Source organism: Mesorhizobium sp. WSM4311, assembly GCF_002295115.1.
In the GTDB taxonomy this organism is placed as follows: Bacteria; Pseudomonadota; Alphaproteobacteria; order Rhizobiales; family Rhizobiaceae; genus Mesorhizobium.
Window position 1 is genome coordinate 163,767 of record NZ_NSFV01000003.1, and the last position, 112,011, is coordinate 275,777.

General features: G+C 62.4%; 113 protein-coding genes, 2 tRNA genes and 3 pseudogenes (2 of these 118 running past the window's edge). 56 read left to right on the top strand and 62 right to left on the bottom strand.

Annotated elements, in window-relative coordinates; genetic code table 11:
- On the top strand, nt 1–1,188 hold the 3' portion of the coding sequence (gene purB, locus CK226_RS08045; RefSeq protein ID WP_095791545.1) for an adenylosuccinate lyase. Its footprint begins 120 nt before the window's first position; only the last 1,188 of its 1,308 coding nucleotides appear in the window; its start codon lies off the left edge, out of view; the stop codon is at nt 1,186–1,188.
- Between the two features lie 47 nt (nt 1,189–1,235).
- Here purB and CK226_RS08050 read toward each other — a convergent pair whose 3' ends face one another.
- Complete coding sequence (locus CK226_RS08050; protein ID WP_095791835.1) at nt 1,236–2,048, bottom strand: VOC family protein; 813 nt, start codon at nt 2,046–2,048, stop codon at nt 1,236–1,238.
- Nucleotides 2,049–2,293: 245 nt separating this feature from the next.
- Between CK226_RS08050 and CK226_RS08055 the strand changes: the two genes are divergently transcribed.
- Nucleotides 2,294–2,842, top strand: coding sequence for an alpha/beta hydrolase (locus CK226_RS08055; protein WP_095791546.1), 549 nt, complete (start codon nt 2,294–2,296; stop codon nt 2,840–2,842).
- A gap of 124 nt (nt 2,843–2,966) precedes the next feature.
- Here the strand turns inward: CK226_RS08055 and CK226_RS08060 are convergent, their stop codons facing one another.
- Nucleotides 2,967–3,740, bottom strand: coding sequence for an HpcH/HpaI aldolase/citrate lyase family protein (locus CK226_RS08060; RefSeq protein WP_095770350.1), 774 nt, complete (start codon nt 3,738–3,740; stop codon nt 2,967–2,969).
- A 167-nt stretch (nt 3,741–3,907) separates the two neighbouring features.
- Nucleotides 3,908–4,228, bottom strand: a complete 321-nt coding sequence (locus tag CK226_RS08065) for a DUF1476 domain-containing protein (protein ID WP_095770351.1) — start codon at nt 4,226–4,228, stop codon at nt 3,908–3,910.
- A 275-nt stretch (nt 4,229–4,503) separates the two neighbouring features.
- Between CK226_RS08065 and purC the strand changes: the two genes are divergently transcribed.
- The 7 genes from purC (at nt 4,504) to CK226_RS08100 (ending at nt 8,306) form a co-directional block, all read left to right on the top strand.
- The gene (purC, locus tag CK226_RS08070) at nt 4,504–5,298 is read left to right on the top strand and encodes a phosphoribosylaminoimidazolesuccinocarboxamide synthase (RefSeq protein ID WP_010909103.1); all 795 of its coding nucleotides are present in this window, start codon (nt 4,504–4,506) and stop codon (nt 5,296–5,298) included.
- A 43-nt stretch (nt 5,299–5,341) separates the two neighbouring features.
- The gene (purS, locus tag CK226_RS08075) at nt 5,342–5,584 is read left to right on the top strand and encodes a phosphoribosylformylglycinamidine synthase subunit PurS (RefSeq protein WP_095770879.1); all 243 of its coding nucleotides are present in this window, start codon (nt 5,342–5,344) and stop codon (nt 5,582–5,584) included.
- A 19-nt stretch (nt 5,585–5,603) separates the two neighbouring features.
- Nucleotides 5,604–5,858 carry a hypothetical protein gene (locus tag CK226_RS08080; protein WP_095770880.1) on the top strand — a complete coding sequence of 85 codons (255 nt, stop codon included), beginning with the start codon at nt 5,604–5,606 and terminating at the stop codon, nt 5,856–5,858.
- Complete coding sequence (gene purQ / locus CK226_RS08085) at nt 5,855–6,523, top strand: phosphoribosylformylglycinamidine synthase subunit PurQ (RefSeq protein ID WP_032930048.1); 669 nt, start codon at nt 5,855–5,857, stop codon at nt 6,521–6,523. The genes CK226_RS08080 and purQ overlap by 4 nt, the downstream gene beginning before the upstream one ends.
- Before the next feature lie 70 nt (nt 6,524–6,593).
- Nucleotides 6,594–7,259, top strand: coding sequence for a glutathione S-transferase family protein (locus CK226_RS08090; RefSeq protein WP_095791547.1), 666 nt, complete (start codon nt 6,594–6,596; stop codon nt 7,257–7,259).
- Nucleotides 7,256–7,663, top strand: coding sequence for a hypothetical protein (locus tag CK226_RS08095; RefSeq protein WP_095791548.1), 408 nt, complete (start codon nt 7,256–7,258; stop codon nt 7,661–7,663). The genes CK226_RS08090 and CK226_RS08095 overlap by 4 nt, the downstream gene beginning before the upstream one ends.
- Nucleotide 7,664: 1 nt before the next feature.
- On the top strand, nt 7,665–8,306 hold the full coding sequence (locus CK226_RS08100) for a Pr6Pr family membrane protein (RefSeq protein WP_095770355.1): 642 nt from the start codon (nt 7,665–7,667) through the stop codon (nt 8,304–8,306).
- 9 nt (nt 8,307–8,315) lie between these two features.
- Here the strand turns inward: CK226_RS08100 and CK226_RS08105 are convergent, their stop codons facing one another.
- A complete protein-coding gene (locus CK226_RS08105) occupies nt 8,316–8,567 on the bottom strand; it encodes a DUF1127 domain-containing protein (protein ID WP_095788114.1) in 252 nt (83 codons plus the stop codon).
- A gap of 93 nt (nt 8,568–8,660) precedes the next feature.
- Between CK226_RS08105 and CK226_RS08110 the strand changes: the two genes are divergently transcribed.
- Nucleotides 8,661–10,073 (top strand): PLP-dependent aminotransferase family protein, encoded by a 1,413-nt coding sequence (locus CK226_RS08110; RefSeq protein WP_095791549.1) that lies wholly within the window; start codon nt 8,661–8,663, stop codon nt 10,071–10,073.
- A gap of 15 nt (nt 10,074–10,088) precedes the next feature.
- Here CK226_RS08110 and CK226_RS34800 read toward each other — a convergent pair whose 3' ends face one another.
- Nucleotides 10,089–10,253, bottom strand: a complete 165-nt coding sequence (locus tag CK226_RS34800; protein WP_179295895.1) for a hypothetical protein — start codon at nt 10,251–10,253, stop codon at nt 10,089–10,091.
- Nucleotides 10,254–10,506: 253 nt separating this feature from the next.
- On the opposite strand from CK226_RS34800, the gene purL reads away from it, so the two are divergent.
- From purL to CK226_RS08135, 5 genes are all read left to right on the top strand, one after another.
- Nucleotides 10,507–12,738 carry a phosphoribosylformylglycinamidine synthase subunit PurL gene (gene purL / locus CK226_RS08115; protein ID WP_095791550.1) on the top strand — a complete coding sequence of 744 codons (2,232 nt, stop codon included), beginning with the start codon at nt 10,507–10,509 and terminating at the stop codon, nt 12,736–12,738.
- A gap of 47 nt (nt 12,739–12,785) precedes the next feature.
- Nucleotides 12,786–13,319 carry a hypothetical protein gene (locus CK226_RS08120; protein WP_095788112.1) on the top strand — a complete coding sequence of 178 codons (534 nt, stop codon included), beginning with the start codon at nt 12,786–12,788 and terminating at the stop codon, nt 13,317–13,319.
- A gap of 122 nt (nt 13,320–13,441) precedes the next feature.
- Entirely contained in the window at nt 13,442–13,675 is a 234-nt protein-coding gene (locus tag CK226_RS08125; RefSeq protein ID WP_010909092.1) for a BolA family transcriptional regulator, read from the top strand.
- A 153-nt stretch (nt 13,676–13,828) separates the two neighbouring features.
- The gene (grxD, locus tag CK226_RS08130) at nt 13,829–14,164 is read left to right on the top strand and encodes a Grx4 family monothiol glutaredoxin (RefSeq protein ID WP_010909091.1); all 336 of its coding nucleotides are present in this window, start codon (nt 13,829–13,831) and stop codon (nt 14,162–14,164) included.
- A gap of 143 nt (nt 14,165–14,307) precedes the next feature.
- The gene (locus CK226_RS08135; RefSeq protein WP_095791551.1) at nt 14,308–15,576 is read left to right on the top strand and encodes a multidrug effflux MFS transporter; all 1,269 of its coding nucleotides are present in this window, start codon (nt 14,308–14,310) and stop codon (nt 15,574–15,576) included.
- 10 nt (nt 15,577–15,586) lie between these two features.
- On the opposite strand, the gene CK226_RS35470 is transcribed toward CK226_RS08135, so the two are convergent.
- From CK226_RS35470 to rpsD, 4 genes are all read right to left on the bottom strand, one after another.
- Nucleotides 15,587–15,820: a hypothetical protein gene (locus tag CK226_RS35470; RefSeq protein WP_245437693.1), complete on the bottom strand. Its 234-nt coding sequence runs from the start codon at nt 15,818–15,820 to the stop codon at nt 15,587–15,589.
- 248 nt (nt 15,821–16,068) lie between these two features.
- On the bottom strand, nt 16,069–16,896 hold the full coding sequence (locus CK226_RS08145; RefSeq protein ID WP_095791552.1) for an inositol monophosphatase family protein: 828 nt from the start codon (nt 16,894–16,896) through the stop codon (nt 16,069–16,071).
- Nucleotides 16,886–17,773, bottom strand: a complete 888-nt coding sequence (gene ttcA / locus CK226_RS08150) for a tRNA 2-thiocytidine(32) synthetase TtcA (RefSeq protein ID WP_095791836.1) — start codon at nt 17,771–17,773, stop codon at nt 16,886–16,888. The genes CK226_RS08145 and ttcA overlap by 11 nt, the downstream gene beginning before the upstream one ends.
- Nucleotides 17,774–17,906: 133 nt before the next feature.
- Nucleotides 17,907–18,524 (bottom strand): 30S ribosomal protein S4, encoded by a 618-nt coding sequence (rpsD, locus tag CK226_RS08155; RefSeq protein ID WP_010909086.1) that lies wholly within the window; start codon nt 18,522–18,524, stop codon nt 17,907–17,909.
- A 371-nt stretch (nt 18,525–18,895) separates the two neighbouring features.
- Here rpsD and CK226_RS08160 point away from each other — a divergent pair, with 371 nt between their 5' ends.
- Complete coding sequence (locus CK226_RS08160) at nt 18,896–19,093, top strand: hypothetical protein (protein WP_027042433.1); 198 nt, start codon at nt 18,896–18,898, stop codon at nt 19,091–19,093.
- A gap of 91 nt (nt 19,094–19,184) precedes the next feature.
- Here CK226_RS08160 and CK226_RS08165 read toward each other — a convergent pair whose 3' ends face one another.
- Nucleotides 19,185–19,373, bottom strand: coding sequence for a DUF3008 family protein (locus tag CK226_RS08165; protein ID WP_010909084.1), 189 nt, complete (start codon nt 19,371–19,373; stop codon nt 19,185–19,187).
- A 160-nt stretch (nt 19,374–19,533) separates the two neighbouring features.
- Here CK226_RS08165 and CK226_RS08170 point away from each other — a divergent pair, with 160 nt between their 5' ends.
- On the top strand, nt 19,534–20,916 hold the full coding sequence (locus tag CK226_RS08170; RefSeq protein ID WP_095791553.1) for an RNB domain-containing ribonuclease: 1,383 nt from the start codon (nt 19,534–19,536) through the stop codon (nt 20,914–20,916).
- A gap of 24 nt (nt 20,917–20,940) precedes the next feature.
- On the opposite strand, the gene murI is transcribed toward CK226_RS08170, so the two are convergent.
- Both murI and CK226_RS08180 read right to left on the bottom strand, forming a co-directional pair.
- On the bottom strand, nt 20,941–21,729 hold the full coding sequence (murI, locus tag CK226_RS08175) for a glutamate racemase (protein WP_095791837.1): 789 nt from the start codon (nt 21,727–21,729) through the stop codon (nt 20,941–20,943).
- Nucleotides 21,722–22,633 carry an RNA methyltransferase gene (locus CK226_RS08180; protein ID WP_095791554.1) on the bottom strand — a complete coding sequence of 304 codons (912 nt, stop codon included), beginning with the start codon at nt 22,631–22,633 and terminating at the stop codon, nt 21,722–21,724. The genes murI and CK226_RS08180 overlap by 8 nt, the downstream gene beginning before the upstream one ends.
- Nucleotides 22,634–23,182: 549 nt before the next feature.
- Here CK226_RS08180 and CK226_RS08185 point away from each other — a divergent pair.
- From CK226_RS08185 to CK226_RS08195, 3 genes are all read left to right on the top strand, one after another.
- Nucleotides 23,183–24,160 (top strand): right-handed parallel beta-helix repeat-containing protein, encoded by a 978-nt coding sequence (locus tag CK226_RS08185; RefSeq protein ID WP_095791555.1) that lies wholly within the window; start codon nt 23,183–23,185, stop codon nt 24,158–24,160.
- Between the two features lie 317 nt (nt 24,161–24,477).
- Nucleotides 24,478–25,689, top strand: a complete 1,212-nt coding sequence (locus CK226_RS08190; protein WP_032930036.1) for an NADP-dependent isocitrate dehydrogenase — start codon at nt 24,478–24,480, stop codon at nt 25,687–25,689.
- An 80-nt stretch (nt 25,690–25,769) separates the two neighbouring features.
- Nucleotides 25,770–26,396, top strand: a complete 627-nt coding sequence (locus tag CK226_RS08195) for a glutathione S-transferase family protein (RefSeq protein WP_095791556.1) — start codon at nt 25,770–25,772, stop codon at nt 26,394–26,396.
- Nucleotides 26,397–26,410: 14 nt separating this feature from the next.
- Here CK226_RS08195 and CK226_RS08200 read toward each other — a convergent pair whose 3' ends face one another.
- The 5 genes from CK226_RS08200 to CK226_RS35340 all read right to left on the bottom strand — a co-directional run bounded on the left by CK226_RS08200 (nt 26,411) and on the right by CK226_RS35340 (nt 32,486).
- The gene (locus CK226_RS08200; RefSeq protein WP_095791557.1) at nt 26,411–26,890 is read right to left on the bottom strand and encodes a DUF2269 domain-containing protein; all 480 of its coding nucleotides are present in this window, start codon (nt 26,888–26,890) and stop codon (nt 26,411–26,413) included.
- Nucleotides 26,887–28,182 (bottom strand): SDR family oxidoreductase, encoded by a 1,296-nt coding sequence (locus CK226_RS08205; RefSeq protein WP_095791558.1) that lies wholly within the window; start codon nt 28,180–28,182, stop codon nt 26,887–26,889. The genes CK226_RS08200 and CK226_RS08205 overlap by 4 nt, the downstream gene beginning before the upstream one ends.
- Before the next feature lie 10 nt (nt 28,183–28,192).
- Nucleotides 28,193–30,859 carry an alanine--tRNA ligase gene (gene alaS / locus CK226_RS08210; protein WP_095791559.1) on the bottom strand — a complete coding sequence of 889 codons (2,667 nt, stop codon included), beginning with the start codon at nt 30,857–30,859 and terminating at the stop codon, nt 28,193–28,195.
- A gap of 258 nt (nt 30,860–31,117) precedes the next feature.
- Entirely contained in the window at nt 31,118–32,215 is a 1,098-nt protein-coding gene (gene recA, locus CK226_RS08215) for a recombinase RecA (RefSeq protein ID WP_010909075.1), read from the bottom strand.
- The gene (locus CK226_RS35340; protein WP_210202237.1) at nt 32,181–32,486 is read right to left on the bottom strand and encodes a hypothetical protein; all 306 of its coding nucleotides are present in this window, start codon (nt 32,484–32,486) and stop codon (nt 32,181–32,183) included. Before CK226_RS35340 ends, recA begins: the two co-directional genes overlap by 35 nt.
- A gap of 9 nt (nt 32,487–32,495) precedes the next feature.
- Here CK226_RS35340 and CK226_RS08220 point away from each other — a divergent pair, with 9 nt between their 5' ends.
- A complete protein-coding gene (locus CK226_RS08220; protein ID WP_095770371.1) occupies nt 32,496–33,440 on the top strand; it encodes a carbohydrate kinase family protein in 945 nt (314 codons plus the stop codon).
- 73 nt (nt 33,441–33,513) lie between these two features.
- Entirely contained in the window at nt 33,514–34,431 is a 918-nt protein-coding gene (locus tag CK226_RS08225; protein ID WP_095788101.1) for a pseudouridine-5'-phosphate glycosidase, read from the top strand.
- 182 nt (nt 34,432–34,613) lie between these two features.
- Here the strand turns inward: CK226_RS08225 and CK226_RS08230 are convergent, their stop codons facing one another.
- On the bottom strand, nt 34,614–34,937 hold the full coding sequence (locus CK226_RS08230) for a TfoX/Sxy family protein (protein WP_095770372.1): 324 nt from the start codon (nt 34,935–34,937) through the stop codon (nt 34,614–34,616).
- Nucleotides 34,938–35,026: 89 nt separating this feature from the next.
- On the opposite strand from CK226_RS08230, the gene CK226_RS08235 reads away from it, so the two are divergent.
- Nucleotides 35,027–35,524 carry a GFA family protein gene (locus CK226_RS08235; protein ID WP_095791560.1) on the top strand — a complete coding sequence of 166 codons (498 nt, stop codon included), beginning with the start codon at nt 35,027–35,029 and terminating at the stop codon, nt 35,522–35,524.
- Nucleotides 35,525–35,534: 10 nt separating this feature from the next.
- On the opposite strand, the gene CK226_RS08240 is transcribed toward CK226_RS08235, so the two are convergent.
- Complete coding sequence (locus tag CK226_RS08240; protein WP_095791561.1) at nt 35,535–35,891, bottom strand: hypothetical protein; 357 nt, start codon at nt 35,889–35,891, stop codon at nt 35,535–35,537.
- A 121-nt stretch (nt 35,892–36,012) separates the two neighbouring features.
- Nucleotides 36,013–36,393, bottom strand: coding sequence for a Fe-S cluster assembly scaffold SufA (gene sufA / locus CK226_RS08245; RefSeq protein WP_013532156.1), 381 nt, complete (start codon nt 36,391–36,393; stop codon nt 36,013–36,015).
- Nucleotides 36,394–36,662: 269 nt separating this feature from the next.
- Between sufA and CK226_RS08250 the strand changes: the two genes are divergently transcribed.
- On the top strand, nt 36,663–37,214 hold the full coding sequence (locus CK226_RS08250; protein WP_210202230.1) for a hypothetical protein: 552 nt from the start codon (nt 36,663–36,665) through the stop codon (nt 37,212–37,214).
- Between the two features lie 4 nt (nt 37,215–37,218).
- Here CK226_RS08250 and CK226_RS08255 read toward each other — a convergent pair whose 3' ends face one another.
- The 6 genes from CK226_RS08255 to CK226_RS08280 form a co-directional block, all read right to left on the bottom strand.
- Nucleotides 37,219–37,611 carry an SUF system Fe-S cluster assembly protein gene (locus CK226_RS08255; RefSeq protein ID WP_095770883.1) on the bottom strand — a complete coding sequence of 131 codons (393 nt, stop codon included), beginning with the start codon at nt 37,609–37,611 and terminating at the stop codon, nt 37,219–37,221.
- A gap of 5 nt (nt 37,612–37,616) precedes the next feature.
- A complete protein-coding gene (locus CK226_RS08260) occupies nt 37,617–38,861 on the bottom strand; it encodes a cysteine desulfurase (protein ID WP_095770884.1) in 1,245 nt (414 codons plus the stop codon).
- 4 nt (nt 38,862–38,865) lie between these two features.
- Nucleotides 38,866–40,134: a Fe-S cluster assembly protein SufD gene (gene sufD / locus CK226_RS08265; RefSeq protein WP_095791838.1), complete on the bottom strand. Its 1,269-nt coding sequence runs from the start codon at nt 40,132–40,134 to the stop codon at nt 38,866–38,868.
- 25 nt (nt 40,135–40,159) lie between these two features.
- Nucleotides 40,160–40,915, bottom strand: coding sequence for a Fe-S cluster assembly ATPase SufC (gene sufC, locus CK226_RS08270; protein WP_015318168.1), 756 nt, complete (start codon nt 40,913–40,915; stop codon nt 40,160–40,162).
- Between the two features lie 27 nt (nt 40,916–40,942).
- Nucleotides 40,943–42,460, bottom strand: a complete 1,518-nt coding sequence (sufB, locus tag CK226_RS08275; protein WP_095770374.1) for a Fe-S cluster assembly protein SufB — start codon at nt 42,458–42,460, stop codon at nt 40,943–40,945.
- Nucleotides 42,461–42,650: 190 nt separating this feature from the next.
- Complete coding sequence (locus tag CK226_RS08280) at nt 42,651–43,814, bottom strand: cysteine desulfurase family protein (RefSeq protein WP_095791839.1); 1,164 nt, start codon at nt 43,812–43,814, stop codon at nt 42,651–42,653.
- Between the two features lie 240 nt (nt 43,815–44,054).
- On the opposite strand from CK226_RS08280, the gene CK226_RS08285 reads away from it, so the two are divergent.
- Nucleotides 44,055–44,729, top strand: coding sequence for an alpha/beta hydrolase (locus CK226_RS08285; protein WP_027046762.1), 675 nt, complete (start codon nt 44,055–44,057; stop codon nt 44,727–44,729).
- A gap of 21 nt (nt 44,730–44,750) precedes the next feature.
- Nucleotides 44,751–45,401: an FMN-binding negative transcriptional regulator gene (locus tag CK226_RS08290; protein ID WP_095791563.1), complete on the top strand. Its 651-nt coding sequence runs from the start codon at nt 44,751–44,753 to the stop codon at nt 45,399–45,401.
- Between the two features lie 156 nt (nt 45,402–45,557).
- Here the strand turns inward: CK226_RS08290 and CK226_RS36155 are convergent.
- The 4 genes and pseudogenes from CK226_RS36155 to CK226_RS08310 form a co-directional block, all read right to left on the bottom strand.
- Nucleotides 45,558–46,229: pseudogene (locus CK226_RS36155) on the bottom strand (phosphatase PAP2 family protein); the annotation flags it as partial.
- 45 nt (nt 46,230–46,274) lie between these two features.
- Nucleotides 46,275–47,924, bottom strand: a complete 1,650-nt coding sequence (locus CK226_RS08300; RefSeq protein WP_179300999.1) for a glycosyltransferase family 39 protein — start codon at nt 47,922–47,924, stop codon at nt 46,275–46,277.
- A 41-nt stretch (nt 47,925–47,965) separates the two neighbouring features.
- On the bottom strand, nt 47,966–48,298 hold the full coding sequence (locus CK226_RS08305; protein WP_010909058.1) for a lipid-A-disaccharide synthase N-terminal domain-containing protein: 333 nt from the start codon (nt 48,296–48,298) through the stop codon (nt 47,966–47,968).
- Complete coding sequence (locus tag CK226_RS08310; protein ID WP_095791564.1) at nt 48,291–49,025, bottom strand: glycosyltransferase family 2 protein; 735 nt, start codon at nt 49,023–49,025, stop codon at nt 48,291–48,293. Before CK226_RS08310 ends, CK226_RS08305 begins: the two co-directional genes overlap by 8 nt.
- 307 nt (nt 49,026–49,332) lie before the next feature.
- Between CK226_RS08310 and tyrS the strand changes: the two genes are divergently transcribed.
- Nucleotides 49,333–50,586 (top strand): tyrosine--tRNA ligase, encoded by a 1,254-nt coding sequence (tyrS, locus tag CK226_RS08315; protein WP_095791841.1) that lies wholly within the window; start codon nt 49,333–49,335, stop codon nt 50,584–50,586.
- A gap of 68 nt (nt 50,587–50,654) precedes the next feature.
- On the opposite strand, the gene CK226_RS08320 is transcribed toward tyrS, so the two are convergent.
- From CK226_RS08320 to CK226_RS08335, 4 genes are all read right to left on the bottom strand, one after another.
- Nucleotides 50,655–53,096 carry a nucleoside triphosphate pyrophosphohydrolase gene (locus tag CK226_RS08320; protein WP_142887617.1) on the bottom strand — a complete coding sequence of 814 codons (2,442 nt, stop codon included), beginning with the start codon at nt 53,094–53,096 and terminating at the stop codon, nt 50,655–50,657.
- Nucleotides 53,093–53,653 (bottom strand): hypothetical protein, encoded by a 561-nt coding sequence (locus CK226_RS08325; RefSeq protein WP_142887618.1) that lies wholly within the window; start codon nt 53,651–53,653, stop codon nt 53,093–53,095. Before CK226_RS08325 ends, CK226_RS08320 begins: the two co-directional genes overlap by 4 nt.
- Nucleotides 53,654–53,715: 62 nt before the next feature.
- A complete protein-coding gene (locus CK226_RS08330; RefSeq protein ID WP_095791567.1) occupies nt 53,716–54,372 on the bottom strand; it encodes a hypothetical protein in 657 nt (218 codons plus the stop codon).
- A gap of 181 nt (nt 54,373–54,553) precedes the next feature.
- The gene (locus CK226_RS08335; RefSeq protein WP_095791568.1) at nt 54,554–57,928 is read right to left on the bottom strand and encodes a DUF3971 domain-containing protein; all 3,375 of its coding nucleotides are present in this window, start codon (nt 57,926–57,928) and stop codon (nt 54,554–54,556) included.
- A gap of 95 nt (nt 57,929–58,023) precedes the next feature.
- Between CK226_RS08335 and CK226_RS08340 the strand changes: the two genes are divergently transcribed.
- Nucleotides 58,024–58,491, top strand: a complete 468-nt coding sequence (locus CK226_RS08340; RefSeq protein WP_095770889.1) for a peroxiredoxin — start codon at nt 58,024–58,026, stop codon at nt 58,489–58,491.
- A 28-nt stretch (nt 58,492–58,519) separates the two neighbouring features.
- On the opposite strand, the gene CK226_RS08345 is transcribed toward CK226_RS08340, so the two are convergent.
- Both CK226_RS08345 and CK226_RS08350 read right to left on the bottom strand, forming a co-directional pair.
- Nucleotides 58,520–59,662 carry a GNAT family N-acetyltransferase gene (locus tag CK226_RS08345; RefSeq protein ID WP_245437694.1) on the bottom strand — a complete coding sequence of 381 codons (1,143 nt, stop codon included), beginning with the start codon at nt 59,660–59,662 and terminating at the stop codon, nt 58,520–58,522.
- The gene (locus tag CK226_RS08350) at nt 59,659–60,654 is read right to left on the bottom strand and encodes a sterol desaturase family protein (protein WP_095791842.1); all 996 of its coding nucleotides are present in this window, start codon (nt 60,652–60,654) and stop codon (nt 59,659–59,661) included. The genes CK226_RS08345 and CK226_RS08350 overlap by 4 nt, the downstream gene beginning before the upstream one ends.
- Before the next feature lie 308 nt (nt 60,655–60,962).
- On the opposite strand from CK226_RS08350, the gene CK226_RS08355 reads away from it, so the two are divergent.
- The 6 genes from CK226_RS08355 (at nt 60,963) to CK226_RS08380 (ending at nt 67,477) form a co-directional block, all read left to right on the top strand.
- Complete coding sequence (locus tag CK226_RS08355) at nt 60,963–62,264, top strand: M23 family metallopeptidase (RefSeq protein ID WP_095791570.1); 1,302 nt, start codon at nt 60,963–60,965, stop codon at nt 62,262–62,264.
- A 304-nt stretch (nt 62,265–62,568) separates the two neighbouring features.
- Entirely contained in the window at nt 62,569–63,732 is a 1,164-nt protein-coding gene (locus CK226_RS08360) for an ROK family transcriptional regulator (RefSeq protein WP_095791571.1), read from the top strand.
- A complete protein-coding gene (locus CK226_RS08365; RefSeq protein WP_095770383.1) occupies nt 63,732–64,496 on the top strand; it encodes an ATP-binding cassette domain-containing protein in 765 nt (254 codons plus the stop codon). The genes CK226_RS08360 and CK226_RS08365 overlap by 1 nt, the downstream gene beginning before the upstream one ends.
- A gap of 40 nt (nt 64,497–64,536) precedes the next feature.
- A complete protein-coding gene (locus CK226_RS08370) occupies nt 64,537–65,577 on the top strand; it encodes a sugar ABC transporter substrate-binding protein (protein WP_095770384.1) in 1,041 nt (346 codons plus the stop codon).
- A gap of 120 nt (nt 65,578–65,697) precedes the next feature.
- Entirely contained in the window at nt 65,698–66,693 is a 996-nt protein-coding gene (locus CK226_RS08375) for an ABC transporter permease (protein WP_095770890.1), read from the top strand.
- A gap of 13 nt (nt 66,694–66,706) precedes the next feature.
- Entirely contained in the window at nt 66,707–67,477 is a 771-nt protein-coding gene (locus CK226_RS08380) for an SDR family NAD(P)-dependent oxidoreductase (protein WP_095791572.1), read from the top strand.
- 225 nt (nt 67,478–67,702) lie between these two features.
- On the opposite strand, the gene CK226_RS08385 is transcribed toward CK226_RS08380, so the two are convergent.
- Nucleotides 67,703–68,239, bottom strand: coding sequence for an inorganic diphosphatase (locus CK226_RS08385; protein ID WP_095791843.1), 537 nt, complete (start codon nt 68,237–68,239; stop codon nt 67,703–67,705).
- A 130-nt stretch (nt 68,240–68,369) separates the two neighbouring features.
- Here CK226_RS08385 and CK226_RS08390 point away from each other — a divergent pair, with 130 nt between their 5' ends.
- Complete coding sequence (locus CK226_RS08390; RefSeq protein WP_095770386.1) at nt 68,370–68,579, top strand: hypothetical protein; 210 nt, start codon at nt 68,370–68,372, stop codon at nt 68,577–68,579.
- 144 nt (nt 68,580–68,723) lie between these two features.
- Here the strand turns inward: CK226_RS08390 and CK226_RS08395 are convergent, their stop codons facing one another.
- Both CK226_RS08395 and CK226_RS08400 read right to left on the bottom strand, forming a co-directional pair.
- Nucleotides 68,724–68,927 (bottom strand): hypothetical protein, encoded by a 204-nt coding sequence (locus CK226_RS08395; RefSeq protein WP_095791573.1) that lies wholly within the window; start codon nt 68,925–68,927, stop codon nt 68,724–68,726.
- Nucleotides 68,928–69,126: 199 nt separating this feature from the next.
- Nucleotides 69,127–69,202: transfer RNA gene (locus CK226_RS08400), tRNA-Val, on the bottom strand.
- A 217-nt stretch (nt 69,203–69,419) separates the two neighbouring features.
- Here CK226_RS08400 and CK226_RS08405 point away from each other — a divergent pair.
- Nucleotides 69,420–69,496, top strand: a tRNA-Asp gene (locus CK226_RS08405).
- 375 nt (nt 69,497–69,871) lie between these two features.
- Complete coding sequence (locus CK226_RS08410) at nt 69,872–70,387, top strand: hypothetical protein (RefSeq protein ID WP_245433476.1); 516 nt, start codon at nt 69,872–69,874, stop codon at nt 70,385–70,387.
- A 170-nt stretch (nt 70,388–70,557) separates the two neighbouring features.
- Here the strand turns inward: CK226_RS08410 and rbsK are convergent, their stop codons facing one another.
- From rbsK to ugpC, 3 genes are read right to left on the bottom strand one after another with little or no spacing between them, the layout of a single operon-like run.
- Complete coding sequence (rbsK, locus tag CK226_RS08415) at nt 70,558–71,487, bottom strand: ribokinase (RefSeq protein WP_095791574.1); 930 nt, start codon at nt 71,485–71,487, stop codon at nt 70,558–70,560.
- A 4-nt stretch (nt 71,488–71,491) separates the two neighbouring features.
- Nucleotides 71,492–71,944 (bottom strand): RbsD/FucU family protein, encoded by a 453-nt coding sequence (locus CK226_RS08420; protein WP_095791575.1) that lies wholly within the window; start codon nt 71,942–71,944, stop codon nt 71,492–71,494.
- Nucleotides 71,945–71,971: 27 nt separating this feature from the next.
- A complete protein-coding gene (gene ugpC, locus CK226_RS08425) occupies nt 71,972–73,027 on the bottom strand; it encodes a sn-glycerol-3-phosphate ABC transporter ATP-binding protein UgpC (protein WP_095770391.1) in 1,056 nt (351 codons plus the stop codon).
- Between the two features lie 289 nt (nt 73,028–73,316).
- Between ugpC and CK226_RS08430 the strand changes: the two genes are divergently transcribed.
- From CK226_RS08430 to CK226_RS08440, 3 genes are all read left to right on the top strand, one after another.
- A complete protein-coding gene (locus tag CK226_RS08430) occupies nt 73,317–74,984 on the top strand; it encodes a sugar ABC transporter substrate-binding protein (protein ID WP_095770392.1) in 1,668 nt (555 codons plus the stop codon).
- Nucleotides 74,985–75,073: 89 nt separating this feature from the next.
- A complete protein-coding gene (locus CK226_RS08435) occupies nt 75,074–76,204 on the top strand; it encodes a sugar ABC transporter permease (protein ID WP_095770393.1) in 1,131 nt (376 codons plus the stop codon).
- Nucleotides 76,205–76,215: 11 nt separating this feature from the next.
- Nucleotides 76,216–77,133, top strand: a complete 918-nt coding sequence (locus tag CK226_RS08440; RefSeq protein WP_010915657.1) for a carbohydrate ABC transporter permease — start codon at nt 76,216–76,218, stop codon at nt 77,131–77,133.
- 214 nt (nt 77,134–77,347) lie between these two features.
- On the opposite strand, the gene CK226_RS08445 is transcribed toward CK226_RS08440, so the two are convergent.
- Together CK226_RS08445 and CK226_RS08450 are read right to left on the bottom strand one after the other, a co-directional pair.
- Nucleotides 77,348–78,091, bottom strand: a complete 744-nt coding sequence (locus CK226_RS08445; RefSeq protein WP_095770395.1) for a creatininase family protein — start codon at nt 78,089–78,091, stop codon at nt 77,348–77,350.
- Between the two features lie 3 nt (nt 78,092–78,094).
- The gene (locus CK226_RS08450) at nt 78,095–78,721 is read right to left on the bottom strand and encodes an SIS domain-containing protein (protein WP_245317955.1); all 627 of its coding nucleotides are present in this window, start codon (nt 78,719–78,721) and stop codon (nt 78,095–78,097) included.
- A gap of 120 nt (nt 78,722–78,841) precedes the next feature.
- Between CK226_RS08450 and CK226_RS08455 the strand changes: the two genes are divergently transcribed.
- Complete coding sequence (locus CK226_RS08455; protein WP_095770396.1) at nt 78,842–79,864, top strand: aldo/keto reductase; 1,023 nt, start codon at nt 78,842–78,844, stop codon at nt 79,862–79,864.
- Nucleotides 79,865–80,063: 199 nt separating this feature from the next.
- On the opposite strand, the gene CK226_RS08460 is transcribed toward CK226_RS08455, so the two are convergent.
- The 4 genes from CK226_RS08460 to clpP all read right to left on the bottom strand — a co-directional run bounded on the left by CK226_RS08460 (nt 80,064) and on the right by clpP (nt 85,418).
- Nucleotides 80,064–80,336, bottom strand: a complete 273-nt coding sequence (locus CK226_RS08460; RefSeq protein ID WP_006201846.1) for an HU family DNA-binding protein — start codon at nt 80,334–80,336, stop codon at nt 80,064–80,066.
- 197 nt (nt 80,337–80,533) lie between these two features.
- The gene (gene lon / locus CK226_RS08465) at nt 80,534–82,945 is read right to left on the bottom strand and encodes an endopeptidase La (RefSeq protein WP_027046751.1); all 2,412 of its coding nucleotides are present in this window, start codon (nt 82,943–82,945) and stop codon (nt 80,534–80,536) included.
- Nucleotides 82,946–83,218: 273 nt separating this feature from the next.
- Complete coding sequence (gene clpX, locus CK226_RS08470) at nt 83,219–84,493, bottom strand: ATP-dependent Clp protease ATP-binding subunit ClpX (protein ID WP_010915651.1); 1,275 nt, start codon at nt 84,491–84,493, stop codon at nt 83,219–83,221.
- Nucleotides 84,494–84,788: 295 nt separating this feature from the next.
- Nucleotides 84,789–85,418: an ATP-dependent Clp endopeptidase proteolytic subunit ClpP gene (gene clpP, locus CK226_RS08475; RefSeq protein ID WP_095770397.1), complete on the bottom strand. Its 630-nt coding sequence runs from the start codon at nt 85,416–85,418 to the stop codon at nt 84,789–84,791.
- 338 nt (nt 85,419–85,756) lie between these two features.
- Between clpP and CK226_RS08480 the strand changes: the two genes are divergently transcribed.
- Complete coding sequence (locus CK226_RS08480; RefSeq protein ID WP_095791576.1) at nt 85,757–86,347, top strand: hypothetical protein; 591 nt, start codon at nt 85,757–85,759, stop codon at nt 86,345–86,347.
- A gap of 111 nt (nt 86,348–86,458) precedes the next feature.
- Nucleotides 86,459–87,838: a pyridoxal-dependent decarboxylase gene (locus tag CK226_RS08485; RefSeq protein WP_095791577.1), complete on the top strand. Its 1,380-nt coding sequence runs from the start codon at nt 86,459–86,461 to the stop codon at nt 87,836–87,838.
- Nucleotides 87,839–87,867: 29 nt separating this feature from the next.
- Here CK226_RS08485 and CK226_RS08490 read toward each other — a convergent pair whose 3' ends face one another.
- Nucleotides 87,868–88,971, bottom strand: coding sequence for an FAD-dependent oxidoreductase (locus CK226_RS08490; RefSeq protein ID WP_095791578.1), 1,104 nt, complete (start codon nt 88,969–88,971; stop codon nt 87,868–87,870).
- A gap of 102 nt (nt 88,972–89,073) precedes the next feature.
- Here CK226_RS08490 and CK226_RS08495 point away from each other — a divergent pair, with 102 nt between their 5' ends.
- Complete coding sequence (locus tag CK226_RS08495) at nt 89,074–90,324, top strand: cytochrome P450 (protein ID WP_095791844.1); 1,251 nt, start codon at nt 89,074–89,076, stop codon at nt 90,322–90,324.
- A 178-nt stretch (nt 90,325–90,502) separates the two neighbouring features.
- Here CK226_RS08495 and CK226_RS08500 read toward each other — a convergent pair whose 3' ends face one another.
- From CK226_RS08500 to CK226_RS08525, 6 genes are all read right to left on the bottom strand, one after another.
- The gene (locus CK226_RS08500) at nt 90,503–90,847 is read right to left on the bottom strand and encodes a cupin domain-containing protein (RefSeq protein ID WP_179295890.1); all 345 of its coding nucleotides are present in this window, start codon (nt 90,845–90,847) and stop codon (nt 90,503–90,505) included.
- Between the two features lie 6 nt (nt 90,848–90,853).
- A complete protein-coding gene (locus CK226_RS08505) occupies nt 90,854–92,134 on the bottom strand; it encodes an O-acetylhomoserine aminocarboxypropyltransferase (RefSeq protein ID WP_095791579.1) in 1,281 nt (426 codons plus the stop codon).
- Between the two features lie 160 nt (nt 92,135–92,294).
- Nucleotides 92,295–92,816: a CoA-binding protein gene (locus CK226_RS08510; RefSeq protein WP_095791580.1), complete on the bottom strand. Its 522-nt coding sequence runs from the start codon at nt 92,814–92,816 to the stop codon at nt 92,295–92,297.
- Entirely contained in the window at nt 92,813–93,595 is a 783-nt protein-coding gene (locus CK226_RS08515) for an AAA family ATPase (protein WP_095791581.1), read from the bottom strand. Before CK226_RS08515 ends, CK226_RS08510 begins: the two co-directional genes overlap by 4 nt.
- Nucleotides 93,595–94,017, bottom strand: coding sequence for a VOC family protein (locus CK226_RS08520; RefSeq protein WP_095791582.1), 423 nt, complete (start codon nt 94,015–94,017; stop codon nt 93,595–93,597). The genes CK226_RS08515 and CK226_RS08520 overlap by 1 nt, the downstream gene beginning before the upstream one ends.
- Nucleotides 94,018–94,019: 2 nt before the next feature.
- Nucleotides 94,020–94,841, bottom strand: a complete 822-nt coding sequence (locus CK226_RS08525) for an enoyl-CoA hydratase (RefSeq protein ID WP_095791583.1) — start codon at nt 94,839–94,841, stop codon at nt 94,020–94,022.
- Nucleotides 94,842–94,996: 155 nt separating this feature from the next.
- Here CK226_RS08525 and CK226_RS08530 point away from each other — a divergent pair, with 155 nt between their 5' ends.
- From CK226_RS08530 to CK226_RS08545, 4 genes are all read left to right on the top strand, one after another.
- Nucleotides 94,997–95,461 carry a PaaI family thioesterase gene (locus CK226_RS08530; protein WP_095770407.1) on the top strand — a complete coding sequence of 155 codons (465 nt, stop codon included), beginning with the start codon at nt 94,997–94,999 and terminating at the stop codon, nt 95,459–95,461.
- A 215-nt stretch (nt 95,462–95,676) separates the two neighbouring features.
- Nucleotides 95,677–96,141 (top strand): 50S ribosomal protein L13, encoded by a 465-nt coding sequence (gene rplM / locus CK226_RS08535; protein ID WP_010915638.1) that lies wholly within the window; start codon nt 95,677–95,679, stop codon nt 96,139–96,141.
- A 1-nt stretch (nt 96,142) separates the two neighbouring features.
- Nucleotides 96,143–96,625, top strand: coding sequence for a 30S ribosomal protein S9 (gene rpsI, locus CK226_RS08540; RefSeq protein ID WP_027028580.1), 483 nt, complete (start codon nt 96,143–96,145; stop codon nt 96,623–96,625).
- A 732-nt stretch (nt 96,626–97,357) separates the two neighbouring features.
- Entirely contained in the window at nt 97,358–98,062 is a 705-nt protein-coding gene (locus CK226_RS08545) for a class I SAM-dependent methyltransferase (protein ID WP_245317958.1), read from the top strand.
- 11 nt (nt 98,063–98,073) lie between these two features.
- On the opposite strand, the pseudogene CK226_RS08550 reads toward CK226_RS08545, so the two are convergent.
- From CK226_RS08550 to CK226_RS08565, 4 genes and pseudogenes are all read right to left on the bottom strand, one after another.
- Nucleotides 98,074–98,349 (bottom strand): annotated as a pseudogene (locus tag CK226_RS08550) (hypothetical protein); the annotation flags it as partial.
- 12 nt (nt 98,350–98,361) lie between these two features.
- A pseudogene (locus CK226_RS08555) lies at nt 98,362–98,517 on the bottom strand (DNA polymerase III subunit chi); the annotation flags it as partial.
- On the bottom strand, nt 98,517–99,575 hold the full coding sequence (locus CK226_RS08560; RefSeq protein ID WP_095791584.1) for a glycerophosphodiester phosphodiesterase family protein: 1,059 nt from the start codon (nt 99,573–99,575) through the stop codon (nt 98,517–98,519). The pseudogene CK226_RS08555 and the gene CK226_RS08560, both read right to left, overlap by 1 nt.
- Nucleotides 99,576–99,671: 96 nt before the next feature.
- A complete protein-coding gene (locus CK226_RS08565; RefSeq protein ID WP_095791585.1) occupies nt 99,672–100,880 on the bottom strand; it encodes an acyltransferase in 1,209 nt (402 codons plus the stop codon).
- A 122-nt stretch (nt 100,881–101,002) separates the two neighbouring features.
- Between CK226_RS08565 and speB the strand changes: the two genes are divergently transcribed.
- From speB to CK226_RS08580, 3 genes are read left to right on the top strand one after another with little or no spacing between them, the layout of a single operon-like run.
- Nucleotides 101,003–102,010 (top strand): agmatinase, encoded by a 1,008-nt coding sequence (gene speB / locus CK226_RS08570; RefSeq protein WP_095770411.1) that lies wholly within the window; start codon nt 101,003–101,005, stop codon nt 102,008–102,010.
- A 30-nt stretch (nt 102,011–102,040) separates the two neighbouring features.
- Nucleotides 102,041–102,967, top strand: coding sequence for an N-acetyl-gamma-glutamyl-phosphate reductase (argC, locus tag CK226_RS08575; protein ID WP_095788071.1), 927 nt, complete (start codon nt 102,041–102,043; stop codon nt 102,965–102,967).
- On the top strand, nt 102,964–103,806 hold the full coding sequence (locus CK226_RS08580; RefSeq protein ID WP_210202231.1) for an aminoglycoside phosphotransferase family protein: 843 nt from the start codon (nt 102,964–102,966) through the stop codon (nt 103,804–103,806). Before argC ends, CK226_RS08580 begins: the two co-directional genes overlap by 4 nt.
- A gap of 19 nt (nt 103,807–103,825) precedes the next feature.
- On the opposite strand, the gene CK226_RS08585 is transcribed toward CK226_RS08580, so the two are convergent.
- Nucleotides 103,826–104,986 (bottom strand): COX15/CtaA family protein, encoded by a 1,161-nt coding sequence (locus CK226_RS08585; protein ID WP_245437695.1) that lies wholly within the window; start codon nt 104,984–104,986, stop codon nt 103,826–103,828.
- Nucleotides 104,987–105,138: 152 nt separating this feature from the next.
- Between CK226_RS08585 and CK226_RS08590 the strand changes: the two genes are divergently transcribed.
- Complete coding sequence (locus tag CK226_RS08590) at nt 105,139–105,354, top strand: DUF2842 domain-containing protein (RefSeq protein WP_095788069.1); 216 nt, start codon at nt 105,139–105,141, stop codon at nt 105,352–105,354.
- Between the two features lie 73 nt (nt 105,355–105,427).
- On the opposite strand, the gene CK226_RS08595 is transcribed toward CK226_RS08590, so the two are convergent.
- A complete protein-coding gene (locus CK226_RS08595; RefSeq protein WP_095788068.1) occupies nt 105,428–106,486 on the bottom strand; it encodes a polysaccharide deacetylase family protein in 1,059 nt (352 codons plus the stop codon).
- Nucleotides 106,487–106,576: 90 nt separating this feature from the next.
- Here CK226_RS08595 and CK226_RS08600 point away from each other — a divergent pair, with 90 nt between their 5' ends.
- On the top strand, nt 106,577–107,806 hold the full coding sequence (locus tag CK226_RS08600) for a GNAT family N-acetyltransferase (RefSeq protein ID WP_095791587.1): 1,230 nt from the start codon (nt 106,577–106,579) through the stop codon (nt 107,804–107,806).
- A 3-nt stretch (nt 107,807–107,809) separates the two neighbouring features.
- Here the strand turns inward: CK226_RS08600 and CK226_RS08605 are convergent, their stop codons facing one another.
- On the bottom strand, nt 107,810–108,520 hold the full coding sequence (locus CK226_RS08605) for a GntR family transcriptional regulator (protein ID WP_095791588.1): 711 nt from the start codon (nt 108,518–108,520) through the stop codon (nt 107,810–107,812).
- 263 nt (nt 108,521–108,783) lie between these two features.
- Here CK226_RS08605 and CK226_RS08610 point away from each other — a divergent pair, with 263 nt between their 5' ends.
- The 3 genes from CK226_RS08610 to CK226_RS08620 form a co-directional block, all read left to right on the top strand.
- Complete coding sequence (locus tag CK226_RS08610) at nt 108,784–109,872, top strand: ABC transporter ATP-binding protein (RefSeq protein ID WP_095791589.1); 1,089 nt, start codon at nt 108,784–108,786, stop codon at nt 109,870–109,872.
- A 34-nt stretch (nt 109,873–109,906) separates the two neighbouring features.
- The gene (locus CK226_RS08615; RefSeq protein ID WP_095791590.1) at nt 109,907–111,196 is read left to right on the top strand and encodes a PotD/PotF family extracellular solute-binding protein; all 1,290 of its coding nucleotides are present in this window, start codon (nt 109,907–109,909) and stop codon (nt 111,194–111,196) included.
- A gap of 83 nt (nt 111,197–111,279) precedes the next feature.
- Nucleotides 111,280–112,011 carry the 5' portion of an ABC transporter permease gene (locus tag CK226_RS08620; RefSeq protein ID WP_069091951.1) on the top strand. The gene runs 180 nt beyond the window's last position, so 732 of the gene's 912 nt are visible here — the first part of the coding sequence; it begins with the start codon at nt 111,280–111,282; its stop codon lies off the right edge, out of view.

Below are 112,011 nucleotides of genomic sequence, written 5' to 3' on the forward strand. Positions count from 1 at the left end.
CCGAAGGAAGCGGCAAAGACCATCTGGGAAAAGGGCGGTGCCGCGAAATTCGACGTCGAGAAGATCGACGAGATCGAACGCGTCACCAAGCATGACGTCATCGCCTTCCTCACACATCTTGCCGAATTCGTCGGACCGGATGCGCGTTTCATCCATCAGGGCATGACGTCTTCGGATGTCCTGGACACCTGCTTTGCCGTCCAGCTTACCCGCGCCAGCGACATTCTACTCGCCGACATTGACAGCCTGCTTGCCGCGCTCAAGCGCCGCGCCTTCGAACACAAGGACACCGTTACCATCGGCCGCAGCCACGGCATCCATGCCGAGCCGACAACCTTCGGCATCAAGCTGGCGCAGGCCTATGCCGAATTCTCGCGCTGCCGCGAGCGGCTGGTGCACGCACGCGAAGACATCGCCACCTGCGCCATTTCCGGGGCGGTCGGCACCTTCGCCAACATCGAACCCTATGTCGAGGAGCATGTCGCGGCAAAGCTCGGGCTGAAGCCGGAGCCGGTGTCGACGCAAGTGATCCCGCGCGACCGCCACGCCATGTTCTTTGCCACGCTCGGCGTCATCGCCTCGTCGATGGAGCGGCTGGCGACCGAGATCCGGCACCTGCAGCGCACCGAGGTGCTGGAAGCGGAGGAATATTTTTCGCCGGGCCAGAAAGGCTCGTCGGCAATGCCGCACAAGCGCAACCCCGTGCTGACGGAAAACCTCACCGGCCTTGCCCGCATGGTGCGCTCCATGGCGCTGCCGGCGATGGAGGATGTGGCGCTCTGGCACGAGCGCGACATCTCGCACTCCTCCGTCGAGCGCATGATCGGTCCGGACGCCACGGTGACGCTGGATTTCGCGCTGTCACGGCTGACCGGCGTCGTCGACAAGCTGGTCGTCTATCCCGAGAACATGCTGAAGAACATGAACAAGTTCCGCGGCCTGGTGCATTCGCAGCGCGTCATGCTGGCGCTGACGCAGGCAGGCCTGTCGCGCGAGGACTCCTACCGGCTGGTGCAGCGCAACGCCATGAAGGTGTGGGAACAAGGCGCTGATTTTCTTGAGGAACTTTTGGCCGACAAGGAAGTCACCGCTGCCCTGCCGGAGGCGGAAATCCGTGAGAAATTCGACCTGGGCTACCACACCAAGCATGTCGACACGATCTTCAGGCGGGTGTTTGGAGAGGCTTGAGCTTCCTTCACCCCGTAGACGGGAGAAAGAAGCCGTGCCGACGCCGATCACGCCTTTCCGGGAACGGTCCTGATCACCGTGCCCCAGGGATCCTCACGGGTCGTTTCGCAGGTCACATTGTCCGAACGCATCTCGACCCAGGCGAGGCCCGAGCGCGACGGGTCGCGACGGCCGGCGCCGGCGCTCTGCCAGGCATTGGCGCCGATGTGATGATGGTAATGGCCTGACGACAGGAACACTGCCTGACCGCCATATCTGGCCACCGTGTCGAAGCCGAATTCCTGGTTCCACCAGGCTTCCGCCTCTTCCGGCCTGCCGACACGCAGATGGACATGGCCGACGATGCTGTTTTCCGGCGCGCCTCGCCACCCCGCATCGCCGGCCGGCACTTCGCCGACGACAGCCGGAATGTTGAGCCGCTCGGTCGCCATGGCGATCTTGTCGCCGTTCCATTTCCAGTCCTGCGGCCGGCGGTCGGCATAGATCTCGATGCCGTTGCCTTCGGGGTCGGTCAGGTAAAGCGCTTCGCTGACCAGATGGTCGGACGCGCCCTCGATGGCGATCTTGTCTGATATGGCGTGGTTGATCCAGCGGCCGAGATCGGCACGGCTGGGCAGCAGGAAAGCCGTGTGGAACAGGCCGGCGCTGCGCGGATCGTCCGGCTTGGCCGAAGCATCCGGCTCGAGGACCAGCAACGGACGGCTGCCGGCGCCGAGCGTGATCGCGCCATCGGCACGGCTCAATTCCTGCAGGCCGACAACCCGGCGATAATAGGCAGCGAGGCTCTCAGCATCGCGCGCCTTCAGCCCGACGCGGGCAACGCTCACCGGCGTGGTGGCGGCAAATGGCAGTTCGCTCATCATGGTCTCCATCGCGGCGACGCTTGATGAAGCTCCCAATGTCAGGGGCCCGGCGCCGCCGATTATTGTACGTCGTGTCAGCGCCAAAATCCCGGTCCTCCACGGCTGTTTCTCTCCTAACGACAGATCGTCGATCGCGATCGTTCACACAAGACAGCGAAAAGCGAACATGGTGTTCACCATTACGAGCAGAAGCGCGTCCATCAACGGTTGCATGAGGCAATCACGCTCGCTATCTCAGCTCCATGAAAGTCAAAGATGCAGATATCCTGATCGTCCCGGGCTACACCAACTCCGGACCCGAGCACTGGCAAACCCGCTGGCAATCGAAACTGTCGACGGCGCGGCGCGTCGAGCAGGCTGAATGGTCGAAGCCGGTCCGCGAGGACTGGACGGCGAGCGTGGCCAAAGCGGTCAACGAGGCCGAGAGGCCTGTGGTCATCGTCGCGCACTCGTTAGGGGTGGCTGCGGCCGTGCAGGCCATCCCGCAATTCGTCAGACCGGTCGCCGGCGCCTTCTTCGTGGCGCCGCCCGATGTTGCCAACCCTGGGATCAAGCCGAAGCACCTGATGACCTTCGGACCCTACCCGCGCGAGCCGCTGCCCTTTCCGTCGGTCGTGATAGCCAGCCGCAACGACCCGTTCTGTGCCTTCGATGTCGCCGAGGACATAGCCGGCGCCTGGGGTTCGCTGTTCATCGATGCCGGCGAGACCGGCCATCTCAACCAGGATTCTGGCTTCGGCCCATGGCCCGAAGGCTCGATGACCTTCGCCAAGTTCCTGACGGATCTGTGATTGAGACCCGAAGTCGGCGCACAGAGTCCCGAAGAAACCGCCGAGCTCCAATAAACAATAATCTAAGGTGGCTCGCGAGCGCCCAACCGCCCGGCGCCGTGACGGCAGTTCCTCCGGTTCGGGTTCAGACTCCGATCGAATCCTTGATATCTTTCAGCAGGGTCCTTGCCCCCAACGAAATCAACGCGTGCTCGGAACCGGTGGCGAGCAGGCGATAGCCCATCGAGACGACCCGGCCGGCAATTGCTGGTTCGACGACATAGATCGCAGCATGTTTTCCGGCCTTGCGGGTGCGCTCGGCCACCGACGCCACCGTCTCCATCATGCTCTCCAGCGTCGAACTGACCGTGGCGCCATTGGTCCAGGCAATCGAGAAATCCGACGGCCCGAGGAAGATGCCGTCAATGCCGGGCGTGTCGAGAATGCCGTCGAGCGCGTCGAGCGCGGCGCGCGTCTCGACCATGGCAAAGGCCATGGTGCGCTGATTGGTGTCGCGCAGCCATTCGGCATAGTCGCCCTTGCCGTGGCGCGGAAAGGCATAGGTGGGGCCCCACGAGCGCTCGCCGAGCGGTGGATATTTCATCGCCGCGGCGAACAGCTTTGCATCGGCCACCGAATTCACCATCGGCGCGATCACCGCCTCGGCGCCGAAATCGAGCGCCCGGCTTGCCATGTCGAAACGGCCGACGGGGATGCGCACCAGCGCCGGCTTGTTTGCGGCAAGCACGGGCAAGAGACCGCGCAGCACGCTGTCCTCGTGATGACCGCCATGCTGCATGTCGAGCGTGATGGCATCGAAGCCCTGTTTGGCGAGGATCTCGACGGTCAGGGCATCCGGCACACCGGACCAAGCGGTGACCAGCGTTTCATCGGCGGCAAGGCGGGACTTCAGGGACATCTAGTCTTCTTCCTCGTTAATGTCGGCAGTTTCAGCCGGAAACCACGCCAAAGGCAAAGAAAAACCGCCCGGCTTGGCCGGGCGGTCGATTGGTCCAGTCATTCATTTTTGCCGCAGGTTCCGTCGCAAAACCGGGACACTCTTGCGAAACCCTGCGTCGGCCCGGATCAGGTGTTCTTGATCTGCTCGATCGCCTGCGCCATCAGTTCGTCCATGGTGCGGCGGATCTGATGGTCCGACTGGTCGACGCCGGCGGCATCGAAATCCTTACGGATCTTGCGGAACACGTCGTGATCGCCGGCTTCCTCGATGTCGGAAACAACGACTTCCTTGGCATAGGTATCGGCGTCGGCACCCGACTTTCCGAGCTTTTCGGCGGCCCACAGGCCGAGCGCCTTGTTGCGGCGCGCCGACGCCTTGAACCGAAGCTCTTCGTCGAACACAAATTTGCGCTCGAAGCCTTCTTCGCGATCTTTCATGCTGCTCATGGCGTCCCTCCGGGTCAAATGCGATTCGTTGGCAGAGATATGTGTGTTGCCAAAGCACAAACCAAAACGTCGCGAGCCGGTCAATACGCTTCGTCATATGCTGCGCTGCGGCATTTCAGTCCGGAAAGCGGTTGATTGGACGGATTTGCCGATTGAGCAAACGGTGTGATTGGGATAGACCCGGCATTGAACCCAACCGTCGCCGCAACTAATATAGGCAGACGGACAGGAACTGGTCGCTTGCCGCCTGCCCGCAAATCCAGAGAAAAAATCAGATGAAAAATCGCCGCCGCATTTATGAAGGCAAGGCCAAGATCCTCTATGAGGGACCGGAGCCAGGTACGCTCATCCAGTTCTTCAAGGATGACGCGACCGCTTTCAACAAGAAGAAACACGAGGTCGTCGACGGCAAGGGCGTGCTCAACAACCGCATTTCCGAGCACATCTTCAACCACTTGAACCGCATGGGCATCCCGACCCACTTCATCCGCCGGCTCAACATGCGCGAGCAACTGATCAAGGAAGTCGAGATCATCCCGCTCGAAGTGGTGGTGCGCAACGTCGCCGCAGGTTCGCTGTCGAAGCGCCTCGGCATCGAGGAAGGCACCGTCCTGCCGCGCTCGATCATCGAATTCTACTACAAGGCCGACGCGCTCGACGATCCGATGGTGTCGGAAGAGCACATCACCGCCTTCGGCTGGGCAAGCCCGCAGGAGATCGACGACGTGATGGCGCTCGCCATCCGTGTCAACGATTTCCTCTCCGGCCTGTTCATGGGCGTCGGCATCCAGCTCGTCGACTTCAAGATCGAATGCGGCCGCCTGTTCGAGGGCGACATGATGCGCATCGTCGTCGCCGACGAGATTTCGCCGGACTCCTGCCGCCTGTGGGACGTGGCAACGCAGGACAAGCTCGACAAGGACCGTTTCCGCCGCGACATGGGCGGCCTCGTCGAGGCCTACCAGGAAGTCGCCCGCCGCCTCGGCATCATGAACGAGAACGAGCCGCCGCGCCCGACCGGCCCGGTGCTTGTCGCCTCGACCGACGTCGTCAAAGGCAAGCCGCACTGATAGCGGCTTGCGATCCGATACTTAGAACAGGAGCATGTCCAGCGTGATCAAGGCCCGCATTACCGTCACCCTCAAGAACGGCGTCCTCGACCCGCAAGGCAAGGCGATCGAACACGCGCTGTCCGGTCTGGGCTTCGACGGCGTCGGCGCGGTACGGCAGGGCAAGGTGTTTGACGTCGAACTGGCGGAAGGCGACAAGGCCAAGGCCGAAGCCGATCTGAAAGCCATGTGCGACAAGCTGCTGGCGAATACGGTGATTGAGAATTATAGTGTGGCCATAACCTGAGGTTGTGTCGGAGGGGTTGGTGGCCGAGATCGATGGCAGCTTGATATTTGAAACCCTCAAGTCCATCCAGTCTCGGTTAGACAGGATGGACTTGACGCTCGGAGAGGTGAAATCCGAGCTTGGTTCCATTCGAGGTCATCTCATAGCCACTGAAAGTGACGTGAAAAACATCTATGGTGTGCTCGCTCGCCAGGATGATCGGCTCGAACATATCGAACGCCGTCTCGACCTGCGCGAACTAGCCGAAGCCCAGAGGCCTTACGAACCAAAATGAAATCTGCCGTCGTCCTCCTGCCTGGCCTCAACCGCGACCGCGACATGATCGCGGCGCTGACCAAGATTTCGGGAAAACCGCCGGTTACCGTCTGGCAGACCGACACTGAAATCCCTGACGTCGACCTGATCGCCATTCCAGGCGGCTTCTCCTTCGGCGACTATCTGCGCTGCGGCGCGATCGCGGCGCGCATGCCGGTGATGCGGGCCGTCGCCGAAAAGGCCGCCAAGGGCGTCACGGTCATCGGCGTCTGCAACGGTTTTCAGATCCTGGTCGAGGCCGGCCTGCTGCCGGGGGCGCTCATGCGCAACACCTCCCTGAAGTTCGTCTGCCGGCAGATCAAGCTCGAGATCACCAACGCCAACACCATGTTCACCCGCCGTTACCAGCCGGGCCAGATCATCCGCTCGCCGGTGGCGCATCATGACGGCAATTACTTCGCCGACGCCGAAACCCTTGCCCGCCTCGAAGGCGAAGGCCAGGTGGTGTTCCGCTATGCCGAGGGTACCAATCCCAATGGCTCGATCAACGACATTGCCGGCATCATCAACGAACAAGGCAATGTGCTTGGCCTGATGCCGCATCCGGAAAACCTGATCGAAGCCGCCCATGGCGGCAGCGACGGCCGGGCGCTGTTCGAAGGCGCGCTCGGTATCGCCGCTTGACGATCTCGGCGGCGAACGCGGTTAAATTCATAGGGACATCGGGTCCATTGCTCTGGGGAGAGAGACGGTCATGAAACTCTATTCGCGGCCGTTGTCGCCCTATTCGTCGATCGTGCGGGCGCTTGCCTATATCAAGGACGTGCCGCTCAAGATCATCGCGCCGCCGCCGGGTTTTCCAATCCCCGAAGCGTTTCGCGCCATTTCGCCGATGAACCGGATTCCGGTGCTGATCACCGGCTCGGGCGAAACCATCGTCGAATCGGTTGTCATCGCCGAATATCTCGAGGAACGGTTTCCGGAACCGGCGCTGCTGCCGCCCGATTCCAAGGACCGCGCGCTGGTGCGCATGTTCGCCCGCATCACAGATCTCGACGTGCTGACGCCGATGATGAAGCTTTTCGAGCTGCATTTCGTGCCGAAGCGCAACAATGCCGAGATCGACGCCCAATTCGCCCGCCTGCATCACGGGCTGGCGGCGATCGAGGCACGCATGGCGCATGGCCCCTTCGCGCTCGGCAACGACATCAGCTTTGCCGACGCGTGGCTGACGCCGACCCGTTTCATCTTCAACAATTTCCGCGCCATGACGGGCCGCCACGACTTGCTCGACGCCTATCCCAAATTCGATGCCTATGAGCAGATCGCCTCGCAGCATCCGGCCTTGTCGCGGGTCTGGGGCGAGATGACCGACGGCTTGAAGATCTTTCTGTCCGAACTCGAGATGGGTGCCGCTTGATCAAGTGCAAGACGATCGTTCTCGTCGCAGCCGCAGGCTTAGCCCTGGCGTCCTGCCAGTCGAGCCCGAAGAGCACGCCTGTGCCGTCGGGCAAAAGTGCGGCGCTGCTGGCCATGGAACAAGTGGCGATCGCAGCCCACAAATGCTGGATCGCCAGCAAGGACCCAGCCTTCAAGCAATATCAGATGGCCAATGAACTGAACTCGTTCAGCGGCACGCCGCGTTTCCTTTTGGTGCCGGCCAAGCATTATGGCGGCAAGCCGCTGCTGGTCGTGCAGGCGCAAGGCAGTTCGAGCCGTGTCGACGTGTTCGGACCGCTGATGAACAACCCGCTCGGCGCACGCATCGGCTCGGACATTGCCCGCTGGCAGACGGGCAATCCGGCCTGCGCCGCGACCGCCTGACATGGGCCGCTTCCTGCAGGTGGTGGGTCTGGCCATCGGCCTGGCCGGCCTCGTCCTGCAGTTCTGCATCACCGTTCCGGCATCGATGGAGGCCGGCCGCAGCCTGCTCGGCTCTATCGTGTTCTACTTCAGCTTCTTCACCATCCTGACCAACGTTGGCGCCGTGCTGGTGTACACATCCCTGCTGTCATCCACCGGCTATGCCTGGCTGCCGGCCTTCGCCGTGCCGCAGATGCGTGCGGGTGTTGCGGTTTCGATCACCGTCGTCTTCATGGTCTATGCCACCGTTCTGGCACGGCTCTGGCAGCCGCAAGGCCTGTTCCTGCTCTGCGATGTGCTGCTGCACTATGTGACGCCAGTGCTGTTCGTGCTGTGGTGGCTGGCAGCAGGGGCCGACGGCAGAACGAGGTGGAGCGACATTTCCTGGTGGATGCTCTATCCCATCGCCTATCTCGCCTATGCGCTGGTACGGGCACCGATCGCGGGCGAAGTGCCCTACCCCTTCCTCGATGTCGCCAAGAACGGCGCCGCCAGCGTCGCCATTGCGGCCTTGGCCATCACCGCGCTGTTCCTGGTGATCTCGATCATTGCCGCTTTTATCGATCGCGGCATCGGCCATCGCGAGGCCAAACCGGTCCGTTAAGAATGGCCTCTATTCCCAAAAGCGCCTGATGCCCTCGCGGTGGGCATCGCAGCGGGAGATACCGATATCCTTGAGCTGATCGTCGGTCATCTCCAGCAAAGCCAGCCGGCCGCGCCGGCGCTCCAGCAAATGGTCGATCCATCGTGCCAGCGAGCTGACCAGGCGCGCCAGACGGCCGACAAAGCCTTGCTGGCCTGACGGGCCTAGCGCCTCGCCTGGAAATGCGGCTCTGGGATGACGGATTGTCGCGATTGTATCCATTTTCTTTCTGCCAAGACTCTCAATTGCACCCCTTTTGGCGCCCGATTGATATGTATTGACTCATAATTCGGTGCAATATAGAAAATTGTCACCATGACAAATTGGCTTCCAGATCTGACCGGCGGCGCCGGACCCCTCTATCAACGCCTCGCGGACTCCGTTGAGGCGGGCATCGACCAGGGCGTGATCGGCGCCGGAACAAAACTGCCACCCCAGCGCGACCTCGCCTATGACATCGGCACCACGGTCGGCACGGTCGGCCGGGCCTACCAGTTGCTGCGTGAGCGAGGGCTGGTGAGCGGCGAAGTCGGGCGTGGAACCTATGTGCTTGGCCGGCGCGCCGAAGGCGTGAAACCGGAGGCGCCCGACGTCAGCGTGGAAGGCACGCGCTATGTCGATGCGCCTCAGGACAAACTGCGTTTCGACAGCACGGCGGCACCCGATGTCGGCCAGGGCACTGATATCGCCGATGTGCTGTCGCGCACCGCGCAGGATCATCCCCATGAAATCTCGAGCTACACGCGTGATTTTCCTGGCCGCTGGTACGAAGCCGGCGCCCGCTGGCTGTCGAGAAACACCTTCCGCCCGGCCGCCGACAGCATCGTTCCGACGCTCGGCACCCATGCCGCGGTGATGGCGGCGATCGCCGCACTCACCACGCCGGGCGACTATGTCGCCTTCGAACACCTCACCTATTCGCAGATCTCGCGCAGCGCCGGGCTGATCGGCCGGCGCACGGCACTGGTGGCCTCGAATGACGAAGGCCTCGACCCTGCCGATTTCGAGCGCGTCTGCGCGCAAAAGCATCCGAGGATGATCTTCCTGATGCCGACGGCGCAGAATCCGACCTTGACGACACTGTCCGCAGCGCGCCGCGAGGCGATCGCGCGTGTCGCGCGCGAATACAACGTCATCCTGATCGAGGATGATCTTTACGGCCACCTGACGGACGATCCGACACCGTTGCTTGCTGAATATGCCCCAGAGAGAACCATCGTCGCCGGCGGTCTGTCGAAATCGGTAGCGGCCGGTATCCGCGGCGGCTGGCTCTCCTGCCCTCCCGCCTATCGCCACCGGATCCGTGTCGCCCACAAGATGATCACCGGCGGCATGCCCTTCCTGCTGGCGGAGGTGAATACGAGGCTGGTGCTCTCCGGTCAGGCCAGCGATATCCGCAAGCGCAGCATCGCCGAAATCAGCGCCCGTATCGCGATCGTGCGCGAAACCTTGGCCGGCTTCGCGTTCAAGTCACATGACAAGGTGCCCTTTGTCTGGCTGACTTTGCCCGACCCATGGCTTTCCGGCACATTCAAGAATGCCTGTCTCGAACACGGCGTGCTGATCGACGACGAGGACGAGTTCAAGGCCGGCCGCTCCGAACAGGTCTTTCACGGTGTCCGCTTCGGCACCTCGCAGCCGAGGCAGCGCAGCGATGTCGCCGACGGCGTTGCCGTCATCCGCCGTCTCCTCGACGAAGGCCGCGCCGGCTACGACAGCTTTTCGTGAGAAACCTGAATCAGATCAGCCCTCGGCCTTGAAGTTTTTGGCTTCCTCCTTGGCCTTGTCCTTGCCGTGCTTCTCGGCCATTTCCTTCGCCTGTCCGGGCGAAACGTCTGTGGTTTCGGCGAGATGAAGAGCCTCCTTGTCCGAGAGGCGATTGTCTTTCTTGTTCTGCTTGGTAGCCATGGTCCTGATCTCCTGAAGGGTTGGAACCCAACGGCCGGGATGCCATAGCGTTCCCATGCGGCTTTGCATTCCTCACGGTGACCTCGCGGATCACCGCTGGCGCGACGGGCGCCTGAAAGCTCCCGGTGCGGACTACGCCGGCCGTCACCTTGTTGCTTTCTGTCTTTTTCGCTCATCGACGGGTGTATCGGCCGCAAAGCTTGCGATAAGAGGGGACTCAAAATCCCCGCTCCATGGACATAAATCACCGCCCATGACCATTTCCAATTCCGTGCCGATCACCCCACAGCTCATCGCCGCGCATGGGCTGAAGCCAGACGAATATCAGCGCATCCTGGACCTCGTCGGGCGCGAACCGAGCTTTACCGAGCTCGGCATCTTCTCGGCGATGTGGAACGAGCACTGCTCCTACAAATCCTCGAAGAAGTGGCTGCGCACGCTGCCCACCACCGGACCGCAGGTCATCCAGGGGCCAGGCGAGAATGCCGGCGTGGTCGACATCGGGGACGGCGACTGCGTCGTCTTCAAGATGGAAAGCCACAACCACCCCTCTTTCATCGAGCCCTACCAGGGCGCGGCGACCGGCGTCGGCGGCATTTTGCGCGACGTCTTCACCATGGGCGCACGGCCGATCGCGGCGATGAATGCACTGCGCTTCGGCGCGCCCGATCACCCCAAGACCAGGCATCTCGTCGCCGGCGTGGTTTCGGGCGTCGGCGGCTACGGCAATTCCTTCGGCGTGCCGACAGTCGGCGGTGAGGTCAATTTCGACGCCCGCTACAACGGCAACATCCTGGTCAACGCCTTTGCCGCCGGCCTCGCCAAGACCAATGCCATCTTCCTGTCGGAGGCCAAGGGCGTCGGCCTGCCGGTCGTTTATCTCGGCGCCAAGACCGGCCGCGACGGCGTCGGCGGCGCCACCATGGCCTCGGCCGAATTCGACGACAAGATCGACGAGAAGCGCCCGACCGTGCAGGTCGGCGATCCCTTCACCGAAAAGTGCCTGCTCGAAGCCTGCCTCGAACTGATGGCCTCGGGCGCCGTCATCGCCATCCAGGACATGGGTGCGGCCGGCCTCACCTGTTCGGCGGTCGAGATGGGCGCCAAGGGCGACCTCGGCATCGAGCTCGATCTCGACAAGGTGCCGGTGCGCGAGGAGCGCATGAGCGCCTATGAGATGATGCTGTCGGAAAGCCAGGAGCGCATGCTGATGGTGCTGCGGCCCGAGAAGGAAAAGGAGGCCGAGGCGATCTTCCACAAATGGGGCCTCGACTTTGCCATTGTCGGCAAGACCACCGACGATCTGCGCTTCCGCGTGCTGCATCAGGGCGACCAGGTCGCCGATCTGCCGATCAAGGATCTCGGCGACAAGGCGCCGGAATATGACCGCCCCTGGATCGAGCCGAAGAAGCCCGCACCGCTCGCCGCCAACGACATTCCGCAGGCCGATGTTGCCGATGCGCTGCTGAAGCTGCTCGGCGGGCCGGACCTGTCGTCGCGCCGCTGGGTCTGGGAACAGTATGACACGCTGATCCAGGGCAATTCACTGCAGCTTCCCGGCGGCGATGCCGGCGTGGTGCGGGTGGAAGGCCATGCGACCAAGGCGCTCGCCTTTTCGTCCGACGTGACGCCGCGCTATTGCGAAGCCGATCCCTATGAGGGCGGCAAGCAGGCCGTGGCCGAGTGCTGGCGCAACCTGACCGCCACCGGCGCACTGCCGCTGGCGGCCACCGACAACCTCAATTTCGGCAACCCGGAACGGCCCGAGATCATGGGCCAGTTGGTCGGCGCGGTGAAGGGCATTGGCGACGCCTGCCGCGCGCTCGGCTTCCCGATCGTGTCGGGCAATGTCTCGCTCTACAACGAGACCAACGGCCAGGGCATCCTGCCGACACCGACTATCGGCGGCGTCGGCCTCATCGCCGACTGGTCGAAGATGGTGCGCACCGGCTTTGCGGCCGAGGGCCAAATGATCCTGCTGGTCGGCGCGCCCGCCTCCTGGGGCACGCATCTTGGCCAGTCCGTCTACCTCAGGGACATCCATGGCCGCACCGACGGGCCGCCGCCGCCGGTCGATCTCGCGCATGAGAAGCGCGTCGGTGACCATGTGCGCTCGCTGATCGCCTCCGGCATCGTCACCGCCGCGCATGACGTTTCCGATGGCGGCATCGCCGTGGCGCTGGCCGAAATGGCGATGGCGTCGGGCATCGGCGCGACCGTTCCCGGCCTTGTCGGCACCGATCCGATCCCGGTCTGGTTCGGCGAGGATCAGGGCCGGTATCTGCTGACGCTGTCGATCGACCCGCATGGCGAGGAATGGGACGCCATCCGCAAGCAGCAGGGCGAACTCGGCATCTTCGCGCCATGGATCGGCTCGACCGGCGGCGATGCGCTGAAGCTCGGCGATGCCAGGACGATTCCGGTCAGTGAATTGACCGCCGCCCACGAAGGCTGGTTCCCCCGCTTCATGGACCAGGCCAGTTGAGCAGAGCATGATCCCGAAAAGTGGGAACCGGTTTTCGGAAAAGATTCATGTTCAATCACAGGAAACTGGCTGCCCGGGTGCTGCTTGCAGTCGTTTTCTGGCCGTCGCTGTTCTTCTTCTGGTTCCTCGGGCCGTTCGTTTTTTTCCTGCTGTCGACGACCTCAAGCGAGGTTTGCCCGAGGCTGGATACGCGTGCCGAGTTCCTTGACGCGGCCAATGGCGGGCTGCCGATGCTGGTGCTGCAGAACCTCATCTATGCAGTTCCGATAGTCTGTTTGGTGCTCTGGAACCGGCTTCTGCCGGAGCCGGCGCGGGCAATGCAGATCGTCACCTGCATCAAGCTTTTCGCCGTCGCGGCCGTCCTGGGGGCCTTGTGGGAGTATGGCTCTTCGCTTGTCTGCGACGGCTATGGCCAACCGTTCTTCTCGCCCGCCTGGCGGATGACCAGCTACCTGCCGATCGCCAACCTGGCGGTCAACATCCCTCTCTATGGTCTGGTTTTCAGCCTTGGCCGCGCCTTCTCGATGCGCGAAGACGACCCAGCGGCCGATGCCGTCGATCCGGACAGGAATGCGTCCTAGGCGACAATCACGCTGGTGCTGGACGGAACGGCTTCAATCGCGGCCGGAAAGGCTTTAGGTTTACCCCGACTCTCATCGCACGGGCGGCCATGCTGCCGCTCGCCCGAAACAGGAATTGTGCAATGGCAATGGACGCCCACGACATCGAAAAACTGATCAAGGACGGCATCCCGGACGCCAAGGTGACGATCCGCGACCTCGCCGGCGACGGCGACCACTATGCGGCTGAAGTCGTCGCCGAGAGCTTCCGGGGAAAAAGTCGCGTCCAGCAGCACCAGATGGTCTATGACGCGCTGAAGGGCAATATGGGCGGCGTGCTGCACGCCCTTGCGCTGCAGACCAGCGTTCCCGACTGAGGCCGTTCCGGCCAACACCCGCTTGGCCCAAACCCGCCCATCCTTTGCGCCATTTCGGCCATGGCGCGGCTAATGTCTTGTTTCGGGCAACCTATGGGTTTATTTGAGAGACATGTTTCGAGCCTGACTCCCACAGGCGTGAAAGGATATTCCATGAGCGGCATCAACGACTACATCGACAATGAAGTGAAGGGCAACGACGTCGTCCTTTTCATGAAGGGCACGCCCGGTTTTCCGCAGTGCGGTTTTTCCGGCCAGGTCGTCCAGATCCTCGACTATATCGGCGCCGACTACAAAGGCGTGAATGTCCTGGATTCGGCTGAACTGCGCCAAGGCATCAAGGACTATTCCAACTGGCCGACGATCCCGCAGCTTTACGTCAAGGGCGAATTCGTCGGTGGCTGCGATATTGTCCGCGAGATGTTCCAGGCCGGCGAGTTGCAGACCTTCCTGGTCGAAAAGGGCGTCAGCGTCAAAGGCGCCGCCTGATTTCGGTTTTGGGCATGTCGTAACGACTGCTCTGAACACCGGGGCAGCTCCACCTCGGCAATTTTTATGTCCCGATATCGGGACCAGGACGAGCCAATGCGCCGGCCCGCCGGCGCGTTTTCGTTTGAGAGATCGGACTTGCCGTGGATCAGCAATCGACAGCGCCGCAATCGGCAAGCAAACTGTCTATTCCGCGCTGGGAGTTCATTGCGCTGTGCGCGGCGCTGATGGCGCTGAATTCCCTGGCCATCGACATCATGCTGCCGGCGCTGCAGCAGATCGGCGCCTCGCTCGGCGTCGAGAATGAAAACCACCGGCAATATGTGATCACCGCCTACATTCTGGGTTTTGGTGGCGGCCAGCTGTTCTTCGGGCCGATCTCGGACCGTTTCGGCCGCCGCTCGCCGCTCGTCGCCGGGCTGATCATCTATGTGGCGGCCGCCGCCGCCGCCGCCATCGCGCCAAGCTTTGAAACGCTGCTGATATGCCGCGCCGTGCAAGGCATCGGCGCGGCGGCCACGCGCGTCATCGCGGTCTCGATCGTGCGCGATACGTTCGAAGGCCGGCGCATGGCGGAGGTGATGTCGCTGATCTTCATGGTGTTCATGGCGATACCGGTCATTGCGCCGGGCATCGGCCAGTTCATCATGCTGTTCGCCACCTGGCACTATATCTTCGTCACCATGGCCGTCGGCGCGCTGATCGTGTCGGCGTGGTCGCTGCTGCGCCTGCCTGAAACGCTGCGCCCCGAATATCGCCGGCAATTGACGGTTTCCTCGGTCCTCGGCGGATTCGGCATCGTGCTCACCAACCGCATCGCGCTCTGCTACGCCTTTGCCAGCACCTTCATCTTCGCCGCCATGTTCGGCTTCATCGCCTCGGCGCAGCAGATCTATGTCGACATCTTCAACGTCGGCGAGATGTTCCCCGTCATCTTCGCCGGGGTCGCCGGCGTGCTGGCTTTTTCCAATTTTCTGAATTCGCGGCTTGTCGGCCGCATCGGCATGCGCCGTCTGTCGCAGAGCGCGCTGCTTTTGTTTCTGGTCATCAGCCTGGCCTGGCTGGTCGTTTCGCTGGAAATCAAGATGCCGCTCTGGCTGTTCATCACTTTCTTTGCCAGCGCCATGCTTCCCTTCGGTGCGCTTGGCGCCAATTTCAACGCATTGGCGATGGAGCCGCTCGGCCAGCTGGCCGGCACGGCGTCGTCCATCCTTGGCTTCATGCAGACGTTTCTCGGCGGCATTCTCGGCACGCTGATCGGCCAGGCTTTCAACGGCACGGTGACGCCGCTTGCCGCCGGCTTCTGCAGCGTCTCGGTCGCGGCGCTGCTGATGATCCTCATCGCCGAGCGCGGCAAGATGTTCCAGCCGCATAACCCACCCATTTCAGGGCATATTACCGACCTGCATTAGACGAGGTGCGTCAGGAGGCACCTTCAACCGCCGCCGTGAAGCGGGGCGCAAGCATGCGCCCGGCGATTGCTCCGCCCATGCTGTCCGAAAAAGGCAAAGGCAGCGCGTCGTCGAGGGCCTTGAGGATGGATGCCACGAAGGCCCGGCTGAGCTGCGGATCGGCGCCGAGATCCGAATAGGTGGCGCGAGGCTTGCCGATCAGCGTGCCGTTGCGGCGCAGCGAGAACTGCAGCGTCAACGACATGCCCGCGGTCCCCGCTGGCGGCCTCCAGCAGGCATAGATAGCCTCCGACATCTCCTTGAGGGTGTCGACAGGTTCGGAGCTGTGGCAGGGGCGCTCTTGCGCGATTGCCGCGGTGGCGTTTGCAAGCAAGATGGCAGCAAGAGCCGCCGCAAGAATTGCGCGCCGAGATTTCATTCGAGAGAACCCCGCGAAAGCGCCAATTCTTCGGCCGCACAAAACCGGCAGTCAAGCGCGGGCCAGGAATTGACCTACCCAGCCCACAGTTCGCGGCGCAACTCCTGCCAGCTTTCGCGATCAGGAGCGACCAGCAAGCCGCCGCCAACATGCGACGGCAGATAGGCCGTGCCATCGAAGCGCGCGGCATGGCCGCCGGCCTCCGCATGGATCAGCACGCCGGCCAGATGGTCCCAGGGCATCAACTTGTTGTAGACGACGAAATGGCCATGGCCGCTCGCCAGCAAGCGATATTCGTGGGCGGCGCAGCGGTAGTTGAACTGCGACAGCGTTTTGGTCTGGTTGCAGGCCAGCCGCGTGCGGTCGGGCTCGGCCATATACTGCCAGGAAACCGCGCCGGTCATCCCGGAGATCGGCGCGCTAGCCGCAACCCGCACTGTCTCCAGTGTACCATGCGCATGGCGGATATGGCTGCCGGCACCCTTGGCACCGATCAGCCAGTCCTTGCCGACCGGATCATGGATGATGCCGGCGACCGTCTCGCCCTTGACCACGACGCCGAGCATGACGCCGAACAGCGGCACGCCGGAGGCGAAATTGAAGGTGCCGTCGACCGGGTCGATGACGAAAGCCAGATCGGCGTCGCCCAGGCCATCGAGCAGCGCCGGGTCGTCGGAACAGGCTTCCTCGCCGACGACCATGGCCGAGGGATAACGCTGGCGCAGCCTGGCGGTGATCAGCCGCTCGGCGTTGACGTCGGCTTCCGTCACCAGATCTGCGGCCGAGGTCTTCTGCCTGATGTCGCCATCGCCCAGCCGGCGAAAGCGGGGCATGATTTCGGTGTCGGCGGCCTCGGCCAGCAGGCTGGCCAGCCAGTCGATCGCGTTGTCGTCAAATGTCATCTGAAGCGTCTTGTCCTGTGATGAGGGTCTGGTTCAGGGCGGCGAAATCGAACAGCTTCCTGTCGAGCAGATGCGACGGCCGGGTGTTGGACAGCGCGCGGATCATGGTGTCCTTGCGGCCGGGCATGCGCCTTTCGATGTCTTCCAGCATCGCCTTCATGGCGTTGCGCTGGAGACCTTCCTGGCTGCCGCAGAGGTCGCAAGGAATGATCGGGAACCGCATCGCCGCGGCGAATTTTTCGAGGTCGATCTCGGCGCAATAGCTCAGCGGCCGCAGCACCATGACGTCGCCTTCGTCGTTGAGCAGCTTTGGCGGCATGGCGGCGAGACGGCCGCCATGGAACAAGTTCATGAAAAAGGTTTCGAGAATGTCCTCGCGATGATGGCCGAGCACCAGCGCCGAGCACCCCTCCTCGCGCGCGATGCGGTAGAGATGGCCGCGCCGCAGCCGCGAGCAGAGCGAGCAATAGGTGCTGCCTTGCGGCAGCTTGTCGGTGACCACCGAATAGGTGTCCTGATACTCGATGCGGTGGGCAATGCCGTTGGCGTTGAGATAGTCGGGCAGGATGTGCTTGGGGAAACTCGGCTGGCCCTGATCGAGATTGCAGGCCAGCAACTCGACCGGCAGCAGCCCGCGCCATTTGAGGTCGAGCAGCAAGGCAAGCAGGCCGTAGGAATCCTTGCCGCCCGACAGCGCGACCAGCCAGCGCTGTCCCGGCTCCACCATCGAGAAATCCTCGATCGCCTGGCGGGTCAGCCGTAGCAGCCGCTTGCGCAATTTGTTGAACTCGACCGAGGACGGCACATCGGCGAACAGCGGATGGGAGCCGCCTTCGGCGGCCGGCTCAAGCGTCTCGATGTCTGGCAGCATATTCATGGCGCGGCGGCCCCAGGATGTGATGTCCGTCCGGATTAGCGCATCGGCCGCAAAATCGAAACGGCAAAGCCGATGCGCCAAACAAAAAGGCCGCCTCGAGGGCGGCCTTTCGGTATCGCTAAAAGGCGTTCGCTTAGCGCGAATAGAATTCGACGACCAGGTTCGGCTCCATCTGCACGGCGAACGGAACGTCCGCCAGGCCAGGGATGCGCGAGAAGGTCGCAACCATCTTGTTGTGGTCGGCTTCGATGTAGTCCGGCACGTCGCGCTCGGCGAGGCCGACCGATTCCAGGACGATGACCAGCTGCTTCGACTTTTCGCGCACTTCGATGACGTCGCCCGGCTTGCAGCGGTACGAGCCGATGTTGACGCGCTTGCCGTTGACGTTGACGTGGCCGTGGTTGACGAACTGACGGGCGGCGAAAATGGTCGGCACGAACTTGGCGCGGTAGACGACCGCGTCGAGACGCGATTCGAGCAGGCCGATCAGGTTCTCCGAAGTGTCGCCCTTGCGGCGGTCGGCCTCTTCATAGACCTTGCGGAACTGCTTTTCCGAAACGTCGCCATAGTGACCCTTCAGCTTCTGCTTGGCGCGCAGCTGCAGGCCGAAATCGGAAAGCTTGCCCTTGCGGCGCTGGCCGTGCTGGCCGGGGCCGTATTCACGCTTGTTGACCGGGGACTTCGGGCGGCCCCAGATATTTTCGCCGAGACGGCGGTCGATCTTGTATTTCGCGGATTCGCGCTTGCTCATCGCATTCCCTTTTCAAAACAACACACCCGCAACCTCATGGTCCGGGTGAAGGAAACGCGCCCTCCTCTGGCCTCCGTTTTCGAGACCTGACAGGGTTTTCCCACGCAACGCGGCGGAAAACCCACGGGACACGTCAGTTCAAACAAAACCAGAAACCAAGGCAACCGGTCCTGCGCATACAAAACAAACACCGGACATCGCTGCCCGGCGTTGGCGGCTGGTTAAACCGAGATTTAACCGGTGTCAAGCTTGTGAGTGGCGCGGCGCAACGCAACCCTATAGCGTCCCAGCGTTGAGCGATGCCGGATGTGGCGGGAGGTTTGCGCCAACGGCACCGGGAAGAGATCTGGAGCTAGAGGAGTCCAATCAGCATGAAGAAGTTCTTCCTTACCTTGGCCGGTGCCGCGGTGTTGGCCGGATCGATGGCGGTGGCGCCGGAACCAGCCATGGCGCGCCATTGGCACGGCCATAAGCAGGTCTGCCGCATCATCGTGAAGAAAAGGGTGGTGTGGCGGCATGGCCACCGCAGGGTGATCGTCGAGCGGATACGGCGCTGCCATCGCTGGTAAGGCAAACGGCCTACAGATTTTGCATTAGATACAAGGCCCGCGGTTCCGCTGCGGGCCTTGTTTGCTTGGGCCGGCGTTTCGCGAACGACACTCAGTCTTTCGACTTCTTTTCCGGCAGCCCTTTGCGCTTGGTCTCGGCGAATTCCTCGAGCTGCTTTTCGCTCATGGATTCGTACATTCCTTTGGAAGCGCCTTTGAGCTCGCTCTTTTTCGTCTCGCCGCGTTTGGCGGAGAGCGCGGCGCCGGCGGCTTTCTGCTGGGCTTTCGAGGTGGCTGGCATGGCGGTTTCTCCTTTGCTGTCAGGGAAACGCCGCTCTTCGGCGGCGGTTCCAGTGCCGGTAGGCCCAGTTTCTCGTCCGATCGCCGCCGGTCAGGCAGCCAGCTTTGGCGAATTCGTCGGCAGCCTTCCCGTGTCCGAAGCCCTGGTGTAGGACGGCTGAATGAAGTCCCTGACAGACCCCTCACAAGCGCTCTCCACCGGCCTGGCGAAAATCCGCACCGAGTTCCACGTGCCGGATGGATTTCCGGCTGACGTGATGGCCGCAGCGGAGGCGGCGGCCAGACGCGTGCCGAACCAGCATGCCGATCGAACTGACATGCCCTTCGTCACGCTCGATCCGGCGGCCTCCACTGATCTTGACCAGGCGTTCTCGATCGAGGCAAGCGGTGGCGATCTTCTCTTGCATTATGCCATCGCCGACGTTGCATGGTTCGTCGAGGACGGCGACGCGCTGAATCGCGAAGCCTGGACGCGCGGCGAGACGCTGTACCTGCCCGACGGCAAGGCCGGGCTCTATCCGCCGGCACTTGCCGAGGCTGCGGCGAGCCTGTTGCCGGATGGACCGCGTCCAGCTGTCGTCTTCACCGTCCGGGTCGCTGAGGATGGCGCGGTAAAGTTGGACGGCGCGGAGCGGGCAATCATCCAGAGCCGCGCGAAGCTCGCCTATGACAGCGTGAAGGCCTCCGACGTTCCGGCCGACTTCGCCGAAATGGCGCGGCGCATGGCGGCAAACGAAGAGCGGCGCGGCGCTTCCCGCGTCGACCCGCCCGAGCAGGAGGTGGAAAGGCTTGCCGATGGCAGCTTCCGGCTTTCGTTCAGACCGCTGCTGCAATCCGAGCAGGACAACGCCGCGCTTTCACTGGCCGCCAACATGGCGATCGCCGACGCCATGCTGGCGCACAAGACCGGACTGTTTCGGGTGATGTCTGGGCCAGACGCCTCCAAGGTGCAGAGATTGCGCAACGCGGCACAGGCGCTCGGTCTGTCCTGGCCGGCCTCAACCAGCCTGCGCGACTACCAGCGCTCGCTCGATCCGGCTGATCCGAAACAGGCGGCGTTGATGCTGGAAATCCGCCGCGCAGGCAACGGCGCGTCCTACCAGCCCTACCAGGAAGGTGTCGTTCCCTGGCATGAGGCGATGGCTGCGACCTATGCCCATGCGACCGCGCCACTCAGGCGACTGGCCGATCGCTATGTCGTGCGCTGCGCGCTGGCTATCGCCAACGGCCAGCCCGTGCCGCAGGCCGTCAGCGATGCGTTCGCCGGACTGCCAAAGGTGATGGGGCGTGCGGATGCCCGCGCTTCGCAGATCAACCATGCAGCCATCGACCTTGCCGAGGCGGTGATGCTGAGGGGACGCGAAGGGGAAACGTTCAAAGCCGTCGTCACCGACTTCGTCGACCATGGCGTGCGCGTCCAGCTTGCCGACATGCCTGTCGTTGCCACCGTAAAGGCCTCCGGTCTCAGGCAGGGTGACGGTGTGACGCTAAAGCTGGCCTCGGCCGATCCGGATCAACGCAGCATCGTCTTCGAACCTGTTTGAGCGACTGGCGTTGGGCGACATCAATCAGCGCACGGACAGTCCAAAGCCCTGCATCAGCCGGCCGACGGCGAAATCCGCCTTGCCTGACGTAAAGACCGCGATATCGGGCTCGCCTTGCGGCAGCGCCCCGTCGACGGGCGGCAAGAGCGAAAGGGCACGCCTCGCGATCGCTTCGGCCGGGTCGATCCAGTCGACCGGCCAGGGCGCGGTCTTGCGCATGCGGTTGACCAGGAACGGGTAGTGGGTGCAAGCCAGCACGACGATGTCGGTCCTGAGCCCCTCATTCTCCATGAAACAGGGCGCGATCTCGGCGCGCACGGCTTCCTCGTCGACGAAACCCTCGCGCATATAGACTTCGGCAAGGCCCGCCAGCCTGTCGCTGCCAACTAGGCGGACATGGCATTTCTGCGCCCATTTACTGATCAGGTCGCGCGTGTATTGCCGCTTCACCGTGCCCGGCGTCGCCAGCACGGAGACCAGCCCGGAGCGGGTGCGCTCCGCCGCCGGCTTGACCGCTGGCACGGTGCCGACGAAGGGATGGCCGGGAAATCTCTCGCGCAGCGCATCGATCACCAGCGTCGAGGCGGTGTTGCAGGCGATGACGGAAATCGCAGGCACAAACCGGTCGAGCAATTTGGCGAAGAGTTCGAGTATGTGGGTGCGCAGTGCCGGTTCTTCCCAGGCGCCGAACGGAAAGGCCGCATCGTCCGCGACATAGACGAAGCGCCGGTCCGGCATCAGCACGCGCGCCTCGCGCAGCACGGTCAGCCCGCCGACGCCGGAATCGAACATCAGGATCGGCTGCTCAGTCATTGTCGGTTCCCTTGCCGCCCAGCGGCGGCGCGTCCTCATCGTCACCCACAGGCTTGTGCGCCTGGCGATCGGCCTCTGCCTGGCCGGCACGCGCGGCGGCCGGAAGCCGCCTTGGATCATCGCCCGGCGAGCCGTCGCCGCGCGGCATTGCCGGCGAAAACCTGTCCAGCGAGGAGATGATGCCGCGCAGCACCTTCAGCTCCGGCTCGGCGAAACCGGCGCGCGTCAACACGGCGCGCAGATTGTCCACCATCTTGGGCTTCTTCGGCGCCGGCCGGAAATAGCCGCGCGCTTCCAATGCGCCTTCGAGATAGGCGAAAAGGCCATGCAGTTCTTCCTTGCTGGCCGGCTTCATCTCCGGCCCGGTGAAATTGGTCTTGTTCTCATCCTCGAGGCCCGACTTCATCCACTCATAGGACATCAGCAGCGCCGCCTGCGCGATGTTGAGCGAGGAGAAATCGGGATCGACGGGAAAGGTGACGATCTCGTCGGCGAGCCCGACCTCGTCATTGTAGAGACCGAAGCGCTCGCGGCCGAACAGGATGCCGGTGCGCTGCCCCATGCCATGACGGGCGCGCAGCACCCTGCCCGCCTCCACGGGGCCGCGCACGGCCTTGAAACCGTCGCGCTGCCTGGCGGTGGTGGCGAAGACGAAGTTCAGATCGGCAAGGGCCGAGGCCAGATCGTCGAACACCGTCACGGCGTCGATGACATGGTCGGCGCGGCTGGCGGCGGCGCGCGCCTTCTCGCTCGGCCAGCCGTCACGCGGATTGACCAGGCGCAGTTCCGACAGGCCGAAATTGGCCATGGCGCGCGCGACCATGCCGATGTTCTCGCCGAGCTGCGGCTCGACGAGGATGATCGCCGGACCGCCAGGGCCACGCTGAAAGTCTGTTGCGGTCATGTGTTCCAGATGATTGCGCTACGAGGTCACCGCGTCCTGCCATATCGATACGGCTTTTTGAAGAGTTGTCGGTGACCTGGCGACAAATAGCCTTGTCCCGCACCCCCTGTGTTGGCGCGAAAAATCCAAATTCGCTCCACCGGCGGGCTGGAGCAAATGGTCACACGCCCGTACAAGCAAACGAGCCACGTGCTCCATCTTCTCAAGGGATGGTTGAGATGTGGGCATCGCGGCCGCTCTGGCAACGACAAGCTATCCAACCCTATACTGCTTGATGGCTCTGCCTTACTTTTTTATCGGCGACATCTTCCGGTTACAGAAATAACCTATTATCTATATGTATAGTTAAATACGGCGATGCGGCCGCCGCTGTGACATAATCTTAGAAAATTGCAATATCAAAACCGCTTGGGGCCAAGCTGTATCGGTAAATTCATTTGAAGACGGAGCGTGTCTTGCACGCTCCTGTCACTTATCTGTGCCCCAAGCGTTTCCACACGGGTTTTCAATAGCCGACACGGGTGTTGGCCAAGCTTCAGGAGGGGGCAAATGAACGTCTTACGGTTTTTCCTTTCAATCGCTGTGTTGCTTCTGGCATCAGTCTTCGTGATTGCTCCGGCTTCCGCGCAAGCGACACGGACCTGGGTTTCCGGCGTCGGCAACGACGCCGATCCGTGCAGCCGGACGGCACCTTGCAAGACGTTTGCCGGCGCCATCTCGAAGACGGCGACGGCCGGCGAGATCAACTGTCTGGACCCGGGCGGATTTGGCGCGGTCACCATCACCAAATCCATCACAATCGACTGCAGAACGACTGAAGGCGGTGTGCTTTCGGCGCTCGTGAACGGCATCATCATAAACACGACTGTCGGCTCCGTCGTGCATCTTCGCGGCCTCGACATAGACGGCGTGGGCACTGGACTCGACGGCGTGCGGATGATCGGCCAAGGTCAACTGCATATCGAGGACTGCAACATCGAGCGGGTGACCAGTAATGGCGTCGAATTTCTTCCCAACGGCGCCAGCGAACTCTACATAATCAATACACGGATAGCCGAGGCAGCCGGTGGCGCCGTTCTGATCAAAACGACTGGCGCCATCGGCATCAATGCCATCCTGTCCAGGGTGGAACTGACCAACAGCGCCAATGGCATTCTTGTCGACGGCACCGGCAACACCTCTGCCATGAACGTGGCGCTGACCGACAGCCTGGTCAGCGGCAACAGCGGCAACGGGGTGGCGGTCAAGTCCGTCGCCGCGGCATCGTCGGTACGCGCGACGATCGTCAACACCACGATCAGTTCCAATGCCGGCGTCGGCGTGAATGCCAACGGCGCCGCCGCCAGCGGCGCCGGCAGCGCCATCGCCTTTCTCGGCGCCTCGACGGTGTTCGGCAATGTCACCGGGGTCAGCAACACCAGCAGCGGCGCCGTCCAGTCGTTCAAGAACAACATGATCTCGGGCAACGTGGCCGACGGCACGCCAATCGCGGCCTTCCCCGGCCCTGGCGGCACGCCGCTGCAATAAGCGCCTGCCGCCTGCATGCGGCAGCATGAAACAAAGGCGATGCCGCCTGCCTCTCGATGGGCAGCGCGGCATCGATCTTTGTTCACGATTGCTGGATCGGTTTACCGTTTCGCGGAAACGCCGCCTGTCCCCTTGTTTTACGGCAATTTCGAACGAAAACCCGCTTCACGCTTCTCCTAGACTAGAATTGCGTCGGCAGCAGCCTGCTTCCGCATTGCCCCGGTTTGCGCCGCCCGGATCGCTTTGCTATAGGCGAAGTCCCTATCCTGGCGGGGCCGACCCGCCATCCCCCAACTGTTGAACGAGGCATTCTTTCCATGGCGAAGATCAAGGTGGCGAACCCGGTCGTCGAACTCGACGGCGACGAGATGACCCGCATCATCTGGCAGTTCATCAAGGACAAGCTGATCCACCCTTATCTCGACCTCAAGCTCGAATATTACGACCTCGGCATCGAGCACCGCGACGCTACCAACGACCAGGTGACCATCGATTCGGCCAACGCCATCAAGAAATACGGCGTCGGCGTGAAATGCGCGACGATCACCCCCGACGAGCAGCGCGTCGAGGAATTCAAGCTGAAGAAGATGTGGAAGTCGCCCAACGGCACCATCCGCAACATCCTCGGCGGCACCATCTTCCGCGAGCCGATCATCATGAAGAACGTGCCGCGCCTGGTGCCGGGCTGGACCAAGCCGATCATTGTCGGCCGCCACGCCTTCGGCGACCAGTACCGCGCCACCGATTTCCGCTTCCCCGGCAAGGGCAAGCTGACGATCAAGTTCGTCGGCGAGGACGGAAAGGTGATCGAGCATGACGTGTTCGACGCGCCCGGCGCCGGGGTCGCCATGGCCATGTACAATCTCGACGAGTCGATCCGCGAGTTCGCCCGCGCCTCGCTGAACTACGGCCTGCTGCGCAACTATCCGGTCTACCTGTCGACCAAGAACACCATCCTGAAAGCCTATGACGGCCGCTTCAAGGACATTTTCCAGGAAGTCTACGAGGCTGAATTCGAGGCCGAGTTCAAGTCGAAGAAGCTGTGGTACGAGCACCGCCTCATCGACGACATGGTGGCCTCCAGCCTGAAATGGTCGGGCGGCTATGTCTGGGCCTGCAAGAACTACGACGGCGACGTGCAGTCCGACACGGTGGCGCAGGGCTTCGGCTCGCTCGGCCTGATGACCTCGGTGCTGATGACGCCGGACGGCAAGACGGTGGAAGCCGAAGCCGCGCACGGCACCGTCACCCGCCACTACCGCCAGCACCAGAAGGGCGAGGAAACCTCGACCAATTCGATCGCCTCGATCTTCGCCTGGACGCGAGGCCTCGCCCACCGCGCCAAGCTGGACGACAATGCCGAGCTGAAGCGTTTTGCCGAGACGCTGGAAAAGGTCTGCATCCAGACCGTCGAGTCCGGCTTCATGACCAAGGACCTGTCGCTGCTGATCGGTCCCGACCAGCCCTGGCTCTCGACGACCGGCTTCCTCGACAAGATCGACGAGAACTTGCAGAAGGCGATGGCCTAAGAACCCGGCTTTAACACATGCCGAAGGCTCCGAAAGGAGCCTTCGCTTTTTTGGGCCAGTGAAAGCGAAGGGCTGACAGCATGACCAGGCCGATCCTCTATGGCGCGGACTACAGTGTCTATGTGCGCATCGCGCGGATGGCGCTGGAGGAGAAAGGCGTCGACTACGAACTGGTGCCGCTCGACATCTTCGCCGCCGAGGGCATCCCGGCCTGGTATCTGATACATCACCCGTTCGGCCGCATCCCGGCCTTGGAGCATGACGGTTTTCGCCTTTTCGAGACGAATGCGATCACCCGCTATGTCGACGAGGCCTTCGACGGCCCGGCGCTGCAGCCCGCCGATGCGCGCGGCCGCGCCAGGATGGGCCAGATGACAGGCATGCTCGACGCCTACGGCTACCGCGCCATGGTCTGGGACGTTGCCGTCGAGCGGCTCGAAAAGCCAGAGCCGGATTTGAGCCTGATCGCCGGCGGGCTGCGGCAGGCGGAAACGGTCCTCAGGGTGCTCACATCACTCAAGGCTCCCGGGCCATGGTTGCTCGGCAATCAGGTGACACTGGCCGACCTGCATGCGGCGCCGATCATCGCCTATTTCCTCAAGGTTGCCGACGGGCAAAAGCTTCTGGCCGAGTTTCCCGAGATTCTGGCATGGTGGGACCGGATCGCGGCCAGACAAGCCTTTGCCATGACCGAAAAGGCTGATTGAAACCCGAGGCGGCGCTAAAACCTTATCTCGGGCCGGGTCACCATCAGCCAGAGGATCGCAAGCACCGCGCCAAAGGCTGGAAAACCGCAAGCAAACCAGATGCGAAAGAGGCGTTTCTCTTCGGCGGGCAGCGGCGCGTTCTCGATGGCCGCCTGCCGCGCCAGATTGCGGATCCTGATCTGAATCCAGACCACCGGCAGCCAGAACAGGCCGGCCACGATATAAAGCAGCAAGGACAGCGCGATCCAGCCTTCGGAGAGCGGCCAGCCCGCAGCCTGCGCCAGCAACACGCCGGTGGCCGGCTGCACGATGACGGCGGTCGCCGTAAAAATGGTGTCGGCGATGACGACCGTGCCCGCGACATGGGCGACGAGATCGGCGCGGCCGCTGCGTTGCGCCATCAGCATGAAGAAGGCAATGCCGGCGCCGGCGCCGAACAGAACCGTGGCGCCGATGACATGCGCCCAGCGCAATATGTCGACCCAGAGGCTCATCGCTCGTCGAGCACCGCGAGCGCAACCAGCACCAGGCAAAGCGCGGGGATCGTCTTGACCAGCGGCCCCAGTGGATCAAGCCATAGACCTGGGACAAGAAGCGACGCCCCCGCCAGATAGGACAGGGTGATGGCAATCATCGCCAGCAGCGCGCGCCGGGCCAGGGATCGGACCACGACGGCCGCGCCAACCAGGATGTCTGCCGTACTTCCGGCCAGAACCGCGATATGGGCCAGGCTCGCCGACACGCCGTGCGAAACAAGGATATCCGCCGCCGCCTCTTGCCGGATCAGGCCGATGACACCCGAAACAAGCCAGAATAGGGACAGGCAAGCGAAGATGACAGGCTTTGCCAGCCAGAGGCGGGCGAACCATCGTTCCTGGACATTGGCCGGCATGTCGGCCAGCGTTGCTTCCAGCGGCTGAAGCGGACGGCCTGAAATTCGGTTCCAGGCCGCTGCGTCGCCCGTGACACCGCCCGCCACGGCAGCAAGGGCTGCGCTGCGCAGCGGGGACCGCCAACCAAGAGTTCCAAGCACATCTGCAACCGCGCCGGCGAGCCGGCCGAGAATGGCTGGCATCGGCACCACTCTCGCAGGCGGCAGACCAAGCCACGCACGCAAGGTGGAGAGGACCTCGGCGAGCGGTCTGGCATTGGCTTCGACGAGATCGACGGCGAGTCGGGTCGGCAGCGATCCGGCGACCGCGCGCGCCACCGCTTCGGCAACGTCGGTGACCGCCACGGTCTGGATCGGCTGGAGCGGCATGACGGCCGGAACAAAACCGGGGAATGCCGCAAGGGCGCGCAAAAGTGCCGTCCCGCCATAGGCAGCGGGCGCGATCACAAGGCCCGGCCGCAGGATGGTCCACTCCAGCGAGGAGCTTGCGACGGCCTTGTCGCCTTGCGCCTTGGTGCTGAAGAAAGGATTTGCCGAGGCGAGATCGGCACCGATCGCGGAGATCTGCGCAAAGCGGTGCACACCGGCCTGTTCGCAGGCCCCAACGAGTGCCACCACCGAGCCCCGGTGAACGGCGTCGAGGCGGTCGCGCGGGCCGTCCTGCAAGGCGCCCGCGGCATTGACCACCGCGTCCATGCCCGCAACCACCGGCAGCCAGTCTTCAGCGGCAAGGAGTTTCGACATGTCCGCCGCGATCCAGCGCACCGCCGGCCGGCGTCGCCCGGCATCCTGAACATCGCGACCGAGGCCGGTCACGTGATGGCCGTCGCGAAGCAAACGGCCGATGACGGCGTCCCCGATCAAACCATAGCCACCGAGGACGAGAACATTCATGTCATGGCTTTCAGGCGGCTTCGAGAGCCGCCTTCACAGCCGCGATCGCATCATTGGCCTTCGAGGCATCCGGGCCGCCAGCCTGGGCCATGTCGGGCCGCCCGCCACCGCCCTGCCCGCCCAAGGCGGCGGAGGCGACGCGCACCAGGTCGACGGCGCTGAAGCGGCCGACGAGATCGTCGGTGACGGCGACGACGACGCTTGCCTTGTTGTCCTCGCCGGCACCGACGAAGACGACGACGCCGGAGCCGAGCGAAGTCTTTCCGGCATCGGCCAGCGGCTTGAGATCCTTCGGCGAGACGCCGGAGACCGCCTTGCCGAGGAAACCGACGCCGGCGACCGTCTCGTTCTCCGAGGGCGCACCCGCCGCGGCACCGCCGCCGAGTGCCAGTTTCTTGCGCGCTTCGGTCAGTTCCTTCTCGAGCTTCTTGCGCTCTTCGAGCAAGGTCTCGACGCGCGCCGGCACGTCGGCGGGTGAGATTTTCAGCACGGCTGCCGCCGCCTTCAGGCGCCTGTCCTGCTCGTCGAGATATTTTCTGGCCGCCTCGCCGGTCAGCGCCTCGATGCGACGCACGCCAGCGGCGACCGCGCTATCGGAGACCACCCGGACCAGGCCGATATCGCCGGTCGCCCTGACATGGGTGCCGCCGCAGAGTTCGACCGAATAGGGCCGGTTGGCCTTGGCGCCATGCAGGCCCGTGCCCATCGACACGACGCGCACCTCGTCGCCATACTTCTCGCCGAACAGCGCCATGGCGCCCTCGGCGATGGCGTCGTCGACCGACATCAGGCGTGTGGTCACCGGGCTGTTCTGCACGACGATTTCATTGGCCATGCGCTCGACCTCTTCGAGTTCCTCGGCCGAGATCGGCTTGTTGTGCGAGATGTCGAAACGCAGGCGCTCGGGCGCGACCAGCGAGCCCTTCTGCGCGACATGGGTGCCCAGCACCTCGCGCAGCGCTTCATGGATCAGATGCGTGGCGGAGTGGTTGGCGCGCAGCCTGGTGCGGCGTGCATGATCGACCTTGAGCTCGACGGCAGCGCCGGTCTTGATCGTGCCGCTCGCCACCTTGCCCAGATGCACGAACAGGCCGTCGGCCTTCTTCTGCGTGTCGGATATCGCGATCGAGAAACCTTCGCCCGAGATGACGCCGGTGTCGCCCATCTGGCCGCCGGACTCGCCATAGAACGGCGTCTGGTTGACGACGACCGCAACGGCATCACCCTTGCCGGCGCTGTCGACGGTCTTGCCGTCCTTGACCAGCGCCTGGATGAGGCCTTCCGCCTGCTCGGTCTCGTAACCGAGGAATTCTGTGGCGCCGGTCTTTTCACGCACCGAGAACCACACCGTTTCGGTGGCGGCCTCGCCGGACCCGGTCCAATGCTTGCGCGCCTCGGCCTTCTGCTGCTCCATCGCATTGGTGAAGCCGGCCAGATCGACCGAGATGTTGCGCTGGCGTAACGCGTCCTGCGTCAGGTCGAGCGGGAAGCCGTAAGTGTCGTAGAGCTTGAACGCCGTCTCGCCATCCAGCATGTCGCCGGCATGCAGCGTTTCCGTCGCCTCGGAGAGCAGGCCGAGGCCGCGCACCAGCGTCTTGCGGAAGCGCGTCTCCTCGAGCTTCAGCGTCTCGGTGATCAGCTGTTCGCCGCGCGGCAGTTCGGGATAGGCCTGGCCCATTTCGCGCACCAGCGCCGGCACCAGCTTCCCCATCAGCGGTTCGTTCGCGCCGAGCAGCTGCGCGTGGCGCATGGCGCGGCGCATGATGCGGCGCAACACGTAGCCGCGGCCTTCGTTCGACGGCAAGACACCGTCGGCGACCAGGAAGGAGGACGACCGCAAATGGTCGGCAATGACGCGGTAGGAGGCCACCGTTTCCGTATCGGGCGCGCGGCCAAGCGCGGAGGACGCCGCATCGATCAGGTGACGGAACAGGTCGGTCTCGAAGACGCTTTCCACCCCTTGCAGGATGGAGGCCATGCGCTCCAGGCCCATGCCGGTGTCGATGGACGGGCGCGGCAGGTCGATGCGCTCCTCCTTCGTCACCTGTTCATACTGCATGAACACCAGGTTCCAGAATTCGAGGAAGCGGTCGCCATCCTCTTCCGGGCTGCCGGGAGGGCCACCCCAGATGTGCTCGCCACGATCGATGAAGATTTCCGAGCACGGCCCGCACGGACCCGTGTCGCCCATCGCCCAGAAATTGTCCGAGGTCGGGATGCGGATGATGCGATCGTCCGAGAAACCGGCGATCTTCTTCCAGAAGCCGGCCGCCTCGTCGTCCGTGTGGTAGACGGTGACCAGCAGCTTGTCCTTCTTCAACCCGAACTCCTTGGTGATCAGGTTCCAGGCAAGCTCGATGGCGCGCTCCTTGAAGTAATCGCCGAAGGAGAAATTGCCGAGCATCTCGAAGAAAGTCAGGTGGCGCGCGGTGTAGCCGACATTGTCGAGGTCGTTGTGCTTGCCGCCTGCGCGAACGCTCTTCTGGGCGGTGGTGGCGCGCGAATAGGACCGCTTCTCCAGACCGGTGAAGACGTTCTTGAACTGCACCATGCCGGCATTGGTGAACATCAATGTCGGGTCGTTGCGCGGCACGAGCGGGCTCGAGGCCACGACCTCGTGGCCCTCCTTGCGGAAATAGTCGAGAAATGTCGACCGGATCTCGTTCACGCCACTCATGACTGCTGCCTTTTCGCGAAAACCGCCGGCGCGGCCGGCGGAAACTGGTGTCTGCTTTCCAGAAATAGACTTGGCCTTTTAGCGGCCACGCTCCAGCCTGTCCAGAAACACGGAACTGGGCCAATCCTGGGAGTCTATGGTCTCAAAAACGAAAACCGCCGGCGCGAAGGCCGGCGGTTTTGGACGCGGTACTAAAGAACTCGGTTACTTAAGCATCGGGTCATAGGTCGACTTTATGGCCGAACTCTGTCCGTTGCCCTACATCGCGCCAGCTTCGTCCTCAAAACCGTCGTCGCCGCCTTCAGAGCCGCCATTTTCGAGGAACTTTTCGGCGATAAGCCCGGCATTCTGCCTGAGCGCCAGTTCGATCTCGCGTGCGGTATCGGGATTGTCGCGCAGGAACAGTTTTGCATTTTCGCGGCCCTGGCCGAGACGTTGCGAATTGTACGAGAACCAGGCGCCGGACTTCTCGACCACGCCGGCCTTGACGCCGAGATCAACCAGCTCGCCGGTCTTGGACACGCCCTCGCCATACATGATGTCGAACTCGACCACCTTGAAGGGCGGCGCCAGCTTGTTCTTGACCACCTTGACGCGGGTCTGGTTGCCGACGACCTCGTCGCGATCCTTGACCGAGCCGATCCGGCGGATGTCGAGGCGCACCGACGCATAGAATTTCAGCGCGTTGCCGCCGGTCGTGGTTTCGGGCGAACCGAACATGACGCCGATCTTCATGCGGATCTGGTTGATGAAGATGACCATGGTGTTGGAGCGCGAGATCGAGGCGGTCAGCTTGCGCAGCGCCTGGCTCATCAGGCGGGCCTGCAGGCCGGGCAGCGAATCGCCCATCTCGCCCTCGATTTCGGCGCGCGGCGTCAGTGCCGCGACCGAATCGACCACCAGCACGTCGATGGCGCCGGAGCGCACCAGCGTGTCGCAGATCTCCAGCGCCTGCTCGCCTGTGTCGGGCTGCGAGATCAGCAGGTTCTCAAGATCGACGCCGAGCTTGCGGGCATAGACCGGGTCGAGCGCGTGTTCGGCGTCGACGAAGGCGCAGATGCCGCCCTTCTTCTGGGCTTCGGCCACCGTGTGCAGCGCCAGCGTCGTCTTGCCCGAGCTTTCCGGCCCGTAGATCTCGATGATGCGGCCGCGCGGCAGGCCACCAACGCCGAGCGCGATATCGAGGCCGAGCGAGCCGGTCGGCACCGTTTCGATCTCGACGACCTGCTCGTTCGCGCCGAGCCGCATGATCGAGCCCTTGCCGAAAGCCCGCTCGATTTGCGACAGCGCCGCATCCAGAGCCTTTGATTTGTCCACTGCCTTATCCTCTACAAGCCGCAAAGAATTCTGAGCCATGATACATCACCCCTTGGTCGTCAATGAAGGCCGGACAATCCGTAATCCCTGCCATTTTGTACCTTTTTTGTTCTCGTTTGGCAAGAGGGATCAAATATCTGAAAAGCCAGTCATATCCGGATTTGTTCTTTTTCCGTACCAAGAGATCGAACAGGAATGCACCCCGCATTGGGCCAGACTGCTCGGTTGTATCGATCCGCCGAATCGCCATCTTGCTGGCGAAGGCTATGACGCAGTCTAGCGCTTGTGCAGTTGCAATAACAAAGGGCATATCGCCGGCATGGTGAAATCCATAGAGATATTGGCCGTGGGCGGCGCCCATATCGACCGGCGCGGCCAGGTGTCAGGCACGTATGTGCCGGCGGCGTCCAATCCCGGCACGATGCGCGAGGACGTCGGCGGCGGCGTATTCAACGCGCTGCGCAGCACGGTGCGGCGCGGCGTATCGGGCTCGCTGATGTCGATGCGCGGCGGCGATGCAGCGGCGGACACCATTTCGCGAGCCATCGCCGAGGCAGGCATCGCCGACCTGTCGGCGGTCTTCCTCGACCGCACGACGCCGAGCTACACCGCGCTGATCGATCGCGAGGGCGAGTTGATCGTCGGCTTTGCCGACATGGTGCTCTACGATCTGGCGTTTCCCAAGCAGATGAGACGGTCCAAGGTCCGCGAAGCGATCGCTGCCGCCGATGCCATCCTGTGCGACGCCAATCTGCCGTCGGCGGCACTGGAGCGGCTGGTTTCGCTTGCGGCCGGCAAGCCGGTGTATGCCATTGCCATCTCGCCGGCCAAGGTGGTGCGGCTGATACCGGTGCTCAGCGCGCTGGCGCTGGTCTTCATGAACCGGCGCGAAGCCGTCGCGCTGGCCGGCGTCAACGCAAACGCCGCCGAAGGAGATGTCGTCGACGGATTGCGATGCAGCGGCCTTGCCAGCGGCGTCGTGACGGCAGGCAGCGCGCCGGTGCTGGGTTTCGATGAAGCAGGCGCCTTTACGATCCAACCGCCGGCCCCGAGAAAAGTCGCTGACGTCACCGGCGCCGGCGACGCGCTGGCGGGTGCGACGGTGGCAGCCCTGCTGCGCGGCCTGCCGCTGCGCCAAGCCTTGCGCGAAGGCGTCGCGGCGGCGACGCTGGCCATCGAAAGCGCCGACGCCATCCCCGATTTTACCGCGGCGAGCTTCGCCGAAGCTCTGGCTCTTGTGCCGGACGCGCAGGAAGTGGCATGAGACCGGCAAAATTCATAGTGCCGCTGTGTTGCCGGGCGCCCCCCATGCGCCGCACCGCGAGTTGGAGATCCAGATGAGACCCGAAACCGCCCGCCCCTTCATCGACATCCACGCACCAGTGGCGCAAGCCCTGGCCGCCGGGCGCCCGGTTGTGGCGCTGGAAAGCACCATCATCACCCATGGCATGCCCTACCCCGACAATGGCGCCATGGCAGCCAATGTCGAGAAGATCATCAGCGACGGCGGCGCCGTACCGGCGACGATCGCGGTGGTTGGCGGCCGCATCAAGATCGGCCTGTCTGACGGCGAGCGCGAATCGCTGGCCATGACCGGTGACGCCATGAAGCTGTCGCGCGCCGACCTCGGCTTCGCCGTCGCGCAAGGACGCACCGGCGGCACGACCGTCGCAGCCACCATGATCGCGGCTGAAATGGTTGGGATAAAGGTGTTCGCCACCGGCGGCATTGGCGGCGTGCACAAGGGCGCGGAGAAGAGTTTTGACATCTCCGCCGATCTCGACGAATTGGCACGCACGCCGGTGATCGTCGTCTCGGCCGGCGCCAAGGCCATCCTCGACATCGAAAAGACGCTGGAAGTGCTGGAGACGCGCGGCGTGCCTGTCGTCGGCCATGGCTGCGAGACGATGCCCGCCTTCTGGTCGCGGCAGTCGCCATTCCGCGCGCCGCTGACCTTGCACGGACCGGAAGAGATCGCGCATTTCTACCAGACCAGGGTTGCGCTGGGGCTCGGCGGCGGCATGCTGGTCGCCAATCCGGTGCCGGAAAACCAGGAAATCCCGGCCGAGGAGATGGCCGGCTACATCGAAGCCGCGCAAAAGGCCGCCGAGGCGCTCAACGTGACCGGCAAGGCGGTGACGCCGTTCCTGCTGGGAAAAATCCTGGAGTTGACCGGCGGCCGCAGCCTCAAGACCAACATCGCGCTGGTCGAAAACAATGCGCGGCTGGCGGCCGAGATCGCCAAGGCCCTGTAGGTTCAAGCGGCAAATGCCCCCTCACCCGGATTGCCAAGACCGAATTGCAAAAGAGCAATTCGGGGCAATCCGACCTCTCCCCGAGGGGATAGGAGCTTGCAGCGCCGGCGCTTTCCTCTTCTCCCCAGCGGGAGAACGTGGCCGCGCAGCGGCCGGATGAGGGGCCTCGCGCTTGCGGGGATCTACTTGCCTGCGCGCCGCCCTGCCTCATAGGCGCGGCGTGCCCACACCGCCATCTCGTCGGGATCGTCAAAGGCGCTGTCGGGAATGCTCCAATAGGGCATGGCGACCAGCTTGCCGTGGCGCTTGCCGGTATAGGTCCATTGCTTGCAGCCCGCGGCTTCGAAATCGGGCGCGCTTTGCTCGTCGGCCTTGAGCAGCAATTCGCCGCGCAGCACGATGGCGACGATGACGCCGTCGAAATAGATGCCCTTGCCGCCGAACAGCCGGCGGATGCTGACCGGGCCTAGCCCTGAGAACAGTTCGGCGATGCGTTCATTGTCCATGCCGCGATCATGTCACCGGCATTTGACATTGTCATCGCGCAACCAGAACCATGCTGACAAGTTAAGCCCATTCCATCGGAGTTCTTGTCATGCCGCTTCTGCTCAAGGGGTCCTGCCGCTGCAACGCCGTGCGTTTCGAGGTGGAGAGCCACACGCCCGTGCCGTTCATGCTGTGCTACTGCTCGATCTGCCGCAAGCAGCAGGGTGGTGGCGGCTTCGCCATCAATCTCGGCGCCGATTACCAAACGCTGAACATCCGGGGCAAGAGAAGCCTTGGCGTCTACCGCGCCGAGATCGAGGACGACGAGCATCCGCACTGCGAGGTCTCGACCGGCGAGCGCAATTTCTGCCGCAAATGCGGCTCGGCGCTCTGGCTTTACGACCCGACCTGGCCGGACCTTGTGCATCCCTTCGCCTCGGCGATCGACAGCGACCTGCCGAAGCCGCCTGAAAAGGTGCATCTGATGCTGAAATACAAGGCGAACTGGGTCGAGCCCGATATCGGCAAGGGCGACAAGACGTTCGATGTCTATCCCGAGGAATCAATCGCCGACTGGCACAAGCGGACGGGGATGTGGGTGGAGTAGAGGGAAAATCCTATTGTGCTTTGATCATTTTTGACAGCCCTCGAACTGTAGACGCCAGGAAGGCAACGGTTACAAAGCCGAAGAGGGTGATCATGTCGCTCCTATGCACCTCAAGCGCACAAAATCCGAATAAAATAGCAACAATCACGCCGGATAACTGGCACGCTATATACAATAGCTTTATCTTGTTCGGTATTCCCTTGCCGAATACATAAAAATCGAGCGACATCCGTGTCTGATGGTCGTTCAAATTCATCTGCTGAAACAGGTTATTTTTCACATACCGGTAAACCCGGTAATATGCGAAAAGGGAAAACAAAATAATGAGAACCGACGCGAGAACCAAAGGAGGCAGATGGCTATTCATCGCGGCACCCCGAAACCATCAAACACTGGACGGCGGGAATTTATGACGAAAGCGCTCTATTTAGCGTAAACTACGACGCGCGCTTTTGATTTATCCAGCTATACCAGAGTCCGATCGCATTTCAGGCCGAGGCGCGTGCTTCCGCCAATGCCTTGAGGTCAGCCGGCTTCAGTTCGACGGATTCGCCGCAGCCGCAGGCCGAACTCTGGTTCGGGTTGTGGAAGGTGAAACCGGTGCGCAGCGTGGTCTGCTCGAAATCCATCTCGGTGCCGAACAGGAACAGCGCTGCCTCCGGTGCGACATAGACGTGGGCGCCGTCGCGCTCGATGTGGTCGTCCTTGGTGTTGGGCTCGGTCACCAAGTCGACCGTATATTCCATGCCGGCGCAGCCGCCCTTCTTTATGCCCAAGCGAATGCCGTGCGCGTTGTCACGGGTAGCCACGATCTCGCGCACGCGGTCCGCAGCCTTTTCGGTCATCGTGATGACGGCAAAGCGTCCCATTCTTTTTCCTTCTCCAATCCATGCAGGTTCAAGGCCTGCGGGATGAGTCTTCCCCTAAGATGGTGAAGATTGTTGGCTGGCGCAACCCCGGACCCGCAAAGCGCCTTACCAGGCGCTGCGCCTAACAAGAAGACAGACTTTCACTCTCATCTGCAAATACCCACAACTCGATACCACGACCTTGATTGCCCTGCATGCAAGCATTAATGTTCACGCTGCGATCTGCCGACTATGGTTGTTTTTTTGGAAAAGACGGACAACTACTTATGATGCAACTCGATCATACGAGAGATGTTTTGATTTTTTCTGACGATTTAGGAACAATAAAAAGTAACTTTACAAAACTTTTTGCGATTTTAATATTTATTTCTTTTATATTTTTATTATCTCATCAAAGATCGAATCTTTTAGGCCAGGCCATGTTCACGTTCGTCATTACAATACTGTTTTTTGTTATGGGTCTTGCTATCTACCGTACATATTTCAGCCGCCGCTCGGTAGTGGTATCCCCTGATGGCATCAAAGACTCGAGTATCACAATCGAAACGGTACCATGGTCCGCGGTAGACGCAGTTGAACTGAAGACGGTTTCCCGTGCCCTAACAGGCCAACAACCCGTTGCCGTCCTTTTGCGACTGAGGCCCCGCGCCGGTGACACTCTTAAGCTGACTCGGCGTGGCAGAATGTTGTTTCTTAACAACGATGCGCTTTGGATCCCGGTCGGAGGTGGCATGATAGTCGACGGAAACCCATCCAGTCCCGAAAGTTTTTCGAGAACGATCGCGGCTTACGCCCGAACCTATGGCAAGGGGCTTAAGTAATTCGTCAATACCACCCAACCGCCACCTGCGCCTCTTCCGACATGCGGTCGGGCGACCAGGGCGGGTCGAAGGTCATGTTGACCTCGACGCCGGAGACGCCTTCGACGGCGCCGACGGCGTTTTCGACCCAGCCGGGCATTTCGCCGGCCACCGGGCAGCCCGGCGCGGTCAGCGTCATGTCGATCTTGACCGAACGGTCGTCCTCGATGTCGATCTTGTAGACGAGGCCGAGCTCGTAGATGTCGGCCGGGATTTCCGGATCGTAGACGGTCTTCAGCGCCGAGACGATGTCGTCGGTCAGCCGCGCCAGTTCGTCGGCGGGGATGGCCGTGGCGGAAACGACGCTGTTGGCGGCGGGTTCCGGAGTGGTCTCGGCAGTGATGCTCGCATCATCCATGATCGTCACCCAAAGAATTTGCGCGCTTTTTCAAGCGCCTCGGCCAAGGCGTCGACTTCGGCCCTGGTATTATACATGCCAAACGATGCCCTGCATGTGGAGGTTACGCCAAAGCGTTTCAACAGCGGCTGGGCGCAATGAGTGCCCGCACGGACTGCCACGCCCTGCCTGTCTATCACCATCGACACGTCATGGGCATGAATGCCCTGCAGTTCGAAGGAGATGATCGCGCCCTTGCCGGGCGCATCGCCAAAGATGCGCAGCGAATTGATGGCGCGCAGCCGCTCATGCGCGTAGGTCTTGAGGTCTTCCTCATGCGCCGCGATGCGCTCGCGGCCGATCTTTTCCATGTAGTCGAGGGCCGCACCCAGCCCGATTGCCTGGACGATCGGCGGCGTGCCGGCCTCGAAGCGATGCGGCGGCTCGTTGTAGGTGACGATGTCTTCCGTCACCTCCTCGATCATCTCGCCACCGCCCATGAAGGGCCGCATGCCCTGGAGAATGTCCTTCTTGCCGTAGAGCACGCCGATGCCGGAGGGCCCGTAGACCTTGTGGCCGGTGAAGACGAAGAAGTCGCAGTCAAGATCCTGCACGTCGATCGGCATGTGCACGGCGCTCTGGCTGCCGTCGACCAGCACGGGAATTCCACGCGCATGCGCGATGCGCACGATCTCCTTGATCGGCGTCACCGTGCCCAGCGCATTCGACATCTGCGTGATGGCGACGAGCTTGGTGCGATCGGTCAGCCGCTTCTCGAATTCCTCGATGTGGAAGGCGCCGAGATCGTCGACCGGCACCCAGACCAGTTTGGCGCCCTGCCGCTCGCGGATGAAATGCCAGGGAACGATGTTGGAGTGGTGCTCCATGATCGACAGCACGATCTCGTCGCCCTCGCCGATATTGGGCATGCCATAGCCATAGGCGACGGTGTTGATCGCCGAGGTGGTGTTCGAGGTGAAGACGATGTTGTCGGTGCTTGGCGCATTGAGGAAGCGGCGCACTGTCTCTCGCGCCTTTTCATAGGCGTCGGTCGCCGCGTTGGACAGGAAATGCAGGCCGCGATGGACGTTGGCGTATTCCTGGGAATAGGCATGCTGGATCGTGTCCAGCACCACCTGCGGCTTCTGCGCCGAGGCGCCGTTGTCGAGATAGACCAGCTTCTTGCCGTAGACTTCACGCGACAGGATCGGGAAGTCGCGGCGGATCGCCTCGACGTCGTAGAAATCTCCGATCTTGCCTGGAGCGTTCATCATCTCACCCGTGCGTTACGAACCATTCGTCGAGCCTGGCTTCCAGCGCCTCGACGATCGTCTCGTCGTCCAGTTCCTCGATCACCTCAGCGACGAAGGCCTTGACGAGCAGGCCGCGAGCAGACTTCTCGTCAACGCCGCGCGCCATCAGGTAGAACAGATGGTCGTGGTCGATCTCGGTCACCGTCGCGCCATGGCCGCAGACGACGTCGTCAGCGAAGATTTCGAGCTCAGGCTTGGTCGAGAACTCGCCATCATCCGACAACAGCAGCGTGTTGCAGGCCATCTTGGCGTTGGTCTTCTGCGCATATTGGTGGACATTGATGCGGCCCTGGAAGACGCCGCGCGCCTTACCCGTCACCACGTTGCGGATCACTTCCGTCGAGGTCGTGTGCGGCACGGCGTGGTCGAGCACCATTGTCACGTCGCCATGGGTATCACCGGCCAGAAGGTTGATGCCGCGCAGTTTGAAATCGGCGCCTTCGCCAGTCGTCTTGACCATGACCTCCTGGCGCACAAGCTTGCCGCCGGCGTTCATGACAAACAGCGTCAGTTTCGCGTTCTTGCCGATATGGGCCTTGAACTGCGCCAGATGGGTCGCCGTCTCCGGCTGCTCCTGGACGATCAGCCATGTCACCTCGGCGCCCTCGCCGAGCACGAGTTGGCTGACCGAACTGACCAGCGCGGCGCCATCACCCGCCTGACGCTCGACGATGACGGCCTTGGCGCCGGCGCCGACGCGAACGGCCAAGCGCACATGGGTCTGGCCGCCGGCCTGCACATTCTGCAGTTCGATCGGCTTTTCAAGTTCCGTGCCATCGGCGATGTCGACAAAATAACCGTCGGCGACGAAAGCGGTGTTCAGCGCGCCTATGGCATCGTCGCTGCCATAGGGATCGAGCCCCGGCGCGATGCTGCCATCAACCAGCTTTTCCGACAGGCTTTGCACGGTGACACCGTCAAGGACCGGTACCTTCACATCGGATTTGCCGTTCAGGACCGGCAGGACGGCGGAGCCTTCGACGATCGGCGCGAAAACCTTGGCCATGGCGGTCGGGTCGAAATCCGGCACCACGCTCAACAGTCGGCGCAGATCGGTATAGTGCCAGGATTCGATGCGCCGCGTCGGCAGGCCGTGCTTGATCGCCTCGATCGCGTCGTCGCGCTTCAGCATCACCGCGCCGTCGCCCGGCAGCAGCGACAGCCGGTCGCCGAACGCGTCGATCAACGCTGTCTCGGCCGGTGTCCGCTGCGGTTGTGTGTGGATATTCATCAGTTTGACCTTGCCTTCTGGCATCTCACGCGGCTTCGCCGATCACGCCGGCATAGCCATTGGCCTCGAGGTCGAGCGCCAGCGACTTGTCGCCGGATTTGATGACCTGGCCCTTGTAGAGCACATGCACGCTATCGGGCACGATGTGTTCAAGCAGCCGCTGGTAATGGGTGATGACCAGGAACGCCCGGTCGGGCGCGCGCAGCGCGTTGACGCCATCGGAAACGATCTTCAGCGCATCGATGTCGAGGCCGGAATCGGTCTCGTCGAGCACGCAAAGTTTCGGCTCCAATAGCTTCATCTGCAGGATCTCGGCGCGCTTCTTCTCGCCGCCGGAGAAGCCGACATTGAGCGGCCGCTTCAGCATCGCCATGTCCATGCTGAGCGAGGCGGCGGCTTCCTTCACCCGCTTCAGGAATTCCGGGATCTTCAGCGGCTCCTCGCCGCGCGCCTTGCGCTGCTCGTTCATCGCCACCTTCAGGAATTCCATGGTCGCCACACCCGGTATCTCCATCGGATACTGGAAGGCGAGGAAAATACCCGACGTGGCGCGCTCGGCCGGATCCATCTCCAGGATCGACTGGCCGTTGTAGAGGATGTCGCCCTCGGTCACCTCATAGTCCTCGCGGCCGGCGAGGATATAGGACAGCGTCGACTTGCCCGAGCCGTTCGGGCCCATTATCGCGGCGACCTCGCCGGCCTTCACCGTCAGGTTCAGGCCGCGGATGATTTCGGTGCCGTCATCGACGATGCGGGCGTGCAGGTTCTTGATCTCAAGCATTCTTTTGTTTCCTGAATATCTGTCCGGTCAGCCGACCGAGCCCTCAAGCGAGATACCGATCAGCTTCTGCGCCTCGACGGCAAACTCCATCGGCAGCTGCTGGATGACGTCCTTGACGAAGCCGTTGACGATCAGCGCGATGGCTTCCTCCTCGGGAATGCCGCGCTGCATGACGTAGAACTTCTGGTCCTCGGAAATCTTGGACGTCGTCGCCTCGTGCTCGAACTGCGCCGTCGAGTTCTTGGCTTCCATGTAAGGCACGGTATGCGCGCCGCACTGGTCGCCGATCAGCAGACTGTCGCAATTGGTGAAGTTGCGGGCATTGGTCGCCTTGCGGTGCGCCGAGACCTGGCCGCGATAAGTGTTCTGCGAGAAGCCGGCGGCGATGCCCTTGGAGATGATGCGGCTCGACGTGTTCTTGCCGAGATGGATCATCTTGGTGCCGCTATCGACCTGCTGATAGCCGTTGGACACGGCGATCGAATAGAATTCGCCTGAGGAATCGTCGCCGCGCAGGATGCAGCTCGGATATTTCCAGGTAATCGCCGAGCCGGTCTCGACCTGCGTCCACGAGATCTTCGAACGGTCGCCACGGCAATCGCCGCGCTTGGTGACGAAATTGTAGATGCCGCCCTTGCCCTCGGCATCGCCGGGGTACCAGTTCTGCACGGTCGAATATTTGATCTCGGCATCGTCGAGCGCCACCAGTTCGACGACCGCCGCGTGCAGCTGGTTCTCGTCACGCTGCGGCGCGGTGCAGCCCTCGAGATAGGAGACGTAAGCCCCCTCCTCGGCGATGATCAGCGTGCGCTCGAACTGGCCGGTGTTCTTCTCGTTCATGCGGAAATAGGTCGACAGCTCCATCGGGCAGCGCACGCCCTTGGGCACGAAGACGAAGGAGCCGTCGGTGAACACGGCCGAATTCAGCGTGGCGTAGAAATTATCCGATGTCGGCACGACCGAGCCGAGATATTTCCGCACCAGTTCCGGATGCTCGCGGATGGCTTCCGAGATCGAGCAGAAGATGACGCCGGCCTGCGCCAACTCCTTCTTGAAGGTGGTGACGACGGATACGGAATCGAACACCGCGTCGACGGCGACGCGGCCGGATTTGTAGACGTTGTCGCTGGGCTCCTCGAGATCGGAGGCATCGGTCTTCTGGACGCCGGCCAGGATTTCCTGCTCGCGCAGCGGAATGCCGAGCTTCTCGTAGACCTTCAAGAGTTCGGGATCGACATCGCTGAGCGAGGACGGGCCGGGCGTGCTCTTGGGCGCCGCATAATAGTAGATGTCCTGGAAATCGATCTTCGGATAGTGGACGCGCGCCCAGGTCGGCTCGTCCAGCGTCAGCCAGCGCCGATAGGCTTCCAGACGCCATTCCAGCATCCAGGATGGCTCGTCCTTCTTGGCCGAAATGAAACGGATGATGTCTTCGCTCAGGCCCTTGGGAGCCTTGTCGACAGCGATTTCAGTCTGGAATCCATATTTGTATTGGTCGACGTCGATCTTTCGGACCCGATCGATCGTGTCCTGCACAGCAGGCATATGCGTTCTCCATCCACGCCGGGGTCAAGGCCCGGCAGTTTTCAAACTATGGCACCGCCAACGGCAGCCCCTGGAGGCGCCGGAAGTGGCGTAAGTTCCATATAGTGCGTTTCGACCGGAAATTCACCCGGCCACTTGCAAACGCACGGCTCTACCAGGCTGCGAAGCCTGAATTCCTTTTTCACCGCGTTCAGGCGGCCTGTTCCCTGCCCGCCCGGCGCTGGGCAATTCCCGCCAGCGCGGTGCGGAACAATTCAATGTCCTCGGCGCCCGTCGCAGCACCGATCGACACGCGCAAGGCGCCAAGACTGTCGCCATAGCCCATGGCTTTCAGCACGTGGCTCGGCCCGACCTTGCCCGACGAACAGGCGGAGCCGGCCGACAGCGCCACACCGGCGAGATCAAAGGCGATCTGCGCGGTTTCGGCCTTGATGCCCGCAATAGCGAAGAATGTCGTGTTGGCAAGCCTTGGCGCGTCGGTTCCAAAGATTTCCGCCTCCGGCACCAGCATTTTCACGATCGCTTCGATCTCGTCGCGTCGCTGGCGCACCGCATCGATCGCCGGCAGTCCGGCCAGCGCTTCGCGCGCGGCGGCACCAAAGCCTGATATGGCGGCGAGATTTTCGGTTCCGCCGCGATGGCCCTTTTCCTGGCCGCCGCCATTGATCAGGGGCTTCGGCATCATCAGATCGGCGGCGGCGGCGATGGCACCAACACCCTTGGGACCGCCGATCTTGTGCGAAGACAGAATCAAATAATCGGCGTAACCCGCTGATATGTCGATGGAAACGCGGCCGGCGGCCTGAACGGCGTCGACGACAAGAATGCCGCCCGCGGCCTTGACGATTTCGGCGATGCGAGCGATCGGCTGGATCACGCCGGTCTCGTTGTTGGCCGCGTGGATCGCGACCAGCGGCAGACCATCGGCCTTGTCATGACCTGCAAGTGCCGCGGCCAAGGCGGCAAGGTCGGCAATGCCGTTGGCATCGACGCCGATGCACGTCACTTGCCCCGCCGGGAAGCGTCCGCCATTCAGCAGGCAAGGATGATCGGCCTCGCAGACGTAGAGCCGGCTCATGCGCACGCTGCCGCGCCCCATCTGCCAATCGGGGGTCAGCAGCGTCGAGGCAGCTTCGGTCGCACCGGAGGTGAACACGACATGTTCGGGCCTGGCATTCACCAGAGCCGCGACCTCGCGCCTTGCCGTCTCGATCAGGCGCCGCGCGGCGCGGCCTTCGGCATGGACCGATGATGGGTTGGCCGCCACGTCAAGCGCCGCGACCATAGCCTCGCGCGCCGCTGGGAGCAGCGGCGCACTGGCATTGTAGTCGAGATAGGCGCGTTTTGCGGCCATTTTCGTCCAGTTGATCCCGTCAGAAGCCATTCGGTCGTCGTATGGCGTTATTTCCTTGAAATTCCAAGGCGAGCCGTCCTATTTACGCGGCTTGCGGCGCGGGTGGCCGGGCTCGACGTCTGGCCACTCAGTTTTGAATAGTTCTAAACTAGCTTCTAAGAAGACGCTCGCCCTGCGTCAAGGCCAGAGGAAGGTCCGTTCCGGGCGCCGCGCATTCGTATTACCCAAGTGGAGTATTTTATGCCTGAGGTCATTTTCACCGGTCCGGCCGGCCGCCTGGAGGGACGCTACCAGCCCTCCAAGGAAAAGAGCGCGCCGATCGCCATCGTCTTGCATCCGCATCCGCAATTCGGCGGCACGATGAACAACAAGATCGTCTACGACCTCTTCTATATGTTCCAGAAGCGCGATTTCACCACGCTGCGCTTCAATTTCCGCGGCATCGGCCGCAGCCAGGGCGAATTCGACCACGGCACCGGCGAGTTGTCGGATGCCGCCGCCGCACTCGACTGGGTCCAGTCGCTGCACCCGGATTCCAAGAGCTGCTGGGTCGCCGGCTATTCGTTCGGCTCGTGGATCGGGATGCAGCTCTTGATGCGCCGGCCCGAGATCGAGGGCTTCATCTCGATCGCGCCGCAACCCAACACCTATGACTTCTCGTTCCTGGCGCCCTGCCCGTCATCGGGCCTGATCATCCATGGCGATGCCGACAAGGTGGCGCCGCCGAAGGACGTGCAAGGCCTGGTCGACAAGCTGCACACGCAGAAGGGCATCACCATCACGCAGAAGACCCTTCCCGGCGCCAACCACTTCTTCGCCAACCACGCCGATCTTTTGATCGAGGAATGCGCGGACTATCTCGATCGCCGGCTGGCGGGCGAATTGTCCGATCCACGGCCCAAGCGGCTGAGATAAGCAGGAAAGGCGCCAGCGCCGATGTACGAGCCTCCCCATTTCCAGGAAACGCGGCCCGACGTGCTGCATGGACTGATCAGGGCGCATCCGCTCGGCATGCTGATCTCGAACGGGCCTGACGGCCCGGTCGCCAACGCCATTCCCTTCCTGCTCGACGCCGCAGCGGCGCCGAACGGCAGAATGCGGGCTCACCTGGCCAAGGCAAACCCACACTGGCGCCTCATTGCCGACAATCCGGCATCGCCCGTGCTGATCGTCTTCCAGGGCGCCGATGCCTATGTGACGCCCTCTTGGTACGAGACCAAGCGCGAGACCGGCAAGGTGGTGCCGACCTGGAATTATGCCATCGTGCAGGTGCGCGGCACCGCAAAGGTGATCGACGACCAGGCGTGGCTGGCGCGGCAGATTGGCGATCTGACCAATTCCCAGGAAGGTGCCCGCGAGGCACCCTGGGCAGTGACCGATGCGCCGCCGCCCTTCATCCAGTCGCAGATCAAGGGCATTATCGGGCTGGAGATCGAGATCAGCGATATCCACGGCAAGTGGAAGGTCAGCCAGAACCGCCCCGTCGCCGATCGCACCGGCGTGGCGCAGGGACTGGAAAGCGAAGTCGCCGACGCATCCGACATGGTTCGCCTGGTAAGATCCTACGGCGGCCTGGACAACAATTAATCCGGCAAAGACTTGTCTGTCCGGTGCAATCAGTCGGAAGGATGCCTTGCGGACCGGCAACCCTGACGGCGTCGGACGGAAGATGAAGCCGAGCCGGGCAAAGACCAGCCCGCAAGCCAACGCGAAGGCGCAGCCAAGGCCGAAGCCGGCCACCGTGTCGCTCGGATAGTGCGCGCCGACGAAAACCCTGGTCGAGGCGAGACAGGCGGTGATCACCAGGGCGATGTACCAACGCCGCGGAAACAAAAGCAGGAGAACGCCGAACACCGCCCCCATTGTCGTGGCATGGCCGGATGGAAAACCGGCGAAGCGCGCGTCAAAGGCGAAGGGGTGCAGGGCGAGCACGCCAAAATCCTGGAAGTAGGGCGGGCGGGCCCGGCCGACCGCATACTTCAGGACATTGACCAGCAGGCCCGACAGGCCGACAGCGCTCAGCACCAGAAAAGCCAGGCAAGTCCAGTTGTAGACGAGCATCCGCGATCGCCGTGAAAGGCTGCGCCAATCGGTCAGATTGGCCCCAACGAGCAAAAGCGCCGACGGGATCAGGTACCAGCCACCGAGAGCGAACTGGGTGAGGAATTCCGCCACCCCGGCTCCCGGCCATTGGCCATGGACCAACCCTGCCGGTGTATCGAGGCGAACAAAGGCCGCCGCCGTCAGCAACACCCAAACGACGACCCAGACCGGCCATGCGATGTTGGGGTAACGCGCGGGACGAGCGGCAAAGCGTCCTCTCACGATCCGCATGGTGTCGCGAAAATTGTCCAGGGACCGTCGCCCTACCCCAAGGAGCCGACCGGAAACTGAAGGGCGCGATTTTACGAGCATTGGAAATTCGACCCCATTGTTGCCGTCATGGGCATCGACGAGCCATCATGGGGCCACACGATAGAGGCCGAGCGACAATTTGTCTCCCGACGAATAGTTGAGGCCGTCGATCTCCGCGACCCGTTTCACGGATTTGCCTTGCACCGACAGAATGCCATTCAGTTTCTGCTCGTCCTCGATCGGCGCCAGCCCTAGCGCGCAGGCAGGATCGGCAAGCAGATGCTGCGCCACGCCGCCGGCATCGGTCAGCACCGTTTTCGTGCCGACCAAGAACACCAGGCTTGGCTCCTGATACCGCGCCGAGGCCAGCACCGTCGTGTCGCAAGGCTTGTTGGTAAGCACCGCCTGCTTGATCGCCGGGCTCAGCCAGATCGGTTTCAGCGATGGGGCGATGATGCCGAACAGCAAGGCATAGGTGATGCCGGCACAGGCCGCGGTGGCTCCGATGCGGGGCAACGGCACCTGCAGCTGCCGCGCAAACGCGAAATAGCCGGTGCCCAATGCGGCGGCGGCCGCCGGTATGCTCCACCAGGAGAAGCTGTGGGTGAGATAGATCGGCGCCCCGATGCAAACCGCCGCCAAGCCAAGGCTGACCACGACCAGGCCGAAGGCGGTCGACCACCACAGCCACTGCTGCCAGCGCTTCAGCGGCGCATTGGCGTCCTCGGGCTGCAATGTCAGCAGCCAGCCGATCAGCAGCGCCATGCCAGGATAGGCCGGAAGCACATAATGCGGCAGCTTGGTCGGGATCAGTTCGAACACCAGCCAGAACGGGATGTACCAGGCGAGGCAGAAGCGCAGCCTGACATCGTCGCGCAGGCGGTTGAGGGCCTGGAGGCCGGCGCCGACCGCGATCAGCCCGAACGGCCACATGAACAGCGAATAGGTCAGCATGTAGAAGCCCGGCGGTAGGCCGTGTGATTCCTCGCCCGACGCGACCTTGCCGAGCATGTCCTTGCCGACGGCTTGCTGCAGGAAAGCGCCATGGCTTTTCCAGGTGATCGCGGCAAGCCAGGGCAGTGCGATGACCACGACCAGCAACAGGCCGCGTCCGATCCTGAGCTTCGACAGCCAGCGCCCGTCACGTTCGAAGGCGAACAGCACCGCGATGGTCAGCGCCGACAGCAGCGGCGCGATCGGCCCCTTGATGAGGATCGCCGCGCCTTGCGCGATCCAGAAAATCCACCAGAGATGGCCGGCGACTGGTTCTTTGCGGCGCGATGCGAGATAGATCTGCGCCAGCGCGCCTTGCGCCGCCACGCAGCAGGCCAGCAGCATCGCATCGGTCTTGGCGTCGCGCCCTTCGAAGGCCGTGGCGAAGATCGCGGCCATCACCAGGCCGGCGGCAATACCGGCATTGGCGCCGAAAAGATTGGTCCCCGTCCAAACGATCGCCAGCACCGCAATGGCAATGCCCAGTGCCGAGATCGTGCGATAGACCCAGATCGGCGCCTCGGCGCCTTTGCCGCTCAGCGTCACCGCCGCCGACTGCAGCCAGTAGATGCCGATCGGCTTCTGGTAGCGCGAGGCCTCCTGGAAGTGGATGTCGACATAGTCGCCGCTCTCGGCCATCTGCTTGGTCGCCTGGACGAAGCGCGACTCGTCCCGGTCGATCGGCGGCAGCGATGCCAGCCCCGAAAGCGTCATCACCAGGCTGAACAGGAAAAGGAGAAGGTAGTTCCTGTTCAACGCCATGCATCAGCCTCTCTAACCATTTTTTCGCAGTGACGGGCCGCTCAATCGACCTTGGTCATCGCCGCCTTGCGCTCATTGGCGATCAGCCAGAGGTTTCTGATGTAGATGAACATGCCCATGGCCTGGCCGGCGATGAACACCGGGTCCTGGCGCTGGATGGCATAAATCAGAAGCAGACCGCCGCCAAACAGGGAGAAGAACCAGAAGGCCACCGGCACGACGCTGCGCTTGGCCTTTTCCGAGGCGAGCCATTGCACGACGAAGCGCATGGTGAAGAAGAACTGCGCAACGAAGCCGAGCAGGATCCACGCATCGAATTGCTTGATGAAAACCTGGTGAAGCCAGGTCCCCAGTTCCTGGAGCACGTTAAACACGCTTGATTTCCTCTACTTTTGGCATTCTGCGGCGTCGGCGGCGCAGCCACCAGACACCGCCGAGATCGAGCGCGCCCTGCAGGCCGCGGTCGAAAACGCCGTAGTTCGACTTGCCGTGGCGGCGCGAGCGGTCGACGACATCGCAATGCACGACGCGATAGCCTTCCTGGATGACCAGGGCCGGGACGAAGCGGTGCGTGCCGTCGAAGAAGGGCAGTTTGCGCAGGATATCGGTGTGGACAGCCTTCAGGCCGCAGCCGGTATCACGCGTCTCGTCATGCAGGATGGCGTTTCTCAGCCAGTTGGCGAAGCGCGACGCCAGCTGCTTGACCTTGCTGTCGCGGCGCTTGAGGCGCTGGCCCTGGGCGGCGCCGAAATCCGGCCCTGCCTGCCGCAAGGCATCGACCAGCACCGGAATGTATTGCGGATCGTTCTGGCCGTCGCCGTCGATGGTGGCGACGATGCCGCCGCGCGCCGCCCAGGCGCCCGAGCGCACGGAAAGGCTCTGGCCGGCGGATTTCTGATGCCGCAATTCCCGCACCGGGAAGGAACGAAGTGCTGTCTGTTCGGTAAGCACGGCAGCCGTCTCGTCGGTCGAGCCGTCATTGACGATGATCAGTTCGAAGTCGCGCCCGGCCATAGCCGCCTCGATCTCGTCGATCAAGAGCGGCAGGTTTGCCGCCTCGTTCCTGCAAGGAATGACAATGGATATCAATGCGTCCGGCATGTCGCGTCGGGGCTCTGTCGTCGAATGTGGCATTGATGGATGCCGTGCGGTGCCGCTCGAGGTCGTGGGCTGCAAGAACCTTTGGCGCGGCGCCTCATTACCCCGGCCGAAACGATGAAGCAAGCGTGACGGCATTATCCGCGCGGGCCGCAAAACCGGATTCCACTTTTGCTGATCGCGACCTCCTGGTTGGCGCCCCATCTGACGCAAAACCGGATTCCACTTTTGCTGATCGCGCTTGGATGCTAAACGCGCCCGTTCACATATGCCCGCGCCGGACCGGGCGGACGCTTTCGGGAAAGAAAACATGCCTGCCTTCAAATCCGATTTCCTGCGCACGATGAGCGAGCGCGGCTTCATCCACCAGATTTCGGATGAGACCGGCCTCGACGAGCTTTTCGCCAAGGAAACGGTCACCGCCTATGTCGGCTATGACGCCACCGCCACCAGCCTGCATATCGGCAATCTGATCTCGGCGACCATGCTTTACTGGCTGCAGGAAACCGGACACCGGCCGATCGCCCTGATGGGCGGCGGCACGTCGATGATCGGCGACCCGTCCTTCCGCGACGACCAGCGCAGCCTTCTGAAGCCGGAAGCGATCGCCACCAACATCGAAGGCATCAAGCGCATCTTCGGCCGCATCCTGCGCTTCGGCGACGGCCCGAACGACGCCATCATGGTCAACAATGCCGACTGGCTGATGAAACTCAACTATGTCGAGTTCCTGCGCGATGTCGGCCGGCATTTCTCCGTCAACCGCATGCTGACCTTCGACAGCGTCAAGCTCAGGCTCGACCGCGAGCAGTCGCTGTCGTTCCTCGAATTCAACTACATGATCCTGCAGGGCTATGATTTCGTCGAGCTCGCCCGGCGCCAGAACTGCCGCCTGCAGATGGGCGGGTCGGACCAGTGGGGCAACATCATCAACGGCGTCGATCTCGGCCATCGCATGGGCACGCCGCAGCTTTACGCCCTGACCACGCCGCTGCTGACGACATCGTCGGGCGCCAAGATGGGCAAGTCGGCGAAGGGTGCGGTATGGCTCAACGGCGACCTCTTCTCGCCCTATGATTTCTGGCAGTACTGGCGCAACACCGAGGACGCCGATGTCGAGCGCTTCCTGAAGATATTCACCCGCCTGCCGCTCGACGAAATCGCGCGCCTGGCCGCCCTCGGCGGCTCCGAGATCAACGAGGCCAAGAAGATCCTGGCCACCGAGACGACGGCAATCGTCCACGGCCGCGAAGCGGCGAACCAGGCCGAGGAAACCGCGCGCAAGACCTTCGAGGAGGGGGCGCTCGCCGAGACATTGCCGACCGTCGGGGCCGACAAGGCGGCACTCGAAGCCGGCGTCGGCATCCTGTCGCTGCTGGTCACGGCCGGGCTGGCATCGTCCAATGGCGAGGCGCGGCGCCACATACAGGGCGGCGCGGTTCGCATCAACGACCAGTCGGTCAATGACGACCGCCGCATGGTCACGCTTCAGGATCTGAGTCCGGAAAACGTCGTAAAGCTTTCACTCGGCAAGAAAAAACACGTTCTGGTGCGGCCGGCCTGATATCTTCCCCAACAAATGCATGTCATTTTTGTACGGCAACGTGCTCAAGAAAGCAGGCTCAACGCATGCTACTCATCTCGATCCTCTGAAACAACGAAGTCCAGCGGAAGTTCAAGTTGCTCCATCTCTCGCGAGGCCCTCATTTCCAGTCGATCCGATTTTAGCGTTAGATGTAATTTGACGCCAGCCGCATCGAATGTAAGTGAGCGAGGTTGATCAAGTTCCATGAAACCGAAGAAGGTGAAAGGCAGCTCAAACGTGTCGTTTGCTGTCTTTCGGGCCAGGACCTGAGTGAGGTGCTTCTCAGACTCTGGTATTCCACGTTTATTTCGTCCCAAGATCGCAGTCTGCATCAGTACCAAGCCATCATCGAAGCCTCCTGATTTTTCCTTTTTTTCATCAGCAGCTTTAACAACCTCATCCATACCAATGTTCTCGGTATTCGCCAGGGCGCGCAATACTTCGTACAAATCAGCGAGCTCCAGCCGCTTCTCTTCAGGCGTATCCGCACCACGAACCTCCAATGCCTCCTCAAGCAATTTGCTTGTTAAAAAGGCTTTCTTGAATTCCTGTGGCACCTTCTGGGTGATTCCAGTCTCTTTTCTCCGAGCGATCCGGTCAGGTATTTTGTCTCTAACAATTTTTCCGAATGTCGTGTTTCGGCGTATCCGAGAATGCTCCTTTTCACCCCTTGCTATGACCACGCAACCTGCTCGACTGAGCGCGAAGTATGCATGGGCAAGCGTTGAGCCAGCAAGAAAAACAGGAACTGATGCGGCCATCGCCGCAGCTCCAACAGCCTCTATGAAAGACATATCTCGCATAAGAGACTGATCCGTCGGCATCAATTCCAACGCCAATCGCGTTTTCGGGCGGTCATCCGCTTCGAATTTTTCAAGGTCGGTACGATTGGCAATGCGGACGAGTTGATAGTTTGCGCGGTCGAGATTTCGTTCTGCTTCGTGGGCTTCTGTCCAATACCAAGGAACGCTGAAGTCAACTCCGTCGGAGGCACGGCATCCAATGAACCACATTACATGGCAGGGTTTATCCAATCTCCTGCTAATTTCGGCTGTGCGTCCAGCAATATCCAGAGCCTCACGCCGACCAATGCTCAGGCTGCGAGCAACTTCATTCTTGACGCGAACATACTCCCAACTGCCATCCTCTCGAGCTACCATCATGTTGGATTTGTAGTCGGGGTACTCCGTTGCTATAGAAGTAGGTAAGTGCACTTCCCAGATATCGTATGGGCAATATTGCAAAGCGTCGGGCAAGCCCCAAAGACTGTGAATCTCCACCACCGGGCTATTTGGATCCGCACGAACCCACGCTGCCGCGCGCGCAGCCATAAACCGATGGATCACGAACGCGAGGGCCTCGAGTTTCTCTTCTTGTTCCAGGGATAAATCCCGCTGCTCAAGACACCATTGAGCGGCTGAGAGCGGATTCATTCCTTCTGTTCGACCAAGATTTGGAAGCTTTTCCGCGCCTGCGCGAACACTAGTTCTAACGATGATCTGGTCAGGTCCAATTAACTCACGAAAATCTTTAACCAAGCGCGTGAACCCATCTTCATCACCGCTTGGGGGCAAAACAGAGAGTTCCGCATAGAACAACATGGGTCTACGCGAGGCTCCCTCCTCCCACAACTCGTTGAGGACTTTCAATTTGTCCCATCGGCCGATTGACGCTGCATCAGCGACCCTTATGTAAGTCCCACCCGCAGCGGCTGGCTGATGAATGGGCTGTATCGTGAGCTGAAATGGATTGACGCCCGTGAAATCCTCAGTCTCCTCGTCGATTTGAACAAGATAGACTCGATTATGTGTTGCGACCCATTCGCAATTCACCCGATGGGCCATTCCGCGAATTAGAACGTTATTTATCCAGGCTGCGATTGAGCCAAACAATCGCTCTTGGGACAATCCTTTGACAACCAGTGGCGATCGATAGTTCCAAGCTTCATCTCGCTGAGAGTTGAGTCGCGTTCGGGACACTCTTCCGGCCGCCTCAGAAGCAAGTTCCCAATGGTCACGCGTTTTTGAAATCCGCAGGACATTTCCAAATTCTCCGCCAGCGCGAGGCTGAATATAACTTTGCAATACTATGGCAACTGGCCTCCCTCGCGCAGATTTCGTGACATGAGCAACCGCCTCCACGATGTTCTCTACGAATGTATCCGCATGATAGGGAACAACTACACTAGTGAAACTTCCCCTCTCCCAGATCGCTTCGCCGATCACGCTTGATCGCACGTACAGTTGTCCCGTTTCTTCTGCTATTTCACGTACTCGTGATAGAGAAGAACCTAGCCGCTCCAAAAACTTTTCGGGGCTTTTAGAAACTGCTTGGACAAGTTCAGCGCTCAGCAATGCGAAACGAGGAGTCCATAACCGCGGGAGAATCGCTAATCCAGCCCCTTTTGGGCCGAAGTGTTCCGAGAGGCGCGAGATATCAGACCATTCAAAAGGGGGGGCATCGTCTGAGAAGAGCACCTGCTCGGTCATTTCTTCTCTAACGTTCCAAAAACGGCATTCGCTACGTTTGAGAGCAGTCCGCTCACGCCATCAGAAAAGTAGCCCACCAAGAAAGCCAAGGCTGCCGATGGCGCAACGGCCCGGGGTTGGCCTGAACTACTGCCTATGATCCCGCTATCGAGCAGCGTCAGAACGACACACGCATAGATTCCGCCGACCAAAGGCACGAAGAGGCGCCAGTAACGACGGTCTAAGTGCCATTTGCATTTGGCGGCTGAGTGTACCAGCCATTTGATAGAGAATGTCACACCTCCGACGCCACCTACGAAGTAAATAGCTAGGAGGCGAAAATTCACGTGCAAAATAGGTGGCTGAGCCGAGCTGAATGCTAGCCTCGCGAGCGAAATATCCATCGATTGATCCGCGACACCGACAAAAAGTCCGCTAACGGCGGTAAAGAAAACGAGCATTGCTGCTAAAATGGCAGCCTCTTGGTTGATACATTTCCGAGCTTCGGGGGGATACCTACTTTTCCAATCACCGGGCAACCTGCCATCGGTATATTCGGGCGGTTTGAGCGGATTCACGAATTCCCCAGCCCGGCCGGTAGGGGCGCTGCTGCTTGGTTTATCGGACTCCGCAGCGGTATTCACGCAACAAAATTCTTAGCGGGAAATCGTTTGAGCGTTGCTTGCACGTTAGCAAGATTCTCACTTGTTCGGTAGTTCCATTCGCCCCTCAAACCTACCAAGTCCGCCACCACCCTGCGCAAAAATTGGGAACCCACATGCTCTACATCCTGAACCAAGTGGCTGGCATCGTCCCCTCCTGCCATGAGGTAGGATTTGTTACGATCGACCATTTCGTACAATTTGGATGCATCGAAAGAAGTCCAATTGAGCGACTGCATCTCTGCCGACCTTGCCACCATTTCCGGCGCGGAAAATGGAGCGTCCACCAAGATATGCAAATGCGCCCAATCCACACCACAACCAATTGAGGAACCGTTTTCTGCAGGGCCGTGCTCGAACCAAACAACCCGCTCATCATAAAGGCCGAATTCGTCTGCTATTGCGCTGACGACATCTGCTACCCGTTGCCCGGTTTCTGCTTGCCAGTGGGCGAAATTGATTGCTCGCCTCCTAGGGATCACCAGCAACCAGTTCGGCAGTATGGAACCTAACGTAGGACAAACGACGCATTCCTGCGTTTCAAAAATAATCTGATCGTAGATGGCGCGCTGATTCCGCCCCGTCGACAGCAGCGACGAAAACCTATCTCCTACCTTATGGTGATCTAGCTGCATGGCTTACATCCTCGACGTCATCGGTCGTGACCCTACTATATGCGGATTCGCTCGGCAAAGGAATCTGGGCTCAATTTTGGGCCTGCGGCAAACAGAAATTCCAAAGCTGAACCTCCTGCGATGCCTTGATATTCCGGAAGGCGATCTGGGGTCAGTAAAGCTACGCGCACGACGCATTCACTTATCGGTACTCGAAAATCGACCGGAAGATGCCCGGCGCGATCACCGAGAGCGGGTTGACGTCAAGCACCGGCTTGTTGGCATTGCCCCTGAGCCGATAAGTGACACCGATCAGGCCGCGGTCGCGGCCGTTGCCCAGCAGCGCGCCGACGATAGGCAATTCGCCGAAGATGCGGTTGAGGCCATAGACCGGCATGAAGGTGCCAGTCATGTCCATATTGTTGTTCTGGTCGTAGAGGATGCCCTGGAACGTCGTGCCGATGCGCGGACCGCGCAGCACGCCATTGGCCAGCTTCAGATAGCCGCTGCCTTTCTCGATCTCGGCATAGCCGCGTTCGAACTTGACCCGCGATGTGTCGAGATTGCCCTTGACCGCCTGGTTGAGACTGCGGTTGTCGCCGGCCGGCGTGGTCGAGACAATCGAGGCGAGCTTCGGTTCGTTGACGATGAAGAAGTTGCTGGTGTCGACCTTGCCCGTCATCGGCCCGTCGCCGGCCCCCGTCAGCGCCAGCATGATCGAGCCGCCTTCCATGTGCTCGTAGACGTTCAGGAACCTCAATATCGCGCCGGCGTCCGCCGACTTCACGTTGAGCGAGCGCCGGCCGTCGCCGGTAGTGTTGCTGATGGTGATAGCCGCGCCCGAACTTGCCGTGGCGCTGACCTTCAGCCCGTTCACCCTTGAGCCGGCCGCGCTGTAGTCGAGCTTCAAATTGGACAGTTGCTCGTCATGGAAGCCGGTGAGCTGCTCGACGTCGGCGCTGACGGAAATGTTGTCCGTTCCGGTCGTCTTGGTCGCGGTGTCCACATCGGACGTGAACTGCTTGATGAGCGAACGGGCGTCGAGCGCCTTGCCGTTTATGTCGACGGCGTAGCCCTTGCCCGAACGCTTCACCGAAATCGCGACGTCGTCACCCCGGTTCAAGGTGACCTTGCCGAACCTGGCCGACGACAGGGCGCCGTTGACCAGCACGATGCTGCCGTCGATGGAGAATGTTTTGCCGTCGAGGTTGAAATCGGACAGCGTCGTGGTGTCGCCGGCCTTGGTCATGACGAAGGTGACGTTGGCGGGAACCCCTGCCCCCTTGCTCCAGCCGGCCCAGGGAATGTCCAGCCTGGCATTGGTCAGGTCGGCCGAGACGTTCTGGTTGCCGCTGCCGCTCTTGTCGATCGCGACCTTCACCGTTCCCCCAAGCAGCGGCGTCAGGCCGGGCATGGCCGCGGCACGGACCTTGTCGTCGAGCACCAGGGCCACCTTGCGGCTGCGCGCCGGCCCGTTGTCCGCCAACGGCTCGATCAGGTCGAGTTCGGCCGGAATGCCGTTGAGCGCTGCCTTGGCGGAGATCACCGCCTTTTCCGGGTCGACGGTGATCGAGCCGTCGGCATCCGTCACGGTCTGTCCCTCGAACGGCTTGGCCAGCGACAGGCCGGTGTAGTCGAGCGACACCAGCCAGTCGAGCTTCGACGTATCGACGCCTGACTGCAGCGGAATGTCGGCCCGGACATGGCCAGTGACGCTGCCGGACAGATCCTCCGGCAGGAAGCCGACATGGCGCATGGCGTTGATCGGCTCGTAGGAGGCGAGTTCGGCGACAGCCGGCGCCTCGCCCTCCACATCGATGTCGAGCGCACCGATGACCGGCGGGCGGTTCGCCGCCTTGACCGCCAGCGTACCGTTGCTGGCGGCCACGGTGCGGCCGCTGGGCATGAAGACGGTGCCCGAGGAGAGCGAAATGTCGACGTCATTGCCGTGGAAGGCGACGACGCCGACCGCGTCGCGTATCGGCGGGATGCGGCCGGCCGTGTCAAAACGCGAGCCTTCGATCTGGAAGCGGCCGAACACCTCGTCGGCCGAAAGCGGCACGCCGTTGCCGAGGCGATCCGGCACGACCTGGAACTGGAGGTTGGCATCGACGACGCGGCCGCCGAACAGATTGTCCAGCACCCAGAGCCGCGCATTGCGCGCCGAAAACCACGGCCACAGCTGCTTGACGTGCGAGACCGGCATGTCGTGCACGTTGAGCGCCAGATTGATCCCGGGGGCCTTGCCGTCAACGAAAGCCACGGCCGCGGTGCCGAGTACCTCGCCGGCAGCGGCGGACCGAACCGCGATCTGCTCGGCCACCAATTTATGGCTCTCGGTCTGATAGACGCCGGCGATGCGGGCGAGGAAGGTCAGCGCGGGCTCGGGCGATTCCGATGGCGCCAGGGTCGAACCGTCGCTGGTCAGGTCATAGCGGTAGGACGGTTCCTCGCCCGCCGCCCCTGTCGCCGGCTTTGGCCCTATCGAGCCGCCGAAATTGAAAGAGGACCGGCCGGATTTCAGCAACAGCCTGTCGACCTGGATCTTGTTGCTGCCATGGACAAGCGTCGCATCGACATCGACATCGGCAGGCAGCAAGCCGCGCGTGCCAAGATCGAGCACCGACCCGGCGGACGACAGAGAGGCCGTCAGCCGTGATTCATTGGTGCCGGATCCTTCCGCTCCCGTCAGCTTCAACGCGATCGCGCCCAGCTTCCCGGCGCCGGTGGCGTCGGCAGATGACAGATCGACGCTCGCAGTCAGCGCCGTGACGCGATGGGCGGCGACATCTCGGGTGGCGGAGGCGGCAACCGTGACCTTCCTGCCGTCGACATCCGCCTCTGAGGAAAACTCCACGGCGCCCGGCCCCGATTGTACGACGGTGGCGTCGGCGATCTTGACCAGCTTGATCGCCCCCGCGTCTGGCAGCACGAATTCGACATTGGTGAGATCGATCCGGCGCATCGAATCTTCCCGCACGGCGTCGAGCGCGCGATGTATGTTGCCGAACAGCGCGTCTGACAGTCTCTCCGGATCGACGAGGCCGTCCTCATTGCGCAATTGCGCTGTCCAGTCGCCGCCGGACGGCATGGCCGCCACAACGATGTGAGCATCCGATATCCTGGCGCTGGTCAGCCGCACCTCTCCCCAAAGAAGCGGGATCAGGCGCATGCCGAAGCGGACGCGGCCAGCATCCGCCATCGGTTTGTCGTCCGATGTCTTCAGGCTGACGTCGCTGACCTGAAGCGCGACGAAGCTCGAACTGTCGAGCGTGATGCGCGCCGGCCCGACCGCCACATTAACATCGACACCGGCGAGTTTCTCGATGGCGGTCTCCGCTTCCGCCCGAAGCCGCTCGGAGCCGATCCCGGAAGCTCCGACCAGATAGACAACGACCGCGGCCAGCAACACGAACGCGACCATGCCGGCGAACAAGCGCGAAAGGATGCGGAAGCCGCGGCCGATCGACGCCTGGCCGAGTGGTGGAACGCGGCACGCGGATGGCAAAGCCCCCAGGTCGGTGATCTCGTCACGCCTGAACCGGATCTTCTCGTGCTGCGGTTGCTCCTGATCCACGCAATCTTCCGTTGTACAAATTCGCTCGTGGACGAATCCCCGGTCGACACTATATCGGTGTTGCGTCGCGCGTAACCTCAAACAAGGGCATCGATATGGCTGACCTCGACGTGGGCGATCTTGCGCCGCAATTCGATTTGCCGCGGGATGGCGGCGGCTCGCTCAGCCTGGCCGCATCTGCCGGCAAACCCGTGGTGCTCTACTTCTATCCACAGGACGACACAACAAGCTGCACCCAGGAAGCGATCAGCTTTTCACAGTTGAAACCGCAATTCGAGAAGGCAGGCGCTGTGGTGATCGGTCTGTCACCAGACAACGTCAAGAAGCACGACAAGTTCAAATCGAAATACAACCTCACCGTCGACCTCGCCGCCGACGAGGAGCGCAAGGTGATCGAGGCCTACCATCTGTGGGTCGAGAAATCGATGTATGGCCGCAAATATATGGGCGTCGAGCGAGCGACGTTCCTGATCGGCCGTGACGGTCGGATCGCCAGGATTTGGCGCAAGGTCCGGGTCAAGGGCCATGCCGAGGAAGTGCTGGAAGCCGTTCGCGCGCTTTGAGCGCGGCCAAGGCCCATACGAGCCGTCGTTACTGGTCGGGCGTTTGTGCCTTCGGCTGCCGCTGTGCCCGCCAGGATTTCGTGACATGGACCGCACGATCGGCCAGCGCGGCGAGATGGCCGCGCAGACCGCGCGCGCCGATCATCGACGACAGCCTGACTGATTGCGTGGCAAAGCGCCGCTTGAAATCCTCGCCGCCGCAGAGAAAATCGACTTTGGCAAGGCCACGGTCGAGCGACCACTGGATATAATCCATCATCAGCACCATGCCCGGCGAGGCTCGCTCATATTCGGGATCATAGGTGGTGACGAAAGCCATCATCGTGCCGTGCTGCTCGAAATTGATCGAGACGGCGATGATCGTGTTGTCGAGTTCCAGCACGAAGATGCGCAACAGCCCGAGTTCGGCCAGCACCGAAACCAGCGCGGCGAGAACGGGCGAGCCCTCGTCGAACAGGTCCGAGGCGCGGCCATGCCGGGCGAGCCAGAGGCGCTTCAGCACCGCGACGCGTGCGAGTACCGGCTCGCGTGGGTCATACGCATCGAGCAGGCGCAAACGCAGTGCACCGGCTTCTTCCATGAACTTGCGGCCACGACGGTAGTTCTGTCGGGCTTTCTTGGACAGCGCCTCGAACCATTCCGCCCCACTTTGCCAGGGGCCGACGACACGGTAGCTGATTTCACTGCGGTGGTTGGGCCGAAGCGCCTTGCCATGGCGCGAGGCCGGATCCAGCAGCGCCCGGACACTGGCATTCGGCAGCAGGCGGTTGAGATAGACGAGGTCGAAGCCGCCCTGGTCAAAAACATGCTGCCAGAGGCGGGAGATCACCTGCGGATCGCTTTCGGGCGCAACCAGCGCGTCGCCATAGTCGCTGTGATCCTTCGCCGCCCATTCGAGCATGCGGATGCCGGAGCGCTTGAACGTGGCGAGCGCGATCACGCCGTCGAGCCGCTCGCCATTCCAGGCGAGCCCAATCCTGAGCGTGCGCCGCTCCTGATGCGGGGTGGTGCGCCACCAGGCTGCGATCCAGTCCGGGTGCTGGAAGACAAGCCCGCCGGCTCGCTGCCAGAGCGCGGTCCAGGCCGGTGCGATCTCGGCCAGCCGCGCCGCCGATGTCACGACTTCGAAGGTGCGTGTCCGCGGGATCGCCAGCACGAAGGGACCGTTCATGGCCGTGTCCCTTCCGATGATCGCGAGGTCCTTGGCTTTGCGGGCCGGATGCGCCTGGCAATATGCCCCCACATCCGCTTCAACGGCATCACATAAAGGCCGGAGAGGGACTGGTAGTCGCGCACATTGCGGTCAACCAGTCCGAACTTGAAGTCCTCATCGGGTTTCGGCACGCACAATGTTCCGAAGAGTCGGTCCCAGAACGAGAAGAGCAGCCCGAAATTCTTGTCGTAGTGGCGCGGATCGGTGCTGTGATGCAGCTGGTGCCAATGCGGACACAGGACCACATTGTTGAGCGGGCCGAACGAAATCTTGAAATGCGTGTGCCTGACGAAATCCATCATCAGGATGTTGCGCATGACATAGACGTTGACGCCAAAGACGGTCAGTTCGGCAAGGTTCAGTGAAATCAGCGACCAGATGCCGAAGCAGATGCCGACGACGAGGCCATCCCAGGCGCGATTTATCAGCTCGTCGAGCGGGTGGACCCGGTCCTTGGTGATCCCGACCATCACCTCGGCCGAGTGATGCACCTTGTGCAATTCCCAGAGCACCGGATAGCGGTGCTGGGCGACGTGATAGAGATAATAGGAAATATCGTAGGCGAGCAGCATGGTGATGGTGAAGATCAGCACCGTCACCGGGCCTGCCGGTCCCTCGACCAGCGGCGGCTGGAACTGGAAGAGTGTCGAAAACAGCCAGTTGGTTGCGTAGCCCACCGCCGAGACGAAGACTATTCCGGCGGGTAGCATCAGGAAGGGCATCAGGGCCTTCTTCGTGACCCAGAACAGCAGGTCGGCCCTCGCCGAGGGATGGGTGATGACCTCGTGCGGGATGACGAACTCGAAGAACTCCTTCCAGCTCTTCTCCTCGACCGTGCGCCAATAGGCGACGAGCGCGCTGACAAAAGCAGTCAGCAGCAAAAGCCCGGTCGCCAGCAAACTGGTGCCCGAGATCTTGTCGAGGATCTTGCCAGCCAGATCGCCCAGCATTCCTGCCGCCATAGTGTGTCCCAAACCCCGGTACCGCTTCTAGTCGAAAACCGTCAATTAAAAGCAATCGAAGACAGTTAAGGAAACCTAGACCTCGATCGCGACCGACAGGCCGCTTCGCTGGCAGCAGATTGGCGCTCATCGCCAATGATTTCACGGCATTACGCACGCTTCCTTGGCCATTTTCATACAACCCTCTACGCGCGCCGCGTGCTTTCGGCGTCGGGCGATCGATCCGGCAAGCCTTTGTTAACCCTAATAATGTGTAATCCAAGTTGTCGTGGTGTCGTAAACGAAAGCTTGGTCCCGTGAACGCAACCGGTCAGTCCGCAGTCTTCGGCAGGCGCAAGGAACCCCACACGGTCATCATCGCCCGCGGCAACGAGATCAGGCATTTCACGATCCGGCCTTGGCTCGCGGCATTCATCGGCTCAGCACTCGCCGCCATTGCCATCGGCTACCTCCTGGCCACCTCCTATCTCGTGCTGCGCGACGACCTGATCGGCGCCACCACCGCGCGCCAGGCGCGCATGCAGCAGGCCTACGAAGACCGCATCTCGGCGCTCCGCGCCCAGGTCGACCGCATCACCAGCCGCCAGTTGCTCGACCAGCAGTTGATGGAAAACAAGGTCAGCGAACTGATTGAACGCCAGACACAGCTCAGCCAGCGCCACGGCCGTCTCGGACCATTGCTCGAGCGCGCCGAGAACGAGGTGGGAGCAGCGCCCGCCGAGGATCCGGCGGCCGCCAAACCGGACAAGCACGCCGAGGTGACTGGCAGCATCAGCCAGCCCGCGCGAAATTACGCGGTCGCGAGCCTTGGCGCCGACCTGGGTGCTGCCGATACCAGGCCGTTCTCCTTGTGGTCGACCCGCACCGATCCGCTGCCCAGCGATACAGCCGCCGATCGTGCCGACAAGCTGTTCGTCTCGATCAACCAGTCGCTGAAATCCATCGAGAACGAGCAACTCACCCGCATCAGCACGCTTGCCGACAATGCCTACAAGAGCGCCGATGCCATCCAGCAGGCGCTGCAGGCGGCCGGACTGCCGGTCGACAGCGATTTCGGCAAGAACGAAAGCGATGTCGGCGGCCCGCTGATCCCACTCGACAGTTCGATGATCTTCGACAGCAAGGTCAAGGAACTGGACGAAGCCCTGGACACGCTCGACCAGTTGAAGAAGGAAGCGCGCCAGCTGCCGCTTGCCAACCCCGCCCCCGGCCACTCCGTCACCAGCCCGTTCGGCGTGCGCACCGATCCCATCCTCGGCACCGCAGCATTGCATTCGGGCATGGATTTCAGGGCGCCCATCGGCACGTCGGCCAAGGTCACGGCGCCCGGCATCGTCACCAAGGCCGGCTGGAACGGTGGCTATGGCCGCATGGTGGAGGTCGACCACGGCAATGGCTTTGCGACTCGCTACGGGCATCTCAGCGAAATCGACGTGACCGTGGGCGAGAAGCTGGACGCCGGCGCCATCATCGGCAAGACCGGCAGCAGCGGCCGCTCGACGGGTCCGCATCTGCACTATGAAGTGCGCCACAATGGCGAAGCGATCGATCCCTTGCGCTTCCTCACCGTCGGCAAGAAGGTGGCCCAGTACCTCTGAGGCGCGCCAGTCCTGACCTGATTGGCACCCAATAGCTCTCGAATAGATCTTCCTGCTTTGATTTCGAGGTGAGCGATCGCCATCCGTGCGGGGCTTTCGGACGCCTGTTTCGCCTTTCTTGCCCCCAGCAGACGCATCATCCCCACGCGCCGGCAAGGCGACTGGTCCACGGCCTTAGGCCCTGTCTCAGCCCGGTGCGGCTTGCAGCCTTCCCGGGTGTGATGTTGCTCTCAAATTATTTTTGAATTCCATTTGACTGAATAAATCTTTGGTGCGAACCTTGCGTCAATCGGGAGCGCAAGGCATGGCATTGCGGGGGACCAATCAGGAGTTCGGGCGGCCATACAACCGGCGCATCGTGCTCGAATCCATCCGCCTGCATGGGCCGATCGCCCGCGGCGAAATCGCCAGCCGCGTCGGGCTGACCGTCCAGACCGTATCGACCATCGTTCGCGAACTGGAAGAACAGGGCTACATCCTCTCCCTGCGCGAGGAGCCCAGGGGGCGCGGCCTGCCGCCGGCGACGCTGCGCATCAATCCCGAGGGCGGCTATGCCGTCGGCATCCATATCACCCCACTCGGTATCGATGCTGCTTTGATCAATCTGAGCGGCGACGTGATCGAGAGCATTTACCGCAAGGCCCCGAGCGCGACGCCCGACCATGCCTTCGAGCTGATCGGTGCGATGGTGATTGAATTGACCGGATTACGGGCCGGCGGACGGGTGCTTGGGGTCGGCCTGGCCCTGCCCGGACCGTTCGGCGTCGAATCCATGAGCTTCGTAGGCCCGACGACCATGACCGGCTGGAAGGATGTAGCGCTGCGCGAGCGGCTGGCAGCCTCGACCGGACTGCCGGCCTTCTTCGAAACCGATATGGTGGCGGCGGCCATGGGCGAGCGGCTCTACGGCCTCGGCGCTCAATTCTCCGACTATTACTATCTCTATTTCGGTGTTGGCCTCGGCGGCGTGATGGTTCATGACGGTTCCGTGCAGCGCGGCGCCTGGGGCAATGCCGGCGAGGTCGGACACATCCCTGTCGTTCCGGGCGGCGAGGCCTGTCCCTGCGGCAACCGGGGTTGCCTCGAAAGATACCTCTCGCTCGAGGCGCTTCGCCGCTGGAACGGCACGGAGACCGACTGGGTCGCGGAAGTCGCGCCGATCTTTCACAATGCCGTCGCCGTCATCGAGAACCTCTTCGACCCCGAAACGGTCATCCTCGGCGGGCTGGCGTCCACCGACCTGCTCGAACGGCTGGCCGGGTCGACCGGCGGCCTGCACAACTCCGTCTCGGCGCGCAAGGACCGCATCGCGCCCCGGTTGATGGTCGCTCGCGGCGGGCAGCATTCGGTGTTGCGCGGCGCCGCCGCGCTTGCGGTCTCGGGAGTGCTGTCGCCGCGCTTCGGCCAGATGTTCGCCGCCGAGCGCGAGCGCGGCCGCGATCCTCTGACGGCCAAGGAGGTTGCCTGATGAGCGAACCGCTGCTGGTGCTCGACAACGTCACCAAGAACTATGGCGCGATCGAAGCGCTGAAGGGGATCAGCTTCTCCATCGGCAAGGGCGAGGTCGTGGCGTTGCTGGGTGACAACGGCGCCGGCAAATCCACGCTGGTCAAGATCATATCAGGCGGACTGGAGCCGACCTCGGGCCGCATGCTGTTCGAAGGCAAGGAGTTTCTCGCGAGGTCGCCGGCCGAGGCCAAGGCGGCGGGCATCGAAACCGTCTACCAGGACCTGTCGCTCTGCACCAATGTCGACGTGGTGGCGAATTTCTTCATGGGCCGCGAGATCACCAGGAAGGTGCTCGGCATTCCTGTGCTCGACGAGCGCGCCATGGAGGCAGTCGTCTCCAAGGCGCTGGCCAGTGCCGGCACCCGCATTCCGTCGCTGCGCACCAATGTCGAGCATCTCTCGGGCGGCCAGCGGCAAGCCATCGAACTCAACCGTTTTGTCCACTGGGGCGGCAAGCTGGTGCTGCTCGACGAGCCTTTCGCGGCGCTGGGCGTCGAGCAGACGCGGCGAGGTCTCGACATGATCCGCCAGGTGGCGAGCCAGGGCATCGGCGTCGTCATCATCACCCACATCATGCAGCAGGCTTTTCAGGTCGCCGACCGGATCGTGGTGATCCGGCAAGGCGTCGTGGCGGGCGATGTCGCCAGAAACAAAACAAGTCCCGATGCGGTGATCAACATGATCACCGGGGAGACGCTTGCCGGTGCCGGACCGGCGAGCTGAGGGACACAAAGAGGGGTCCGGCTCAACAGGAGCGAACGACATGAAGCGAATACTTCTTGCTGTCTTCGGTATCCTGGCACTGGCCGTTGCCACGCTCACGCCGGCATTCGCCCAGTCCAAGGGGACCGTCTACTATCTGGTGCCGACATTGCTCGATGAATTCCAGACCGGCTCGGTCACCGCGCTGGAGCTGTTCCTGAAGCAGGTCGGCTACGACATAAAGACGCTGAACGCCGACAACAAGACCGACGCGCAGCAGTCGCAGATGAACGACGTCATCGCGCTGAAGCCGGCGGCGATCATCCTGGCGGCGGTCGATTTCAATGCGTTGAAGCCGTCGATAGAGGCCGCGCGCGCCGCCGGCATCCCGGTGGTCGAGTTCGACCGCCAGATCACCTCGACGCCTTCCGACTTCACCTCGGTGGCGGGTACGGTCGAGATCGGCCATATCGCCGCGGACCAGGCCGAAAAACTGCTGAAAGCCAAGAACGGCTCCGTGAAGGGCAAGGTGCTGCAGGTGCTCGGCGATCCCGGCGATCCCTATACGCTCGACATCCAGAAGGGTTTCGAGGAGAAGATGAAGGCGTTCCCGGACGTCAAGATCATCTCGCTGCCGGCCATGCAGTGGGAGGCCAGCAATGCCGGCACCATCGTCGCCGACCAGATGCTGGCAAACCCCGACATCGACCTGATCTTCAGCCATGCCGCGCATCTCTCGGTCGCCGCCGTCGCCTCGCTCGAGGCCGCCGGCAAGAAGCCGGGCGACGTCATGCTGATGAGCTCGAACGGCGCTCCGGTCGGCCTCGACCTGATCCGAAAGGGCTGGCTCAATGTCGAAGTCGAACAGCCGCTCTACGCACAGGCCGCAGCCGTCGCCATGTTCATGGACAAGGTCGTCAAGAAGCAGGAGATCAAGCCCGGCGACTATGACGTGCTTGGCCTGAAGTCGGTCGTGACCAAGGAAGCCTGGGGTCCGAACATCAAGATCCCGGGTGCGGCCATCACCAAGGAAAACGTCGACAATCCGGCCTTCTGGGGCAACCAGAAGCCGCCGACGGACACCGTCAAATCGGTCGAATAGACCGTCGCGTAAGCCGCTCCGGGCCACTCAGGCCCGGAGCCACTCCGCCGCAATTCCAATCCGCGCAAGATCGTCACCGAAAATCGAATTTTCGGGGTCATGCGCCAGCCGGATCAGTCCATGACCCTCCGCACCCGCCAAGCCCTGGAGTTCGCCCTCGACAACCTCGTCTGGTTCATGCTGGTCTTCGTGCTGGTGGTCTTTTCCATCTTCATCCCGAACTATTTCCAGCTCGGCATCTTCGCCAACATCATCGAGGCATCGAGCGTACTCGGCGTCATGTCGATCGGCCTGGCGCTGGTCATCATCGCCGGCCACATGGATCTGTCGGTCGAATCCGTCGCCGCACTCAGCGCCATGGCGGTCGGCATCCTGTTCTGCTCGTCGGGCATCGGCCTTGGCGTTCAACTGCATCCCGAATGGCTGATGGTCCCGGTATCGCTGCTGCTGGCGCTGACCGTGGGCGGCCTGATCGGCGCCTTCAACGGGTTTCTGGTCGTCAGGGTCAAGATGAGCGCCTTCATCATCACACTGGCGTCCTACATCTGGGTGCGCGGCCTGGTGCTGGTGATTTCGGGCGGCCGCTCGGCGCAGGATCTTGCACCGGCGATCCGCTGGTTCGGCATCCAGCGGCTGATCGGCCTGCCGCTCACCGCCTGGATCGCCATCGCCTGCTTCGTCGTCTTCTCGCTGATCATGGCCAAGACACCGTTTGGCAGGCACCTGGTGATGATCGGCGGCAACGAGACGGCGACCTTCCGGGCCGGCATCCGGGTGAACCGCAACCTCATCATCGCCTTCGTGCTTGCCGGCGCCATTGCCGGCCTTGCCGGCTGGCTGCTGGCCATCCGCACATCGGGCGCCACCGCAAATCTCGGCGTCGGCCTTCTGTTCAACGCCTTTGCCGCGGTCGTCATCGGCGGCGTCAGCCTGAAGGGCGGTGTCGGCACCCTGCCCGGCGTCTACGCCGGCGTGCTTCTGCTCTCGGCCATCAACACGGCGATCAATCTCATGGGGCTACCGGCCAATTTCACCCAGGTCATCCACGGACTGCTGGTGCTGGCGGCCGTGCTGCTCGACGCATTCAAGCAAACCATTCGCCAGAGACTGGCATGACAGGACCGCTCGCATGACTGGACGATTGAAAGACAAGGTGGCGCTGATCATCGGCAGCGCGCGCGGCATCGGCAAGGGCATCGCACTGCGCTTTGCCGAAGAAGGCGCAAGGCTGGTGGTGGCCGACAGCGAGGCTGAGGCCGGGCAAGCGACCGCAGATGAACTCGGTGTCCCCTTCATCGGCACTGACATTTCGCAAATGCGCGACGCCGAGGCCGCGGTCGCATTGGCGCTGAAGCAATACGGCCGCCTCGACATCATCGTGCAGAATGCCGGGATCTATCCCTGGCAATTGATCGAGAACACCAGCACCGACGACTGGGATCGCGTGATGGCGGTCAATCTGCGCGGCACCTTCAATGCCACCCGCGCAGCCCTGGTGCCGATGAAGGCGCAGCGCTCCGGACGCATGCTCTACACCTCCTCCATCACCGGGCCGCATGTCACCAGCCCCGGACACGGCCATTATTCGGCGACAAAGGCAGGCATCAACGGCTTCATCCGGGCAGCGGCGCTGGAATTCTCCGGCTACGGCATCACCGTCAACGGTGTCGAACCCGGCAACATCCTGACCGAAGCCATCCAGCAGCATCGCGGCGCCGCCTATATCAAGAACATGGAGGATTCGATCCCGCTCGGCCGGCTCGGCAGTCCGCGCGATGTCGCCAATGCCTTCCTGTTCCTTGCCTCGGACGACGCCAGCTACATCACCGGCACGACCATTGTCGTCGATGGCGGGCAATTGCTGCCCGAGGGCAAGGATTTTCGGATGGTGCCGCCTTGAGAACTCAGGTCTTTCGGGCGACGCGGAGAGATCAACTCAGAGGAGGCGTCAGGACGCTCGCCCGTTGTGGCCCGCATCCTCGGATCCATGAAAAACCCGCCACGGGGGCGACCCGCGACGGGCTTTTGGAGTGGCTACATCCCGGGGGGAATCGACCGCTGATAGTATTGTGTACCGCGTGACCATTTCAGCCTATGGTGTGATCGCGGAAGACGGGGCCAGCCATTACCTGTTATTGCGCCGAAAAGCCCTCGCACCCCTGCCGAGCGACCTGGCAGCCTCGTCGGCGTCCTGCCAGCCTTTCAGCTTGATCGTCTTGCCCGTGCCCAGCACGGAGGACAAAAAGAACTGCTCGATCTCCCGGCGCAAATCCTGCGGCAAATGGTCGGCAGCGACGGGCTTGTCCGGCGCATCCTCCTTACGCGGGCAGAAAATATAACGATCGTTGCGGATGACCGCCCCATCAGGGTCTTTCTGCTTCACCCGCAATGCACCGAGCAGATCGCATTTGATGACCACGCCGGGTGCTGTCGCGGCCTGGTGGATCACCATCCCGTCGAGCGGATCACCATCCTCTCCGACGGTGGAAGGTACGAACCCCCAATCATAAGGGTATGTGTTGCCGATCGGCAGCGGCCTTGAATATTGAAAGACGCCCGTCTTGGGGTCGTAGGCGAGCTTGGCGGCTGCTCCGCGCGGCGTTTCGACGACAACGCGAAACAGCTTCCGCGACTTCGCAGGGAGTTTCAGGAAGTTTGTCATGGCTTGTGCATCCAGTGCCCAGATCGCAGTAGCACGCGCGAACAGGCAAAAGGTTCCCGCGTGGCCAACCGACGAACGGAACCTGGCGCCGATACAGATGTTCAACATAGGCGTGGAAGGGGAGAGTGCGATGGCTAAGGTTTCGCCGCATACGCTGAAAGGTATCGGCTATGTGGTCTCGATGGTAAGCGTCATTTTGCTGGCGGTGGTCAGCTGGAAAAGTGCCTCGCAAGACCCGCTGCTTGCGGCATGCCTGTTTGGCGGCGCCGCCACATCGATCGCGGGCATGTGCTGCCGCTGGACATCCTATGCTATCGAAAAGCGGCGGAACAAAATGTAGCGCGCCGGCCTTGTTCAGTCGATCTCGCGGGCAGCCTTGCCCCTGGTGGCACGCCGCACAAAACAGGGCCCCTGAAATGGCTGATCGCAGGCGCGCCGATACGCAAACAGCATTCTGCCCAAGCTGCGCAGCCGAGCTTGGCCTTCACTCCATAACGATATCAAGCAAAGCCGCCTTCTTCGTGACGAGGGCTTTCAGATCCGCGTCAGAACGGTCGGTTCTCGTTCTCTGACGAAGCACTTCGATAAATTCGGCCATCGATAGAAAGGCATGGGCGTCATGCTCCGTGAGCATCGTATCGACCGCCTTGGCCACGTCGACGGTATCCGGTCCAACTGTCGTCTTCATTTGCCACCTCCGCGCAAGGTCGCCTTAGCGGTCAAGAAACTTCGAAGCCCTGCTAACGTTCCCATCGGCGAAATCGCAACCTGCGAAAAGCCTGTTTACGGGAAGACGGCAGGGTCGGGAGGACGGGCGGAAGACCGCATGCATGGGAATTGAAAACGCACCTGGAAGGGCCAAATCGCATTTTCAAGACGACGCGGGATGGTGGGCGATGACGGGCTCGAACCGCCGACATCTTCGGTGTAAACGAAGCGCTCTACCAACTGAGCTAATCGCCCGCTCCGGCGCGGACCTTTAAGCGGTCGGGACCGGCTTCGCAAGGCCAAATGAACAGGTGACGCCCTGTCCGCAGGCCCGATTTGCGAACAAAACGCCGGCTGTCAAAAAACCTTCTCCAGTTTGTTGTTATGATGGTTTGGTGCGCTTGACACCCGGTGGCGAACCCCTTATCCAGCGCCCCAACGACGAACACGGCTGACACGTGCTCGTCAATGCGCGGGTGTAGCTCAGTTGGTTAGAGTGCCGGCCTGTCACGCCGGAGGTCGCGGGTTCGAGCCCCGTCACTCGCGCCATTTCCCTCAAGGATCGCAATCCTTGGCACAGGGAAATGCCGACATGAATTGTCAGAATCCACTTTCAGAAATGAAGTGCCAAGACGCGGGCTTTTGCGCCCTGCCGCTGTCGATGATCATTCGTCGCCGCCGCGCGAATCGTTGGCGGCAGACTGTTTCGCAGCCGGCTTCAAAAATTCAGCCACGCCCGCGCGGCAATCTGGCAAACGCGACGCCACTCCAATAGGCTGAAAAGCAGCTCCTGGAACGACTCGGGCTTGAGCCGCGTTTGACGTTGTGAATCCCACTTGCGGATTTGCCCACAAAGCGCTGGATTCATTTCGCAGGTAGCGGAGTTGCACTAGTAGGCTGCCTGAACGGCATGGAGGACTTATCGTGTCAATCGCACCAAACATTCCTATGCGCACATTATTCACGCTCATGTACCTGGGCGGCGCGGCGACGGTCGCTACCGCCCTTTTCCCGGCGACCGCGTCGGCCGACCGGTTGCAGCAATGCGCGCGCGAGGGCGGGCTCTGCCGTCTGCCGTACCCCGCCGAAGTGGTCTACGGCGCCCGGGGCCGCACGACCTCGCGCTATTTCGAGCGAGACGCGGTGCCGTGTTCAAATCGCGTTTTTGGCGACCCGGCGCCGGGCATCCCAAAGTCGTGTTTCATCGTGATGCGTGGCCGGGACCAGTCGGATGACAATTACGACGAACCCCGCCGCGAGAGATGGGCAGCCTGTGCCGATGAAGGCGATTACTGCGATTTCTATGGCCGCAAGGTGGTCAGGTACGGGGCACGCGGCCAATTCACGCAGGACGTATTCCGCAACGGCGTCCAGTGCGACAATGATACGTTCGGCGATCCGGCTCCCGGTCGCGAAAAGCGCTGCTACGTCAGGCAATAGCTGATCGGGCTATCGCTGGATGGACGTCCAGGGCAGTTTGTCGTTTCACGGACGCGGCGAACTGCCCTGACTCTTTGTTTTGGCGCAATTCCCAGGGGAAAGCGCCACGCACTTTTCATGGGAATGCCCGGGGATTGGAACAGCCTGATGGTCCGGCTGGCCCGCGTGCCTCACCCCTTCGCCAGCAGTGCCTCGACCTCTTGCAGCGTCGGCATCGACGGCGCGGTGCCGGGTCGCGTCACCGAGATGCCGGCGACAGCGCAGGCGAAGCGCACCGCCTGCAGCGGGTCCACGCCTCGCGACAGCGCCGCGGCGAAGCCGCCGTTGAAGGCGTCGCCCGCGCCGGTGGTTTCGACCACCGGCCCGGCGCTGATGGCGGGGACATGCTCGGAGCGTCCCTTCGAGTGCAGAAGCGCGCCCTTGTCGCCGAGCGTGACGATGACCGTGCCGACGCCCTTTTCGAGCAGCTTGCCGGCGGCGGCCCGCGCCTCATCGACCGAAGAAACCTTCAGTCCGGTCAATTCCTCCGTCTCGGTCTCGTTCGGCGTGAGATAGTCGCAGAGCGCGTAGATTCGGTCGGGAAGCTTTGCCGCGGGAGCAGGGTTCAAGATGGTCGTCACTCCTGCCCCGCGCGCGATCTCCAGCGCCCGCATCGCGGCATCGATCGGCTGTTCGAGCTGGGTTACGAAGACGCCGGCACCACGAATCAAGGCGGCATTGGCCTCGATATCGGCCGGCGAGATCAGCATGGCCGCACCCGGGCTGACGATGATGGCGTTGTTGCCGCTGCCCTCCTCGACGAAGATGTAGGCAGCGCCCGTATAGCTGTCCGGCGTGTCGATGACGGCGCTTTTCACGCCGCCATCCTGCCAGGTCCGCTTGGCCATGTCGGCAAAGGCATCCACGCCAAGGCGGGTCAGGAAAGTGGTGTCGGCGCCGAGCTTGCCTGCGGCCACCGCCTGATTCGATCCCTTGCCGCCCGGGCCCAGCTTGAACGAATTGCCGAGGATAGTCTCGCCCATGCGCGGCTGGCGATCGGCGCGATAGGCGGTATCGGCGACGAAGACGCCCAATATGACGACAGGCTTTACGGCTGCCATATCGCTACTCCGCATCCGGCGGTATGACGCCCTTGCGGAAGGCGAAGCAACCGTAAAAACGGCGTTCGCCGGTCTGGATGACGCAATAGGCCTGCTTGGCACGCTCGTAGAAGGCGTAGCGCTCGACCGGCAGCATCGGCCAGGACTTGCCCTCGGCGGCGTCGATTTCCTTTTGCACTTCCTTCTGCACGGACGGAATCTCGTCCGGCTCGCCGACGATTTCCATGCGCGCGGCCGCGTCGTCGACGAACGTATCCAGCGGATAAAGCGACAGCACTGCCTTCACCACTTCCGCGGCCGACGCATCGATGCGCAGCAGCCGGCCGAGTGCCGTCTGGCGCGCCACCGAATCGGAGGGGAAGTTGGTGTCGGCGATGATCAGGTCATCGCCATGGCCCATCGCCCGCAATGCCTGGAGCACGTCGGCATTGAGCAGCGGATTGATGCCTTTGAGCATGATGGTCCTCGTGAAGTCCGTTTGAGATCAGAGACGCTTGCCGGTCTCGGCATCGAAAAGATGAATCTGGTCGAGCCTGGGCTTCAGGGTCAGCGTGTCGCCGGGCTTGAAGTCGTGGCGCTCGCGAAACAGCGCCACCATCTCGCGGTCGCCAAAGCGCAGGAACACAAGCGTTTCCGAGCCGGTCGGTTCGACCACCGAAATCTTCGCCGGCACACCATCGGGATGAATTTCCAGATGCTCCGGGCGCACGCCATAGACGACGGCCTGCCCGTCCTGCGCGGCATTGTCGGCAATCGGAAACAATGTGCCTGATATGTCGACGCCGGGCTTGCCGCCCTTGCGCACAACACCCTTGAGCAGGTTCATCGACGGCGAGCCGATGAAGCCGGCGACGAAGAGATTGGCCGGCCGGTCGAACAGCTCCAGCGGCGCGCCGACCTGCTCGATGCGGCCGTCGCGCATGACGACGATCTTGTCGGCCATGGTCATGGCCTCGATCTGGTCGTGGGTGACGTAGATCGTGGTGGTCTTCAGCCGCTGGTGCAGTTCCTTGATCTCGGTGCGCATCTGCACGCGCAGCTTGGCGTCGAGGTTCGAGAGCGGCTCATCGAACAGGAACACCTGTGGATTGCGCACGATGGCGCGGCCCATCGCGACGCGCTGGCGCTGGCCGCCGGAGAGCTGCCGGGGATAGCGCTTCAGATAGGGGTTGAGGTCGAGGATGTCGGCGGCGCGCTTGACCCGCTCGGCGACCACGGCCGGATCGGTTTTCCGCAGCTTGAGGGCAAAGGCCATGTTCTGCTCGACCGTCTTGTGCGGGTAGAGCGCGTAGTTCTGGAACACCATGGCGATGTCGCGCTTTGCCGGCGGCAGATGGTTGACGACGCGGTCGCCGATGGCGATCGTGCCGCCGGAAACGGTCTCCAGCCCGGCCACCATCCTGAGCAGCGTGGACTTGCCGCAACCCGAGGGGCCGACCAGCACCACGAACTGTCCGTCAGCGATGTCGACGCTGACTTCGTGCAGAACCTTGACGGTTCCAAACGCCTTGGCCACCTTGCTGATCGCGACTTGAGCCATCTCTCCCCCATCGGCTCCAACTGGCCGTAGGCGCAGAAGCTAACCAACACGCCCTGTCAGGGCAAGTCGGTCTCTTGTAGACAAAACCGTTCTCGTTGACACGGCGTTTGGTTGCGAGAATAGTGGCAGGCGCTGGTCTAAATGTCGTTACCTGATCCGCAATCGGAACCTAAAATCGACGCAGGGTGGGGTCCTGCCTAATTCGTTTCCGAGCCGGGAGAATCGTTGGCGCTCCAACGTCCGACAGGTTGGCCACATCCATCACACTGATGTTTTGGGAGGAATTGCGATGAGAACAGGTCTTTACGAGAAACTGGTTCGTGCCGGCGCCACCAGGCGCGATATATTGAAGGGTGCGGCCAGCATGGCCGCGATCGCGGCGGCATCCGGCGCCGGGCTCGGCGCCTTGACGCGTCCGGCGTCCGCCGCAAGCGAACTGCGGTCGAAGATCCTGCAGATTCCCGGCGTTGGCAAAGGTCAGCCGACCGATGCCGATTTCCAGAAGGTCGGCGAACTCTGCCTCGAGGCGACCAAGGCCAATGTCAAGGAAGGCGAATTCGCCGGCGTCGAGCTGACCTTCATGGGCCTCAACAACCAGAACCTGCACAACGTGCTGTTCCGCGGCTTCCTGAAGCCGTGGGAGGCCTATACCGGCGCCAAGATCAGCTGGATCGACCTGGCGCAGGCCGACTACAACGCCCGGCTGCAGCAATCGATCGCCACCGGCACCGTCGACTTCGACATCATCGAAATGGGCGCGCCCTTCGAAGGCGATGTCTGCGGCAAGGGCCTGACCTCGGAGATGCCCGACTGGGTCAAGAAGCAGATCGATTTCGACGATCTGGTCAACTATCTGAAGCCGCCGGTCGGCACCTGGGACGGCAAGCAGTATCGCGTCACCATCGACGGCGACACGCACAATTTCAACTACCGCACCGACGTGTTCGCCGATGCCGACCTCGCCAAGCAGTGGAAGGATGGCGGCGGTGAAGGCGAATGGGGCGTACCGAAGACCTGGCAGCAGGTGCAGGCCGTCACCAAGTTCCTCAAGGGCAAGAAATTCAAGGGCCAGGACGTTTACGGCTATCTGGACGCGCCCAAGCCATGGGGCGGTTTCGGCTTCTACTTCCTCGGCAGCCGCGCCACCGCCTACGCCAAGCATCCCGACGACAAGGCATGGCTGTTCGACGCCGACACGATGAAGCCGCGCATCAACAATCCGGCCTGGGTGCGCGCCATCCAGGACGTGATCGACGCGCTGCCGTCGGAACCGGCGGACCAGATCAACGCCGACCCGAACACCACAGGCTTCCAGCAGTTCCTGGCCGGCACCGGTTCGATGATCCCCTGGTGGGGCGACATCGGCTCCAACGTCAAGACCAACGATTCGTCGGTCATCGGCGACGTCACCGGCTTCTCGATCCTGCCGGGCTCGGACGATGTGTACAATTCCAAGACCGGCAAATGGGAGAAGCTCGCCAGCGGGCCGAACTATTCGCCGAACTGCGCCTATCTGGGCTGGGGCGTCTATGTCATGGCCCGCGTCGACAAGGACGAGAAGAAGAAAAAGGCGGCATGGTCCGCCGCCGCCCATCTCGGCGGCAAGGACCTGTCGATCTGGACGGCGATGTATCCGTCCGGCTTCCAGCCCTACCGCAATTCGCATTTCGACATTCCGGAATGGGTGGCGGCCGGCTACGACGAGGCCTTCATCACCTCGTATCTGAAGTCGGAAGGCGACAGCTACAACCATCCGAACGCGGCGATCGAGCCACGCATCCCCGGCATCTTCCAGTATTACAGCGCCGCCGAGGACATTCTCGCCAACACTTTCGCCGGCAAGATGAAGGCACAGGAAGGCGCCGATGCCATCGCCGCCGCCTGGGAAAAGCTCACCGACCAGATCGGTCGCGAAAAGCAGGTCAAGCTCTACAAGGCCTCGCTCGGCCTGGCCTGATCGCAGCGTGAAACCGGGGTCCGGCGACGAAAGCCGCCGGACCCTGTCTTGACCGGCACCGCCGGTCGCGAAGTGCCTACTGCAACTGGATGAGACGCTTGGCTGACCAGATTTTGCCCACCAATGATTGGCCGGCAAACGCCGTCCCATCCGACCTGATACCGCCAGGCCGCAAACGCTTGGGGTGGGCGGTGATGGCCGCTGCAACGCTCGGCCTGCTGGCAACGATCCTTGTCCAGATCCTCTACAAGAGCGAGGTCGATACGATCGGCTTCGACACATGGCGTCCCGTGGTCTACGCCTATGTGCTGTGGGGCGTGGCACTCGGCATCGGCCAGGTGCTGACGCGCGGCGAGGACGGCCAGCGCGCGCTGTTCCTGCTGCCGGCGCTGCTGTTCACCATCGCCATGGTGATCTTCCCGACACTGTTCGGCTTCTACATCGCGCTCACCGACTGGAACCTCTCCTCCTTCAGCGGCCGCAGGTTCAACGGGCTCGACAATTTCTGGCAGATGCTGGGCGATCCCTACTATCGCAACGCGCTGTTCAACATGGTGCTCTACGTGCTCGCCGTGCTGGTCGAATATGTCATAGCCTTCGGGCTGGCGCTGCTGCTCAACGCGCAGATCCGGGCGCGCAAATTCTTTCGCGTCGTCTTCCTGATGCCGCTGATGCTGTCGCCGGTCGCTGTGTCCTGGATGATCGGCAAATCGCTGATGGAGTACCGGTTCGGACCGGCGGCAACACTGGCGCGCCATCTCGGCTGGGACAATCCCGCCTTCTTCTCCGATCCCATCATCGCCCGCATATCGATCATGATACTGGATGCATGGACCTTCATCCCGTTCATGATGATCATGCTGCTCGCCGGCCTGCAGGCGATGTCGCGCGAGGTGCTGGAGGCCGCGCGCGTCGACGGCGCGACCACCTGGCAGACCTTCTGGCAGGTCACCTTCCCGCTGATGTTGCCGGTTTCGGTGACGGCGGTGATCCTGCGCATCATCTTCAAGCTGAAGCTGGCCGACATCATCATCACGGTGACTTCGGGCGGCCCCGGCGGCGCGACCGATTCCGTCTCCAGCTTCATCTATCGCGAATACCGCGACCGCTCCAATGTCGGCTACGGCACCATGCTGGCGATGGCCTATCTGGTCATCATCGTCGTGTTCGTGACCTGGCTGTTGAAACTCGCCAACCGCTTCGTGCGCAACGTCAATTGAGTGGCCGGATCATGAGCGTTCAGACCACCGAATACACCGTCTCCGAAATCCGTTCTCCGGCGAGCTTCATCACCAGCCGCGTCTTCATCTATGGCGCGCTGGTGTTCTGGGCCTTGATCTGCCTGTTTCCGATCTACTGGACGATAACGACCTCGTTCAAATCGGCGGTCGATGTCACGCAAGGCCATCTGATCCCCTTCGTCGACTTCCAGCCGGACTGGAAAGGCTGGCGTTCGCTCGGGCTGTCGCCGGATTCGATCTTCCAGACCTCCACGGTGCGCGATGAGTTCTTCAAGCGCTTCATGAACTCGGTCATCACCTCGGTCGGCGCATCGAGCCTCGCCATCGTCATCGGCAGCCTCGCCGCCTACGGCCTCACGCGCTACCGCTACAAGTTCGCCTGGTTCAAGAACGAGGACATCTCCTTCTTCTTCCTGTCGCAGTTGATCCTGCCGCCGGTGGTGCTCGCCCTGCCCTTCCTGGTGCTGTACCGCGAAGTCGGCCTGCTCGACACGCGCATCGGGCTGGTCCTGCTGTACACGCTGATGGTGCTGCCGATCGTCATCTGGATCATGCGCGACCAGTTCAACTCCATCCCGGTCGAGCTGGAAGAAGCAGCGCTCGTCGACGGCCTGTCGATCTGGGGGGCGTTCTTCCGCATCGTCATGCCGATCGCGCTGCCGGGCATGGTCGCCGCCTTCATCCTGGCGATGGTGCTGTGCTGGAACGAATATTTCTTCGCTGCCCTTCTGACCTCGACCGATGCCAAGACCATTCCTGTCATGGTGGCGAGCCAGACCGGCTCGCAAGGCATCAACTGGTGGTCGATGGCAGCCCTTGCCACCGCCGCGATCGCGCCGCTGGCGGTCATCGGCATCGCGCTGGAACGCTATCTCATCATGGGCATGACGGCGGGAGCCGTGAAGTAGGCCGCCCTGTCTTCCCTTCTCCCCTTGTGGGAGAAGGTGGCCGAGCGAAGCTCGGTCGGATGAGGGGTGTTGGCAGGATCACAACACTGAAGATATAAGCGCTTAAAATCACTCTATATTTTGACGCCGCATTTCGTCCAGCACCCCTCATCCGGCTCGGCGCTACGCGCCGATCCACCTTCTCCCACAACAAGGGGGAGAAGGTCGAACCGCGCTAGGCCTTCAGGATAGCGCGCAGGTGATCCATGATCATCGCGACGCCCTTGTTCCCAAGTTCCGCCGATGCATCCTTGGCGCTCGCCGTGTACCAGCCGGTATTGTCGGCGAAGCGGGCGGCGTCGACCGCCTCCGGACACAGCGCCAGCATCAGTGACGTCTCGCCGATGCCGGCATGGTCGAACGGATATTTGCCATTCATGGCGGCCGGCATCAGCGGATGGACCTGCACCCAGTTGAAGAAATTTTCACCGGCGGCATGTCCGGCATAATAGTCGGCCATGTCCTTCGAGCCCCACCAGCCCTCGCCGCGCTGCTTCTCGAGGAAACGGAAGATCGCCTGGCGGCCGGCGGTCTTGAAGGCGAGATCGGTCGGCATGCCGGCGGCGAAATTCTCGGTCTGGTGGTGGATGATGGCGTGGATGTTGCGGAAACCGATACGCAGCAGGCTGTAGAACAGTTCCTCGCCGAACGGCGCCAGCTGGTTGCCGCCGACCTGCACCGAGCCGGAACCTTCCGGCGGCGCCACTGCGTAGCTCGCGGCGCCGTAGTAGAAGGGGGGCAGGATGACGACATCCCTCTCCTTCTCGAACAGTTCCAGCGTCTTGATGACGGCCAGCGTATCCATGCCGACGGCCATGTGCTCGCCATGGTACTCGAGCACGCCGAGCGGCAGGGCGACCGGCCAATTCTCGGCAATCGCCTTGCGGATCTGGTGCGGCAGCATCAGTTCATAGTGCATGATCTATTCCATATTGGTATGGCGGGCACGCATGGCCTGGGGCGAAGCACCGATCAGGGATTTGAGCTTCAGCACCATCACCTCGAACAGCAGGAACAGCGCGCCTTCGAATACCGAGCCCATCGGCAGGACCGAAGTGCTTTGCGGCCCCTGGTCATTGGCCATGGTCTGGGCCGGAATGAGCAGCGTGGCATCGGCCAACCCCGCCGCGCTGCCGCCGGCCTGGGCGGTGAGCAGCAGATTGGTCGCGCCGGCATCGCGCGCGACGCGCATCAAGGTCAGCACCGTCGAGGTTTCTCCCGGTCCCGAACTGGCCAGGAAGACGCCACCAGGCCCCAAGGGCGGCGTGGTCATGTCGCCGACCACCGAGACCGGCAGGCCGAGATGATAGAGCCGCATGGCGAAACCCTTGACCTGCAACGCCTCGCGGCCGCAGCCATAGACGACGATCTGTCTGGCTTCGGCCAGCAGCTTGCAGGCCGCGCCGATCTGGCTGTCATCCACGCGCGCCAGCACGCCGCCGAGTTCGTCGAGCGCGGTCTTGAACAGATTTTCGTCCCGGTCGCTCACGACAAACCCACCCTCGAAATCCTCCTCGGACTTTTTCACGAACAGCTTGATTTCATTCATGCTAGCAACCGCGAAAATGCGTGTCCAACGCCGCGCAGCGCTTTTGCCTGGTCGCAGGCATGATAGTGTCATGTCAGATAAATCAGCTCACACAGATCAACCCCGGGAAAATTGCAGGACATGAAGACACGGCATTTCGACCGCATCGGCAATGGCGGCCTCACCTTTACGGAGCTCGGCTTCGGCACGGCACCGCTCGGCAATCTCTACCGCGCCGTTTCGGACGAGGATGCCAAGGCCACGCTCGACGCCGCCTGGGCGACCGGCTGCCGCTACTACGACACCGCGCCGCTGTACGGGCTTGGCCTGTCGGAAACACGCCTCAACCCCTTCCTGCGCGGCAAGAAGCGCGACGACTATGTGCTGTCGAGCAAGGTCGGCCGCCTCATGCGCGCCTGCCCGCCGGAGCAGCGCACGGCCATCGGCAAGTTCTTCGACACGCCATCACGCCAGGAGGTCTACGACTACAGCTATGACGGCGTCATGCGTTCGTTCGAAGCCTCGCTCGAGCGGCTCGGCGTCGACAGGATCGACATACTGTTCGTGCACGATGTCGACATCTTCACCCATGGCAGCAAGGAGGCGTCCGACCGGCGCATCGAAGAATTCATGCGCTCGGGCTACTATGGACTCCTGTCGCTTCGCGACCAGGGCGCGATCAAGGCGTTCGGCGGCGGCATCAACGAATGGCAGGTTGCCCAGACATTGGCCGAGCGCGGCGATTTCGACCTGTTCCTGCTGGCCGGGCGCTACACGCTGCTGGAACAGGAGGCGCTGACATCCTTCCTGCCCCTTTGCCAGAAGCGCGGCATCGGTATCGTCCTTGGCGGCCCTTACAATTCCGGCATCCTGGCGACAGGACCGAAGCCCGGCGCCTACTACAACTATTCCGAGGCGCCGAAGGACATTCTCGAGCGGGTCGCCGGCATCGAGGCTGTCTGCAAACGCCATGGCGTCAGGCTGATCGAGGCGGCGCTGCAGTTTCCGCTGCTGCATCCCTCGGTCGTTTCGGTGATCCCCGGAGGCCAGCGGCCGAGCGAAGTCGAAAGCAACCGGGCACTGCTCGACGCGAAACTGCCGGCAGCGCTGTGGGCCGACCTCAAGAAGGAGGGCTTGATGCGCGACGACGCGCCGACCGCATAGGAGCGTTGCCGCCTCTAATTCGGGCCAAAAAAAGAAAAGCCTGGCAAGCGCGGCTTTTCTGGTCGCGTGTACCGGCGTCGGGCACAAAAAATGAAAAGCCGGGCAAGCCCGGCTTTTCTGGTCGCGTGTACCGGCATTGGGCACAAAAAATGAAAAGCCGGGCAAGCCCGGCTTTTCTGTCTCTGAAAAGAAAAAACGCTTAGTTGACTGCGTCCTTCAGGCCTTTGCCGGCCGAGAACTTCGGCACGGTGCGTGCCGGGATCTTCACTTCGGCGCCGGTCTGCGGGTTGCGGCCGGTCGAGGCGGCACGCTTTGACACGGTGAAATTGCCAAAGCCGACAAGCCGGACATCGCCGCCCTTCTTCAGTTCGCCGGTGATGACGGAAAATACCGCATCGACCGCCGACTGCGCGTCACCCTTCGAAATGCTCGCGGCGTCGGCGACAGCGGACACCAGTTCGTTCTTGTTCATAAAAATTCCCTTCCATGAGAACACCGGAACTAACGACTCATCCGGCAGGAAACGGACTTTAGAAAGAAGCGTTGCCGCAACCAAGTCGAAAAGCCTGGAAAAAATGGAAAAAAGCCCGGAAATCCGGGGTTTTTCACATGAAAAAGCCGGGCACGAGGCCCGGCTTTCCGTTTGTGCACTGCAACCTTAGAAGGAATCTAATGTGCAAGCGACTTTCCAGCATCGTCGGCACTGTCGGTTGTGGCCGGCGGATTGACCGGTTCGACCCATTCGATCGGCTCCGGCATACGCACCAGTGCGTGGCGCAACACCTCGCCGACGCGCGAGACCGGAATGATCTCCATGCCGTTCTTCACATTGTCCGGAATCTCCGCCAGATCCTTGGCATTGTCTTCCGGGATCAGCACCTTCTTGATGCCGCCGCGCAGAGCGGCGAGCAGCTTCTCCTTGAGGCCGCCGATCGGCAAGATGCGGCCGCGAAGCGTTATCTCGCCGGTCATCGCCACATCGGCCCGGACCGGAATGCCCGTCAGCACCGACACAATGGCTGTGGCCATGGCAGCACCCGCGGACGGACCATCCTTCGGCGTGGCGCCTTCCGGCAAGTGCACGTGGATGTCGCGCTTGTCGAACAGCGGCGGCTCGATGCCGAAATCGAGAGCTCTTGAGCGGACATAGGACGCCGCCGCCGAGATCGATTCCTTCATCACGTCGCGCAGATTGCCGGTCACCGTCATGCGGCCCTTGCCGGGCATCATGACACCTTCGACCGTCAGCAATTCGCCGCCGACTTCCGTCCAGGCAAGACCGGTGACGACACCGACCTGATCGTCGGCCTCGACCTGACCGAAGCGATAGCGCTGGACACCGAGGTAGTCGGCGAGGTTCGCCGCCGTGATGCTCACCGTCTTCTTCTTCGTCTTCAGGATCTCGGTCACGGCCTTGCGCCCGAGCTTCATCAGCTCGCGCTCCAGGCTTCTGACACCCGCTTCACGCGTGTAGGTCTGGATGATGGCACGGATCGCATCCTCGCCGACAGAGAACTCCTTCGGCTGCAGCGCGTGATCGCGGATCACCTTCGGCATCAGGTGCCGTTTGGCGATCTCGATCTTTTCGTCCTCGGTGTAGCCGGCGATACGGATGATCTCCATGCGGTCCATCAAGGGCGCAGGGATGTTCAGCGTATTGGCCGTCGTCACGAACATCACGCTCGACAGGTCGTATTCGACCTCGAGGTAATGGTCCATGAACGTCGAGTTCTGTTCGGGATCGAGCACCTCGAGCAGCGCCGACGACGGATCACCACGGAAGTCCTGGCCCATCTTGTCGATCTCGTCGAGCAGGAAGAGCGGATTGGACTTCTTCGCCTTCTTCATCGACTGGATGACCTTGCCGGGCATCGAACCGATATAGGTGCGCCGATGGCCACGGATCTCGGCTTCGTCACGCACGCCGCCGAGCGCCATGCGGATGAACTCGCGACCGGTCGCCTTGGCGATCGACTTGCCGAGCGAGGTCTTGCCGACGCCGGGAGGGCCGACGAGGCACAGGATCGGCCCCTTCAGCTTCTTCTGGCGGCTCTGCACGGCCAGATACTCGACGATGCGGTCCTTGACCTTGTCGAGACCGAAGTGATCGGTGTCGAGCACGTTCTGGGCGTAGGCCAGGTCCTGCTTGACCTTGGAGTTCTTGCCCCACGGGATCGACAGCAGCCAATCGAGGTAGTTGCGCACGACGGTCGATTCCGCCGACATCGGCGACATCGTCCGCAGCTTCTTCAACTCGGCTTCCGCTTTTTCGCGGGCCTCCTTGGAGAGCTTGGTCTTCTTGATGCGCGCCTCGATCTCGGCGGCCTCGTCGCGGCCGTCCTCGCCCTCGCCGAGCTCCTTCTGGATCGCCTTCATCTGCTCGTTGAGGTAGTATTCGCGCTGCGTCTTCTCCATCTGGCGCTTGACGCGCGAACGGATGCGCTTCTCCACCTGCAGGACGGAGATTTCGGCTTCCATGAAGCCCATCGCCTTTTCCAGCCGCTCCTTGACCGAGAGCGTGGCCAGCATTTCCTGCTTTTCAGGGATCTTGATGGCGAGATGCGAGGCAACCGTATCGGCGAGCTTGGAATAGTCGTCGATCTGGCTGGCGGCACCCACCACTTCAGGCGAGATCTTCTTGTTCAGCTTGACGTAGTTCTCGAAGTCAGTGACGACCGAGCGGGCCAGCGCCTCAACCTCGACCTCCTCCTCTTCCGGCTCGACCAACGCGGTGGCGCGGGCCTCGTGGAAATCGGGACGGTCGGTGAACGAAACGATCTTGGCACGCGAAGCACCTTCGACCAGGACCTTGACGGTGCCGTCGGGCAGCTTCAGCAATTGCAGCACATTGGCGAGCGTGCCGATGTCGAAGATCGCATCGGGCTCGGGATCGTCATCGGCAGCATTCATCTGGGTGGCAAGCAGGATCTGCTTTTCCTGACCCATCACCTCTTCCAGCGCCTTGATCGACTTTTCGCGCCCGACAAAGAGCGGAACGATCATGTGCGGGAACACCACGATGTCGCGCAGTGGGAGGACTGCGAAGACGCCGTCGCTGGGAGCCTTGGATATTTTGGCCATTGTCCAACCTTTCATGTCGCGGTCGCCATCAGGCCAGCCGCGAATCTTATATTAACGACCGGGGATCGTTCCGCCTACCACCGTTTGTGACGGGTGTTTTACAGCACAGAAATCGGGCACCTCGGCCTTCTCGTGTTAGGTGGATGCAGGCAGGGCAAAGATCAAGAGTTAACATCGCCTGCAATCCACTCCATCACTGAGGTCGCGTTCCCTACACAGCAAAACGGCGCCGCGACGGCGCCGTTCCACAAAAATATGCGGCGACGTGCCATGTCAGGCGCTGACGTTGCCCTTCTTTTCCTTCTGTTCGGAGTAGATGTAGAGCGGCCGGGCGCTGCCGGTCACCACTTCTTCCGAAATCACCACTTCGCGCACGCCTTCGAGCGCGGGCAGTTCGAACATGGTGTCGAGCAGGATCGCTTCCATGATCGAACGCAGGCCGCGCGCGCCGGTCTTGCGCTCGATAGCGCGCTTGGCGATCGCCGACAGCGCGTTCTCGTGGAAGGTCAGGTCGACATTTTCCATCTCGAACAGCCGCTGGTACTGCTTGACCAGCGCGTTCTTCGGCTCGGTCAGGATCTGGATCAGCGCCGGCTCGTCGAGGTCCTCCAGCGTCGCCAGAACGGGCAGACGGCCGACGAATTCCGGAATGAGGCCGAATTTCAGCAGATCCTCGGGCTCGACCTGGCGGAAGATGTCACCGGTGCGGCGGTCCTCCGGCGAGGCGACCGTGGCGCCGAAACCGATCGAGGTCTTGCGGCCGCGATCCGAGATGATCTTGTCCAGGCCGGCAAAGGCGCCACCGCAGATGAACAGGATGTTGGCGGTGTCGACCTGCAGGAATTCCTGCTGCGGATGCTTGCGGCCGCCCTGCGGCGGCACGGAAGCGACGGTGCCTTCCATGATCTTCAGCAGCGCCTGCTGCACGCCCTCGCCCGACACGTCGCGGGTTATCGAGGGATTGTCGGACTTGCGCGAAATCTTGTCGATCTCGTCGATGTAGACGATGCCGCGCTGGGCCCGCTCGACATTGTAGTCGGCCGACTGCAGGAGCTTCAGGATGATGTTCTCGACGTCCTCGCCGACATAACCGGCTTCGGTCAGCGTCGTGGCGTCGGCCATGGTGAAGGGCACGTCGATGATGCGGGCCAGCGTCTGCGCGAGCAGCGTCTTGCCGCAACCGGTCGGGCCGATCAGCAGGATGTTGGACTTGGCCAGCTCGACATCGTTGTTCTTGCCGGCATGCGCGAGGCGCTTGTAGTGGTTGTGAACGGCCACCGACAGCACGCGCTTGGCGTAGGGCTGGCCGATGACATAGTCGTCGAGAACCTTGAGGATCTCCTGCGGTGTCGGCACGCCCTCGCGCGACTTCACCATCGAGGTCTTGTTCTCCTCGCGGATGATGTCCATGCAGAGCTCGACGCATTCGTCGCAGATGAAGACCGTCGGGCCGGCGATCAGCTTGCGCACCTCATGCTGGCTTTTGCCGCAAAACGAGCAATAAAGCGTGTTCTTCGAGTCACCGCTGTTGTTGCCGACCTTGCTCATTTTCCTGTCCTTTCATCGCCGCCCGCCGATGGTCTGGCTGAAAGGGCGCATACTCTATTTATCGCGGGAATCCGCCGCCGCCAGTGTCCCGGCTCCCGCAACGTATTCCGTACGAAACACAAATCAGAAAACGTGGCAATGATTCGCAGCAACCCCACACAAAGCTAAGCCGTCGAAAATCAACATAGCCTTAACGTAGGCAATCCCGACCGTCGAGGGAACAGCCAATTGTGGCCGAAATGCCGCAAGACGCGCCAAAAGCGCGTGATGGTGTCATCCAACTGCCACCAAGCCCTTATGCCACGGCGCTTTCAACCGGCTCGCGCGACGAAATGACCTTGTCGATGAGGCCGAAATCCTTGGCTTCGTCGGCGGTCATGAAATGGTCGCGGTCGAGCGTGCGTTCGATCTCCTCGTAGCTCTTGCCGGTGTGCTTGACATAGACCTCGTTGAGACGGCGCTTCAGCTTGACGATATCCATGGCATGGCGCTCGATGTCGGAGGCTTGGCCCTGGAAGCCGCCGGACGGCTGGTGAACCATGATGCGGGCGTTCGGCGTGGCGAAGCGCATGTCCTTATGGCCGGCGGTCAAAAGCAGCGAGCCCATCGAGGCCGCCTGGCCGATGCAGAGCGTCGACACGGCCGGCTTGATGAACTGCATGGTGTCGTAGATCGCCATGCCCGAAGTGACCACGCCACCCGGCGAATTGATGTAGAGGTTGATTTCCTTCTTCGGATTTTCGGCTTCGAGGAACAGGAGCTGCGCGCAGACCAGCGTCGCCATGCCGTCCTCGACCGGACCGGTGATGAAAATGATGCGCTCCTTGAGGAGGCGCGAGAAGATGTCGTAGGCCCGCTCGCCGCGATTGGTCTGTTCGACCACCATCGGAACGAGGTTCATGTAGGTTTCGACGGGGTTTTTCATCAGTTATCTCTTATCTCGCGGTGGGATTCCGGCGCCGGGAATGCTGGCAGATCGGGCAGAATCGGTTCTGGATCGTTGTTCCGTAGATAGGATGCCGGCTCATCCTTGTGCAAGGCCGACCCGTCCTAGCCATCTGGGTAAGTCGAATCAAGCTTTACGGCCAAGGATTCGCATCGCTGACGCTTGCGCCGGTCAAGGGCAGACGGTACCGGCCCGCAACGTAGCAGTTTCTTAACCGCGTCACTTAACGAAATGCGCCAAAACCGCTTTTCTGAGCGGCGTCTTTCCCTACAATTCAACGTTGAACTTGTGCCTGCGGTTCAAACAGGGGGAGTGTCATGTTCAGGAGAAGCGCATCCTTCGCCATTGCCGGGCTGGCCATGCTCGGCACGACTTCGCAGACGGCGGCCGGCGACGGCGCGGTGGAATGCTACGAACCGGTCCGCACGCCTGACCTCTACGACACGGTCTATGAAGACGTGATGGTCAGCCCGCCGGGCCAACAGGTCGACTACACCCCGCCCATCTACGGCACACGCGAACGCGTGGTGATGACCGTTCCGGCGCAGGTGACCTACGAAATCGTGCCCGCCGTCACCCGCACCGTCTACCACACGGTGAGGGTCGACGACGGCGGCTATTCCTGGGAATGGCGCGTCATCCATGGCCGCAAGGTGCTGTGCAAGGTCTGGCACAAGGCGCGCTACGGGCGCGTCGCCGAGACGGTGGTGATCCAGCCTGAACGTACGCGGCGGGTCGTCATCCCGGCGCAATATGACAGGATCGCCGAGGAAGTCCTGGTGCAGCCGGAGCAAAGGCGCGTCATCGACGTCCCTGCCTCCTACCAGACCGTCGCGCGGCGCGTGCTGGTCCGCGAAGGGTCGTCGGGCTGGCGGCGCGTGCATATTCCGAGGCACTGCCAGGATTAGCTGCCTTCACGCCGATCACGGCCACCAAATAGTTCCTAATGATGAGAGGTTGTTGGATTTCGACCGGAACGATAGCCTGCGCCCCGGCAGCATTTCGGCGGGGCTGAGAACATGCGCGACCTGGAAGTTTCCAATCAAGAACTATCAGATCTTGCGGACGAAGCCATGGGGCTCGCCAAAAGCTATTGGGCGTCTCTTGAGGGGCGTCGGACGTACCCGTTGACCAGCGGCAAACACACGACCGAACTCTTCTCGCGACCTTGGCTCGAGAACGGTCGAGGTCGAGAAGTCTTGCAGGACTTCAAGTCGATCTCGGAGCACGTGCGACCTTCCACAGGCAGATTCTTCGGTTACGTCGTCGGCTCGGGCGAGCCGGTCGGCGCGCTGGGAGAGTTGCTCGCTGCGGCGCTCAATCAGAATGTGACCTCGTGGCGATCGGCGCCGGCGGCGACATCGATCGAACGCGCCGTTGTCGGATGGCTGGCGGAGGCTGTTGGCTGCGCCGGATTTACCGGCAGCCTGTGCGGCGGCGGCTCGACGGCCAACCTCATGGCCTTGGCGATGGCGAGGGAAGCGAAGTTGCCCGCCAACGAAACAGGTGCACGGCCCTGCGTGGTCTATGCTTCCGAACAAGTGCACATGTCCATTCCCAAGGCCGTCGCTCTGCTCGGCATCGGCAGAAAAAACCTTCGCCTGATCCCTGTCGACGACAAATTCAGAATGCGACCGGATGCTCTCCAGGCAGCAATTGTTGCCGACCGCGAGGCCGGGAACATGCCCATCGCCATCGTGGCCACCGTCGGCACCATCATCTCCGGCGCGATTGATCGCCTCCCCGAAATTGCGGACATCGCCGGCAGGGAAGCGCTCTGGATGCATGTCGATGGTGCCTATGGAGGACTGGCGGCCCTGGCGGTGCCGGAAAAGTTCCAGGGGTTGTCTTCAGCCGATTCGCTGTCGCTCGATGCGCATAAATGGCTCTATCAGCCACTCGATTGCGGCTGTCTGCTTTATCGCCACCCAGAGATCGCGCGAACGACCTTTTCGCACAGCGACGACTACGTCAGGATACTGAGCGATGACCCTACCGAAGCATTTGCCTTCTTCGAGGAGTCGATCGAACTCTCTCGACGCTTCCGTGCGTTGAAGCTCTGGATGTCGCTGCAGTACCACGGACGCCGCGCCTATCGCGAAGCCATCACGCGCGATCTCCGCCATGCGCAGATGCTCGCCCAGGCAATCGCGTCGCAGCCGGAGCTGGAACAGCTTGCGCCGGTATCGCTAAGCGCCGTCTGTTTCCGCCACCGCTCGAAGGACAACGAAGCCATCCTGCGCCGCGTGATCGCGCGCGGCCGGGTGTATCTGTCGAACGCGACGATCAACGGTCACTTCGCGCTGCGGGCGTGTTTCGTCAATCACAGAACGACCCCAGATGATGTGCGGGCGATTGTGTCCGAAGTCATGGCCGCCGCCGACGCGCTCAATCGCTAAGCCGCCGCGAGTCTTCGATCTGGTGCGGTTCAGGCCACCTCCGCCCGGAGCCACGCCTTCAGGCCGGCGATGTCGCCATCGCCAACGGCGACGGCTACGCGCCTGCCGACCGCGGCACCGAACTTGTAGCCATGGCCAGAGCAGGCCGAGACAACAAGGCACTTGCCCTTCGCATGCGCCATGAATTTCTCATCGGCGGTGAAGGTGTAGGCGCAGGTGACCACCTCGGTCACCTCATATTCCTGGATGCGGGCGATCGGCGGCGAAAACAGGTTGCGGATCGCCTCGCCCTCGCCCGGCACCGGCTGACGGTTCCAGTCGGCGTCGCTGGTCGGCACCCTGTGCAGACCTGAGCCGAATTTCATGCCGGCACCGCCGGAGGGCGGGATGACGTAGCCATCGACAGCGCCGCCGACGTCGAGGACGACCGGTGCCGCCTCCCAGGCCGCCTTCAGCTCGGCCGGCGGTTCGACATAGGCAAGGGCTGTTCGATAGGTCTTCAGTTCGCCGCCCAGTTCCGGAAGCAGCTTCAGCACCCAGGCGCCAGCGGCGACGACGACGCGGTCGGCCTGCATGGCTTCGCCGCTTTCGAGCACGATGCGGCCAGTGTCGGAGTCGATCGCGGTCACCTTGCTGTGTTCGTAGACATTGGCGCCGTTGGTACGCAGCCAGGCGGCAAGGCCGGAAGCGATCTTGCGGCAGTGGAGCGCGCCGCCCTCCGGCGAATAATAGGCATAGCGGAACGTGCCCGGCTCGAGGAAAGGCCAGCGCTTGACCGCGGCGTCGGGCTCGAACAGTTCGAACGGAAAATTCCCCTCCTCCAGGCCCTCGCGGTATTCCTCGGCCTCGTCGCCCGGTTCGCGCGAAATGCAGACGAATCCGCGCGCATCGAGGTGGCTTTCGCCGAGATCGGCCCACATCTCGTCCCAGGCCTCATAGGCTTCGGTGATCAGCCGGCCGTAGCCGGTTCCGGCGCGGTAGGCGCGGCGGATGATGCGGTGATGGTCGCCGGACGCGGCCAGCGGATTGGGGATCGGCCCCTGCTCGACGATCGACACACCGTGGCCGGCCTTGACCAGCGACCACGCCGTGGAGAGCCCGGCAATCCCCGCGCCGACAACGATCACGTTCATCCGCTCAGACCTTCCGCGCGCATTGGCTGGCTCAATTCATTGGAGTGCGGGCGCCAACATACGGTCTGGAATGCGGCTGGCAAGCCGCGCTATGGGTCGGGCATGACCAATTCGACGCTCCCCTATCTGGCCTTTGATCCAGCCACTCTCCGGCTGCGGCTCGACCCGCACGAGCCGGCTTTCTTCCTGAACCCGTACGAGGCCTACGCCTTCCTGCACGGCGTCTCGAACGCCTTCTTTTGGGAGGAATTCGGCGTCTGGTGCTTTGGCGGCTTCGACAATGTCAATCGGCTGCTGCGCGACCGCCGCTTCGGCCGCCAGAACCCGGCCGGCATTCCAGACAGCCGTGGTGTCGGCCAGGACCGCAGCCATCTCAAGGCGTTCGACGGCATTGAAGCCAACTCCATGCTCGAATTGGAACCCCCGGTGCACACGCGTCTGAGAACCTTGGTCAACCGGGCCTTCGTCTCGCGCCAGGTCGAACGGCTGCGGCCACGGGTCGAGGCGCTCGCCAACGAGCTGATCAACCGCTTTGACCCGGCCGGACCGGTCGACCTTTTGCCTGCCTTCGCTTCTCCCCTGCCGATCACCATCATCGCCGAAATGCTCGGCGTGCCGGTCAAGATGGGCCCGCAACTTCTCAAATGGTCCCATCAAATGGTCGCCATGTACATTCATGGCCGCACGCGCGAGACCGAGGAGACGGCCAACCGCGCCGCGAGCGAATTTGCCGATTTCCTGCGCGGCTACGTCACCGAGCGGCGCAACAATCCCGGCGACGACCTCCTGTCGCTGCTGATTTCGGCACAGGAGGACGGCCAGAGGCTGTCCGAGGACGAAATGGTGTCCTCGGCAATCCTGCTGCTCAATGCCGGCCATGAAGCGACCGTGCATCAGACCGGCAACGCGGTGCGCTCGATCCTGGCGCAAGGCGGCGATCCCAGCCGCTTCTTCACCTCGGCGGAAGCGACCGCCGCAACCGTCGAGGAATGCCTGCGCTTCGACGCGCCGCTGCATATGTTCACGCGCTACGCCTACCAGGAAATCGAGATTGCACCCGGCATCATCGTGCAGCCGGGCCAGACCATCGGGCTTTTGCTCGGCATGGCCAATCATGATCCGCACGCTTTTGCCGAACCGCAGGCCTTCCGGCCGGACCGGAGCGACCAGAAGAACGTGTCCTTCGGCGCCGGCATCCATTTCTGCATCGGCGCGCCGCTGGCCCGGCTCGAACTGCAGGTGTCGTTGAGGACTTTGTTCGAGCGGCACCCGCGGTTGCATCTTGCCGAGACCCCGCGCTTCCGCGACACTTACCACTTCCATGGGCTGGAAACGCTCGCCGTCGGCTTCTGAACGATCGCGGGCGAGACTGTTTTGGAGACCGGCGACGGCGTTCGCATTGGCGTAGCTGTGCGCCTGGCTGGGGACCACAGCACTCGCCCACGCCGATATCGAAGTCCAGGACGCCGATCTGCTGACGGCGCATGACAAAGCGTCGGAAGCCTGCCCCAGCCAGTTTCCGGCGAAGTGATCACAGCTTGATCACATACTCCTTGCGAGTCGTTTCAAGCACTTCCCAGCTGCCCTTGAAGCCCGGCCTCAGCACGAAACTGTCACCGGCCTTGACGGTGCGCGCTTCGCCCCCGTCTTCCGAGATCACCGAAACGCCGGACAGGATGTGGCAGAACTCCCATTCGTCATAGACGATACGCCATTTGCCGGGGGTCGCTTCCCAGATGCCCGCATAGAGGCCGCCGTCCCGCTCCTCGACGTTCCAGGTGCGGAATTTTGGATCGCCCGAGATCAGGCGATCCGGCGCGGGCGCGCCGGATTCGGGTTCGACGCTCTTGGTGTCGACGGAAAGGAAAGCGGCCATCAGCAATCAGACCTTGGCGAGTGCCTGTTCGAGGTCGGCGACGATATCAGTGACATCCTCGATGCCGATCGAAAGCCGCACGGTGTCCGGGCCGGCGCCGGCCTTGACCTTCTGCTCGTCGGAAAGCTGGCGGTGCGTGGTCGACGCCGGATGGATGACCAGCGACTTGGTGTCGCCGACATTGGCCAGGTGCGAGAACAGTTCCAGCGCCTCGACGAATTTGACCCCAGCTTCGTAGCCGCCCTTGAGGCCGAAGGTGAACACGGCGCCTGCGCCGAGCGGCGAGTATTTCTTCTGCAGCGCATTGTTCTTGTCGCTGGGCAGGCCGGGATAATTCACCCAGGCGACCTTGGGGTGGTTGGACAGCCAGCCGGCAACCGTGACCGCATTGTCGCAATGACGCTGCATGCGCAGCGGCAAGGTTTCCAGGCCGGTCAGGATAAGGAAGGCGTTGAAGGGCGAGATCGCCGGGCCGAGGTCGCGCAGGCCAAGCACGCGCGCGGCGATAGCGAAGGCGAAATTGCCGAAAGTTTCGTGCAGGACGAGGCCGCCATATTCGGGGCGCGGTTCCGACAGCATCGGATATTTGCCCGACTTCGACCAGTCGAAGGTGCCACCATCGACAATGACGCCGCCGATCGAATTGCCATGGCCGCCGATGAACTTGGTCAGCGAATGCACGACGATATCGGCGCCGTGCTCGATCGGACGGATCAGATAGGGCGAGGCCAGCGTGTTGTCGACGATCAGCGGTAGACCGTGCCTGCGGGCGATGTCGCCGATCTTCTCGATGTCGACGAAAGTGCCGCCCGGATTGGCCAGGCTCTCGATGAAGATCGCCTTGGTCCTGTCGTCGATCTGGCTTTCGAAGGTCGAGATGTCGTTGGTGTCGGCCCAACGGACTTCCCAGCCGTAATTCTTGAAGGCATGGCCGAACTGGTTGATCGAACCGCCATAGAGCCTTGTTGCGGCGACGAAATTGTCGCCCGGCTGCATCAGATTGTGGAACACGATGACCTGCGCGGCGTGGCCTGATGCGACTGCAAGGGCAGCAGTGCCACCCTCGAGTGCCGCAACGCGCTCTTCAAGCACGGCCTGCGTCGGGTTCATGATACGGGTATAGATGTTGCCAAACGCCTTCAGGCCGAACAGGGACGCGGCGTGGTCGGCATCATCGAAGACGAAGGAGGTCGTCTGGTAGATCGGCGTGGCGCGCGCGCCGGTGGCCGGATCGGGCTTGGCGCCGGCATGGACGGCGAGCGTGTTGAAACCGGGCGTACGGGTCACTTGAAACCTCCCTCAAGAACTTCTCAGAATTCGCCGGGCATTCTTGGCGAAGCCCGGCTCGGAATGCAAAGAAGAAAATACCCTTCGGCGTGGGACCTTCGACCAAGCCGCAGGAAAATACGACGCCAGCCGGAATAATTTTGCGCTTCTCGCCCGCGGCCTATTTCTGGCGCACGCCGAAACTCTGAAACCCCTGGCGCATCAGTGGTTTTTTGGACGACAGCACGCCGGAATTGACGCCGGTCCAGCCGATCTCGCCGGAGAGCTTGCCGTATTCGATCTTCGGACAGCGGTTCATCACCACCTTGATGCCGGCCGCTTCGGCGCGAGCGGCGGCCTCGTCATGGCGCACACCGAGCTGCATCCAGACGACTTTCGGCAAGGGATCGAGCCGCAATACCTCGTCTACGATGCCCGGCACCGCGGTCGCGGCGCGGAAGATGTCGACCATATCGATCGGCTCCGGAATATCGGCCAGACTGGCATAGGTCATCCGGCCGAGGATTTCCTTGCCGGCCTGGCCCGGATTGACCGGAAACACCGAAAAGCCCTTGGCCAGCAGGTATTTCAGCACGAAATAGCTCGGCCTTACGTCATTGGCCGACGCGCCGACCATGGCGATGGTCTTCACCGAATTGAGGATGCCGGCGATGTAGGTGTTGTCGTAGCTATCGTGATTCATGCCTCGTCCTCATACAACGCCTCGGCGAGAAAACCATCCGGGTCGTTGCTGAAATCGCGCAACATGCGGAAGTGGTCCGTATCACGAAAGTCGGCGGGCTCGAGCCCGAACCGGCTGATGCGGAACAGCCGCGCGCCGGGACAAGCCATCAACAATGGCGAGTGCGTCGCCATGATCACCTGCGCGGTGCCGGATTGGTCCATGCGCCGCAGCATTTTCAGCAGTTCGATCTGGCGCGACGGCGAAAGCGCGCTCTCCGGCTCGTCGAGAATGTAGATGCCTTGCCTGCGGCAGCGTTCCTCGAAGAAACGGATAAAACCCTCGCCATGCGACCAGGAAAGGAAATCCGGCGGCGGTGGCTTGGACGGATCTTCCAGCGCCGCCTGGTCGAGGTACCGGGCCACCGAATAGAAGGATTCGGCGCGAAAGAACCAGCCGGCGGTTACCTTCGGCAGCCAGTGGCCCCGAAATGTGCTGGCCAGCGCAGCGCCGCTCTTGTCGATGGCGATTGAATGGTCGACCGGGCGGTAGCCCTTGCCGCCGCCGGCCTCGTCATAACCGGCCAAAGCACCAATCGCTTCCAGCAGCGTCGATTTGCCGGTGCCGTTCTCGCCGACGATGATGGTGATCGGCGTGGTGAATTCGAGCTCGAATTCGCGGTAGCGAAACAGCGGCAGGTTCCAGGGGTACTTTTCCCAGTCGGACACTCGCTGTTTATCGAGCAGGACACGCTTGAGGTATGGCGCCTTGAGCCGCGTCAGCTGTTTGCGGTAGGCCATCAAGCAGGCAGCGAAATCGTGCCGTCCGCCGCGATCGGAAAGGCCGGATTGTGTGCGACTTCCCAGACATGCCCGTCCGCATCGGCGAAATAGCCGTACCAGCCACCCCAGAAGGCGCGGCCTGCCGGCTTGACGATGCGGCCGCCGGCCTTTTCCGCCGTGGCGAGCAACTCGTCGACTTCGACGTCGGTGCGGGTGTTGTAGGCGAGGTAGACGGCGGACGGCGCCTTGGCGAATGCGATGCCGGAATCCGCCTCGGCGCTGGCGCGCGGGAACAGGCCGAGAATGACGCCACCCATCTGGAAGAAGGCGACACCGTCGGTGATGCCGGCATGCCGTTTCAGCCCCATGGTTTCGTAGAAGCGCACGGCGCGGTCGAGGTCATCCGTTGCAATCGTGACGATGGAGATGCGCGGCTCCACGGCTACTCGTCCGTCCATTCCGGCTTGCGCTTGCCGATGAAGGCGCCGATGCCTTCTTCCGCGTCGCGCGCCAGCATGTTCTCGACCATGACGCGGCCGGTATAGGCATAGGCGTCCGCCACGCCCATTTCGGCCTGCGCGTAAAAGGCCTCCTTGCCGGTCTTGACCACCAAAGATGATTTGGAAGCAATGGTTTGCGCGTATTTGGTGACGATCTGATTCAGGTATTCGCGCGGCACGACGCGGTTGACCAGGCCGAATTCCTTGGCGGTTGCCGCGTCGATCGTCTCGCCGGTCAACAGCATCTCCATCGCCTGCTTGCGCGAGACGTTGCGCGACAGCGCCACCATAGGCGTCGAGCAGAACAGGCCGATATTGACGCCCGGCGTGCAGAAGGTCGCCTCATGCGAGGCGATCGCCAGGTCGCAACTGGCGACAAGCTGCAGGCCGGCGGCGGTCGCCAGGCCGTCGACTTCGGCGATGACCGGCACGGGATGGCGCACGATCACCTGCATCAGTTGGGCGCAAGCGGCGAATGTCTCTTCGAAGAAAGCCTTGCCGCGATCGGCATCGGCGCGGCGCGCCGTCATTTCCTTGAGATCATGGCCGGCGCAGAACACCTTTCCGGCCGCCGACAGGATGATGACACGAACCGCCTTGTCGGCCTTGGCGCGGTCGAGTTCGGCCGTCAGCGCCGCCATCACCGCGAGCGACAAAGCGTTGGCTGGCGGATTGGCGAGCGTTAGGCGCAGCACGCCCTTGTCCAGCCTGGTCGTGACCGGCCCCTCGACAGCGACAGGCTTGATGGCAAGGATTTCGGCCATGGCTAAGGTCTCCGCGATTCCGGTCGGGCTTATGGACTATCTAATATCGGATTGGCCTTCGTCCAACACCCATCGCTTACGCCAGAAGGCCGAAGGTGTTGCCAGCAATGCCTTGCCGCGCTCATACAGGCTTGGCGTAAAAGCGAGAGACCGACATGCCTGCCCAGACCAATCTCAAGCCGGTGCTGACCGCAGCTCAAGTCAATGTGCTGATGGAAACCGTCTATCCTCAGCTCAACGACCAGTTCAAATATTATGAGGCGATCGACGTTTTCCCAGGCGGCTGCACCGTACGGCTCAATGCCGGCGAGCGGCATTTGCGTCCCGGCGGCACGGTATCCGGTCCGTCGCTGTTCACGCTGGCCGACATTGGCGGCTATGTATGCGTGCTTTCCCATGCCGGGCCGGATGCGCTGTCGGTTACGATCAACCTCGACATCAACTTCGTGCGCAAGGCCGAGGCCGGGCCGATCGATGGCCATTGCCGGATCCTAAAGCTCGGAAAGAGCCTGATGGTGTTCGACATCGACATCGTCGCCGGCCCGGAGGGACAAACAATCGCGCACGCCACGGGCACCTATTCGATCCCGCCGAAGCGCACCGGCGATGTGGTAAAATAATACCTTTTTACTATGCCATTGTTTTTACTGCTGTTTCTTCGCTAGATGGCTTTTTGATCGACTTGACGCGCAATTCCCCCTCACCTATAAGCCGTCACGAAGCAGCGGCCCGCAAAGGCCGCCGTTTTGTTATTGGCGGCGGGCAAGCGCCTCATCGCCAATCCAAGCAACAAGAAACGCCTTCTCTTTGAAGGTCAAAACCGAGAGCAGAAAACATGACAACCTTTTCGCAGAAGCCTGCGGATGTGGTGAAGAAGTGGATCCTGATCGACGCCGAGGGTCTCGTCGTCGGCCGTCTCGCCACTGTCATCGCCAATCATCTTCGCGGCAAGCACAAGCCGACCTTCACCCCGCATGTCGACGACGGCGACAATGTCATCGTCATCAATGCCGACAAGGTGGTGTTCACCGGCAAGAAGTTCACCGACAAGGTCTATTACTGGCACACCGGCCACCCCGGTGGCATCAAGGAGCGCACCGCGCGCCAGCTGCTCGAGGGCCGTTTCCCCGAGCGTGTCGTCGAGAAGGCCGTTGAGCGCATGGTCCCGCGTGGTCCGCTCGGCCGTCGCCAGATGAAGAACCTGCGCGTCTATGCAGGCGCCGAGCATCCGCATGTCGCCCAGCAGCCAGAAGTCCTCGACGTGGCCAAGCTGAATTCCAAGAACAAGAAGGTCGCATAAGATGGCTGAGCTTTCCTCGCTCGCAGAACTGGGCGCCGCCACGGGCAACACCAATACCCAGCCGGCAGCCCCCGTCCACGTCCAGAAGCTCGACAAGTCGGGCCGCGCCTATGCCACCGGCAAGCGCAAGAACGCCATCGCGCGCGTCTGGGTGAAGCCGGGTTCCGGCAAGATCGTCGTCAACGACAAGGAATTCGCGACCTATTTCGCGCGTCCGGTCCTGCAGATGATCCTCAACCAGCCGATCATCGCTTCCAACCGTTCGGGCCAGTACGACATCGTCGCCACCGTCGTCGGCGGCGGCCTCTCCGGCCAGGCCGGTGCGGTGCGTCACGGCATCTCCAAGGCGCTGACCTACTACGAGCCGGCGCTGCGCGCCGTGCTCAAGAAGGGCGGCTTCCTGACCCGCGACAGCCGCGTCGTCGAGCGCAAGAAGTACGGCAAGGCGAAGGCCCGCCGCAGCTTCCAGTTCTCGAAGCGCTAAGCGCTCCGCAGTCTTGGACAATCGAAAAGGCCGCCTCCGGGCGGCCTTTTTGCATTGCGCATCCCTATCCTGCGGAATGGTCCGCGTTGCGGATGAACAGGGAACGCGCAGAGCGCCGCGCCGGCCACCGCAAGCGCCGAGGCGAGGAAGGCAATCTGCATGCCCTGGATCGAGCCCAACCCCAAAGGCGGAGCCGAACAGCGCGACACCAATCGCCCCGCCTGACTGGCGCACGGTATTGAGCACGCCCGAGGCTGTTCCCGACATCGCCGTCGGCACGGACGACAGCAGCGCCGTGGTCATGGCGGGCACGGCGAGACCAATGGCGACCGGCAGGGACAGCAGCCCTCACAGACGGCGCCGGTCAGCGAAAACAGCGTCAGCACGACAAGCCCTTGCCCGGTCCAGTCGATCGGCGGCTTCCCGGCAATTCGCGCCGCCTCATGCCCCCTCCCCAATAGCATATGACAACACTGTAGCCGTCCGGGCGCGGCATTCGATAGATGCAAGCCGTGTTGCACATCCGGAAAATGTCGGGCTCGGCAAATTTGCTGAGGCCCGTCGCGCGCGGCGCGGCACCATGCTACGAAACGGGACCGGCCTTTTCGGTCCAAGGATATTTGGATAGGTGGTTCTTAGGGAAGGTCGCGGATGTCACCCGAACCGATCAAATTCACCGACGGCGCGGCTTACGAGCGCTTCATGGCTCCCTGGAGCCGATCCGCCGGGGCTTTGTTCCTCGACTGGCTGGCGCCGGGCTCCGGACGGGCCTGGGTTGATGTCGGTGCCGGCAACGGCGCGTTCACTGAGCTCATTCTAGCGAAGTCCGCCCCTTCGTCCGTTTGCGCGATCGATCCCTCCGACGCGCAGATTGCGACTGCTCGGCAAAAAATCTCGGCAAAGCAGGTCGAGCTGTTGATTGGCGATGCGATGGCCCTTCCCTACGACGCCAACCGCTTCGACGTCGCTGTGATGGCGCTGGTGCTGTTCTTCGTCCCCGACCCGCGCAAGGGCGCCTCGGAAATGCTCCGCGTCACCAAGCCCGGCGGCATTGTCGCGTCCTACACCTGGGACGTCATGCGCGGCGGCACCCCTACGCAGCATTTGTGGGAGGAGATGGACGCGATGGGCAAACCGGCCGCACGTCCGCCGAGCGCGGAGGTCTCGCGTTTCGCGGCGCTGAAGGCGCTTTGGGCGGAGCTCGGCATCCGCGATGTCGAGACGCGCGAGCTTGTCGTCGAACGCGCCTTCGCTGACTTCGACGATTATTGGCTATCCATGGTCGTGAGCAGCCCGAGCGGAATCGTCGGGAAGCTGTCGGATGCGGAGAGCGCGGAGCTGAAACGCCGACTAAAGGACAGACTGCCGGCAAGCGCCACGGGAGCGATCACGGTTCACGCCTGGTCGACGGCGATCAAGGGGCGAAAGGCCGCTTAATGCGCGGTGCCTTACGTCGCCGCTTTCTTCTTCCTTCTTCGCCTTCGGCTTGCCGGCTTCGATGCGACCGGCGCTTCCAGCGTGCCCTAGATCGAGGACAGGCGGCCGGACGTGAACGTGTAGATGCCCGCACGCCGGCCGGTCGTCCAGGTGACCACAGCGACGCGCCGGCCGGCACCGTCACAGGAGAGATTGACGTTCGAGGGCGCGCCGATGCCGCGCACCACGTCGCATTCGGTGTGGCCGAGCCCGACCGTGCCGCCCATGGCCGCAGGCGCCGTCGTCGATGTAAACGACCGCTAATTCCGCCGCTGCCACCGGCCCCGTTCGAAGGCCTGCCAATAGGTGACCTCAAATCCGCGCGTCTTGCAATCCGTCCAGGTGCTGCGGGCCAAGGCAAGTGCGTCCGGATCGTCGCCGTTGAACAGCAGCACCATGCGCTCGTAGCTCTGGCTCAATTGATGCTGGCGGTCGCGGCAGGCTCGAGGCGTTCGCCCGTCCCGGCATAAGGCACGCGATAGCCGTTCGCCGCCAGCCAGGCGATGGCCGCTTTCGGTTCGTCGGTCTGGATGATGGTGGCGCCACGATCGGCCCAGAAGCCCCAGACTTCGCGCGGCAGGCTGGCCTGGACCGCCAATTCGTCGCCACGGCCGCCAGCGAGGAAGCCACTCGGCTTGTTGACGATGGCATAGGTGTCGGCCCAGATGTGCCAGTTGCCCCGCACCGCGGCCGCGCGCATGCGGGTGCTGAACAGCGGTCCACCGGTTTCGGTCAGCGTCTCGGCGCCGGCCCGCCAGTTGATCAGCTCGATCGCGCGCGGCGAGAAGGCGTGGTCGACCGTCCCGGCGAAACCGGCGTCATGGACCGCGTCATCGGCGATGATCGGCATGAACTGGACGCCGCCGCCGATCGCGGCCATGGCCGCCTTCACCGTGGCAATCCTGGTCTGGTTCCAGAGATTCTCCTTGACGATGACCTGGTCGGCCATGCCGAGATCGCGCGCCACCGCGATCATGCCCGGGAGGTCACCGACTTCGAGCTTGTTGTCGAGATTGATGAGGATCCTGTCCCTGGTCGCCAGCAGCATCTCGCGCAGCGTCGAAACCCTCTCGTCGGTGACGGCGCGGGTGCCCTCGATCACCAAGCGGCAGGTCTTCAGTTCGGCAAGCGTGTATTTCGCCACCTCGCCCCTGCAGGTCGTGGTGCGGTCGAGCCAGCTGTCATGCATGACGACGAACTCACCGTCCTTCGAGCGCCTGATGTCGACCTCGACAATCTCGGCGCCCATGGCGATCGAGCCTTCGACGGCGGCGAGCGAATTTTCCGCATAGAGCGTCTTGCCGGCCTGCATGCTGCCTGCACGATGGGCGGCCACCATGACATGGTCGCGCCACTGGTTGGCATGCTCGAAGCGGTCGAGAATCTGCCTGGCGCGGGTTTCGCTGGCCAACGCCTGACCAGAGGAAGCCGCAAGTGCCGCGGAAAGCAGAAGACTCAGACAGATGGTTCGCATCCAGAATCGCTCCTTGCCGGATCGAAGCCGGGATAGGCGATGCCCGTGACATCTGGGTGAACGAAGCCGGCTAGCAGATTCTCAGGAAAGGTGGCGTCAGATGCGTTTCGAGAGCCGGCGGAACCTTGTCATCGCCGGAATTTCGATGAAGCGCCAAGTGATCCACGATGCGGCGATGGTGGCGACGAGCATGACGACGATTGCCACCGTTCCGGCCCAGCCGGTGCCGAAGCCCGTCGCCGGCGACCCGCGCAGCACGATGTCGCCGACGAGGCCGAGGCCAAGCTTGTGCTCGACGAGCCCGGCAACGTTGATCAGGCGCGCCTGCACGAAGATGTGGACCATGTAGATGGAATAGGACAGCGCGCCGAGCGTCAGCATGAACGGCGCCCGCAGCAAGGCGGAAATCCAGCCGCCCTCATGGGCAAAGAGAAACAGCGCCAGCGCGAACACCAGGGGTGCCGCGATGCCGAAATCATTGCTGCCCGCCAGTGAGACGAAAAGCACGATGACCGCCACCATGACGATTTCGGCAAGGGTCCAGCTCAGCCGCGGGCCGCTTCTGGCGAGGAGCTGTCGCGCCCCTGCAATGGAATCATGCTGAAACCAGGCCAGCAGGGCCCCGAGCGAGAAGCCGTAGAGGCAGCGGATGAAGCCGAAATCGTAGGATACATCCATATGATGTATGGAGAAGCCAAGCAGAAAAAGCGGCGCGGTGATGGCGGCGGCGACAAGCCATATCCAGGCACGCGCGCCGGCGATGAAGACCACGCCGGCGAACAGCAGGTAGGCGAAGAACTCCGCCGAAATGCTCCAGCTTGGCGCATTCCAGGTCAGGTGATCCTCGAAGCCCATCCCTTGCAGCAGGAGCAGATTGGCAAGCAGGCTCTTCAAATCGAAACCGCCGGTGAAGGGGGCAGCGCCGGTGCCATGCAGTTGCGGCAGCATCAGGCGCAGCAGTTCGAAGCCCGCAAAGGCGGCGAGCATGATGAGATGCAGCGGATAGATGCGGCCGAACCGCACCAGCGCGAACCGGGCGACCTCTGCCGGCTGGCTCAGCCGATCGGCATAGCTGCCGGCGATGACAAAGCCGGAAAGGACGAAGAAGAAATCGACGAAAAGATAGGACGAACCGATGAAGGCGCTCTGCGAGATCGCGGAAGCGGTCGGGAAATGAAACAGCGCCACAAGCAGCGCGCAGATGCCACGCCACGAATCGAGAACCTGGAAGCGCTCGCCGGCTATCGTACCGGCATGGGTCGACACCACGGCATCGGACGGATTAAGAAACGCGGCCTGCGTCATGATGATACAAATCCTGTCTTGCCGTGGCACCCGGGCGGCGCCGTTTGGTCTCCCCAGGCCGTGACTGGCATCTTCCATGCCGGTTCTGTAGTTGTTGCACCCGATGAAAACGAGGACCAGTAATGGCGACCAAGAACATCGACCATGCCTTCACCGCCCGTTCCAAAACGGGTGGCGCCCTTGAGCCGACCTATTCCGGCGCGCTGTCGTTCATGCGGCGCAAATACACCAAGGACGTGAAGGGCGCGGACGCAGTGGTATGGGGCATTCCCTTCGACGCCGCCGTCACCAACCGGCCCGGCGCCCGTTTCGGGCCGCAGGCGATTCGCCGCGCATCGGCGATCCTCGACAATGACCCGCAATATCCATTTTCGCGCGATCTGTTCGAACATCTCGCGGTCGTCGATTACGGCGACTGCCTGCTCGACTCCGGCAATCACCAGAAAACGCCGGGCACGATCGAGCGCGAAGCGGCGAAGATCCTGAAATCAGGCGCCTTTCTTTTGACGCTGGGCGGCGACCATTTCGTCACCTGGCCGCTCCTCAAGGCACATGCCGCCATCCACGGGCCGCTCGCTTTGGTGCAGTTCGACGCGCATCAGGATACCTGGGAGGATGACGGCAAACGCATCGACCACGGATCCTTTGTCGGCCGTGCGGTCAAGGAAGGCATCATCGATCCGGACCGTTCGATCCAGATCGGCATCCGCACCCACGCCCCTGATACGTTCGGCATCAAGATCCTCTACGGCCACGAAATCGAGGAGATGCGCGCCTCCGACATCGCCTACGCCATCGTCGACCGCACCGGCGGCAAGAAGACCTACCTCACCTTCGACATCGACTGCCTCGACCCGGCCTATGCGCCCGGAACCGGCACGCCGGTGGCTGGCGGACCGTCCTCGGCGAAGATCCTGTCGACGCTGCGCCAGCTCAACCAGGTCGATATTGTCGGCGCCGATGTCGTGGAGGTTGCGCCGGCCTACGATCACGCCGATATAACGGCGATCGCCGGCTCGATGGTGGCCATGCAGTATCTCGGCCTGCTGGCCGAACGAAAGGCACGGCAGGATGAGATGAACAACGGCAATCACAACGGTGCCGCGGTGAATCACGGTAACGGCATATAGTCTCGGAATATCAGGGAATTTGATCAGGTCATGAAACCGAAAATCTTCATCGACGGCGAGCACGGTACCACCGGCCTCCAGATCCGGGCGCTGCTTGCCGAGCGAGGCGACCTGGAGATCATTTCAATCCCCACCGAGCGCCGCAAGGAAACGGCGGCGCGCGCCGAATTCCTCAATGCCGCCGATATCGCGATCCTGTGTCTGCCGGACGATGCGGCGAAGGAGAGCGTCTCGCTGATCGCCAACGACACCACCAAGGTCATCGATGCGTCGACCGCGCATCGTGTCGCCGAAGGCTGGGCCTATGGCTTCGCCGAGATGGACAAGGATCAGGCGAAAACCATCGCCACGGCCAAGCGCGTCGCCAATCCCGGCTGCTGGCCGCAGGGACCGATCGCCACGCTGAGGCCACTGGTCACATCAGGCCTGCTGCCGGCGGATTTCCCCATCACCGTCAACGGCATTTCCGGCTATTCGGGCGGCGGACGCCCGATGATCGAGGACTATGTCGCCAAGGGCGAGGACGCCTCGGAGTTCCTGCCCTATGGCCTGACGCTGCAGCACAAGCATGTGCCGGAACTGCGGGCCTATGCAAAACTGTCGCATGACCCGATCATGCAGCCGGCGGTCGGCAATTTCGCCCAAGGCATGATCACAGTGGTGCCGCTGCAACTGGGCGGCCTCGAGCATGTGCCGACAGGCGCGGAGCTTCATGCCGCCATTGCCGACCATTTCGCCGCCATCAAGGGCGGCGTGGTCGAGGTGGCGCCCTATGCACATCTGGAGCGCATGCCGGAGATCGATCCCGAGATATACAACGGCACCAACCGCATGAAGGTCTACGTCTTTGCCAACGACAAACGCGCGCAGGCGCTGCTGCTGGCGGTCTATGACAATCTCGGCAAGGGTGCCTCGGGTGCAGCCGTCCAGAACATGGACCTGATGCTCGGCCTTTGATGGACGCACCAGCCTTTCCGGCGCGCTGGAAAGTCAGCGCGCCGGACCTCATTGCCGAAACCTTTTCGAGCCGTATCTGGAAGGTTGTTCGCGACGACGGCTCGCCGGCCGTCGTCAAGGCGCTCAAGCCTTTCGACGATGTCGCCGACGAGCTGCGCGGCGAGCATTTCCTCGCCTGGCGGCGCGGCGAAGGCGCGGTGCGCCTGCTTGGCCGCGACGGCCACCGCATATTGCTCGAATATGGCGGCGACACCCTGCTTACGCGGGTTCTCGATGAACAGGGCGACAATGCCGCGACCGCGATCGCGGCCGAGGTGATGACGAAACTGTTTTCACCATCGCAACACCCTTACCCGCCCGAGTTGCAGCCGCTCAGGGAGAGGTACGCCAGCCTGTTCAGGAAAGCCGCAACCGACAAAGACGCGGGTCATGCCAGCATCTATGTCGAGGCTGCGTCGACCGCCGGACGGCTGCTGGATAATCCGCACGATATCAGGCCCTTGCATGGCGATCTCCACCACGACAACATCCTGCACGGGCCGCGCGGCTGGCTGGTGATCGATCCGAAAGGTGTGCTCGGCGATCCCGGCTTCGACGCCGCCAACATGTTCTACAACCCGCTCGACCGGGACGATCTTTGCCTCGATCCGGAGCGGATCGCGCATATGGCCGAAGTCTTTGCCAGGACACTGGGCCAGGCACCGCCGGCCATCCTCGACCACGCCATCGCCTATGGTTGCCTGTCGGCCGCGTGGCACCGCGAGGACGACAATGCGGTCGAGGAGAACCGCGAACTGTCGATCGCCGAGGCGATCCGGGCAGTGCGGCTCACCTTCTGAGCGCCGCAGTCACATAGCGTTAGACGTAGCGAGGCAGTTCGACTGCAAAGTAGACTATTGCAGCTGCCAAGAGACCAAAGAGAATGTATCTGCGTTTCATCGGTGGCCGTGTCGGCAGTGGATAGGCGCCCTTGGTGCCGCGCCAATGCGCGGCGGCAAAGCCCAGCACGATCAGTGCAAAAGCTTGATGGGTCAGTGCCATATGCAGCGGCACCTGCATCAGCAGCGTACCGACGCCGATCGAAGCCTGCACCAGCACCAGCACAAACAACAGCGTCGCGCGGCGGGCATGGGTCGAGCCGGGCAGCCGCCGACGTGTGGCGATCATGTGCCAGAGCGCGACGGCGAAGACCGTATAGGCGCCGAGCCTATGGATGAACTGCACCGTCTTCGGACTTTCGAAGAAATTGCGCCACGCCGGCTCGAGGATCAGCAAATCACCCGGGATGATCTTGCCGTCCATCAGCGGCCAGGTGTTGTAGCTCAGGCCGGCGTCGAGCCCGGCGACCAGGCCGCCGAGGTAGATCTGGACCAGCGCCAGGAACACGATGAAGCCGGCCAGACGCTGCGTCGAGCGATCGGCGGCGGGCTCCGAATGCGGCGCCAGCCCACGCGCGACGACCATGGTGGCGGTAAAGATCAGCGCCGCCAGCGTCAGGTGCGTCGCCAGCCGATACTGGCTCACGGACACACGGTCGACCAGGCCTGAGGCCACCATCCACCAGCCGATAGCGCCCTGCAGGCCGCCGAGAAGCAGAATGCCGACCAACTTTGGCCCCAGGCCGCGCTCGATACGGCGGCTCCCCCAGAAGACCAGCAGCGGCAAGGCGAAAACCAAGCCGACGCTGCGCGCCAAGAGACGGTGCGCCCACTCCCACCAGAAGATCGACTTGAACGCCTCGATGCTCATGCCCTTGTTGAGCTCGGTGTATTGCGGGATCTGCTGGTAGCGCTGGAATTCCTCCTGCCACTCGGCGTCGTTGAGCGGCGGGATGATACCGTGGATCGGTTGCCATTCGGTGATCGACAGGCCGGACTCCGTAAGCCGCGTGGCGCCGCCGACCACCACCAGGGCAAACAGCACCAGAAGCACGACATAAAGCCAGCCACGCACAAGCGCGCGGTTGTGCAGGTCGCGGTCGCGGGCGACGTATGGCGCGGCGGCTGATACGGCAGCCATGATCTTGTCCCGTCCGGTTGAGGTGGCGGATTGGTGAACCATCGCATTCGTGCTGGCAAGACCATGCAGCGCGGCACGCCGTCGCGCCCGATGTCGCGGGTTGCGCCTGTCCGGCGTTCGGCCTAAGCGGTAGCGATCAACGAGGCCGAGCCATGCCCATTCGCCTGAAAAAGCTGATCGGAATGTTCCTGCTGGTGGCACTGGTCATCATCTATGCCCTGGTCGCATCGATCGTTGCCGTCGCCCGTCTGTCGGAATCGGGCGCGCTGGTGCACTTCCTGTTCTTCCTGTTCAGCGGCCTGCTCTGGGTGCTGCCGGCGATGGGCATCATCAAGTGGTTGATGCTGGAACCGCGGGCGAAGCGCTGAAACGGGCTGGCCCGGTTGCAGAGGCATAGACGGCTGGATCAACGCGCACGGCGGATTGACGGCAACCCCCCGGTCAGATGGTGACGACCATCTTGCCGGCATTGGCGAGCGGCGTCGTCACGCCCGACAGCATGGTGCGGATATGGGCGAGGTTCTGGTAGCGGCCATTGATCGAAATGCGCGGCAAGGCATGCAGGAAGCCGGCATGTTCGGCGCGCAGCACGCCATGGCGGGTCGTCACGGCGGAGACATAGCCGGCGTCGCGGGCAAAGCCGACTTCTCGGCAGCCGACCGCGCTTGCATAGCCATAGGGATAGGCGAAATGGAGTGGTTCGCTGCCAAGCTCTGCTCGCAACATGTCCTTCACGGCGTCGATCTCGCGCCGCGCATCGGCCTCGGAGAGCCGCTTCAGATTGCTGTGATTGATCGTATGGGCGCCGATCGTGACCAGCGGATGCGCGGCGACGGTGCGGATCTCATCCCAGTTCATCAGCGTCCGCAGGCGCGAGGCATCCGCGTCGACGCCATTTGATCTGGCGAGATCGCGCAGCACGGTGCGCAGATCTTCCTCGCGAACCTCGGTGGCGAGGTAGGCGTGCAACCGGGTTATGGCCTGGCTTTTCCGGGCCGAGGTCGCGCAATCGATCACCGCCGGACCATTCGAGGTCGACAAAGTCAGGCGGTCGGACGCGTTGACGATATCCTCGGCCACATCCCACCACAGATCGGCGGTGCCGTCGATCAGCCCTGGCGCCACATAGATGGTCACCGGCGCGCCGTGCTTCTCCAGCACCGGCAGGGCCTCGGTCATGTTGTCGCGATAGGCATCATCGGCGGTGATGGTGGCGAACCGGCCGCCCTTGCCGCCTGCCTTGATGCGCTCCACGGCCTCGTCCATCGAGACGAATACATAGCCGTCCGCCTTCATGTCGGCGATCACGGCGTCGAGGAAACTGGGCGCGATGTTGAGGTGCCGGTTGACGCTGTCGGGCTTTTCCGGTGTCGCCGTCACGCGGTGCAGCATCAGGATGGCGCCGATGCCGCCGACAAACGGCCTGGCCAGCGGTGCGAGGCCGGTATAGCGGGCGACGTTGAGCGCCAGCTTCCGGATTGCCTCCCCACCGTCGATCATTCATTCACCTTTTGCGCCTAGGCTGATCCAAGCACGGAATACGCCTGAGCGCGCCCCAAATCGGGATCAATACGCCTTAAGGATTGAGGTATGGTTGACGCAATGGCGTCATTTGACGGCAATCGGCTCGCGGCGACCGAGGCTTCGCCACGCGCCCTGCCGAAGGACACCGCCGGGCCATCGGTCTCCGTTGCAGCAGCCGATGGGCTCGCGGCCTATGCAGGGTTCTGCCGCTCGGCGATTTATGCGCCGGCACAGGGCGCGACATGGATCCTGAACTGGGCCGCGCAGTTCGAGCCCGATCTGTTGGTGGCGACGCTCACTCTCGGAGGCAAGCCGGTCTTCGCGCTGGCGCTGGAAGTTGTCAGCCAGGGGCCGTTCCGGGTCGCCCGTTTCATGGGTGGCCGCCATGCCAATGGCAATTTCGCGGCCGCTGACCCGCAATGGCTGGCCAGGGCGGAGAGCGCGGCCGTCGGATCAGTGTTTCGGGCCATCGCCAAGGCTCGGCCCGACATCGATCTCATCGCGCTGGAACGATTGCTGCCCGATCTCGATGGCATCGCCAATCCGCTCGCATCGCTCGATCATTTCGCCAGCCCCAATCTTTCGCTGGCCATCGACCTTGGCGGGGGCTTCGAGGCGCTGCTGCTGCGCGCTAGCGGCAAGCGCAAACGCAAGAAACATCGGTCGCAGATGCGCAAATTCGACGCCGTCGGCAGCCATCGGCGCATCGAGGCGCGCAGCCCCGACGAGGTGGAGCGATTGCTCGACGCCTTCTTCGGGATGAAGGAGCTCCGCTTTCGCAGGATGGGCATTGCCAATGTCTTCGGCGGCGACCAGACGCGCGCCTTCTTCCGGGCGCTGTTCACGCAGGCCCTGGCCGAGGACACGCCCTCGTTCGTGCTGCATGGCTTGGAGGTTGCCGGCAAGCTGCGCGCCATCACTGGATCGAGCCGCTGCGGCAAGCGCCTGATCTGCGAGTTCGGCGCGATCGCCGAGGACGATCTCTCGCACAGCAGTCCCGGCGATTTCCTGTTCTTCGACAACATCCAGGAAGCCTGCGAGACGGGTTTCGCCGTCTATGATTTCTCCGTCGGCGACGAACCCTACAAGCGGCAGTGGTGCGATGTCGAAACCAGGCATTTCGAGGTGCTGGTCCCACTGACGCTGAAGGGCCGCGCGCTGGCGCAGACGCTTCGCCAGGGCGCGCGGTTGAAGGCTTTCGTCAAGAACAGCCCGACGATCTGGAAACTGACCAAGATGCTGCGCCGCAAGGCAGCCGGACAGGCAGCGCAAGCCGCCACGGACGACGAAAACTAGCCGTCAGAAATTGAGAGCCTCGCGGAGCGCCGGACCCGCCCTGACGCGCAGATCGAGATCGGCCTCGATATGGTCGATGTGATGCAGCATCAGCTGGCTGGCCCGTTCGCAATCGCTGCTCTCCAGCGCTCCGACAATTTTCGTGTGCTCGCTGTGCCCGCAGGCTGACACGCCAGACCGCCCGTAAAGCGCGATGACAAGCGAGGAGCGCGCGACCAGTTCCTCCATGAAGCGCTGCAGGATGCCGTTGCCGGCGACCGAAGCAAGCAGCAGATGGAAATCGCCGGACGCCTTGATCTCGGAACGCCGCGCGGTCGGACCGCGTTCGGCAATGAAGCGGCCCTCCTCGTCGAGTTGCGCCCTGAAGGCCGCGATGTCGGCGGCGGTGACGCGCCCGCAGGCGGCAACGGCAATGCCGGGCTCGATCAGCCGGCGCGAGGCGAACACCTGGCGCGCCTCCTCGGGCGAGGGGTTGGCGACGAACGCGCCGCGGTTGCGCTCCGTGCGCACCAGGCCTTCGAAGGACAACATCTGCAGGGCCGCGCGCGCCACGGTGCGCGACACATCGAACAGCGTGCCGACCTCGCCCTCGGACAGCTTGGTGCCCGGCGCCAGCCGGCGGTCGACGATGGCGTCGCGCAGATTGTCGCGGATCGCCTGTGCGCGATCCTGATTGGCGCTGTCGGTGGAATAGATGTGATCGGCAATATTCATGGCGATGATGTTCCCGCACCCTTCTAACGCGACTCGCCGTCTGCGCACGAGAGGCAAAGTGAACACAAAGCCGGAAAAGATTGCATACGATTTTTGTGCAGATCGCGCACAATAGCCCATAATTTGTGCAATGCACAAGACAGCCCGCCAGATAGGCAACCGCAGGCAGGCCTGATTTTCCAGACAATTCAAATGCTTGGCCAGTCACCCCGATATTGGCACGCATGATGCATTGGTTAATGCGACCAAACGGGGAAGCCTGAATGTCCAAAGCCGCCGAGATCGACATCGTGTCCGTTTCGAAAGTCTATGGAACGACGACCGCCGTCGAGGATATCAGCCTGAAGATACCGGCGGGCACCTATTGCTGCCTGCTCGGCCCCTCCGGCTGCGGCAAGACCTCGACGCTGCGCATGATCGCCGGCCACGAAAGCATCTCGTCCGGCGATATCAGGCTCGGCAACGCCGTCGTTACCGACCTGCCGCCGGCCAAGCGCGGCACGGCGATGATGTTCCAGTCCTATGCGCTGTTTCCGCATCTCGACCTCATCGACAATGTCGCCTTCAGCTTGAAGATGAAGCGCGTCGACAAGGAAAAGCGCCGCGCCAAGGCGCTCGACATGCTGAAGCTGATGCAGATGGAGGCCTATGCGACGCGCCGCCCGGCGCAGCTTTCCGGCGGCCAGCAGCAGCGCGTCGCGCTCGCCCGCGCCCTGATCACCGATCCGGAAGCACTGCTGCTCGACGAGCCGCTTTCGGCGCTCGATCCGTTCCTGAAGATCCGCATGCGCGCCGAGCTGAAGAGATTGCAGATGTCGCTCGGCATCACCTTCGTGCACGTCACCCACAGCCAGGAGGAGGCGATGGCGCTTGCCGACCTGATCGTGGTGATGAATGACGGCCGTATCGAACAGGCGGCGCCGCCGCGCGACGTGTTCGAGCGGCCGGCCACGGCCTTCGTCGCGCGCTTCATGGGCGACCACAACGTCATCTCCGGCCGGGTCACCGGCAGCCGAGACGGCATGGTCGTCTTCGACGTCAATGGTGGCGGCACGCTCGCCGCCAGCGGCAAGCCGCAGCAGGCGGGCGCCTCGATCGACATCGCCATCCGCACCGACCATGTGCGCATCGGCGCGGCACCCGCGCCCGGGCTCGGCTTCACCGGCATCGTCGCCAACATCGAATATCGCGGCGCCACCGTGAAGCTCTCCGCCACCGGTGCCGGCATCGACGATTTCACCGTCATCATCGACGATTCCGAGTTCTTCGCCAGACCCGTCGCCATTGGCGACGCCGTACCGCTCGCCTGGGATGCCGAGGATGCGATCGTCCTCGGCCGCCTTCATTCATGACATCAACCAAGCAAAACAAGACAGGGGAATAGACATGACAGACACAGTGCAAACCAAGACTGGCATCTCGCGCCGCTCGCTGCTCAAGACGGGTGCGGCCGCCGTCGGCCTCGCCGCCGGATCGGGCGTCATCACCGGCTTCCCGACCATCTGGGCGCAGTCCAACATCACGCTGCGGCAGTTCGGCACCGGCGTGTCGAACCTCAACGCCATCGCCGACAAGTGCAAGGCCGACCTCGGCATCACACTGGAGATGACGGCGACCGATTCCGACGCCGCCGCCCAGCGCGCCGTGACCCAGCCCGACAGCTACGACATCGCCGATATCGAATACTGGATCTGCAAGAAGGTGTTCCCCACCGGCGTGCTGCAGCCGATGGATGTCAGCAAGCTGAAATATTACGACGAGCTGGTGCCGCTGTTCAAAACCGGCAAGCTCACCCCCGACAGCGTGATCGCGCAGGGCACCGCGCCGCACACGGTGGGTTATGTCGAGGCGCAGGACTCCAAGACCTTCGCCAAGGCGCCGACCAACTGGTTCACCATGGTGCCGACCATCTACAACGCCGACACGCTGGGCATCCGTCCCGACCTCGTCGGCCGCGACATCACCAGCTGGGCCGACATCATGGACCCGGCCTTCAAGGGCAAGACAGCCATCCTCAACATCCCGTCCATCGGCATCATGGATGCCGCCATGATCATGGAAGCCAGCGGCAACATCAAATATGCCGACAAGGGCAACATGACCAAGGACGAGATCGACAAGACGATCGACTTCCTGATCAAGGCCAAGCAGGGCGGCCAGTTCCGCGCCTTCTGGAAGTCCTTCGACGAGAGCGTCAACCTGATGGCGTCGGGCGAAGTCGTCATCCAGTCCATGTGGTCGCCGGCAGTGGCCGCCGTGCGCTCCAAGGGCATCGCCTGCCGCTTCCAGCCACTCAAGGAAGGCTACCGCTCATGGGGCGGCGGTCTCGGCCTTGCCGCCCACCTCAAGGGCGCCGAACTCGACGCCGCCTATGAATACATCAACTGGTACACGTCGGGCTGGGTCGGCGGCTACCTCAACCGCCAGGGTTACTACTCGGCCAACATGGTCTCGGCCAAGAAGTTCATGACCGAGGACGAGTGGGGCTACTGGATCGAGGGCAAGCCGGCCAAGGGCGAGATCAAGGCGCCCGACGGCACCGTCATGGAAAAGGCCGGCGCCGTGCGCGATGGCGGCTCCTTCGAAGAGCGCATGGGCAAGGTCGCCTGCTGGAACTCGGTGATGGACGAGGACCGCTACATGGTGAAGCGCTGGAACGAGTTCATCGCGGCGTAAGGCTGCGCCTCTCCTCTTCCCCTTCTCCTGCTGGAGAAGGGGAAGGCAGCTCCGCCCGGACAGCACCCGCACCGAGAGCCTAGATGACAGTCGCCCTCGAACGTCCCACCATAGCCGCCAGTCCCATCAGGCGTCGCCGTCGCTTTTCGCTCGGCGCCGTCACGCCCTATCTGCAGTCGGCTCCGCTGGCGCTGATCCTCGGCGCGTTCCTGCTTTTGCCCATCATCATGATCGTCGTCGTGTCCTTCTGGGATTACGACTTCGCCGCCATGTATCCGGATTTCCTGACAACCAACTATTCCGACGTGCTGGGCTCCTGGGTCACCTGGAAGACCTATCTCAATACCATCAAATTCGCGGCCATCGTCTGGGCGCTGACCTTGTTCATCGGCTTCTGGGTCGCCTATTTCCTCGCCTTCCACATTCGCACCACCGCCATGCAGATGGTGCTGTTCCTGGTCTGCACCGTGCCGTTCCTGACCTCCAACATCATCCGCATGATCTCGTGGATCCCGGTGCTCGGCCGCAATGGGCTGATCAACTCGACGCTGGTGCATATGGGCCTGGTGCCAAAACCCATCGAATGGCTGCTCTATTCCGAATTCGCGGTCGTGCTCGCCATGGTGCACCTCTACACGCTGTTCATGGTGACGCCGATCTTCAATACGCTGATGCGCATCGACCGCTCACTGGTCGAGGCCGCCCGCGACGCAGGCGCCTCCGGCTGGCAGGTGCTCTGGAACGTCATCATTCCTCTGGCCAAGCCCGGCATGGCGATCGGCACCATCTTCGTCGTCACGCTGGTGATGGCCGAT

Bases quoted from the DNA above. Each gene is read 5' to 3' on its own strand.
- rbsK (WP_095791574.1), bottom strand. From the start codon at position 71,487: ATGGCAGCCGTAAAGCCTGTCGTCATATTGGGCGTCTTCGTCGCCGAT.
- CK226_RS08510 (WP_095791580.1), bottom strand. From the start codon at position 92,816: ATGAATCACGATAGCTACGACAACACCTACATCGCCGGCATCCTCAAT.
- purC (WP_010909103.1), top strand. From the start codon at position 4,504: ATGAAAAATCGCCGCCGCATTTATGAAGGCAAGGCCAAGATCCTCTAT.
- recA (WP_010909075.1), bottom strand. From the start codon at position 32,215: ATGGCTCAGAATTCTTTGCGGCTTGTAGAGGATAAGGCAGTGGACAAA.
- sufA (WP_013532156.1), bottom strand. From the start codon at position 36,393: ATGGGACGCTTTGCCGTCATCACGATGACCGAAAAGGCTGCGGACCGC.
- CK226_RS35340 (WP_210202237.1), bottom strand. From the start codon at position 32,486: ATGCCCTTTGTTATTGCAACTGCACAAGCGCTAGACTGCGTCATAGCC.
- CK226_RS08110 (WP_095791549.1), top strand. From the start codon at position 8,661: ATGACAAATTGGCTTCCAGATCTGACCGGCGGCGCCGGACCCCTCTAT.
- CK226_RS08490 (WP_095791578.1), bottom strand. From the start codon at position 88,971: ATGAACGTGATCGTTGTCGGCGCGGGGATTGCCGGGCTCTCCACGGCG.
- CK226_RS08590 (WP_095788069.1), top strand. From the start codon at position 105,139: ATGCCCATTCGCCTGAAAAAGCTGATCGGAATGTTCCTGCTGGTGGCA.
- CK226_RS08480 (WP_095791576.1), top strand. From the start codon at position 85,757: ATGTTCAGGAGAAGCGCATCCTTCGCCATTGCCGGGCTGGCCATGCTC.
- clpX (WP_010915651.1), bottom strand. From the start codon at position 84,493: ATGAGCAAGGTCGGCAACAACAGCGGTGACTCGAAGAACACGCTTTAT.
- CK226_RS08280 (WP_095791839.1), bottom strand. From the start codon at position 43,814: ATGGCCGCAAAACGCGCCTATCTCGACTACAATGCCAGTGCGCCGCTG.
- speB (WP_095770411.1), top strand. From the start codon at position 101,003: ATGGCGACCAAGAACATCGACCATGCCTTCACCGCCCGTTCCAAAACG.
- CK226_RS08380 (WP_095791572.1), top strand. From the start codon at position 66,707: ATGACTGGACGATTGAAAGACAAGGTGGCGCTGATCATCGGCAGCGCG.
- CK226_RS08290 (WP_095791563.1), top strand. From the start codon at position 44,751: ATGTACGAGCCTCCCCATTTCCAGGAAACGCGGCCCGACGTGCTGCAT.
- sufD (WP_095791838.1), bottom strand. From the start codon at position 40,134: ATGAATATCCACACACAACCGCAGCGGACACCGGCCGAGACAGCGTTG.
- CK226_RS08345 (WP_245437694.1), bottom strand. From the start codon at position 59,662: ATGAACGGTCCCTTCGTGCTGGCGATCCCGCGGACACGCACCTTCGAA.
- alaS (WP_095791559.1), bottom strand. From the start codon at position 30,859: ATGAGTGGCGTGAACGAGATCCGGTCGACATTTCTCGACTATTTCCGC.
- CK226_RS08145 (WP_095791552.1), bottom strand. From the start codon at position 16,896: ATGACATTTGACGACAACGCGATCGACTGGCTGGCCAGCCTGCTGGCC.
- CK226_RS08450 (WP_245317955.1), bottom strand. From the start codon at position 78,721: ATGAATGAAATCAAGCTGTTCGTGAAAAAGTCCGAGGAGGATTTCGAG.
- CK226_RS08330 (WP_095791567.1), bottom strand. From the start codon at position 54,372: ATGCAGCTAGATCACCATAAGGTAGGAGATAGGTTTTCGTCGCTGCTG.
- CK226_RS08205 (WP_095791558.1), bottom strand. From the start codon at position 28,182: ATGAATGTTCTCGTCCTCGGTGGCTATGGTTTGATCGGGGACGCCGTC.
- CK226_RS08200 (WP_095791557.1), bottom strand. From the start codon at position 26,890: ATGAGCCTCTGGGTCGACATATTGCGCTGGGCGCATGTCATCGGCGCC.
- CK226_RS08310 (WP_095791564.1), bottom strand. From the start codon at position 49,025: ATGCCGGACGCATTGATATCCATTGTCATTCCTTGCAGGAACGAGGCG.
- CK226_RS08390 (WP_095770386.1), top strand. From the start codon at position 68,370: ATGGCTAAGGTTTCGCCGCATACGCTGAAAGGTATCGGCTATGTGGTC.
- CK226_RS08360 (WP_095791571.1), top strand. From the start codon at position 62,569: ATGGCATTGCGGGGGACCAATCAGGAGTTCGGGCGGCCATACAACCGG.
- CK226_RS08065 (WP_095770351.1), bottom strand. From the start codon at position 4,228: ATGAGCAGCATGAAAGATCGCGAAGAAGGCTTCGAGCGCAAATTTGTG.
- CK226_RS08530 (WP_095770407.1), top strand. From the start codon at position 94,997: ATGCCTGCCCAGACCAATCTCAAGCCGGTGCTGACCGCAGCTCAAGTC.
- CK226_RS08370 (WP_095770384.1), top strand. From the start codon at position 64,537: ATGAAGCGAATACTTCTTGCTGTCTTCGGTATCCTGGCACTGGCCGTT.
- tyrS (WP_095791841.1), top strand. From the start codon at position 49,333: ATGCCTGCCTTCAAATCCGATTTCCTGCGCACGATGAGCGAGCGCGGC.
- purL (WP_095791550.1), top strand. From the start codon at position 10,507: ATGACCATTTCCAATTCCGTGCCGATCACCCCACAGCTCATCGCCGCG.
- CK226_RS08300 (WP_179300999.1), bottom strand. From the start codon at position 47,924: ATGGCGTTGAACAGGAACTACCTTCTCCTTTTCCTGTTCAGCCTGGTG.
- CK226_RS08165 (WP_010909084.1), bottom strand. From the start codon at position 19,373: ATGCCAGCCACCTCGAAAGCCCAGCAGAAAGCCGCCGGCGCCGCGCTC.
- CK226_RS08460 (WP_006201846.1), bottom strand. From the start codon at position 80,336: ATGAACAAGAACGAACTGGTGTCCGCTGTCGCCGACGCCGCGAGCATT.
- CK226_RS08445 (WP_095770395.1), bottom strand. From the start codon at position 78,091: ATGCACTATGAACTGATGCTGCCGCACCAGATCCGCAAGGCGATTGCC.
- clpP (WP_095770397.1), bottom strand. From the start codon at position 85,418: ATGAAAAACCCCGTCGAAACCTACATGAACCTCGTTCCGATGGTGGTC.
- CK226_RS34800 (WP_179295895.1), bottom strand. From the start codon at position 10,253: ATGGCTACCAAGCAGAACAAGAAAGACAATCGCCTCTCGGACAAGGAG.
- CK226_RS08485 (WP_095791577.1), top strand. From the start codon at position 86,459: ATGCGCGACCTGGAAGTTTCCAATCAAGAACTATCAGATCTTGCGGAC.
- CK226_RS08050 (WP_095791835.1), bottom strand. From the start codon at position 2,048: ATGAGCGAACTGCCATTTGCCGCCACCACGCCGGTGAGCGTTGCCCGC.
- CK226_RS08605 (WP_095791588.1), bottom strand. From the start codon at position 108,520: ATGAATATTGCCGATCACATCTATTCCACCGACAGCGCCAATCAGGAT.
- CK226_RS08525 (WP_095791583.1), bottom strand. From the start codon at position 94,841: ATGGCCGAAATCCTTGCCATCAAGCCTGTCGCTGTCGAGGGGCCGGTC.
- CK226_RS08615 (WP_095791590.1), top strand. From the start codon at position 109,907: ATGACAGACACAGTGCAAACCAAGACTGGCATCTCGCGCCGCTCGCTG.
- CK226_RS08395 (WP_095791573.1), bottom strand. From the start codon at position 68,927: ATGAAGACGACAGTTGGACCGGATACCGTCGACGTGGCCAAGGCGGTC.
- CK226_RS08240 (WP_095791561.1), bottom strand. From the start codon at position 35,891: ATGAATAGCCATCTGCCTCCTTTGGTTCTCGCGTCGGTTCTCATTATT.
- CK226_RS08105 (WP_095788114.1), bottom strand. From the start codon at position 8,567: ATGGATACAATCGCGACAATCCGTCATCCCAGAGCCGCATTTCCAGGC.
- CK226_RS08565 (WP_095791585.1), bottom strand. From the start codon at position 100,880: ATGACGCAGGCCGCGTTTCTTAATCCGTCCGATGCCGTGGTGTCGACC.
- CK226_RS08255 (WP_095770883.1), bottom strand. From the start codon at position 37,611: ATGGATGATGCGAGCATCACTGCCGAGACCACTCCGGAACCCGCCGCC.
- CK226_RS35470 (WP_245437693.1), bottom strand. From the start codon at position 15,820: ATGTCGTTGACGCTGCAGTTCTCGCTGCGCCGCAACGGCACGCTGATC.
- grxD (WP_010909091.1), top strand. From the start codon at position 13,829: ATGAGCGGCATCAACGACTACATCGACAATGAAGTGAAGGGCAACGAC.
- CK226_RS08125 (WP_010909092.1), top strand. From the start codon at position 13,442: ATGGCAATGGACGCCCACGACATCGAAAAACTGATCAAGGACGGCATC.
- CK226_RS08435 (WP_095770393.1), top strand. From the start codon at position 75,074: ATGAGACGCTTGGCTGACCAGATTTTGCCCACCAATGATTGGCCGGCA.
- CK226_RS08180 (WP_095791554.1), bottom strand. From the start codon at position 22,633: ATGACCGCAACAGACTTTCAGCGTGGCCCTGGCGGTCCGGCGATCATC.
- CK226_RS08515 (WP_095791581.1), bottom strand. From the start codon at position 93,595: ATGGCCTACCGCAAACAGCTGACGCGGCTCAAGGCGCCATACCTCAAG.
- CK226_RS08500 (WP_179295890.1), bottom strand. From the start codon at position 90,847: ATGGCCGCTTTCCTTTCCGTCGACACCAAGAGCGTCGAACCCGAATCC.
- argC (WP_095788071.1), top strand. From the start codon at position 102,041: ATGAAACCGAAAATCTTCATCGACGGCGAGCACGGTACCACCGGCCTC.
- ttcA (WP_095791836.1), bottom strand. From the start codon at position 17,773: ATGAATATGCTGCCAGACATCGAGACGCTTGAGCCGGCCGCCGAAGGC.
- purQ (WP_032930048.1), top strand. From the start codon at position 5,855: ATGAAATCTGCCGTCGTCCTCCTGCCTGGCCTCAACCGCGACCGCGAC.
- CK226_RS08225 (WP_095788101.1), top strand. From the start codon at position 33,514: ATGAGACCCGAAACCGCCCGCCCCTTCATCGACATCCACGCACCAGTG.
- CK226_RS08320 (WP_142887617.1), bottom strand. From the start codon at position 53,096: ATGACCGAGCAGGTGCTCTTCTCAGACGATGCCCCCCCTTTTGAATGG.
- CK226_RS08120 (WP_095788112.1), top strand. From the start codon at position 12,786: ATGTTCAATCACAGGAAACTGGCTGCCCGGGTGCTGCTTGCAGTCGTT.
- rplM (WP_010915638.1), top strand. From the start codon at position 95,677: ATGACAACCTTTTCGCAGAAGCCTGCGGATGTGGTGAAGAAGTGGATC.
- CK226_RS08375 (WP_095770890.1), top strand. From the start codon at position 65,698: ATGACCCTCCGCACCCGCCAAGCCCTGGAGTTCGCCCTCGACAACCTC.
- CK226_RS08060 (WP_095770350.1), bottom strand. From the start codon at position 3,740: ATGTCCCTGAAGTCCCGCCTTGCCGCCGATGAAACGCTGGTCACCGCT.
- CK226_RS08350 (WP_095791842.1), bottom strand. From the start codon at position 60,654: ATGCTGGGCGATCTGGCTGGCAAGATCCTCGACAAGATCTCGGGCACC.
- ugpC (WP_095770391.1), bottom strand. From the start codon at position 73,027: ATGGCTCAAGTCGCGATCAGCAAGGTGGCCAAGGCGTTTGGAACCGTC.
- CK226_RS08385 (WP_095791843.1), bottom strand. From the start codon at position 68,239: ATGACAAACTTCCTGAAACTCCCTGCGAAGTCGCGGAAGCTGTTTCGC.
- CK226_RS08585 (WP_245437695.1), bottom strand. From the start codon at position 104,986: ATGGCTGCCGTATCAGCCGCCGCGCCATACGTCGCCCGCGACCGCGAC.
- rpsI (WP_027028580.1), top strand. From the start codon at position 96,143: ATGGCTGAGCTTTCCTCGCTCGCAGAACTGGGCGCCGCCACGGGCAAC.
- CK226_RS08455 (WP_095770396.1), top strand. From the start codon at position 78,842: ATGAAGACACGGCATTTCGACCGCATCGGCAATGGCGGCCTCACCTTT.
- CK226_RS08260 (WP_095770884.1), bottom strand. From the start codon at position 38,861: ATGAACGCTCCAGGCAAGATCGGAGATTTCTACGACGTCGAGGCGATC.
- CK226_RS08610 (WP_095791589.1), top strand. From the start codon at position 108,784: ATGTCCAAAGCCGCCGAGATCGACATCGTGTCCGTTTCGAAAGTCTAT.
- sufB (WP_095770374.1), bottom strand. From the start codon at position 42,460: ATGCCTGCTGTGCAGGACACGATCGATCGGGTCCGAAAGATCGACGTC.
- CK226_RS08190 (WP_032930036.1), top strand. From the start codon at position 24,478: ATGGCGAAGATCAAGGTGGCGAACCCGGTCGTCGAACTCGACGGCGAC.
- CK226_RS08220 (WP_095770371.1), top strand. From the start codon at position 32,496: ATGGTGAAATCCATAGAGATATTGGCCGTGGGCGGCGCCCATATCGAC.
- CK226_RS08600 (WP_095791587.1), top strand. From the start codon at position 106,577: ATGGTTGACGCAATGGCGTCATTTGACGGCAATCGGCTCGCGGCGACC.
- CK226_RS08340 (WP_095770889.1), top strand. From the start codon at position 58,024: ATGGCTGACCTCGACGTGGGCGATCTTGCGCCGCAATTCGATTTGCCG.
- CK226_RS08595 (WP_095788068.1), bottom strand. From the start codon at position 106,486: ATGATCGACGGTGGGGAGGCAATCCGGAAGCTGGCGCTCAACGTCGCC.
- CK226_RS08235 (WP_095791560.1), top strand. From the start codon at position 35,027: ATGCCGCTTCTGCTCAAGGGGTCCTGCCGCTGCAACGCCGTGCGTTTC.
- CK226_RS08090 (WP_095791547.1), top strand. From the start codon at position 6,594: ATGAAACTCTATTCGCGGCCGTTGTCGCCCTATTCGTCGATCGTGCGG.
- lon (WP_027046751.1), bottom strand. From the start codon at position 82,945: ATGGCCAAAATATCCAAGGCTCCCAGCGACGGCGTCTTCGCAGTCCTC.
- CK226_RS08250 (WP_210202230.1), top strand. From the start codon at position 36,663: ATGCAACTCGATCATACGAGAGATGTTTTGATTTTTTCTGACGATTTA.
- rpsD (WP_010909086.1), bottom strand. From the start codon at position 18,524: ATGAGCAAGCGCGAATCCGCGAAATACAAGATCGACCGCCGTCTCGGC.
- CK226_RS08160 (WP_027042433.1), top strand. From the start codon at position 18,896: ATGAAGAAGTTCTTCCTTACCTTGGCCGGTGCCGCGGTGTTGGCCGGA.
- CK226_RS08560 (WP_095791584.1), bottom strand. From the start codon at position 99,575: ATGCGAACCATCTGTCTGAGTCTTCTGCTTTCCGCGGCACTTGCGGCT.
- CK226_RS08495 (WP_095791844.1), top strand. From the start codon at position 89,074: ATGACCAATTCGACGCTCCCCTATCTGGCCTTTGATCCAGCCACTCTC.
- CK226_RS08285 (WP_027046762.1), top strand. From the start codon at position 44,055: ATGCCTGAGGTCATTTTCACCGGTCCGGCCGGCCGCCTGGAGGGACGC.
- CK226_RS08365 (WP_095770383.1), top strand. From the start codon at position 63,732: ATGAGCGAACCGCTGCTGGTGCTCGACAACGTCACCAAGAACTATGGC.
- CK226_RS08230 (WP_095770372.1), bottom strand. From the start codon at position 34,937: ATGGACAATGAACGCATCGCCGAACTGTTCTCAGGGCTAGGCCCGGTC.
- CK226_RS08055 (WP_095791546.1), top strand. From the start codon at position 2,294: ATGAAAGTCAAAGATGCAGATATCCTGATCGTCCCGGGCTACACCAAC.
- CK226_RS08440 (WP_010915657.1), top strand. From the start codon at position 76,216: ATGAGCGTTCAGACCACCGAATACACCGTCTCCGAAATCCGTTCTCCG.
- sufC (WP_015318168.1), bottom strand. From the start codon at position 40,915: ATGCTTGAGATCAAGAACCTGCACGCCCGCATCGTCGATGACGGCACC.
- CK226_RS08195 (WP_095791556.1), top strand. From the start codon at position 25,770: ATGACCAGGCCGATCCTCTATGGCGCGGACTACAGTGTCTATGTGCGC.
- CK226_RS08170 (WP_095791553.1), top strand. From the start codon at position 19,534: ATGAAGTCCCTGACAGACCCCTCACAAGCGCTCTCCACCGGCCTGGCG.
- CK226_RS08100 (WP_095770355.1), top strand. From the start codon at position 7,665: ATGGGCCGCTTCCTGCAGGTGGTGGGTCTGGCCATCGGCCTGGCCGGC.
- murI (WP_095791837.1), bottom strand. From the start codon at position 21,729: ATGACTGAGCAGCCGATCCTGATGTTCGATTCCGGCGTCGGCGGGCTG.
- CK226_RS08430 (WP_095770392.1), top strand. From the start codon at position 73,317: ATGAGAACAGGTCTTTACGAGAAACTGGTTCGTGCCGGCGCCACCAGG.
- CK226_RS08420 (WP_095791575.1), bottom strand. From the start codon at position 71,944: ATGCTCAAAGGCATCAATCCGCTGCTCAATGCCGACGTGCTCCAGGCA.
- CK226_RS08185 (WP_095791555.1), top strand. From the start codon at position 23,183: ATGAACGTCTTACGGTTTTTCCTTTCAATCGCTGTGTTGCTTCTGGCA.